Source organism: Acinetobacter sp. YH12132 (assembly GCF_013418645.1).
GTDB classification, from domain to species: Bacteria; Pseudomonadota; Gammaproteobacteria; order Pseudomonadales; family Moraxellaceae; genus Acinetobacter; species Acinetobacter indicus.
In genome coordinates, this window is sequence record NZ_VPBR01000006.1 from 1 (window position 1) to 115343 (window position 115343).

At 48.3% G+C, this 115343-nt stretch carries 114 protein-coding genes, 1 rRNA gene, 1 pseudogene and 1 riboswitch (1 of these 117 running past the window's edge); of the genes and pseudogenes, 55 read left to right on the forward strand and 61 right to left on the reverse strand.

The window, feature by feature from the left end; all coding sequences use genetic code 11:
- Positions 1-7 precede the first annotated feature (7 nt).
- The 3 genes from rrf (at position 8) to FTU67_RS08185 (ending at position 3298) form a co-directional block, all read left to right on the forward strand.
- A 5S ribosomal RNA gene (rrf, locus tag FTU67_RS08175) occupies positions 8-122 on the forward strand.
- Positions 123-411: 289 nt separating this feature from the next.
- On the forward strand, positions 412-1761 hold the full coding sequence (locus FTU67_RS08180) for an aromatic acid/H+ symport family MFS transporter (protein ID WP_016658670.1): 1350 nt from the start codon (positions 412-414) through the stop codon (positions 1759-1761).
- 370 nt (positions 1762-2131) lie between these two features.
- The gene (locus FTU67_RS08185; RefSeq protein WP_180061624.1) at positions 2132-3298 is read left to right on the forward strand and encodes a PQQ-dependent sugar dehydrogenase; all 1167 of its coding nucleotides are present in this window, start codon (positions 2132-2134) and stop codon (positions 3296-3298) included.
- A gap of 503 nt (positions 3299-3801) precedes the next feature.
- Here the strand turns inward: FTU67_RS08185 and FTU67_RS08190 are convergent.
- From FTU67_RS08190 to ribF, 5 genes are all read right to left on the reverse strand, one after another.
- Positions 3802-4344, reverse strand: coding sequence for an NADPH-dependent FMN reductase (locus tag FTU67_RS08190; RefSeq protein ID WP_005181039.1), 543 nt, complete (start codon positions 4342-4344; stop codon positions 3802-3804).
- Positions 4345-4483: 139 nt separating this feature from the next.
- Positions 4484-4966: a peptidylprolyl isomerase gene (locus FTU67_RS08195; RefSeq protein WP_005181033.1), complete on the reverse strand. Its 483-nt coding sequence runs from the start codon at positions 4964-4966 to the stop codon at positions 4484-4486.
- Positions 4959-5498, reverse strand: a complete 540-nt coding sequence (gene lspA, locus FTU67_RS08200) for a signal peptidase II (RefSeq protein WP_005181030.1) — start codon at positions 5496-5498, stop codon at positions 4959-4961. Before lspA ends, FTU67_RS08195 begins: the two co-directional genes overlap by 8 nt.
- Positions 5491-8337: an isoleucine--tRNA ligase gene (ileS, locus tag FTU67_RS08205; protein ID WP_104472324.1), complete on the reverse strand. Its 2847-nt coding sequence runs from the start codon at positions 8335-8337 to the stop codon at positions 5491-5493. The genes lspA and ileS overlap by 8 nt, the downstream gene beginning before the upstream one ends.
- 61 nt (positions 8338-8398) lie before the next feature.
- Positions 8399-9403, reverse strand: a complete 1005-nt coding sequence (gene ribF, locus FTU67_RS08210) for a riboflavin biosynthesis protein RibF (RefSeq protein WP_016658673.1) — start codon at positions 9401-9403, stop codon at positions 8399-8401.
- A gap of 298 nt (positions 9404-9701) precedes the next feature.
- Between ribF and FTU67_RS08215 the strand changes: the two genes are divergently transcribed.
- A complete protein-coding gene (locus FTU67_RS08215) occupies positions 9702-10268 on the forward strand; it encodes a hypothetical protein (protein ID WP_005181021.1) in 567 nt (188 codons plus the stop codon).
- A gap of 43 nt (positions 10269-10311) precedes the next feature.
- Here the strand turns inward: FTU67_RS08215 and FTU67_RS08220 are convergent, their stop codons facing one another.
- From FTU67_RS08220 to ubiG, 14 genes are all read right to left on the reverse strand, one after another.
- Positions 10312-10965: a TetR family transcriptional regulator C-terminal domain-containing protein gene (locus FTU67_RS08220; protein WP_005181018.1), complete on the reverse strand. Its 654-nt coding sequence runs from the start codon at positions 10963-10965 to the stop codon at positions 10312-10314.
- A gap of 382 nt (positions 10966-11347) precedes the next feature.
- Positions 11348-12151: an ABC transporter ATP-binding protein gene (locus FTU67_RS08225; RefSeq protein ID WP_180061625.1), complete on the reverse strand. Its 804-nt coding sequence runs from the start codon at positions 12149-12151 to the stop codon at positions 11348-11350.
- A 13-nt stretch (positions 12152-12164) separates the two neighbouring features.
- The gene (gene ssuC / locus FTU67_RS08230) at positions 12165-12980 is read right to left on the reverse strand and encodes an aliphatic sulfonate ABC transporter permease SsuC (RefSeq protein ID WP_160240810.1); all 816 of its coding nucleotides are present in this window, start codon (positions 12978-12980) and stop codon (positions 12165-12167) included.
- On the reverse strand, positions 12980-14155 hold the full coding sequence (ssuD, locus tag FTU67_RS08235; protein ID WP_016658677.1) for an FMNH2-dependent alkanesulfonate monooxygenase: 1176 nt from the start codon (positions 14153-14155) through the stop codon (positions 12980-12982). The genes ssuC and ssuD overlap by 1 nt, the downstream gene beginning before the upstream one ends.
- Before the next feature lie 36 nt (positions 14156-14191).
- Positions 14192-15187, reverse strand: coding sequence for an aliphatic sulfonate ABC transporter substrate-binding protein (locus FTU67_RS08240; RefSeq protein WP_160240812.1), 996 nt, complete (start codon positions 15185-15187; stop codon positions 14192-14194).
- A 10-nt stretch (positions 15188-15197) separates the two neighbouring features.
- Entirely contained in the window at positions 15198-16181 is a 984-nt protein-coding gene (locus tag FTU67_RS08245) for a sulfonate ABC transporter substrate-binding protein (protein ID WP_180047368.1), read from the reverse strand.
- A gap of 334 nt (positions 16182-16515) precedes the next feature.
- The gene (gene argA, locus FTU67_RS08250) at positions 16516-17871 is read right to left on the reverse strand and encodes an amino-acid N-acetyltransferase (protein ID WP_016658680.1); all 1356 of its coding nucleotides are present in this window, start codon (positions 17869-17871) and stop codon (positions 16516-16518) included.
- 134 nt (positions 17872-18005) lie between these two features.
- On the reverse strand, positions 18006-18359 hold the full coding sequence (locus tag FTU67_RS08255; protein WP_005180985.1) for an RcnB family protein: 354 nt from the start codon (positions 18357-18359) through the stop codon (positions 18006-18008).
- Between the two features lie 244 nt (positions 18360-18603).
- Positions 18604-18999: an RcnB family protein gene (locus FTU67_RS08260; RefSeq protein ID WP_005180983.1), complete on the reverse strand. Its 396-nt coding sequence runs from the start codon at positions 18997-18999 to the stop codon at positions 18604-18606.
- Positions 19000-19228: 229 nt separating this feature from the next.
- Positions 19229-19384, reverse strand: a complete 156-nt coding sequence (locus FTU67_RS08265; protein WP_005180980.1) for a hypothetical protein — start codon at positions 19382-19384, stop codon at positions 19229-19231.
- A 177-nt stretch (positions 19385-19561) separates the two neighbouring features.
- Positions 19562-19981: a hypothetical protein gene (locus FTU67_RS08270; RefSeq protein WP_005180979.1), complete on the reverse strand. Its 420-nt coding sequence runs from the start codon at positions 19979-19981 to the stop codon at positions 19562-19564.
- Positions 19982-20152: 171 nt separating this feature from the next.
- Positions 20153-20899, reverse strand: a complete 747-nt coding sequence (locus tag FTU67_RS08275) for a YciK family oxidoreductase (RefSeq protein ID WP_005180975.1) — start codon at positions 20897-20899, stop codon at positions 20153-20155.
- Between the two features lie 26 nt (positions 20900-20925).
- On the reverse strand, positions 20926-21621 hold the full coding sequence (locus FTU67_RS08280) for an HAD family hydrolase (RefSeq protein ID WP_075167943.1): 696 nt from the start codon (positions 21619-21621) through the stop codon (positions 20926-20928).
- Entirely contained in the window at positions 21618-22334 is a 717-nt protein-coding gene (gene ubiG, locus FTU67_RS08285; protein ID WP_005180969.1) for a bifunctional 2-polyprenyl-6-hydroxyphenol methylase/3-demethylubiquinol 3-O-methyltransferase UbiG, read from the reverse strand. Before ubiG ends, FTU67_RS08280 begins: the two co-directional genes overlap by 4 nt.
- A gap of 181 nt (positions 22335-22515) precedes the next feature.
- Between ubiG and FTU67_RS08290 the strand changes: the two genes are divergently transcribed.
- Positions 22516-23133: a thiol:disulfide interchange protein DsbA/DsbL gene (locus tag FTU67_RS08290; RefSeq protein ID WP_016658685.1), complete on the forward strand. Its 618-nt coding sequence runs from the start codon at positions 22516-22518 to the stop codon at positions 23131-23133.
- Positions 23134-23163: 30 nt separating this feature from the next.
- Here the strand turns inward: FTU67_RS08290 and FTU67_RS08295 are convergent, their stop codons facing one another.
- Positions 23164-23847: a TetR family transcriptional regulator gene (locus tag FTU67_RS08295; RefSeq protein WP_075175030.1), complete on the reverse strand. Its 684-nt coding sequence runs from the start codon at positions 23845-23847 to the stop codon at positions 23164-23166.
- Between the two features lie 208 nt (positions 23848-24055).
- On the opposite strand from FTU67_RS08295, the gene rph reads away from it, so the two are divergent.
- Together rph and FTU67_RS14205 are read left to right on the forward strand one after the other, a co-directional pair.
- The gene (gene rph / locus FTU67_RS08300; protein ID WP_005180961.1) at positions 24056-24772 is read left to right on the forward strand and encodes a ribonuclease PH; all 717 of its coding nucleotides are present in this window, start codon (positions 24056-24058) and stop codon (positions 24770-24772) included.
- Positions 24773-24963: 191 nt separating this feature from the next.
- Entirely contained in the window at positions 24964-25095 is a 132-nt protein-coding gene (locus FTU67_RS14205; protein WP_005180959.1) for a hypothetical protein, read from the forward strand.
- Between the two features lie 89 nt (positions 25096-25184).
- Here FTU67_RS14205 and nadC read toward each other — a convergent pair whose 3' ends face one another.
- The gene (nadC, locus tag FTU67_RS08305) at positions 25185-26030 is read right to left on the reverse strand and encodes a carboxylating nicotinate-nucleotide diphosphorylase (protein WP_104489818.1); all 846 of its coding nucleotides are present in this window, start codon (positions 26028-26030) and stop codon (positions 25185-25187) included.
- Between the two features lie 164 nt (positions 26031-26194).
- Between nadC and ampD the strand changes: the two genes are divergently transcribed.
- On the forward strand, positions 26195-26809 hold the full coding sequence (gene ampD, locus FTU67_RS08310) for a 1,6-anhydro-N-acetylmuramyl-L-alanine amidase AmpD (RefSeq protein WP_016658689.1): 615 nt from the start codon (positions 26195-26197) through the stop codon (positions 26807-26809).
- 43 nt (positions 26810-26852) lie between these two features.
- Positions 26853-28394, forward strand: coding sequence for a murein biosynthesis integral membrane protein MurJ (gene murJ / locus FTU67_RS08315; protein WP_016658690.1), 1542 nt, complete (start codon positions 26853-26855; stop codon positions 28392-28394).
- Positions 28395-28520: 126 nt separating this feature from the next.
- Here murJ and FTU67_RS08320 read toward each other — a convergent pair whose 3' ends face one another.
- The 10 genes from FTU67_RS08320 to FTU67_RS08365 form a co-directional block, all read right to left on the reverse strand.
- Positions 28521-29213 carry an FKBP-type peptidyl-prolyl cis-trans isomerase gene (locus FTU67_RS08320; RefSeq protein ID WP_075167944.1) on the reverse strand — a complete coding sequence of 231 codons (693 nt, stop codon included), beginning with the start codon at positions 29211-29213 and terminating at the stop codon, positions 28521-28523.
- Positions 29214-29259: 46 nt separating this feature from the next.
- Positions 29260-29964, reverse strand: a complete 705-nt coding sequence (locus FTU67_RS08325; protein ID WP_005180950.1) for an FKBP-type peptidyl-prolyl cis-trans isomerase — start codon at positions 29962-29964, stop codon at positions 29260-29262.
- 236 nt (positions 29965-30200) lie between these two features.
- The gene (locus FTU67_RS08330; protein ID WP_005180948.1) at positions 30201-31223 is read right to left on the reverse strand and encodes an NAD(P)-dependent alcohol dehydrogenase; all 1023 of its coding nucleotides are present in this window, start codon (positions 31221-31223) and stop codon (positions 30201-30203) included.
- A complete protein-coding gene (locus FTU67_RS08335) occupies positions 31220-31807 on the reverse strand; it encodes a DNA-3-methyladenine glycosylase I (RefSeq protein WP_016658692.1) in 588 nt (195 codons plus the stop codon). Before FTU67_RS08335 ends, FTU67_RS08330 begins: the two co-directional genes overlap by 4 nt.
- Positions 31808-31828: 21 nt before the next feature.
- Positions 31829-32074: a hypothetical protein gene (locus FTU67_RS08340; RefSeq protein WP_005180946.1), complete on the reverse strand. Its 246-nt coding sequence runs from the start codon at positions 32072-32074 to the stop codon at positions 31829-31831.
- A 19-nt stretch (positions 32075-32093) separates the two neighbouring features.
- On the reverse strand, positions 32094-32633 hold the full coding sequence (locus FTU67_RS08345) for a M23 family metallopeptidase (protein ID WP_005180945.1): 540 nt from the start codon (positions 32631-32633) through the stop codon (positions 32094-32096).
- A gap of 57 nt (positions 32634-32690) precedes the next feature.
- The gene (mutY, locus tag FTU67_RS08350; protein ID WP_104470565.1) at positions 32691-33725 is read right to left on the reverse strand and encodes an A/G-specific adenine glycosylase; all 1035 of its coding nucleotides are present in this window, start codon (positions 33723-33725) and stop codon (positions 32691-32693) included.
- 111 nt (positions 33726-33836) lie between these two features.
- Positions 33837-34202 carry an HIT family protein gene (locus tag FTU67_RS08355; RefSeq protein ID WP_005180943.1) on the reverse strand — a complete coding sequence of 122 codons (366 nt, stop codon included), beginning with the start codon at positions 34200-34202 and terminating at the stop codon, positions 33837-33839.
- A gap of 60 nt (positions 34203-34262) precedes the next feature.
- On the reverse strand, positions 34263-35000 hold the full coding sequence (locus FTU67_RS08360; protein WP_104498363.1) for a dienelactone hydrolase family protein: 738 nt from the start codon (positions 34998-35000) through the stop codon (positions 34263-34265).
- 227 nt (positions 35001-35227) lie between these two features.
- Positions 35228-35386, reverse strand: coding sequence for a DUF1328 domain-containing protein (locus FTU67_RS08365; protein WP_005006601.1), 159 nt, complete (start codon positions 35384-35386; stop codon positions 35228-35230).
- Positions 35387-35577: 191 nt separating this feature from the next.
- On the opposite strand from FTU67_RS08365, the gene FTU67_RS08370 reads away from it, so the two are divergent.
- Both FTU67_RS08370 and FTU67_RS08375 read left to right on the forward strand, forming a co-directional pair.
- On the forward strand, positions 35578-36030 hold the full coding sequence (locus tag FTU67_RS08370; RefSeq protein WP_016658695.1) for a YcgN family cysteine cluster protein: 453 nt from the start codon (positions 35578-35580) through the stop codon (positions 36028-36030).
- 174 nt (positions 36031-36204) lie between these two features.
- Positions 36205-37473: a replication-associated recombination protein A gene (locus FTU67_RS08375; RefSeq protein WP_180061626.1), complete on the forward strand. Its 1269-nt coding sequence runs from the start codon at positions 36205-36207 to the stop codon at positions 37471-37473.
- Between the two features lie 274 nt (positions 37474-37747).
- Here FTU67_RS08375 and purC read toward each other — a convergent pair whose 3' ends face one another.
- From purC to dapA, 3 genes are read right to left on the reverse strand one after another with little or no spacing between them, the layout of a single operon-like run.
- Entirely contained in the window at positions 37748-38467 is a 720-nt protein-coding gene (gene purC, locus FTU67_RS08380; RefSeq protein WP_005180935.1) for a phosphoribosylaminoimidazolesuccinocarboxamide synthase, read from the reverse strand.
- A gap of 37 nt (positions 38468-38504) precedes the next feature.
- Complete coding sequence (locus tag FTU67_RS08385; protein ID WP_005180933.1) at positions 38505-39107, reverse strand: hypothetical protein; 603 nt, start codon at positions 39105-39107, stop codon at positions 38505-38507.
- 15 nt (positions 39108-39122) lie between these two features.
- A complete protein-coding gene (gene dapA / locus FTU67_RS08390) occupies positions 39123-40019 on the reverse strand; it encodes a 4-hydroxy-tetrahydrodipicolinate synthase (protein WP_005180931.1) in 897 nt (298 codons plus the stop codon).
- A gap of 726 nt (positions 40020-40745) precedes the next feature.
- On the opposite strand from dapA, the gene mhpT reads away from it, so the two are divergent.
- The 4 genes from mhpT (at position 40746) to ppk1 (ending at position 46028) form a co-directional block, all read left to right on the forward strand.
- Positions 40746-41957 carry a 3-(3-hydroxy-phenyl)propionate transporter MhpT gene (mhpT, locus tag FTU67_RS08395; protein ID WP_180061627.1) on the forward strand — a complete coding sequence of 404 codons (1212 nt, stop codon included), beginning with the start codon at positions 40746-40748 and terminating at the stop codon, positions 41955-41957.
- A 145-nt stretch (positions 41958-42102) separates the two neighbouring features.
- Complete coding sequence (pncA, locus tag FTU67_RS08400; protein ID WP_163140786.1) at positions 42103-42759, forward strand: bifunctional nicotinamidase/pyrazinamidase; 657 nt, start codon at positions 42103-42105, stop codon at positions 42757-42759.
- A 37-nt stretch (positions 42760-42796) separates the two neighbouring features.
- Positions 42797-43726, forward strand: coding sequence for a bile acid:sodium symporter family protein (locus FTU67_RS08405; RefSeq protein ID WP_034598041.1), 930 nt, complete (start codon positions 42797-42799; stop codon positions 43724-43726).
- A 238-nt stretch (positions 43727-43964) separates the two neighbouring features.
- Positions 43965-46028, forward strand: a complete 2064-nt coding sequence (gene ppk1 / locus FTU67_RS08410) for a polyphosphate kinase 1 (protein ID WP_180061628.1) — start codon at positions 43965-43967, stop codon at positions 46026-46028.
- 63 nt (positions 46029-46091) lie between these two features.
- On the opposite strand, the gene FTU67_RS08415 is transcribed toward ppk1, so the two are convergent.
- A complete protein-coding gene (locus FTU67_RS08415; protein ID WP_005180919.1) occupies positions 46092-47345 on the reverse strand; it encodes a hypothetical protein in 1254 nt (417 codons plus the stop codon).
- Positions 47346-47422: 77 nt separating this feature from the next.
- On the opposite strand from FTU67_RS08415, the gene serB reads away from it, so the two are divergent.
- From serB to FTU67_RS08430, 3 genes are all read left to right on the forward strand, one after another.
- Complete coding sequence (gene serB / locus FTU67_RS08420) at positions 47423-48643, forward strand: phosphoserine phosphatase SerB (RefSeq protein WP_005180917.1); 1221 nt, start codon at positions 47423-47425, stop codon at positions 48641-48643.
- A gap of 400 nt (positions 48644-49043) precedes the next feature.
- The gene (gene aciT, locus FTU67_RS08425) at positions 49044-49379 is read left to right on the forward strand and encodes a ciprofloxacin tolerance protein AciT (protein WP_005180916.1); all 336 of its coding nucleotides are present in this window, start codon (positions 49044-49046) and stop codon (positions 49377-49379) included.
- Between the two features lie 154 nt (positions 49380-49533).
- Positions 49534-50019, forward strand: a complete 486-nt coding sequence (locus tag FTU67_RS08430) for a hypothetical protein (protein ID WP_016658700.1) — start codon at positions 49534-49536, stop codon at positions 50017-50019.
- 70 nt (positions 50020-50089) lie between these two features.
- Here the strand turns inward: FTU67_RS08430 and dtd are convergent, their stop codons facing one another.
- A complete protein-coding gene (gene dtd, locus FTU67_RS08435) occupies positions 50090-50530 on the reverse strand; it encodes a D-aminoacyl-tRNA deacylase (protein WP_005180909.1) in 441 nt (146 codons plus the stop codon).
- Positions 50531-50752: 222 nt separating this feature from the next.
- Here dtd and FTU67_RS08440 point away from each other — a divergent pair, with 222 nt between their 5' ends.
- The 5 genes from FTU67_RS08440 (at position 50753) to asd (ending at position 56161) form a co-directional block, all read left to right on the forward strand.
- A complete protein-coding gene (locus FTU67_RS08440; RefSeq protein ID WP_005180906.1) occupies positions 50753-52267 on the forward strand; it encodes a catalase in 1515 nt (504 codons plus the stop codon).
- 185 nt (positions 52268-52452) lie between these two features.
- Positions 52453-52983: an ankyrin repeat domain-containing protein gene (locus FTU67_RS08445; protein ID WP_005180904.1), complete on the forward strand. Its 531-nt coding sequence runs from the start codon at positions 52453-52455 to the stop codon at positions 52981-52983.
- A 118-nt stretch (positions 52984-53101) separates the two neighbouring features.
- Positions 53102-54301 (forward strand): nicotinate phosphoribosyltransferase, encoded by a 1200-nt coding sequence (gene pncB, locus FTU67_RS08450; RefSeq protein ID WP_075167955.1) that lies wholly within the window; start codon positions 53102-53104, stop codon positions 54299-54301.
- 169 nt (positions 54302-54470) lie between these two features.
- The gene (locus tag FTU67_RS08455; RefSeq protein WP_005180899.1) at positions 54471-55313 is read left to right on the forward strand and encodes a sulfurtransferase; all 843 of its coding nucleotides are present in this window, start codon (positions 54471-54473) and stop codon (positions 55311-55313) included.
- Positions 55310-56161: an archaetidylserine decarboxylase gene (gene asd, locus FTU67_RS08460; protein ID WP_005180897.1), complete on the forward strand. Its 852-nt coding sequence runs from the start codon at positions 55310-55312 to the stop codon at positions 56159-56161. Before FTU67_RS08455 ends, asd begins: the two co-directional genes overlap by 4 nt.
- 61 nt (positions 56162-56222) lie before the next feature.
- Here the strand turns inward: asd and phoR are convergent, their stop codons facing one another.
- The 3 genes from phoR to FTU67_RS08475 all read right to left on the reverse strand — a co-directional run bounded on the left by phoR (position 56223) and on the right by FTU67_RS08475 (position 59223).
- Positions 56223-57578 (reverse strand): phosphate regulon sensor histidine kinase PhoR, encoded by a 1356-nt coding sequence (gene phoR / locus FTU67_RS08465; RefSeq protein WP_016658705.1) that lies wholly within the window; start codon positions 57576-57578, stop codon positions 56223-56225.
- Between the two features lie 9 nt (positions 57579-57587).
- Positions 57588-58298, reverse strand: a complete 711-nt coding sequence (gene phoB / locus FTU67_RS08470) for a phosphate regulon transcriptional regulator PhoB (RefSeq protein WP_005180894.1) — start codon at positions 58296-58298, stop codon at positions 57588-57590.
- A gap of 223 nt (positions 58299-58521) precedes the next feature.
- Positions 58522-59223 (reverse strand): TetR/AcrR family transcriptional regulator, encoded by a 702-nt coding sequence (locus tag FTU67_RS08475; RefSeq protein WP_005180893.1) that lies wholly within the window; start codon positions 59221-59223, stop codon positions 58522-58524.
- Positions 59224-59438: 215 nt separating this feature from the next.
- Here FTU67_RS08475 and FTU67_RS08480 point away from each other — a divergent pair, with 215 nt between their 5' ends.
- Both FTU67_RS08480 and FTU67_RS08485 read left to right on the forward strand, forming a co-directional pair.
- On the forward strand, positions 59439-60278 hold the full coding sequence (locus tag FTU67_RS08480) for an SDR family oxidoreductase (protein ID WP_016658706.1): 840 nt from the start codon (positions 59439-59441) through the stop codon (positions 60276-60278).
- Positions 60279-60471: 193 nt separating this feature from the next.
- Complete coding sequence (locus tag FTU67_RS08485) at positions 60472-60627, forward strand: hypothetical protein (protein WP_168370814.1); 156 nt, start codon at positions 60472-60474, stop codon at positions 60625-60627.
- Here the strand turns inward: FTU67_RS08485 and FTU67_RS08490 are convergent.
- The 5 genes from FTU67_RS08490 to FTU67_RS08510 all read right to left on the reverse strand — a co-directional run bounded on the left by FTU67_RS08490 (position 60608) and on the right by FTU67_RS08510 (position 65789).
- Positions 60608-61975 (reverse strand): MATE family efflux transporter, encoded by a 1368-nt coding sequence (locus FTU67_RS08490; RefSeq protein ID WP_005180888.1) that lies wholly within the window; start codon positions 61973-61975, stop codon positions 60608-60610. The two genes, FTU67_RS08485 and FTU67_RS08490, sit on opposite strands and share 20 nt — an antisense overlap.
- Before the next feature lie 113 nt (positions 61976-62088).
- On the reverse strand, positions 62089-63243 hold the full coding sequence (locus FTU67_RS08495; RefSeq protein WP_160240837.1) for a methionine aminotransferase: 1155 nt from the start codon (positions 63241-63243) through the stop codon (positions 62089-62091).
- Positions 63244-63330: 87 nt separating this feature from the next.
- On the reverse strand, positions 63331-64635 hold the full coding sequence (locus FTU67_RS08500; RefSeq protein ID WP_016658710.1) for a DUF445 domain-containing protein: 1305 nt from the start codon (positions 64633-64635) through the stop codon (positions 63331-63333).
- Between the two features lie 10 nt (positions 64636-64645).
- Positions 64646-65200 (reverse strand): hypothetical protein, encoded by a 555-nt coding sequence (locus FTU67_RS08505; RefSeq protein ID WP_005180882.1) that lies wholly within the window; start codon positions 65198-65200, stop codon positions 64646-64648.
- Positions 65201-65249: 49 nt separating this feature from the next.
- The gene (locus FTU67_RS08510) at positions 65250-65789 is read right to left on the reverse strand and encodes a DUF924 family protein (RefSeq protein ID WP_005180881.1); all 540 of its coding nucleotides are present in this window, start codon (positions 65787-65789) and stop codon (positions 65250-65252) included.
- A 210-nt stretch (positions 65790-65999) separates the two neighbouring features.
- On the opposite strand from FTU67_RS08510, the gene gshA reads away from it, so the two are divergent.
- Together gshA and FTU67_RS08520 are read left to right on the forward strand one after the other, a co-directional pair.
- A complete protein-coding gene (gene gshA / locus FTU67_RS08515) occupies positions 66000-67577 on the forward strand; it encodes a glutamate--cysteine ligase (protein WP_180046856.1) in 1578 nt (525 codons plus the stop codon).
- Positions 67578-67597: 20 nt separating this feature from the next.
- Positions 67598-68128, forward strand: a complete 531-nt coding sequence (locus tag FTU67_RS08520) for a disulfide bond formation protein B (protein ID WP_168384474.1) — start codon at positions 67598-67600, stop codon at positions 68126-68128.
- Between the two features lie 69 nt (positions 68129-68197).
- On the opposite strand, the gene FTU67_RS08525 is transcribed toward FTU67_RS08520, so the two are convergent.
- A complete protein-coding gene (locus FTU67_RS08525) occupies positions 68198-69529 on the reverse strand; it encodes a hypothetical protein (protein ID WP_075168204.1) in 1332 nt (443 codons plus the stop codon).
- A 244-nt stretch (positions 69530-69773) separates the two neighbouring features.
- On the opposite strand from FTU67_RS08525, the gene FTU67_RS08530 reads away from it, so the two are divergent.
- The 7 genes from FTU67_RS08530 to urtE all read left to right on the forward strand — a co-directional run bounded on the left by FTU67_RS08530 (position 69774) and on the right by urtE (position 78250).
- Complete coding sequence (locus tag FTU67_RS08530; protein ID WP_075168205.1) at positions 69774-70358, forward strand: YqiA/YcfP family alpha/beta fold hydrolase; 585 nt, start codon at positions 69774-69776, stop codon at positions 70356-70358.
- 14 nt (positions 70359-70372) lie between these two features.
- Positions 70373-72253, forward strand: a complete 1881-nt coding sequence (gene parE, locus FTU67_RS08535; protein ID WP_005180875.1) for a DNA topoisomerase IV subunit B — start codon at positions 70373-70375, stop codon at positions 72251-72253.
- A gap of 390 nt (positions 72254-72643) precedes the next feature.
- Complete coding sequence (gene urtA / locus FTU67_RS08540; RefSeq protein ID WP_180061629.1) at positions 72644-73927, forward strand: urea ABC transporter substrate-binding protein; 1284 nt, start codon at positions 72644-72646, stop codon at positions 73925-73927.
- Positions 73928-74019: 92 nt separating this feature from the next.
- Positions 74020-75648, forward strand: a complete 1629-nt coding sequence (gene urtB / locus FTU67_RS08545) for an urea ABC transporter permease subunit UrtB (RefSeq protein WP_168400039.1) — start codon at positions 74020-74022, stop codon at positions 75646-75648.
- Positions 75649-75652: 4 nt separating this feature from the next.
- Positions 75653-76726, forward strand: coding sequence for an urea ABC transporter permease subunit UrtC (gene urtC / locus FTU67_RS08550; RefSeq protein ID WP_016658716.1), 1074 nt, complete (start codon positions 75653-75655; stop codon positions 76724-76726).
- On the forward strand, positions 76723-77541 hold the full coding sequence (gene urtD, locus FTU67_RS08555) for an urea ABC transporter ATP-binding protein UrtD (protein WP_104488240.1): 819 nt from the start codon (positions 76723-76725) through the stop codon (positions 77539-77541). The genes urtC and urtD overlap by 4 nt, the downstream gene beginning before the upstream one ends.
- 10 nt (positions 77542-77551) lie before the next feature.
- The gene (urtE, locus tag FTU67_RS08560) at positions 77552-78250 is read left to right on the forward strand and encodes an urea ABC transporter ATP-binding subunit UrtE (protein WP_127800277.1); all 699 of its coding nucleotides are present in this window, start codon (positions 77552-77554) and stop codon (positions 78248-78250) included.
- 151 nt (positions 78251-78401) lie between these two features.
- Here the strand turns inward: urtE and FTU67_RS08565 are convergent, their stop codons facing one another.
- From FTU67_RS08565 to FTU67_RS08575, 3 genes are all read right to left on the reverse strand, one after another.
- Complete coding sequence (locus tag FTU67_RS08565) at positions 78402-79109, reverse strand: phospholipase D family protein (protein WP_005180864.1); 708 nt, start codon at positions 79107-79109, stop codon at positions 78402-78404.
- Positions 79110-79222: 113 nt separating this feature from the next.
- The gene (locus FTU67_RS08570; RefSeq protein ID WP_168384477.1) at positions 79223-80638 is read right to left on the reverse strand and encodes a DASS family sodium-coupled anion symporter; all 1416 of its coding nucleotides are present in this window, start codon (positions 80636-80638) and stop codon (positions 79223-79225) included.
- A 109-nt stretch (positions 80639-80747) separates the two neighbouring features.
- Positions 80748-81533, reverse strand: coding sequence for a sulfite exporter TauE/SafE family protein (locus tag FTU67_RS08575; protein WP_016658721.1), 786 nt, complete (start codon positions 81531-81533; stop codon positions 80748-80750).
- A gap of 196 nt (positions 81534-81729) precedes the next feature.
- Here FTU67_RS08575 and FTU67_RS08580 point away from each other — a divergent pair.
- Positions 81730-82792: pseudogene (locus tag FTU67_RS08580) on the forward strand (RNA-guided endonuclease InsQ/TnpB family protein).
- A 22-nt stretch (positions 82793-82814) separates the two neighbouring features.
- Here FTU67_RS08580 and FTU67_RS08585 read toward each other — a convergent pair.
- Together FTU67_RS08585 and alc are read right to left on the reverse strand one after the other, a co-directional pair.
- Positions 82815-83324: an ureidoglycolate lyase gene (locus FTU67_RS08585; RefSeq protein ID WP_180061630.1), complete on the reverse strand. Its 510-nt coding sequence runs from the start codon at positions 83322-83324 to the stop codon at positions 82815-82817.
- A gap of 104 nt (positions 83325-83428) precedes the next feature.
- Complete coding sequence (alc, locus tag FTU67_RS08590; protein ID WP_104513177.1) at positions 83429-84436, reverse strand: allantoicase; 1008 nt, start codon at positions 84434-84436, stop codon at positions 83429-83431.
- Positions 84437-84648: 212 nt separating this feature from the next.
- Between alc and hpxO the strand changes: the two genes are divergently transcribed.
- Positions 84649-85806, forward strand: coding sequence for an FAD-dependent urate hydroxylase HpxO (hpxO, locus tag FTU67_RS08595; protein ID WP_180061631.1), 1158 nt, complete (start codon positions 84649-84651; stop codon positions 85804-85806).
- 34 nt (positions 85807-85840) lie between these two features.
- Here hpxO and FTU67_RS08600 read toward each other — a convergent pair whose 3' ends face one another.
- The 5 genes from FTU67_RS08600 to puuE form a co-directional block, all read right to left on the reverse strand.
- Positions 85841-86380, reverse strand: a complete 540-nt coding sequence (locus tag FTU67_RS08600) for a GNAT family N-acetyltransferase (protein WP_016658725.1) — start codon at positions 86378-86380, stop codon at positions 85841-85843.
- Positions 86381-86478: 98 nt separating this feature from the next.
- Positions 86479-87213 carry an outer membrane protein OmpK gene (locus FTU67_RS08605; RefSeq protein ID WP_005180853.1) on the reverse strand — a complete coding sequence of 245 codons (735 nt, stop codon included), beginning with the start codon at positions 87211-87213 and terminating at the stop codon, positions 86479-86481.
- A gap of 101 nt (positions 87214-87314) precedes the next feature.
- Positions 87315-87641: a hydroxyisourate hydrolase gene (gene uraH, locus FTU67_RS08610; protein ID WP_005180851.1), complete on the reverse strand. Its 327-nt coding sequence runs from the start codon at positions 87639-87641 to the stop codon at positions 87315-87317.
- Positions 87638-88141: a 2-oxo-4-hydroxy-4-carboxy-5-ureidoimidazoline decarboxylase gene (gene uraD, locus FTU67_RS08615; RefSeq protein WP_180061632.1), complete on the reverse strand. Its 504-nt coding sequence runs from the start codon at positions 88139-88141 to the stop codon at positions 87638-87640. The genes uraH and uraD overlap by 4 nt, the downstream gene beginning before the upstream one ends.
- 124 nt (positions 88142-88265) lie before the next feature.
- Positions 88266-89240, reverse strand: coding sequence for an allantoinase PuuE (gene puuE / locus FTU67_RS08620; RefSeq protein WP_180061633.1), 975 nt, complete (start codon positions 89238-89240; stop codon positions 88266-88268).
- 247 nt (positions 89241-89487) lie between these two features.
- Here puuE and FTU67_RS08625 point away from each other — a divergent pair, with 247 nt between their 5' ends.
- The 4 genes from FTU67_RS08625 to FTU67_RS08640 all read left to right on the forward strand — a co-directional run bounded on the left by FTU67_RS08625 (position 89488) and on the right by FTU67_RS08640 (position 92350).
- Positions 89488-89850: an HPF/RaiA family ribosome-associated protein gene (locus tag FTU67_RS08625; protein WP_005180845.1), complete on the forward strand. Its 363-nt coding sequence runs from the start codon at positions 89488-89490 to the stop codon at positions 89848-89850.
- Between the two features lie 149 nt (positions 89851-89999).
- Positions 90000-90542 (forward strand): hypothetical protein, encoded by a 543-nt coding sequence (locus FTU67_RS08630; RefSeq protein WP_005180844.1) that lies wholly within the window; start codon positions 90000-90002, stop codon positions 90540-90542.
- Between the two features lie 16 nt (positions 90543-90558).
- Positions 90559-91329, forward strand: a complete 771-nt coding sequence (locus FTU67_RS08635; RefSeq protein WP_104489830.1) for a transporter — start codon at positions 90559-90561, stop codon at positions 91327-91329.
- 334 nt (positions 91330-91663) lie between these two features.
- A complete protein-coding gene (locus FTU67_RS08640; RefSeq protein WP_168397412.1) occupies positions 91664-92350 on the forward strand; it encodes a glutathione S-transferase family protein in 687 nt (228 codons plus the stop codon).
- Between the two features lie 3 nt (positions 92351-92353).
- On the opposite strand, the gene FTU67_RS08645 is transcribed toward FTU67_RS08640, so the two are convergent.
- Complete coding sequence (locus FTU67_RS08645; protein WP_180061634.1) at positions 92354-93544, reverse strand: GGDEF domain-containing protein; 1191 nt, start codon at positions 93542-93544, stop codon at positions 92354-92356.
- Between the two features lie 232 nt (positions 93545-93776).
- On the opposite strand from FTU67_RS08645, the gene FTU67_RS08650 reads away from it, so the two are divergent.
- The gene (locus FTU67_RS08650; protein WP_005180838.1) at positions 93777-94340 is read left to right on the forward strand and encodes an FMN-dependent NADH-azoreductase; all 564 of its coding nucleotides are present in this window, start codon (positions 93777-93779) and stop codon (positions 94338-94340) included.
- 61 nt (positions 94341-94401) lie between these two features.
- Here the strand turns inward: FTU67_RS08650 and FTU67_RS08655 are convergent, their stop codons facing one another.
- Positions 94402-95313 carry an alpha/beta hydrolase gene (locus FTU67_RS08655; protein ID WP_104513183.1) on the reverse strand — a complete coding sequence of 304 codons (912 nt, stop codon included), beginning with the start codon at positions 95311-95313 and terminating at the stop codon, positions 94402-94404.
- A 155-nt stretch (positions 95314-95468) separates the two neighbouring features.
- Between FTU67_RS08655 and FTU67_RS08660 the strand changes: the two genes are divergently transcribed.
- Entirely contained in the window at positions 95469-95906 is a 438-nt protein-coding gene (locus FTU67_RS08660; protein WP_005180835.1) for a DUF2147 domain-containing protein, read from the forward strand.
- Between the two features lie 96 nt (positions 95907-96002).
- Here the strand turns inward: FTU67_RS08660 and FTU67_RS08665 are convergent, their stop codons facing one another.
- Positions 96003-96353 (reverse strand): Spx/MgsR family RNA polymerase-binding regulatory protein, encoded by a 351-nt coding sequence (locus FTU67_RS08665; protein WP_016658732.1) that lies wholly within the window; start codon positions 96351-96353, stop codon positions 96003-96005.
- A 492-nt stretch (positions 96354-96845) separates the two neighbouring features.
- Entirely contained in the window at positions 96846-97667 is an 822-nt protein-coding gene (locus FTU67_RS08670; RefSeq protein ID WP_016658733.1) for an exodeoxyribonuclease III, read from the reverse strand.
- A 40-nt stretch (positions 97668-97707) separates the two neighbouring features.
- Between FTU67_RS08670 and pyrE the strand changes: the two genes are divergently transcribed.
- Both pyrE and FTU67_RS08680 read left to right on the forward strand, forming a co-directional pair.
- Positions 97708-98358, forward strand: a complete 651-nt coding sequence (pyrE, locus tag FTU67_RS08675; RefSeq protein ID WP_075175540.1) for an orotate phosphoribosyltransferase — start codon at positions 97708-97710, stop codon at positions 98356-98358.
- A 93-nt stretch (positions 98359-98451) separates the two neighbouring features.
- A complete protein-coding gene (locus FTU67_RS08680; RefSeq protein ID WP_104490352.1) occupies positions 98452-99222 on the forward strand; it encodes a hypothetical protein in 771 nt (256 codons plus the stop codon).
- 5 nt (positions 99223-99227) lie between these two features.
- Here the strand turns inward: FTU67_RS08680 and FTU67_RS08685 are convergent, their stop codons facing one another.
- Positions 99228-99416, reverse strand: a complete 189-nt coding sequence (locus tag FTU67_RS08685; protein ID WP_016658735.1) for a DUF3565 domain-containing protein — start codon at positions 99414-99416, stop codon at positions 99228-99230.
- Between the two features lie 117 nt (positions 99417-99533).
- Here FTU67_RS08685 and gshB point away from each other — a divergent pair, with 117 nt between their 5' ends.
- The 8 genes from gshB to lpxC all read left to right on the forward strand — a co-directional run bounded on the left by gshB (position 99534) and on the right by lpxC (position 108901).
- A complete protein-coding gene (gene gshB / locus FTU67_RS08690; RefSeq protein ID WP_180006653.1) occupies positions 99534-100472 on the forward strand; it encodes a glutathione synthase in 939 nt (312 codons plus the stop codon).
- A 323-nt stretch (positions 100473-100795) separates the two neighbouring features.
- On the forward strand, positions 100796-101893 hold the full coding sequence (murG, locus tag FTU67_RS08695; protein WP_075167283.1) for an undecaprenyldiphospho-muramoylpentapeptide beta-N-acetylglucosaminyltransferase: 1098 nt from the start codon (positions 100796-100798) through the stop codon (positions 101891-101893).
- Positions 101894-101905: 12 nt separating this feature from the next.
- Positions 101906-103354, forward strand: coding sequence for a UDP-N-acetylmuramate--L-alanine ligase (gene murC / locus FTU67_RS08700; RefSeq protein WP_016658738.1), 1449 nt, complete (start codon positions 101906-101908; stop codon positions 103352-103354).
- A 56-nt stretch (positions 103355-103410) separates the two neighbouring features.
- Positions 103411-104340, forward strand: a complete 930-nt coding sequence (locus tag FTU67_RS08705; RefSeq protein WP_016658739.1) for a D-alanine--D-alanine ligase — start codon at positions 103411-103413, stop codon at positions 104338-104340.
- Positions 104341-104343: 3 nt separating this feature from the next.
- Complete coding sequence (locus FTU67_RS08710; protein ID WP_005180814.1) at positions 104344-105198, forward strand: cell division protein FtsQ/DivIB; 855 nt, start codon at positions 104344-104346, stop codon at positions 105196-105198.
- A gap of 65 nt (positions 105199-105263) precedes the next feature.
- Positions 105264-106526, forward strand: a complete 1263-nt coding sequence (ftsA, locus tag FTU67_RS08715; RefSeq protein WP_005180811.1) for a cell division protein FtsA — start codon at positions 105264-105266, stop codon at positions 106524-106526.
- A 160-nt stretch (positions 106527-106686) separates the two neighbouring features.
- Entirely contained in the window at positions 106687-107874 is a 1188-nt protein-coding gene (gene ftsZ, locus FTU67_RS08720) for a cell division protein FtsZ (protein WP_005180810.1), read from the forward strand.
- A gap of 124 nt (positions 107875-107998) precedes the next feature.
- Positions 107999-108901 (forward strand): UDP-3-O-acyl-N-acetylglucosamine deacetylase, encoded by a 903-nt coding sequence (gene lpxC, locus FTU67_RS08725; RefSeq protein WP_005180809.1) that lies wholly within the window; start codon positions 107999-108001, stop codon positions 108899-108901.
- A 97-nt stretch (positions 108902-108998) separates the two neighbouring features.
- Here the strand turns inward: lpxC and FTU67_RS08730 are convergent, their stop codons facing one another.
- On the reverse strand, positions 108999-109439 hold the full coding sequence (locus FTU67_RS08730; protein WP_016658741.1) for a hypothetical protein: 441 nt from the start codon (positions 109437-109439) through the stop codon (positions 108999-109001).
- A 108-nt stretch (positions 109440-109547) separates the two neighbouring features.
- Between FTU67_RS08730 and FTU67_RS08735 the strand changes: the two genes are divergently transcribed.
- From FTU67_RS08735 to FTU67_RS08745, 3 genes are all read left to right on the forward strand, one after another.
- On the forward strand, positions 109548-110231 hold the full coding sequence (locus tag FTU67_RS08735) for a M23 family metallopeptidase (protein WP_005180807.1): 684 nt from the start codon (positions 109548-109550) through the stop codon (positions 110229-110231).
- A 268-nt stretch (positions 110232-110499) separates the two neighbouring features.
- Positions 110500-113202 carry a pyruvate dehydrogenase (acetyl-transferring), homodimeric type gene (aceE, locus tag FTU67_RS08740; RefSeq protein ID WP_005180803.1) on the forward strand — a complete coding sequence of 901 codons (2703 nt, stop codon included), beginning with the start codon at positions 110500-110502 and terminating at the stop codon, positions 113200-113202.
- A 2-nt stretch (positions 113203-113204) separates the two neighbouring features.
- Positions 113205-115226: a 2-oxo acid dehydrogenase subunit E2 gene (locus FTU67_RS08745; RefSeq protein WP_180061635.1), complete on the forward strand. Its 2022-nt coding sequence runs from the start codon at positions 113205-113207 to the stop codon at positions 115224-115226.
- Between the two features lie 112 nt (positions 115227-115338).
- Positions 115339-115343, forward strand: a riboswitch (yybP-ykoY riboswitch) (it continues 136 nt past the right edge of the window).

The window sequence follows — 115343 nt, forward strand, 5'->3', positions numbered from 1 at the left end:
CAGTTGTGCTGGCGACAATAGCAAGAGTGAACCACCTGATCCCTTCCCGAACTCAGAAGTGAAACCTCTTAGCGCTGATGGTAGTGTGGGGTTACCCATGTGAGAGTAAGTCATCGCCAGCTCATTAATTCAAAATCCCCCGAGCTTAAATAGCAGGGGGATTTTTTTATGCAGAAAATTTGTGTGCTTAATAAAGCAAAATAAAACTTATGTCTAATGAGAATAATATATAAAACTTTAATTATTAATAGGATTGTAGACTAATGTTCAATTCTTATTTTCTGTAAATTGTGTGAAAGTTGCACCATCTACTCCACTAGCAAAGTGTGGATGAAGAAGGCTCGAAATGAGGGTCTTCATTATGGGTTGCTATGGAAGTTCACTGAAACACAGACTCACAGGAGGTGAGGAATGACACATCAAACTATTAACGTAAATGATGTCATTGATCACGCAAAATTTAAACCATTTCATTTTAATGTAGTGGCATGGTGTCTACTGATCATTTTATTTGATGGTTATGATTTAGCCATTAATGGTGTGGTATTGCCTTTATTAATGGACGAGTGGGGCTTAAGTGCGGTGCAAGCCGGTATGCTGGCCAGTACTGCATTGGCAGGGATGATGTTCGGTGCCATGATTTTCGGCTCATTGGCCGACAAAATTGGCCGTAAAAAAGTCATCATGATCTGTATTGTGTTATTCAGTGGTCTAACCTTCGCAGGTGGCTTTGCTTCTAATCCGACAGAATTCGGTATTTTGCGCTTCCTGGCCGGTTTAGGGATTGGTGGGGTGATGCCTAACCTGGTGGCTTTAACCTCTGAATACGCGCCAAAGAACATGCGTAGTACGCTGGTGACCACCATGTTTAGTGGTTATGCAGTGGGTGGTGTGATGGCAGCATTATTGGGTGCCTGGTTAACCCCAAGCTTTGGCTGGGAAATCATGTTCTTTATTGCCGGTATTCCACTGTTGCTGTTGCCAATTATCTGGAAATTCCTGCCTGAATCGCTGATGTTTATTGTGAAAGAGAACAAGCAGGAACAGGCGCGTCCAATCATGGCCCGCTTGGCCCCAGAAGTGCAGATTAGCAATGAAACCAAATTTGAACTGCATCAGGTCGATGTGCCGGAAGCAGCCAACGTGGTAAGCCTGTTCAAACGTGGCCGTGCGTTAAACACCTTATTGTTCTGGTTAGCGTTCTTTACCTGCTTGCTGACCATGTACGCCTTAAGCAGCTGGTTGCCTAAACTGATGATGGCGGCAGGCTATTCAATGGACAATAGTCTGATGTTCATGATGGTGATGAACGTGGGTGCCGTGGTTGGTATTGTCGGCGGTGGTATTCTGGCTGACCGTTTCCATCTGAAACCGGTGTTGATGTTCCTGGGGATTATGGGCGCGATTGTGATGAGTCTGATGGGCTTCCAGTCAAACCAGTTCTTGCTGTACATCTTGGTATTCTTGGCGGGTGCGGCGTCAATCGGTTCACAAATGTTGCTGTATAGTTATGTGGCGCAATACTATCCACTGGCAGTACGTTCAACCGGAATTGGCTGGTCATCTGCAATTGGCCGTATGGGTGCGATTGTTGGACCAATCCTGATTGGTGGCTTACTCGGTATGAACCTGCCAGCACACTTCAACTTTATTGCTGTCGGTTTACCGGTATTGATTACCGCAATTGCCGTGGCGCTGATCATGAGTGAAGATGAAGCAGAACAGATTAAAGCAGGCAAAGCGGCGATTGCCAAAGCCTAATTGGTATTAAATGAAAAAAGCCTCCATAGATTGGGGGCTTTTTTTATGGCATTAAGAAAACAAAAACCACAGATAAAAAGAAACCCCATCATCCTGACGGGGTTTCTTCGTATTTCGTGCTTTAGGTATAACTCCTGTCGTACCTCACGATCCTGGTGCGCAAACTAATTATTGTTGTTTTCCGTTTGGGAAACATCCTGTTTCCTGATGAATTTAGAATACGAAAATTCTGGGTTTGCTCCTAGCCTCAATTGCCTTCATTCGGTGTAAGCCAAAACGGACAAAGTCCGGCAGGTTACGCAAGTGTTCTTGGTCAAAACTGGCTTTGGGCTACAATCAAAGTATTGTCTGTTCTGTTTTAGGAAATGTCATGGCAAAACTACAACAATATTTGACCTGGCCTGCGGCATTGCTCATCGCAGGATTAACCACCGGATGTAATGCCCAGACCGAGCCTGCCAATTCAGCAAAAGCCGCCCAAAGCAGTGAAACTAGCAAGACCAGCCAGTCTTATCAGCTGGAACGGGTGGCGCGCTTACAGGAACCGTGGGCGATGGCTGAGCTGCCCGATGGCCGCTTGTTAATTACTGAAAAGCGTGGACGACTCAAATTGTTTAACCCGAGCAATAAACTGCTGCTTGAGGTTAAAGGTGTCCCCAAAGTTGCTTATGGCGGGCAGGGCGGTTTGGGTGATGTCGCGCTGCATCCACAGTTTGCCCAGAATCGCTGGGTCTATTTAAGTTATGTAGAAGCCGGCACGGGTGGTTATGGTGCGGTGGTGGCACGTGCCGAGCTGGATTTAAAAGATGCGGCTCAGCCACAGCTAAAAAATATACAGCAGATCTGGGCCCAAGTGCCGAAAGTTCCGGGGCAGGGGCATTATGCTCACCGGCTGTTGTTTGATCAGGCCGGCTATTTGTGGGTCAGTTCGGGAGAGCGACAAAAGTTCGATCCGGCACAGGACCTGAACTCCAATTTAGGGAAAATTTTACGTTTAAATGCAGATGGCAGCGCTGCGCCAGATAATCCGTTCCGCGTTCAGGGCCAGATTGCGGCACAGGTATGGAGCCTAGGGCATCGTAATCCCTTAGGTATGGCGTTTGACCCGGCGGGGCAGCTGTGGGTGATTGAGATGGGACCCAAAGGCGGAGATGAGCTGAACCGGATTGAAAAAGGCGCCAATTATGGCTATCCGATCGTGTCCAATGGCGATCATTATAGTGGTCAGCCAATTCCGGATCATGCGACCCGGCCAGAATTTAAAGCGCCAGAACTGGACTGGACCCCGGTTATTTCACCTTCGAGTTTAATCTTTTACCGTGGCGATCAGTTTCCACAGTGGAAAAATAAGGCCATTGCCGGAGGATTGTCGTCGCAGGCGATTATTGTGATTGATACCCAGGCTCAACCGGTACGTGAAGTACAACGGCTGGACATGAAACAGCGTATTCGCGGGGTGATTGAAGCGCGTGACGGTCATTTATGGGTCATTGAAGATGGCAAAGGCGCCAGCTTGCTGAAAATGACAGCCAAATAATGAATTCACAGATAATAAAAAGCCCCGACGTCCTGTCGGGGCTTTTTAGATTCAGTTCTCAGATATCACTCCTGTTATATCTGTGCGTGCATCCTGCATGCGGCTTATGATTATTGTTTTATGCAACGAGACCTCCTGTCCCGGTATGGTTTTAATATACGTCAGGCGATCAGAACCAACCAGCCGCAAAACCCGACAAGTACTGTACGCTCAGGCGTACAACAGCGATTGATTTAAAATAGCGCATCATCCACACCAACCAGAAAATAAAGGACTGAAATAAAAGAAGCCCGAACATCCTGTCCGGGCTTCTCTGGATTCATTATTCCGGTATAACTCCTGTCGTACCGATCAGCATCCTGCTGTTGTTGCTTTTATTGTTATTGTTTTGATTTAAGAGACCTCCTGTCTCTGTATGTAGGTACTATAAAATGAAAGCGCGCCGCACCCTAGTCGCAGTTCACCACAGCTGCTGTAAGAAAATGCTTACAGGGCTGCTGCCGTTATGAGCTGACATATTGAATCAGCTTGTCGACTACCTGTTTCAGAGTCTTGTCATCAAATTCATTCGGTTCAAAGCTTTCGCTACGGTTACGGCTAAAAATATCGCGGATTTCCACCACTGCATTGCTGTCAATCAGTCCCAGCTGGGTGCCGACCTGACGGATCTGGTCAATCGAGCGTGATCCATTGGTGGCACCATAGCCGATATAAGCCGCCGGTTTGCCTTGCCACTCTTTGCCCAAATAATCCAACGCATTTTTCAAGGCCGGGCTATAGCCATGGTTATATTCGGGGCTGATAAAAATAAAGGCATCGCCCTGGGCAATTTTGTCGGCCCATTCCTGTTGACGCGGCTGGTCATAAATACCGCTTAGCGGCGGATTCGGACCGGCAAACAGGGGTAAATTCCATTCTTTTAAATCGACCAGCTCGGTCTGCACGGTACTAAAGTTATAGCTTTTAATGGCCTGCTGTACCCAGTGTGCGACTTTAATGGCGGTACGTCCCTCGCGTACACTGCCAACAATAATCTGAATATTCATGTTTTATCCTGTGTTGTTTTTGCTGTAGGGATCAAATTAACGTGAATTGCGTTAGCCTGAATAGAGTCAGTTTGTATCTGCCTCATGAACATGGCATAAAAAAAAGCTCCCGAAGGAGCTTTTCAAAAATGTGGAACTTTTATTTCAGTTGAATGCCTTGCTGGCCCGCTGGGGTGACTTTAAAGATTTCCACTTCAAAGGTAATGTCTTTACCGGCCAGTGGATGGTTAAAGTCGACTTCGGTGATGTCATCATTGACCGATTTGACCACGCCATACAGGCTTTGTTTGGCCTTATCTTCAAACTCGATCATGTGGCCTTCAACCGGACGCTGTTCAAACTTGACGGTGTCAAAGGTTTGGACATTTTCCGGGTTCCATGGACCAAAAGCCTCTTCTGGTGGCAGGCTCACGGTACGACGGTCACCAGCACGCAAGCCAAACAGGGCTTTTTCAAAACCCGGTAACAGGCTGCCATCGCCCATCACCAGACTGACCGGTTCGGCACGGCTACGGGTATTGTCAATTTCCGGCCCGCTTTCAATGGCCACAGAAAAATGAAGTTCAACTTTAGAACCCGCTTCAATACGGGTGTCTTCGTTCGGATTGATAAATTCAGTCATGTTGCGCCTGCGCACGTTGAATACGGTGTTTTTCCAGGAAAAACGTATCAATAAGAAGCAAGATGGTGCCTAAGGTAATGGCACTATCTGCAATATTAAAGGCAGGGAAGTGGCTGTTGTTGTAGTAAACATGAATAAAGTCGACCACATAGCCCAAAGCGACCCGATCAATCAGGTTACCAATGGCCCCGCCCAGAATCAGGGCAATGGCCAGCGGTAATACCAGCATGTTCTTTGGCATACGCATCAGCCAGAACACAAAGATCACGGAGACCAAACCTGCCAGTGAGGTGAAGAAATAGCGTTGCCAGCCACCCGCATCGGACAAGAAACTAAAGGCTGCGCCATAGTTATGCAGTAATGTCCAATTTAAAAAGGGCAGCACAGGCACCGGATCTGCATAATTCAGATGGGTGACTGCAATCCATTTGGTCCATTGATCCAGAATAATCGCCACAATAGACAGTCCGATCCACCACAAATTGTGCGGATAGAACTGGAATAAGCCCTTTTTCGGTTGTGGATTAGGCATATTTTCTCTCTTCGCCTTGGCCTGTCGGGAGGTTAATAATACAACGACCACATAAACCTGGATGTGCAGGATGTGTATTCACATCTGGCAGGACGTGCCAGCAGCGTACACATTTCTCGCCATCTGCGGCAGAGACTTTCACGTTCAGACCGTCAAGATCAGAAGCTTCGCCTTGTGCTGCATCAAACTCATTCACAATCACCTGAGAAGTAATCAGGACAAAACGCAGTTCATCGCCCAGTTTATCCAGCACTGCTTTCAGCTCGGCATTGGCCCACAGCTCCACTTTGGCAGACAGGTTCGAACCGACGGTTTTTGCAGTACGCGCCGCTTCAATAAACTTGTTCACGGCAGATTTTACGGCAATTAAAGTCTGCCATTCGCTTTCAGCCAGCACGTTGGCTTCAGAGGCCACCGGCAGCTCATACCATTCAGCGGTGAATACATATTTCTCTGACTGCTCAGGAATCAGTGGCCACGCTTCTTGGGCAGTGAAGCTCAGGATTGGCGCCATCCAGCGTACAAAGGCCTGTACCAGGTGATACAGCGCAGTTTGTGCAGAATGACGCGCTTGCGAGTCCGCTTTGGTGGTGTACTGACGGTCTTTGATGATGTCGAGGTAGAAACCACCCAAGTCATTAATACAGAAGTTGGTCAAGGCGCTGGTGACGATATGGAAGTTCATATCTTCATAGGCTTTCTTGATGGTTTCTTGTACTTCAGACGCACGTTGCAGGATGTATTGATCCAGCGCAATCAGCTGATCCACCGGCAGGGCATCAGTCGATGGTTTAAAGCCGTTTAAGTTGGCCAGCAAGAAACGCAGCGTGTTACGAATACGGCGGTAACCGTCTGAGGCACGGCTAAAGATTTCTTTACCGGCGGTCATTTCATAACGGTAATCCGCAGAGGCAATCCAGAAACGTAAGCCGTCTGCACCCATGTCTTTAATGATGTCTTGCGGGGTAATGATATTCCCGAGTGACTTCGACATTTTGCGGCCTTTTTCATCGACCACGAAACCATGCGTTAACAAGCCTTTGTATGGCGCACGTTCATTGATCGCAATCGAGGTCAGCAGTGAAGACTGGAACCAGCCACGGTGCTGATCCGAACCTTCAAGGTACAGATCGGCCGGATCTTGCAGCTCTTCACGTTCACGCAGCACGGCATAGTGGGTTGTACCCGAGTCAAACCAGACGTCTAAGGTGTCACGTACGGCGTTGTAGTGTTCAGCATCATCACCAATGAAGTCTTTGGCTTCACGGTTATACCAGCCATCAATACCTTCCTGTTCGATCAGTTTAGCCACTTCTTCGATCAGTTCAGGGGTACGTGGATGCAGTTCGTTGGTGTCTTTATGCACGAAGAACGGGATTGGCACGCCCCAGGTACGCTGACGCGAAATACACCAGTCCGGACGGCCTTCGATCATTGCCTGAATCCGGTTTTTACCCCAATCTGGCACGAAGCTGATCTCGTTTTCAATTGCATTCAGGGCGCCTTGGCGTAAACCTTTGGCATCCATGCTGATAAACCATTGTGGTGTGGCACGGAAGATAATCGGGGTTTTATGACGCCAGCAGTGCGGATAGCTATGCTTGATTGGATGATGTGCCCACAATTTGTTGGCTTCGCCCAGCGCGGCAATAATTTGCGGATTGGCTTTATAAATATGTTCACCAGCAAAAATTGGCGCAGTCGGTAAATAGACACCGTTGCCGCCCACCGGGTTGTCGACTTTCAGGTTATATTGCAGGCCGACTTTATAGTCGTCTACACCGTGGCCTGGTGCAGTATGCACGGCACCTGTACCGCTGGCATCGGTGACGTGTTCACCCAGAATCACCGGCACTTGACGCTCAGTAATTAACGGATGTTGCAGCACCAGATTTTCCAGTTTGCTACCGGCAAACTCGGCCAGCACTTCAACCGAGCTGAAGCCATAACGCTGGGTCGCAGATTCTACCAGTGTTTTTGCCAGAATAAAGTTTTGCTCGGCCTGTTCTTCACCACGCGCCTTGACCAGTTGATATTCAAGTTCGGCATGTAATGCCACGGCTTGGTTGGCTGGCAGGGTCCATGGGGTGGTGGTCCAGATCACGATATCGGTTGAGTCTTTAACGTCAACACCCAAACGTGCAGACAAATCAGCTAAGTCAACCACTGTAAAACCGACGTCAATTGCATCGGATTTTTTATCTTCATATTCAACTTCAGCTTCTGCCAGCGCTGAACCACAGTCCAGACACCAGTTCACTGGCTTCAGGCCTGGCTCGATATGACCGGCTTTGGCAATGGCACCCAGAGAACGGACAATATCTGCTTCCTGCTTGAAGTTCATGGTCAGGTATGGGTTGTTCCAGTCGCCGAACACGCCCATACGGATAAAGTCTTTCTTTTGTAGTTCGACCTGGGTGTAGGCATATTCACGGCAGGCTTTACGGAAGGTCGAAGCATCAACTTTGACGCCGACTTTGCCAACTTTTTCTTCAACTTTCAGTTCAATTGGAAGACCGTGACAGTCCCAGCCTGGCACATATGGCGCGTCAAAACCGTCCATGACACGACTTTTAATGATGATGTCTTTCAGGACCTTGTTGACCGCGTGACCAAGGTGGATTTGACCATTGGCATACGGAGGGCCGTCATGAAGTACATATTTTTTCTTGCCGATACGCGATGCACGAATCTGCTGATAAATGTCATCGGCATACCACTCTTCTAACCATTTCGCTTCACGTACTGCGAGGTTTGCTTTCATTGCAAAGTCAGTACCTGGGAGGTTCAGTGTGGCTTTATAGTCCACTGCATTTTCAGGAGTTTGCTTATCGCTCATGCAAGTTGTCTTCCAATTTAATCAGCCATTTGACTGACACGTTTTACAGTAAAAATGTGAGTTATTCAAAAGGGAATTTTGGGGTGCTGCGGCGAAACTCAAGCAGTTTCTCCACATCATCATCAATTCCAGCTTTTAAGGCTTCAAGCGAAGGATAGTCCTTTTCGCCATGTAAATAGTTTAAGAACGTCACCCGCATTAACAGGCCATACAGATTAGCAGAAACCTCGGGGAAATGTACTTCTAATCGCCATTCCGGATGGTCCTGTTTGATGGCTGGTCGGGTGCCGACATGACCGGCGCCAAACAGCGCGGTCGGGTCATAGCCGGCAATTCCCGGCTGGTTCGGATTCTCTGCCTGAACTTTGGCTTGTAAGGATTCAGTTTCACAGAGCACTTCCACGCCATAAATCCCGTTCAGGCAGGGTTTATGCCGGTTCAGACGGACATTAATGGTTGGAAAATCAATGGTCCGGCCAATCTGGTCGCCGTATTGTACCCGGCCAGTAATGCTATACGGGCGCCCCAGCAATTTAGCTGCCAGCGCTAAATTGCCGGCCTGCAAGGTCTGACGGATCCGGGTCGAGCTGACCCGTTCACCATCGGCCAGAATAGTGTTTAAGTTGGTGACCTGAAAGCCGTATTGCTGCAAAAACTCGCTATTGCCCTGACGGTTTTTGCCAAAATGGAAGTCATCACCCAGCACCAGACTGTGGGCATTGAGTTTATATTTGAGTATGTCGGCAAAGGCTTCGGCGCTTAAGCTGCGGAAATAATTATCAAATTTGGCGACTGCAATATAGTCTACACCCAGCTCGGTTAAGTATTCGACTTTTTCTCTTAAGGAGCTGATGCGTGGCGGCGCTTCATAGCCTTTAAAAAATTCCAGCGGCTGTGGCTCGAAAATCATCACCAGGGTTTTCAGCTGCTGGGCTGCTGCCAGCTGTTTTAGCTGGGCAATCATGGCCTGATGTCCCAAATGCACGCCGTCAAAATTACCGATGGTAACGGCAGTTTTTTCCAGTTGAAAATCAGGCGCTAAAGCATTCAGACGGAGGAGCTGCATGGGCAAAGAATGACGTTATACATTAAGAAAGGCTATATATTGCCATATTCTCACACATTCGTCTTGTTGTTCTGTTTTTATGCAAAATTTTTCTTGCTCATTTTTGACCGGTGCCACAGCACTGGCGGGTTTTTATCAGGAGCGAATGAAAATGGAAACGCGTAGCCAGTACTGAAAAGCTGCATAGATATGAAAAAAAGTGGAGTCGTTGGAAGACCTGTCATTTCAGGGATAGCTTTTATTTTTCTGCCTTTTGCTTTCTAATGTGGCTCCCAGCAACTGCGGTAGAGAAGCAATAATGTCGGATCTGGCCTTAATTATGGCATTGCCGAGTGAATCCAAAGGTCTGTTTGAACAGGCTGGCATCGAGGTGCATTATAGTGGTATTGGCAAGATTAATGCTGCCTTTAAAGCCTTTGAGGTAATTCAGAAAACTGGCTGTAAAACCCTGTTAAATTTAGGTACGGCCGGCAGCTCCTATTTTAATGCGCATGAGCTGGTGGAAGTGACCCAGTTTGTACAGCGTGATATGGATGTATCGCCGTTGGGTTTTCAGGTCGGAGTGACGCCCATGGATGACGATCATCCGGCGGAAATTCATTTGCCGCAGCATTTTTCCCATTTACCGGCTGGTATTTGTGGCACCGGTGACAGCTTTGAAACTGGTACACCGAAAGTGGCCTGTAATCTGGTGGATATGGAAGGCTATGCGCTGGCCAAAGTCTGCAAAAAACTGGATGTACGGCTGATTTCCGTCAAATATATTACCGATGGCGCCAACGATACGGCACATCTGGACTGGGAAGAAAATCTGTTGCTGGGGGCGAAAAAATTATTGTCGTTATATCAGCAGAGTGGTTTTTAGTTCGGCGACCATAGCAAACTATGGTCGTATGCCAAAATCATGCTCAATCGTCGATTGATTCTGAGGGAGGTGCGGTATTCAGTTCTGGACGCGGCACAATACCATAAAGCATCAGATGCACGGTATGCTGGATAATGCGCTGCTGCATGCTGCGGTTGCGCAGGGTTTTGCCGGTGACCATTTCCATTTGCGTCGCGAAGTCTGCATAGTTCTGGGTCAGGGCCCAAATATTCAGAATCAGCAGTTCAGGGTCAATATCTTTGGAGATTTTGCCTTGTTCCTGCCAGTTGCTGATGACTTTGGCTTTACGCTTGACCAGTTTTTTCAGCGGACCTTTCAGGATTTCCAGAATATGCGGGGCACCCTGAATCACTTCCAGCGCAAACAGGCGTGAAGCTTTTGGCTGGGTGCGAGACACTTCAATCTTTTGCAATAAGTAGTTGGTGATCGCTTCTTCAGGTTCAAGCTCGGCTTCCAGCATTTGCAGTGGCGCCAGCCATTTCTGTAATACAGTGGTCAGCACTTCTACATATAACGCTTCTTTATTTTCATAGTAATAGAAAATATTCGACTTATGCATTTCTGCAATCTGAGCGATTTCATCTAAGCTCGCCCCATTAAAACCGTATAAGGAAAATACGTCGAGTGCTGCGTTCAGCAACTGATGTCGTTTTTGAGTACTCTTTTTTTGTTCCATTAGCAATTAAAAAACAATGAAAAGGGGGAATCACGAATTGTACGTCAAATCATCAGTTTTGTGCATCCTCGTCTATTGCAAATTATGATAAATGCAGCAGAATTTTGTAGATTAACTAATAATTTCCCCGGGATTGTTAAATTTAAGCCCTATAAAGCACACTTTTTGAGTCTGGTAAAAAATATAACTGAAGGCTTGATTTCAAAGATTTTTTATTCTTTTATTTTAAATCAAAATATAAGACATAGTTTATAGAAATAATCCTGCATCTATTCGGGCCTATGTCACAAAAGTTTCATAAACCGAGATGAAGTTTTACCCTTAAATTGAGCCGGAATTTAAGGGTAAAGCTGCGGGGGCAGGCTCAGACCAAAATTAATCCTCATGTGGCCAAGACTGCATCTAGCACCTGCTGCTCCAGTTCGGCAAAGGCAATACTTTTTTGCCGCGGGCGCGGTAAATTGACCTGAAAGGTTTTGGCAATATGACCACGATCGAGCAGAATAATCCGGTCGGCCAGCTGTACCGCTTCACTGACATCATGGGTGACTAAAATGGCAGTAAAGCCCTGTTCGGTCCAGAGCCGTTCAATCAGCTTCTGCATTTCCAGACGGGTCAGGGCATCCAGTGCACCTAAAGGTTCATCCAGCAATAAAATCCGCGGTTGATGCGACAGGGCACGTACCAACGCGGTACGTTGTCGTTGACCGCCAGACAGTTGCGAGGGCCATAGCCCGGCTTTGTCTTTCAGACCGACTTTTTCCAGCAGGGCGCTGGCATGTGCGTACTGGTCTTTGCCCAGACCAAGCTGTACATTCTGCTCGATGCTGCGCCATGGCAGCAGACGCGGGTCCTGAAACATCACCCGGATATCATCCGAGGTAATGCCTTCGCGGATATGCCGTGCCGACTTAAATTTGATTTCGCCGTAGCTTGGTTTTTCCAGATCGGCAATTAAACGCAGCAGGGTGCTTTTGCCACAGCCACTGCGTCCGACAATGGCCAGAAATTCGCCCGGCTGAATATGCAGATCCAGGTCTTGCAGCACCTTCACCGAATCATAAAACTTGTGTAACTGTTCAATCAGGATTTCCGCACCTGCCACCGCCTGCGGCTGAATATCCGGATTGCTGCGCAGTTTCGGGCTGCTGTGCTCGGCATGCAAGCCAGCAATTAAATTACTCATCTTCGCTCACTCCTTATTTCTGGTAGCCGGCATGCCAGCGCAGTAAATAGCGTTCCAAAGCCACGGCCAGTACGTCGGCCAGTTTACCCAGCAGGGCATACAGCAGGATGCCAACCAGCACGATATCGGTCTGTAAAAACTCACGCGCGTTCATAGTCATATAGCCAATCCCGGACTGGGCGGAGATGGTTTCGGCGACAATTAGCAGCACCCAGACCAGACCTAAAGAAAAGCGCAGTCCAACCAGAATTGAAGGCATTGCACCCGGCAAGATAATTTCCTTATACAGTTGCCAGCGGCTCAGGCCGTAGCTTTTTCCCATTTCAATCAGCTGTGGATCGACCGAGCGAATGCCATGATAGGTATTAATGTAAATGGGAAAGAACACGCCAATCGCAACCAGAAATAATTTGGCTGTTTCATCAATCCCGAACCAGAGAATCACCAGCGGAATCAGCGCCAAAGCCGGAATATTACGAATCATCTGCAAGGTGGTATCCAGCAGGGTCGAGGCGGTTTTGGAGGAGCCATTTAACAGGCCAAGCAGCAGGCCCAAACCACCGCCAATCAACAAGCCGAGGAGGGCACGTCCGGCACTGACCTGAACGTGCTGCCATAGCTCGCCACTGACCAGTAAGCCCCAGAAGGCACTAACCACTGCCGTTGGTGCCGGTAAAATCCGGCTTTCCAGCAGGCCGGTACTTGAGGCCAGTTGCCAGAAAGCAATCAGTAATAATGGCACCAGCCAGGGCAGCACCCGCTGCCCAAATGATGTTCCACGTGAAACTTTGGCCTCTGCCAGCTGCTCCAGGGAAATGGTTTTACTCATCAGGCCGGCTCCTTCAGCTGTTTGCTCGCCTGGCTGTCTGCGGCGACATAGTTATTCGCAACAATTTCCCCAAAAGGACCGGTCAAATTCGGTTGTGCCAGTTTCTTGCGGGTTTCCAGCGGCAACAGCGGGAACACCAGTTCGGCAAAACGGATGGATTCTTCCAGATGCGGATAGCCGGAGAAAATAAAGGTGCTAATACCCAGGTCGGCATATTCCTGAATACGGGCCGCCACTGTTTCAGGGTCACCGACCAGTGCCGTACCGGCTCCACCACGTACCAGGCCTACGCCTGCCCAAAGATTTGGGGAGACTTCCAGTTTGCTGCGATCGCCATTGTGCAGTTCAGCCATACGGCGCTGACCGACGGAATCCATCGCTTTAAACTTGGCCTGTGCTGCGGCAATGGTGGCATCATCGACATACTGGATCAGCGCGTTGGCTGCTTGCCAGGCTTCTTTATTGGTTTCACGTACAATCACATGCAGACGGATGCCATAGTTTAGACTGCGGCCTTTGGCCGCGGCTTTGGCACGTACCGTTTCAATTTTTTCTTTTACTGCTGCCGGCGGTTCGCCCCAGGTTAAATAGGTGTCGACCTGATCGGTGGCCAGCTCAATGGCTGCATCGGAAGAGCCACCAAACCAGAGCGGCGGATATGGTTGCTGGACTGGTGGATAGAGCAGCTTGGCTTCATCGACCTGTAAGCGTTCACCGTGGAAGCTGAACGATTCACCTGTATGCGAGCGGGTTAAAATTTCACGCCAGATGGTGGTGTATTCCGCAGCCGTCTGATAACGCGTGGCATGATCTTCATAGACACCATCGCCTTTCAGTTCCTGTTCATCACCACCCGTGACCAGATTCAGCAATACCCGGCCGCCAGATAAACGGTCAAACGTCGCCGCCATACGCGCTGCTAAAGCCGGTGTGGTCACGCCTGGACGCAAGGCCACCAGAAATTTCAGGTTCTGGGTCGCATCAATTAAACTGGCTGCAGTAATCCACGGATCTTCGCAAGAACGGCCGGTTGGAATCAGCACACCTTCATAACCTAAATTGTCCACTGCCACTGCAATCTGTTTCATATAGGCATGATCGACCTGACGGCCACCTTTGCTGGTACCTAAATAGCGGCTGTCACCATGGGTGGGAATAAACCAGAAAATTTTCATATTATCGTCCTTTATTTCAATGGGATTACTCGGTCATCAATCTGCAGTTGGAGCCGTCCAGACAATGGGCTGGACCTCAATCGGTTTTGGAATCAGCTTGAGCTGATAGAACTGGTCAGCAATTTTCTGCTGAGCCTGAATGACCGTCGGATTTAAGCTTTGAATCGGTGATGGTTTCAGGCGGCGGTCAAAGGCGTTTTTGGCGACCGCCGGGTCCAGGCCGGTATTTTTCTGATAAATTTCTAGGGCCTGAGACTGGTGTTTAACAATCCACTGATCCGCGGCATTCAGGGCCGTCAGAAAGCCGGTGGTGGCCTGTGGATGTGCGGCAATAAATTTGGGATTGGCCACATAAAACGAATAGGTCTGGTCAAACTCACCGGTCTTGATCAGCGGGCGGGCCTGTCCATGCAGTTCAGCCGCAGACAGGAACGGGTCCCAGATGGCCCAGGCATCAATCGACTGCTTGTCAAAGGCAGCACGTGCATCGGCCGGTGGCAGCCAGATTGGCTGAATATCTGACCAGTTCAAGTTGGCTTTGGCCAGCACTTTGGCCAGAAATTCATGGGCATTGGAGCCTTTTTGCAGGGCAATACGTTTGCCTTTTAAATCCTGCAGGGTCTGTATGGCACTTTGCTGCGGCACCACTAAGGCCAGCGAATGGTCGGCATAGACTTCATAGCCGACATAGTTCAGCTCCTTGCCAGCCGCCTGGGCAAAAATGGGCGGGGTATTCCCCACTGAACCATAATCGACTGCGCCAACGGCCAGGGCTTCCAGCATTTGGGGTCCGGCCGGAAATTCTTTCCATTCAATTTTGGCTCGTGGGAACTGCTGTTCCAGCAGTTTTTCATCACGTGCCACCAGTAAATTTAAGGAAGATTTCTGGTAGCCAATAGAAATGGTTTTCACCGCCTGTTCAGTTGAGTTGTTGTCTGTTACCGCCTTGTGGGCTTCCGGTTTCTGGCAGCCGCTGAGACCCAGTCCCAGCGTGGAAATGCCCAGCAGCGCCCAGGTTGTTAATTTACGCATCTTTTATTCCTCATTCTTGTTGTGTCGACTGCGTATTCAGCAGGGCCGCCTGAATCTGAATTTGCTGTGGAATCAGCTTTTGCTGATAAAAGGCATCAGCTACATATTGCTGTTCTTTGGCCACGTCACTAGAGATGGCCTGTACGCCAAAGCCCATACGGGAAATTGAAGTTTTTAAGACCTCGACATCCAGGCCGGTCGGTTTTTGCAGCAGTTGAGCCGCTTCATCCTGATGCTGGGCCACCCATTGCGTGGTGCTGTTCAAGCTTTGCACCACGGTGTCTAGAACCTGCGGATGCTGTTCGGCAAACTGACGATCCGCCAGATAGAACTGATGGTTGCTGACCAGATTTTCGCCGGTGGCAATGACCCGTGCGCCAATCTGGTGTTCGGCTGCGGCAAAGAACGGATCCCAGATCACCCAGGCATCCACCGAACCACGTTCAAAGGCTGCGCGGGCATCGGATGGGGGTAAATACACCACTTGAATATCGTGCAGGCTAAGCTGGTTGGCTGCTAACAGCTTCAGCAGCAGATAATGCACATTGGAGCCTTTGTTCAGAGCAATGCGTTTGCCTTTTAGATCCTGCACCGACTGAATGGCCGAATCTTTAGGCACAATTAAGGCCTCAGCTAGCGGCGCTTTAGGCTGGTTGGCCACATAGACCAGTTTGGAATTGGCTGCCTGCGCAAAAATGGGCGGTGCTTCGCCGGCTTCACCAAAGGCCACACTGCCGACATTTAAACCTTCCAATAATTGCGGGCCGGCTGGAAATTCTACCCATTTCACCTGTACACCCTGGGCTTTTAGGGCCTGCTCCAGTTCACCGCGCTCTTTGACAATCGGTAAAATGCCGTATTTCTGGAAGCCGATATTCAGGGTAATGTTGTCGGCGTCTTTGGGGCTGCTACAGGCAGTCATGGACATGGCACCCGCCACCACGGCAGATAAAATAGCGCTTTGAGTGGAAAAAATACGGCGTAGGCTGCTCATGAAAATACCTGCTCTCGGAAATTAAAAAAATTCAAAAGTGGAGAATGAGAGCTACCTTAAAGATTTTTCTTTTTCGAAAAAAATAACAAATCAGGAATTTCTAATCAGGAAAAAAGATAAATAAAGATGTGCAAATCTTATGCATAAATCTGATTTATAAAATGGATAATCTATTAAAAGTTAAAATATTAAGTAGTTGTATTTAAAATATTTTTATTAAATTGAAGGCGCAGGAATAAGCTTATACTAATTCCTGCTAATACCAGATGCAGCAGAATTGGGCCAGCTGCAGATAAGCATATGCCAAATTGAGCTAAAGCCGGCCTTGAACAGACTAGGTGAGTGACTTTTTACAGACCAGTGAATTACGCTGGTAGTTGTATAAGGCTTGGCGGGCATTGGGTAAGTCATCGACACTGGCCGGCTCAAAGCCCTGTTCCAGAAACCAGTGCGCAGTGCGGGTGGTCAGAATAAACAGCTGCTGAATACCAAGGCTACGGGCTTTATCTTCCAGATAATGCAGAATCTGGCTGCCACGATTGGATTTACGATAGGCCGGATGTACCGCCACGCAGGCAATTTCCGCCGAGCGCAGTTCATTGTCGCTGACCGGTAGCGGATACAGCGCCGCACAGGCCAGAATGGTGCCATCACGTTCAATCACCGCAAACTGTTCAATTTCATTTTCCAGCCGTTCCCGCGAACGGTAGACCAGCACACCTTCTTCTTCCAGCGGGCGCAGCAGGCTGATGAGACCGCCGACATCCTGAATATTGGCGGTGCGCACTTCTTCATAATGGGCATCGGTAATCATGGTACCGGCACCATCGCGGGTAAACAGCTCTTCCAGTAGTGCGCCATCAGAGGCATAGGAAATCAGATGTACGCGATTGACGCCCTGAGTGGCAGCATCCTGTGCACCGCGTAAATGCAGGGCCATTTCCGGCTGGCTGGCCTGATACAGACCAATATAATGATTGAGCTGGGATGGGCGGATTTCACGTTGCAGCTGTCCCTGTTCATTCAGTAAACCCTGCTGTTTGCCCAAGAAAATCAGTTTGTCAGCTTGCAGGCGAATCGCGGTTTTGGTGGCGACTTCTTCAGCCAGTAAATTAAACACTTCGCCCGTTGTGGAATAGCCGGTCGGGCCGAGCACGACAATATTATGATTGTTCAGATGACGCTGAATGGCATCGGTATCGACACTGCGCACTTCGCCGGTCAGCTGGAAATCGACTCCATCGCGAATACCATAGGGTTTGGCGGTAATAAAATTACCTGAGACCACATCAATGCGGGCGCCGTACATCGGCGAGTTGGCCAGTCCCATCGACAGCAGGGCTTCAATCTGCAGGCGAATTGAACCGACTGCATTCATGACACAGCTTAACGATTCGCGGGTGGTAATGCGCCGTTGCTGATGAAACGGGGTGTCGATCTGGCTGGCCTGTAAATTCTGGTTAATCTGCGGGCGGGCACCATGCACCAGTACCAGCCGGATACCCAGCGAATGCAGCAGGGCAATATCATGAATAATATGCTGGAAATTGTCATGCAGGACCGCTTCACCATCAAACATCAGCACAAAGGTTTTGTTGCGATGGGCATTGATATAAGGCGCAGAATGTCGAAACCAGTGCACATATTGCAAAGTTGTGCTGTGTGATGTTTCGGTAGAATTCAGGTGCATGCCGGTCTCAATCAAGCAAAAGTCTTATAGCGGATTCTAATCAAAAAATACCGGGGCGTAAGCTGAAAAAATAAAAAAACACCTGAACGGGGTGGTTCAGGTGTAAAGAGGGAAGGGAAAATGAGACGAAACCCTTAGCCCATAATGCGAATAATCCGGTTGGTACGTTCGTTGATCATCACGTAATCGCCATTAATTTTGTACCACTGCTGATAACGGCCGGTGTTTGGTAAACGACGCGCTTCGCGGTCACTGACTTTATAACGGGACTGGTCATAGGCACGCGGTAAGGTCTGGCCCACACGCCAGTCACGGCTCGGATTTACGCGCACAACCGGACGTTTATGATCACGGTCCCAACGGCTGTCCTGATGTTTGTAGTGGGTTGCCGCACGACGGTCATGATCACGATGATCAGGCGCAGCCATGGCTGTAGTAGCCATAAACGCACTTAAAGACAGGGCAATGGTGGTTAATACTTTTTTCATGACGCTTACCTTTGAGTCAAACTGTATATCTCTGGAATACGTCCAAATTAACCAGAAAGTTGAGATAAAGGATGAGAGCAATTGAGATGAATTGTGAAAATCATGAAGAAAAAGCGGAGAGCCTGAAAGCCGGCTAGCATCTGCCCTACAGCGAAAATAGCAGCTTGAAGAATTGCTGATATAAAAAAGCCCAAACCGATGTTTGGGCAACCGAGGAGTGGGACTGAAACGGTTGGAGTGCAGCTTAGAAAGACAGGATTTTAAGAATACTGTGGGTATCGGCATTGACCAGAATATAGTCATTATTGACCTTATACCATTGCTGCTTACGGTCCGGTTTAGGCAGGTTATGCTCTTTATATTCGACTTTGTAGCCATTGCCACGATAATGCTGCGGCATCACATAACCGGTTTGCCATTTATGCTGCTGTAAACGCTGATAGCCACGTTCTTCACGCTGGCGGCGTTTTTCATAAACCTCTTTCGATTCACGATATTCACGATGTTTTTTGCCCTGACCGTGCTGACGTGACTGTTCATAGCCGCGTCCCGGATTGTCAAACTGAGGTGCAGCCGCAGTGATCCCGCTGGCCAGCAACGCACTGAAAGAGATCGCCATAACTGTCACTATCTTTTTCATGTGAAAAAACCTCGTTTATCGTCTTTTATTTCACTGTGTCTTACTGTACGAAAAAAATGCAGAGAAACTGTGAAGAAAGATCGTTAATTCTTTATCGAAAGCAGAGATATTTTGGATATTATGCTGGAAAAGTAACAGATGATGAAAGACTTATCTGTTGTCACGTGAACTGGTTATACAACATTGGGCGCAAAAAGCCTAGCCCGTATTGCCGGGATTCTGCCCGCAGTCAGTTCCATTGCTGGCTTAAGTCCTGCAAGGAGTCGATGGCATGGGCCAGACATTCGGCCTGCTGGCCATCTTCAAGTACAGCCAATAAGCTGGCGGGCAGTTGTAAGTGTTCAATGGAACGGATAATGTCATTTTTACGTTGCTGGTCGGCCATGTGCTGCTCCTTTCATTGATTCATTGCGGTTGAGTCGCAGTATAGGCCGGATGTTTCAATTTGAAAAACCGAATAATTTTATAAAAATGATTTAAAAATACGATTTATGGTCTGGTAGTGTATAAAATTTAGCAGCGCATAAAAAAGGACCCGCAGGTCCTGGATTCAAGCATGTGCTTAGTAGGCATATTTCAGGTCGGTATAGTCGGTCAGTGACTTCTGGATATGTGCCTGAATAAATTCGCGTACATCTTCGGCGCTCATTGGCTGGCCCTGTTTGGTAATCACATGCTCGACCGGGGCTTGGCCATCGACCAGAATCCGGTAGACAAAGTTTTTATAGACGGCATAGTCCTCGGCCTGTTTATAAATACCGGTGATATAGCTGTAGTGATGTTCAAAGTTCAGATCGGTATGCGAAAAGATAAACTGGTCAAACAGTTTCAGGTTTTGCCCGGTCTCGAGTGCCTGTAGTTCATCGAGAATACTGGCTTCAAATTTCATGCCGTATTTTTCAGAAATGGCTTGACCATTAATCAATAAAGACACCATGCCATCTTCATGGGTCGTTACTGTGATATTGCTAAAGTCAGACATGGGCATCTCGGGATAATCAGAAACAGGGCTTTAGTATCGGCAAATTTTGCTGAAATTCAAGCCGACTTAAGCCCAAACCGGTATATTTACGCAAAGTGGGAGCAATTACAGCTTTATGGATGGGCATAAAAAAGGAAGCACAGGGCTTCCTTCATGGATACAGCAAGGGCATTAATCCTGCGCATCAATACTCTGGCCGTTCATGTGCAGACTGTCATCGCCCATTAAATATAAATAGGCTGGCATGATTGATTCCGGTGTCGGCAAGGTTTTCGGGTCTTCATCCGGATAGGCCTTGGCGCGCATGGCGGTGCGGGTCGCGCCCGGATTAATGCAGTTATAACGGATATTCGGATGTACATTTTCCTGGGCAAACAGTTTGCTGACCGCTTCAATGGCAATTTTAGACACCGAATAGGCGCCCCAACGCTCACGTACTTCACGACCGACGCCCGAACTGGCAAATACCACCGAAGCATGTGCCGATTTTTCCAGTAAAGGCAGCAGTTCCTGGGTCATAACAAAGGGTGCACGCAGGTTGACGGCCATCACATCATCCCAGACATCAGCCGGATAATGCACCAGTTCGGTCCGTTCACCCAGAATGCCGGCATTGTGCAAAATGCCATCCAGACGGCCAAACTGCTTGTCGAGCGTATCGACCAGCAATTCATAATCACGCGATGACGCACTGGACAGCTGGAGCGGAAGAATGGCTGGCTGCGGCGCGCCTAAACCTTCAATTTCATCATAGATGACTTCCAGTTTATTCAGGGTGCGACCATGCAGGACAACGGTTGCGCCGTGCAGTGCAAAGCTGATCGCGGCTGCACGTCCAATACCGTCGCCCGCACCTGTAATCAGGATCACGCGATCTTTGAGCAGATCAGGGCGAGGTTGATATTCTGAATATTTCATGATCGACCTCCGTTTTTTTGCTGTAATTATGAAGTGATTGAATGTTGTTGTTGCTGTGACAGCATCTGGTGCAAGACCTGATGTAATTCTGTGACATTATTCACTATACAGTCTGCCTGCCAGGCTGTTAAGTCATCTTTGTGTTGTAAGGGTAAATAGCCATAGGCGGCTAAAATGGTGTACATGCTGGCATTGCGTCCGGCATCAATATCACGTGGATGATCGCCGACATAAATACACTGCTGCGGTTCCAGTCCCAGCTGTGCTGCGGCCAGATACATCGGTTCCGGATCGGGTTTGGTCTTGCTGACATCTTCCGGGCAGACCAGTACCGCACAGCGTTCGGTCAGGTTCAGGGCTTTTAACAGCGCTTCACTGAGCCAGCGTGGCTTGTTGGTGACAATACCCCAGGGAATTTGCTGCTGTTCCAGCTGCTCTAGCAGTGGATACATGCCTTCAAACAGGTCGGTTTCTACCGCAATATCGGCGCCGTAAAGGTCTAAAAAGCGCTGGCGATGGCCTAAAAAGACCGGGTCTTCCACTTCCAGCTCCGGATATACCAGCTTGACCATGGCGCGTGCGCCTTCAGAGACTTGGGTGCGAATCTGCTCGGCGGCGACAATGTCACAGCCTTTATCGCGGCACATGTCTTGAATAATACGGATAAAGTCGGCCGCGGTATCAATTAAGGTGCCGTCGAGGTCAAATAAAACCGCTTTCATTGGCCACCTTCATTCAGGGTATGCACCATATAGTTGACATCAACATTGGGCGCCAGCCAGTAGCGTTTGGTCAGTGGGTTATAGTGCAAACCGGTCATATCTTTCAGTTTCAGGCCGGCATTGCGAATATCGTGTGCCAGTTCGGACGGCTTGATAAATTTATGATAATCATGCGTGCCTTTGGCCAGCATGCGCAGCACATATTCCGCGCCAATAATCGCAAATAAATAGGCTTTCGGATTACGGTTAATGGTCGAGAAGAACACATGGCCACCCGGTTTGACCAGCTTCTGGCAGGCCTGAATAATTGAGGCTGGATCGGGTACATGCTCCAGCATTTCCATACAGGTCACCACATCGTACTGGCCAGCCTGTTCTTCTGCCAGTTGCTCGACCGGAATCTGGCGATATTCAATATTTTCGACGCCTTCCTGCTGGGCATGTAAACGTGCCACATTTAGCGGCGCCTCGCCCATATCAATTCCGAGTACATCGGCACCACGGCGTGCCATGCTTTCCGAGAGAATGCCGCCGCCACAACCGACATCCAGCACTTTTTTGCCAGCCAGTCCGCCTGAATGTTCATCAATCCAGTTTAAACGGAGCGGGTTAATTTGATGCAAAGGGCGGAACTCAGAATGCTGATCCCACCATATAGCTGCGAATGCTTCAAATTTGGCAATTTCTTGCGGATCAACATTCAGTTGCGACATTGGTGTCACCTCAATCAAGTTATTATGATTTCAAAAAGTCTATGCTGTTTAGTGTAGCGTTTATTCTGGAAAAAGCGATAAAAGCCGTAAAAAAGTTCACAGAAGCAAAACGAAAACGGCATAATTGATTTATAGTGTTCGCATAAGCTAATCATAACGATTTATGAGGACAATAAGTTCAATGAAAAAGTTTCTTTTGGGTAGCCTTGCAACCGCAATGTTTGCAATTTCAGGTGGCGCATGGGCGGCCAATTTTGTTGAAGGCCAAGACTATCGCGTACTGGCCAATCCGGGCAAAGTCGATGTGCCGGGTAAAATTGAAGTCCGTGAATTCTTCTGGTATGGCTGTGGCCACTGCTTTACCTTGGAGCCGCATATGCAAGCCTGGCTGCGTAAGCTGCCAAAAGATGTGAACTTCGTGCGTACTCCGGCTGCCATGAACCAGGTCTGGGAAATGAATGCGCGCGGCTATTATGTGTCGGAAGCACTGGGCGTCCGTAAACGTACCCACTTGCCGTTATTCCATGCCATTCATGACAAAGGCCAGCAGATTTTTGACCAGAAATCCCAGGCCAAATTCTTTGTCAAATACGGTATTCCTGAAGCCAAGTTCAACAGCATGTTTAACTCTTTTGCGATTACCTCTAAAGTGGCACAGGCCAATAAACTGGCGCGCCAATACCAGTTGACCGGTGTGCCGGCAGTGGTGGTCAATGGTAAATATGTGGTGTCGGGCGATAACGGCAAAGTGATTCAGGTGGTGAACTACCTGGTCGATAAAGAACGTAAAGCCAAATAAAAGCCCAACATGATGTTAAAAACCCGCTGTTTAAAGCGGGTTTTTTAGTGCTGCGGTTTCATGCATTGTGATGTTTGGTCGCTCCCAATGGCTGATACCACGAAACAGCAATTGCACCTGGATAATGGTCTGCTCGGTAAACTGGTGCTGCTGCTGACTTAAAGCCTCGCCTTCAAACTGGCGACTGAGGCCGATCCAGCTCATGGCCCAGTTAAAGGACAGGTTAATTAAAATATTGGCCAGTACTTTAAAGTCTTCCGGATGTTCAAAATGCTGCACGCTTTCCACCCGTTTCAGGTCATTGGCAAAATCATCAATTAAAAACTCGATTTCCCGGGCAATGGCCTGACGCACCGTGGCCGAGCCGCCCCAACGCTCGGCAATTAAAAAAATCCATTGCTGCGGATGCTGATCCACTGCTTGAAAAAACAGTTCGACGCTGGTCCGGGTTTTGGCATTGGGCAGATATAAATAGGCCTGACCCAGCTGATGCAGAATGCTTTTTAAATGCAGCGCCACCTGATCGACCAGTTCTGCACCGAGTTCATCCATATCCTGAAAATGCCGGTAGAACGCCGTTGGCACCAGCCCGACATGGCGGGAAATCTCCCTTAAGCTGATGCTGCTAAAAGAGCGCTCGGCAGTACTTAAGGTCAGGGCCGCATCTAAAATGGCCTGACGACTTTGCTGCTTACGTTCTTCCCGAATCGACATGTCACATCCCTGATACTGTTTAAAAATTCATCTCTGTGGCTATTATAGAGCAGAATCGGCCCGGGCAGCAGCCATGCTGTTGGATTGGCTGTGCAGGGCCCGCTTTTCTGTGGCGAGATTGTGTAAAAGCCGACCCGGGGACAAAACCTGTGCGCTTGCATCTGCTATACTGGCCGACAATTTATTTGAGTCAAAATAAGGACAACTTATGCGTATCGACCAACGTACCCTAGATCAATTGCGTGATGTCAAAATTACCCGTAATTACACACGTTATGCGGAAGGTTCTGTCTTGGTTGAATTTGGTCATACCAAAGTGCTGTGTACTGCCAGTATTGATAACTCGGTACCGCGCTTTTTAAAAGGCAAAGGCCAGGGCTGGGTAACTGCAGAATATGGCATGTTGCCACGTTCTACCCATACGCGTAGTGACCGTGAAGCGGCACGGGGTAAACAGAGCGGCCGTACTCAGGAAATCCAGCGTTTAATTGGCCGCAGCCTGCGTGCCATGGTCGATCTGAAAAAACTTGGTGAAAATACCATTACCATTGACTGTGATGTAATTCAGGCCGATGGCGGTACCCGTACTGCCGCGATCACCGGTGCAGCGGTGGCGCTGGTCGATGCCATGAATGTACTGCTGGAAAGCAAAAAAATTAAACAGGACCCGTTAAAAGGTCTGGTCGCTGCTATTTCTGTGGGTATGTATCAGGACGAAGTATTGCTGGACCTGTGCTATGAAGAAGATTCAAACTGCCAGACTGACCTGAATGTAGTGATGACCCAGGCCGGTGAATTTATTGAAATTCAGGGCACTGCTGAAGATAAACCATTTACCCGTCTGCAATGTAATGCCATGCTGGAAATGGCCGAGCAGGGCATTCAGGAACTGATCAAAAAGCAGCAACAGGCCTTGGGCTGGTAAACACTGCAAGATCAGAACAATATATTTATAAAACGCATCTCCGGATGCGTTTTTTTGTGATTGAAGCAAACGTAACCAGCGGCTGTGCGCAGATTCATCTTCATAACAAAAACCAACATGCTGAAACCGAGCTTCATGGCTTACTAAAACTCGCAGTGATTTTTTAAAACAGCAAAAAAGAGGGATGTACCATGAAATACTTGATGATCTTACTGGCGATGGGCGCCTTTGGTTTAAGCGCGTGTGATACGGCCAATGACCGTGATGGTGATGGCACCATGCTGAATCAGGATCGTGATGGCGACGGCCGTGCAGATGATTAAAGTCTTGCGGCCATCGACTCACCCTAAATGAATAAAAAAGGTGCCTCATGAGGCACCTTTTTTCGTTATCGACAAATATCGAATTGCGATTAAGCATTAAAACGCATGGATAAATCGACCGCTTTGACATCTTTGGTCAGAGCGCCCATAGAAATATAATCGACACCAGTGCTGGCCACTTCACGCAGGTTGGCAATGGTGATATTGCCCGATGCTTCCAGTTTGCAGCGACCGGCCACATGCTTGACTGCATCAATCATCTGTTGCTGGCTAAAGTTATCCAGCATCACGATATCGGCCTGAGCGTCCAGAGCCTGATTCAGCTCATCCCAGGTTTCAACTTCTACTTCCACCGGTTTGCCCGGTGCAATTTGATGGGCTTTGGCAATGGCCTGGGCAATACCGCCAGCAGCCATAATATGGTTTTCTTTAATCAGGAAGGCATCAAACAGCCCCAGACGATGGTTTTGGCCGCCGCCTACAGTGACCGCATATTTTTGTGCAATACGCAGACCCGGCAAGGTTTTACGGGTATCCAGCAGTTTGGTGTGCAGGCCCTCGAGCTGTTTCACATATTCGGCGGTTTTGGTGGCCACGGCCGATAGGGTCTGGACAAAGTTAAGGGCAGGGCGCTCCACGGTCAATAAACTGCGCGCAGAACCGGCCAGCTTTAAAAAGGCTTCATTGGCCGCCACGCGATCACCATCCTGTTTCAGCCATTCAATCTGAACGCTTGGATCGTACTGCTGGATTAAGGCATTCACCCAAGGCTGACCGGCCAGCACCATGTCTTCACGGCTGATAATGGTGGCGGTGGCCTGTTCATCTTCCGGGGTAAGTAAAGCGGTAATATCTGCCTCGCCAATATCTTCCTGCAGGGCCTGCTGAATATTGATCTGGATAGATTGCTCCAATAAAGATTGTGGTATGCTCATTGCCTGTCCTTATCTCTTTACCCATGAAAATTGCGCGATATATTAGCACTGTTCGGCTGGCCCGATGCGCTTTTTCGCGGCTTTTTTGTCTGATTTGAGATTTTCAGCTGAAAGTTTTAGGATGGGCTAAATTTTTATACTGAAAAAAATATCAGGATCATTCTATGCAGCAGGCGGCTTCTTTTCAGGTCATCCAGGGACAGTTAAAAGGTGCGCGGCAGGTGCCTTCACCGAATTTTAACCAGCGTCCGCAGCAGACCGAAATTCAGCTGGTGGTGATTCACAATATCAGTTTGCCGCCATCACAGTTTGGCGGCGGTTATATCGAACAGTTTTTTCAAAACCGGCTGGACTGGTCGGCGCATCCTTACTTTCAGACCATTGAAGGGATGCAGGTCTCGGCGCATCTGCTGATTTTGCGTAGCGGCGAAGTGCTGCAATGTGTCAATTTCAATGACCGCGCCTGGCATGCCGGACGTTCCAGTTATCTGGCCAAGCCGGAATGTAATGATTATTCCATTGGTATTGAACTGGAAGGCAGTGATGATCTGCCCTTTGAAGCGATCCAGTATCAGGTACTGGCGGAAGTGGTGTCGGCCTTGCAGCAGGCCTATCCGAAAATCCAGCGTCATCTGGCTGGACATTCCGATATTGCCCCGGGGCGCAAGACCGATCCGGGACCTTATTTTGACTGGAGCCGGTTCCGGTCTTTACTGCGTGACTGCAACAGCAGGATAGAAGCAGCATCTTCATCAATTCATAACGAAACTTGTGCTTAGGTTTCTTTACAATAGCGGCTAAATTTTTATTTGGGTGGTTCCGATGGCGCTTTGGCGATCGACCTTTATTGTCAGTGCGATGACCATGCTGTCCCGGGTGTTGGGACTGGTGCGGGATATTGTGTTATTAAATGTGTTTGGTGCGGGAAAGGATTTCGATACCTTTGTGGTGGCCTTTCGTATCCCGAACTTTTTCAGGCGACTGTTTGCTGAAGGGGCATTTTCCCAGGCCTTTATTCCGGTTCTGACCGAATATAAAACCAGCCGCACCCATGCCGAAGTGCAGATTCTGATTAGCCGGGTGTTTGGCTGTCTGGCCTCGGTGATGAGCCTGCTGACACTGGCTGCCATGGTGGCGGCGCCGGCGGTGATGTACGTTTACGCACCAGGTTTCCATAGCGATCCGGAAAAATTTGCGCTGGCCACGGACATGTTCCGCCTGACCATTCCCTATTTGCTGTTTATGTCGCTGACCGCTTTTGCCAGCAGCATCTTAAACAGTTATGGCTCCTTTACCACGCCGGCCTTTGCACCGGTGCTACTAAATCTGGCCATGATTGCCGGAGCCCTGTGGCTAACGCCGTATATGGCCGAGCCGATTATGGCCTTGGGCTGGGCGGTGATTATTGCCGGAGCCTTGCAGCTGGCGATCCAGATTCCGGAATTATGGCGTAAAAAGCTGCTGATTCCGCCAAAAATCGACTTCAAGCATGAAGGCGTTGAGCGCATCATGAAGCTGATGCTGCCGGCCCTGTTTGGGGTATCGGTGACCCAGATTAACCTGTTGCTGAACACCATCTGGGCGTCATTTATGCAGGATGGTTCGGTATCGTGGCTGTACAGTGCCGAACGGATGACCGAGTTGCCGCTGGGCCTGATTGGGGTGGCAATTGGTACGGTGATTTTACCATCCTTGTCGGCGCGCCATGCCGAGCAGAATCAGGAAAAATTCCGTGGCATGATGGACTGGGCGGCGAAAATTATTGTGCTGGCTGGTGTGCCTGCCAGTATTGCACTGTTTATGCTGTCGACCCCAATTATTCAGGCCCTGTTCCAGCGCGGCCAGTTCACCTGGGAAGATACCCAGATGACGGCCTTGGCCCTGCAATGTATGAGTGCCGGGGTCATTGCCTTTATGCTGATTAAAGTTTTTGCTCCGGGCTTTTATGCCCAGCAGGATACCCGCACCCCGGTTCGGGTCGGTTTAATGGCGGTGGCAGCCAATGCCATTTTAAACGTGGTGTTTATTGGGCTGTTTAAACTGATTGACTGGGAAGCCGAGCACATGGCGCTGGCACTGGCATCTTCAGGTTCCGCGCTGGTCAATGCCGGTATGCTGTATTTCTATCTGCATAAACGCGATATTTTCCGTTTTGGTGGGCACTGGAAAAAACTGCTGTTCCAGTTTGGCACGGCCAATGCGGTGATGGTGGCTGCCTTATGGTACGCCTTGAGCTGGTATAACGGTGATGTATCGCAATGGATGCGTGTGCTGGAAGTACTACTGCTGTGTGTGGTGGGTGTGGCAGCTTATGCTCTTGGTCTGCTGGCCACTGGTTTTAGACCGCGTCATTTAAAACCTTAATTACTGAGAGCTGAACGCGAAAGATGTTCAGCTCCTATAAAAGAACCCTTTGAGCCGTTGAGTCTCAAAGGGTTTTTTTATGGGCTTTTATTGAAAGATGAGGCTGCATGAGCAGCACAAGCATCTTTATTTATTGATCACTTCCAGCAGTTCGACATCAAAAATCAGGGTGCTGTTCGGTTCAATCGCATCGCCAGAACCAATCTGGCCATAGCCCAGATTCGCTGGAATAAAGAAGCGGTATTTGGCTCCTTCACGCATCAGTTGCAGCCCTTCGGTCCAGCCCTGAATGACTTGTGTGACCTGAAATTCAGCCGGTTGCTGACGCGCCATCGAGCTATCAAACACGGTGCCATCAATCAGGCGGCCTTCATAATGCACGCGTACTTTGGAGCTGGCTTTCGGTTTTTTTCCGGAACCCGCTTGCAGAACCAGATATTGCAGCCCCGATGAAGTGACTTTCACCCCATCCTTACGCGAGTTTTCTGCCAGAAAGGCCTTGCCAATCATGTCATTGGCTTCAGCGCGCTGTTTCAGCTCAATCAGCTGTTTGGCTTCGGCCTGCTTTTTGAACTGGGTCAGAATACGGGCCATGTCTTCATCGCTCAGGCTGGCTTGCTGGCCCAGTGAGGCGGCTTTTAAACCCGCCACAAAGGCATCCAGATCCATACCTTTTAAGGTGTCGACATTGCTGCGCCCCATTAAATAACCAAAGCTGTAGCCCACCTGCTGTTCAGTGGAGCTTTTGGTGGTCACCGGTTGAGCCAGTGTGGCCGCGCTACACAGGGCGAGGCCGAGCAGGGTGATCGTTTTTTTCATATTATGGGTCCCTAAACAACGAAGGAGAGCCAGGCTCTCCTTGTTTTTATTTTACTTCAATCAGCTCAACATCAAAGATCAGGGTGCTGTTTGGTGGAATCATGCCCGGCACGCCCTGTTCGCCATAACCCAGTTGTGACGGGATATACAGCGTGGCTTTCGAGCCTTCTTTCATCAGTTGCAGACCTTCGGTCCAGCCTGGAATCACCTGGTTTAACGGGAACTCGATTGGTTCACCACGCTCAACCGAGCTGTCAAATACTTTGCCATCGACCAGTTTACCAGTGTAGTGTACTTTTACCACAGAGCTGGCCGTTGGCTGTTTGCCATTGCCTTGCTGGGTAATTTTATATTGCAGACCTGACGCGGTGGTTTGTACCCCTGCCTGTTTGGCATTTTCAGTCAGGAAGGCATCGCTGGCCGTTTGTGCCTGCTGGGCCTGATCAGCCTGTTTTTGTTGCAGTTCCTGCTGGAACTGTTCATAGGCCTTTTGTAATTCTTCTTCAGTATAGGCTGGCTGCTGACGCGCATGACCTTCACGGACACCAGTCACAAAGCTGTTAATGTCCAGCTCTGGTGGAGTTTGATGGGCAACTTCATAGCCTAATGCATAGCTGATTTTTTCAACTGCAGACGCATTTGCAGATGCTTTTGAGGATACAGTGGCAGGGTGTTGAGTTGCATAATAAACAGGAACAAGTGCAGCACCGCCTAAAATTACAGCAACAGCAATGGGTAAGGCTTTACTCATAGGTTTTCTCAAATCATTTTATCGTGTCAAAGCTGCTTTCATGTTAGCAGACTTTTTGAATCAAACCGCTGACATCAATCATTCGGTTTGGCTAATTAATATATGCGCATCGTTAAGCATATGCCATAACAGACTGAATATCTAACACATTTTTTATACAATCGGGGCCAGCCGCAGAGGCGGCCCAATTTATTCGTGAGTAATTGTATCTATTATAGATTTGGCTTCAAAGCAGATTAAAAATCTGCTTTCAGCACCACCCGGTAACGCGCCCGGCCAGCATGTAAATGTTCAATTGCCTCGTTAATCTGCGACATCGGGAACACTTCAACCTGCGGCGCCAGCTGTTTGCGGGCGGCAAATTTCAGTAACTGGCGCAAGGTCGATGGTGAACCGGTCGATGAACCTGTCACCGCTTTGCCACCACCAATTAACGCACCAGCCGAGACCTGTAACGGCTCTAAGGTCAGGCCCAGCATATGCAGCGTACCATTTGGTGCCAGGGCAGACAGATATACCGGCCAGTCCAGGCTAACATTCACCGTACTTAAAATCAGGTCAAACTTGCCGCGCTGGGCTTTCAGGGCAGCGCTGTCACGGCTATTCACCACATGATCGGCGCCCATGGCTTTTAACTCTGCGGTTTTCTCCAGGTTGGAACTGAAGGCCGTAATTTCACAGCCCCAAGCTTTGAGCAGTTTAATGGCAATATGCCCAAGGCCGCCAATTCCAATCACCCCGACATGATGCACCGCCTGAATCTGGTGCTTAATGATCGGATCAAATACGGTAATACCGCCACAGAGCAGCGGGCCGGCACTTTCCGCATCCAGATCATCCGGTAAGGGAATGACCCATTGCCAGCCGGCGCGGACCTTATCGGCAAAACCGCCGGCATGTCCGACAATGGTGGCGACACTATCGCCGGTACATTGCACCTGCCGGCCGGACAGGCACGGATCACAGTGCTGGCAGCTTTCTGCCGTCCAGCCAATGCCAACGCGCTGGCCCACAGATAATCCTTTGGCTTCACTTCCTAACTGGACAATGGTACCAATAATTTCATGCCCGGCCACCACCGGATAGACCGAAGAACGCCAGTCATTGTTAATCACCGATAAATCGGAATGGCACAGGCCACAATATTCCACCTGAACTTCGACCTGATGCGGCAACAGTTCGCCAGCATCAAACTGATATGGCACCAGCGCTTCGCCGGGTTGCATGGCGGCATAGGCACGAATGGTAGTGTTGCTCATGATGAGTGCTCCTCGGCTAAAGGGGGAAGAGATTTAAAGGCGCAGTGATCTTCATGGTCGTTGACCATGCCGACGGCCTGCATAAAGGCATAACAGATGGTGGGGCCAACAAATTGAAAGCCCTGCTTTTTTAAAGCTTTAGACAGTGCCACACTGGCTGCAGTATAGGTCGGGGCGCTGCGATAATCGGGCACGGTATGCTGCTCGGGCTGATGATCGACAAATTGCCACAGCCAGTCGACCAGATTGATACCTTGCTGCTGCAGCTGGAGCCAGGCCTGAGCATTGGTGCGGATGGCTGCGAGTTTGGCCGGATGCCGGATTAATCCGCGATCCTGTAATTTGTCCTGCAAGGCCTGATCAGACAACGCGGCAATATCGGCAATGGAATATTGAAAAAAATGCTGACGGTAACATTCGCGTTTTTTGAGCACGGTAATCCAGGCCAGACCGGCCTGCTGGCCTTCCAGACATAGCATTTCAAACAGCTGCGCTTCATCGTGAAGCGGGCGGCCCCATTCCTGGTCGTGGTAGGCGATATAGAGCGGATCTTCGGAGCACCAGCCGCAGCGTGTTCGATCCATAGATGATGCTCCTGTACGGGTTTAAAGCTGGAAATGAACCCATTGATCCTGACGGTTATCCCAGTAAGACAATTCCGCCTGAGGCAGATCGGCAAAGGCAATCCAGACATCCTTGCCGGATTTATCGGCATAGCCGGTGCTGATCAGAAGTGCATCTTCAGTAATTTCCATGATCCAGCCCTGATGACTCTGGCCGTTCAACATAATTTTCTGTTGATTCCCGGATTCGGCAAATTCGACCAGTCGATTGATCAATGCTTCTGACATGTACACTTCCTAAAGCAAACTAACGTAAATAGGGATAGGGATTGACTGCACCGCGACCTTTGCCATTTAAATACAGGCCATAATGCAGATGCGGCGCGGTATGGCGGGCGTTGCCGCTATTGCCGACATAGCCAATGAGATCGCCTTTCTTGACATAATCTCCGACCTTCAGGCCACGTTTATGCCGGTCCAGATGGGCATAATAATGCCAGCTGCCGCCCGGTCCCAGAATCCATACCACTTTACCACCCAAATTGTTATTGCGTAAGTCGGCAATGAGGCCTTCGGTGGCGCTGTACACCTTGCTGCCGCGTGGCGCTAGAATATCAATGCCTTCATGCAGGCGACCGCGACTGCGTGACGCGCCCCAGGTATCTTGCAAGTGCTGACGTTTGACGCCCTGTACCGGCACTGGCAAGCGGGTTTTAAGTGGCATGTGCTGCAGTTTTTTGACCATGGCCGGCGGTAGGGGCGCCGCAGGTTTTTTCGGTGCCGAGGTACAGGCTGCTAGCAGAATCAGACTGAAGAAAACACAGCAGAGTGAAATCGAGCGAAGCACAGCATCTCCCTGATGATTATTATGTCGATGGTATTCGAATTCCAGTCTTTGACTATGTCATAAATCGGCGGCCGAGATCAATTTTTTCATGGCGGTCGGCAGTCCACGTGCAGTAGCCTGTGCCGGCGTCATCCATTCGGCGTCCAGCTCAATCGCCAGATGTTCCTGCTGGTCCGGTTCGACCGGAATTACACTGGCATCCAGCAGCCAGGTAAAGTGGGTAAAGCTGTGTGAAATCTGCAGCTGCTGTTGTCGCTGTTTCAGACCCAGACGCTGACAGAGCGCCTGAAACTGCGCTGGATCATCAATAATCGGCAGGCACCATAATCCGCCCCAGAGGCCGCTATTCGGCCGCTGCTGCCATAGCCACTGGCCATCACTGTGTAAGAGCAATACCTGGGCCTGTCTTACGGGTACGGCTTTTTTCGGTTTTTTAAATGGTAATTCGGCTTCTAGGCCCTGCTGGTGGGCCTTGCAGTGCTGTTGCATTGGGCAGTACAGACATAAGGGTTTTTTCGGGGTACAGATGGTGGCACCGAGGTCCATAATCGCCTGGGTGTAGTCATGATTGCGCTCGGTCGGACACAGCTGTTCTGCCAGCTGCCACAAGGCCCGTTCATGTACCGGTTTGGACAGATCATCTTCAATGGCAAAAAAGCGCGCCAGCACCCGTTTGACGTTGCCATCCATAATTACGCCGTATTGTCTGAGACCCAAAGACATCAGTGCGCCTGCGGTCGAGCGGCCAATGCCAGGCAGGGCCATCCATTGTTCCAGATTTTCTGGGAAATGTCCTTGCTGGGCCACTATGCCAGCCGCTTTATGCAGATTACGTGCCCGCGCATAGTAACCGAGTCCGGCCCAGTATGGCGCCACTTCATCCCAGGAGGCACGGCCTAAGCTTTCCACATCGGGAAAACGCTGAATAAAGCGCTCGAAATATTGCAGCACGGTTTTGACCTGGGTCTGCTGCAGCATGATTTCCGATACCCAGACTTTATACGGGTTATCGGCCACCTGCCAGGGCAGGTCATGGCGACCGTGTACATCAAACCAGGAAAGCAGGGCATGGGAAAAAGAAAAGGCAGACATGAGAACCGGAACTGTTAAGCAGTCGCCTAGTATACCCAAATCTTGCCGATGCAGCAGGCAATAAAAAAGGTGATGCCGCGGCATCACCTTCTGTTTTGGTAGCGGCAAGGCTTAGATGCTGCCGCTCATCCCCCAGCGTTGGTCCAGCTTGAGGATTTGACCTTCATAGCGCGGAATAATGTGGATATGCAAATGCTGCGATGGGCTGCCAAACACATCGCCATCGTTAAAGCCGACATGAAAGCCCGCCGGTTGATGGCGCAGCTGTAATTCATTCCGCGCCAGTTCCAGCAGCGACATCAGGCTTTTACGTTCTTTGTCGGTAACATCAAAAAAAGAACTGACATGACGTAGAGGGATAATGACACAGTGGCCTTTAGACAATGCGTTCGGTTCAGGTAGAATCACGCCATAATCATTTTTGGCAATGACATCATATTCATCAAAGTTGCAATATGGGCAGTCTTGTTCGGTCATTCTTCTATCCTCTATTCAAATTCATTAATCTTTTTCAATATATATGGCCTCATGCCAGAATCAGGCCAAACGGCGTTGTAATAATTGGTACATGGCATCCAGGCTTTGCTGTTCTGCTATCGGGCTATAGCCGAGGTCGACGCCATTGGCTTTGGCACGTTCATCGGCCAGCGGGTTACTAAAGCCGTGCTTGGCATCTTCAAATACAATCACTTCATGTTCTACCTGGGCAGCGTGCATTTCTTCACGGAAGCTGGCCACATCATCCAGCGTTACCATGCTGTCCAGTTCACCATGCAGCACCAGAATTTCTGCCTGTACCTTGCCTTCCTGCGCTGGTTCTCTGGCCGCCAGAATGGCATGGAAAGTCGCAACGGCTTGCAGGTTGGCGCCTGAACGGGCCAAATCCAGCACCACTTTGCCGCCATAACAGAAGCCAATGGCTGCCAGTTTAGCCTGATTTACTTCCGGTTGGGCAGCTAAAGTGTCCAAAGCCGCAGACGCACGAGTCACAATTGTATTCGGGTCTTCAAAGGTCTGGCTCATCCATTCATTGGCCTGGGCAGCCGTGGTGGTATTTTTCTTGTCGCCATACATATCAATGGCCAGGGCGGCATAACCATGTTCTGCCAGTTCGCGGGTACGCTGTTCAATATATTCATTTCGGCCCCACCATTCCGGTGCCACAATCACACCCGCGACTGGTGCATCGGTTTCGGGTGCAGCAAAATAACCGACCAACTGGCTACCATCTGCCGCCGTATACTGAATTTCGCGAGTTTTGATTGCTAAAGTCATGCGTCCAATCCTTGTGTTTTTTGAAATAATTCGATTAAAACATAAAAATGAGACAGCGGTTTGAAAAACATTTCAATGCGCCTAAACAAATGTGAGAAAATATTTTTAAGTTATTTTTCAAAGAATAATAAAGAATAATAGGTCTGTATCTGCTGTCGGTCTAAACACAGGCATAAAAAAAGAAGGATTTGCATCCTTCTTTTTTGTGAGGGTCAGGGTATAAGAAACTATACCTTGCCGCGGGACAGGAAGCCGACAATTGCCAGAATAACAGCAATAACCAGCAGAATGACCGCGAAATCTTTAGATAAACCAGCGACACCACCGAAACCGAGTAGACTGGCAATAAGTGCGATTACAGCGAAGATAATGGCCCAACGAAACATAATTTTTCTCCATGTGTTTTTATACTTCTTGATCAAGTATAGGGGCAAGTCGCTGATTTGATTGTTTTGCTTTTGTTTATTAAGTGTTCAACTATTTATTTAAGTCTATGATTCTATTGTATCTATGACATAGCACATGCTTTTGTAGAAGACTGTTATAATAGACCGGTTATTTTGTAGTGTTGTGCATCATGTCTGATCAGCTTCGTCCCCAATTCTGGAAAAATTATCCGTTAACAGCCTTAACCCAGGCAGAATGGGAAGCGCTGTGTGATGGCTGCGGCTTATGTTGCCTAGTTAAACTGGAAGATGAAGACAGTCATGAAGTCGCTTACACCAAAGTGGCCTGCAAGCTGCTGGATTGTACGACTGCCCGCTGTTCGGACTATCCGAACCGGCAGCAACAGGTGCCGGACTGTATTCAGCTGACGCCGGAAAAGCTGGACAGTATTCACTGGCTACCGCCAAGCTGTGCCTATCGCCGTTTAAAAGAAGGTAAAAACCTGCCGTCCTGGCATTATTTAAATACCGGTTCACGTCAGAGCGTGATTCGCGCCAAAAAATCGGCCGCTGGCCGCTGTATTTCTGAAACGGAAGTCAATGAAGAAGAAATAGAAGACTATATTGTGCGCTGGGTACGTTAAGTTTTTAGGCCGTCTGTATCTTTAAGAGCAAAATTGGCGATTTAAACCTGATAAAACAACTGCCTACATTTAGACTCAGTTTGCCGCAGCAAGCGCTAAAAAATCGGCTATTGAAATACTGCATTTTGCCATAACATAGTACACTCAGCCGCAGCTTTGTACAGAAAACCTTCTATGTCAGACAGCCATATTCCACTTCCTGAACGTTTGCGCCCGCGCGATCTGTCGCAGATTATCGGTCAAGATCATCTTCTGGGGGAGCAGGCCCCGTTACGTCAAATGATTGATCAGGGCCATTTGCCTTCGATTATTTTCTGGGGACCACCAGGCGTTGGAAAAACCACCATTGCCTTGTTGCTGGCGCAGGCGGTTGATCGTCCTTTTGTCAGTCTGTCTGCGCTCAATACCGGGGTTAAGGAATTACGTGAAGTGATTGCCGATGGCGGCGATTTACTAACGCCGGTGGTGTTTATTGACGAGATTCACCGCTTTAATAAATCCCAGCAGGATGCCTTATTAAATGCAGTCGAGAAGGGCAAAATTACCCTGATTGGTGCCACCACGGAAAACCCGTCTTTTGAGGTGAACAGTGCCTTGCTGTCGCGCTGCCAGGTCTATACCTTAAATGCACTGAGTGCCGAGGCCATCCAGCAGCTGCTGACCCAGGCCGTCCAGAATGATAGCTTCTTAAAAGAACGTTATATCCAGATTGAAGAGTTTGAAGCACTGGTGCAGTTTGCGGCGGGTGATGCACGTAAGGCACTCAATTTACTCGAGCTGATTGCCGGCACCTTTGAGCCGGACACAGAAAACAGTATTAACAATGCCCTGGTCGTGAAAGTGGCGCAGCAGAATATTGCCCGTTACGACAAATCTGGCGAGCAGCATTATGATCTGGTCTCGGCCTTTATTAAGTCGATTCGCGGCAGTGACCCGGATGCGACTCTGTACTGGATGGCGCGCATGCTCAAGGGTGGAGAAGACCCGCTGTTTATTGCGCGGCGTATGCTAATTGCTGCCTCGGAAGATATTGGCAATTCCAACCCAAATGCCTTGTTGCTGGCCGGTGAATGTTTCCGCGCAGTGCAGGTGATTGGTATGCCGGAAGCGCGGATTATTCTGGGCCAATGTGCAGTCTATCTGGCCACCAGTGCCAAAAGTAACAGTACCTATCTGGCCATTAACAAGGCGCTGGACTTGGCGGAAAAAACCGCCAATTTGCCGGTACCGTTACATTTGCGTAATGCGCCGACCAAGCTGATGAAAGAGCAGGGCTACGGGGTGGATTATCTGTATCCGCACAATTATCCGGAGCATTTTGTATTGCAGGATTATTTGCCGCTAGAATTAAAAGGCACCAAGCTGTATGAATCGGCGCGCAATAAACGCGAAGTTGAAGCCGAGCGTTTACAGCAGCGGCGCTGGATGCAGCAGCAACAGTAGCAATAAAAAAAGCCCAATTCAGAGGGATGAATTGGGCCAAACTGGATGTTAGATTGGGAGAGAACATCCGCGAGGATTAACGAAACTGATCGGCAGTCACTGTAAAATTTACCGTGTCTTGCCTATGTGCTTAAGCATAGGTCAAAACTAAAAATATGTAAAAACGATCATTTTTATAAGTTGAATTTGTTTTTTCGATTGAGAGTGAGAAAACTCAGCCAATAAAAAACCGGATCAGCTGATCCGGTTTTTTTATCGTTCATCTTGGAGATGATCAGATATTGTCGAGGTTGATGCCTAAACGTGCCGCAACTTCTTCATAGGCTTCAACCACGCCGCCTAAACCTTGACGGAAACGGTCTTTGTCGAGTTTTTTCTTGGTGTCTTTGTCCCATAGACGGCAGCCGTCTGGAGAGAATTCATCACCCAGCACGATACGGTCGTGGAACACACCAAATTCAAGTTTGAAATCGACCAGAATCATGTTGCCGGCATCAAACAGGGCTTTTAGTACATCGTTAACTTTGTAAGTCAGTTCTTTCATTTGTGCCAGCTGCTCAGCAGTCGCCCAACCCAGCGCAATTGCTTGAGATTCGTTGACCATTGGATCGCCTAAGGCATCATCTTTAAAGAACAGTTCAAATGTTGGCGGGGTCAGTTCCTTGCCTTCTTCGACACCGAGGCGACGGCACAGAGAACCAGCTGCATAGTTACGGATTACGCATTCAACCGGAATCATGCTCAGCTTTTTCACTAGCACTTCATTTGGGGTTAGCAGTTTTTCAAAATGCGTTTCGATACCGGCTTCAGCCAGTTTTTCCATAATAAAGGCGTTAAAACGGTTGTTCACCTTACCTTTACGATCTAGTTGTTCGATCTTTTCGCCATTGAACGCAGAGGCATCGTCACGAAAGACTAAAATCAGGTGGTCTTCACTATCTGTGGTATAAACAGATTTCGCTTTACCAGTATAGAGCAAGGTTTGTTTTAACATGAGGGAACCTTTTTCAGAAAAAAATGCCTAGTAATGTCTAGGCTGGCCAATTTTGGTAAATCTGGGCCAACAGGTCTGCAGCTTTTTCTTTGTCTGCAAAACTGTTGTCGGCGTTGAACACAGCCAGGTTGTTACTTGTACCGACAGAGGTGAGTCTTAAGACGTAGGTCTGTTGATCGACCGAGATGGTGACTTCGTAACGGTTTTTGCTCTGACCAATAATGCTATGGTTCAGGCTGCTGAGTGTGGCAAGCGTATACTGCCAAATTGTAGCAGAATTTCCATCTATTTTGAGCAGTGGATTTTGATTTCCATCTACAACCGGTTGTGGACGACCTGGCGCGGTGTTGTCCTGTACAGCAGCGGCCTGAGTTGGCTCTACGGCTGGAGGACGAGGAAGTGCGAAACGGTTGCCACGGCTGTTTTCCAGCTTCGGTGCATGTTCAATGGCCAGTGGGTCAACCGTTGGTGCAGGATACAATGGCGTTGCTGGTCGGGCCACAGCACCTTCAGGATATTGTAAGGGCGCAAGGGTGGTGGTGTCTTTATAATCCAGAGAGCCATTGCTGATGGCTAAAGAACTACAACCTGCCAAACTTACCACTGAAAGTGCAGCGATTAAACCAAAACGTAATTGCATAATATTGTGCTCTTATTAAATGACACCCGAAGCCTGTAAAGCTTCACGTAACGGTGCGCGATATTGTTCTGCAAGTGGCGTTAATGGCAGGCGGATGCCGGTACCAATTAAGCCCATTTCATGAAGTGCCCATTTCACCGGAATTGGGTTTGATTCACAAAATAGAATATTGTGTAAATTTGCAACTGTATTGTTACGTGCTTCAGCGCTGTCATTGTCGCCGGCAATGGCTGCGGCACAAACTTCGCTCATGACTTTTGGTGCCACATTGGCCGTAACCGAGATATTGCCTTTGGCACCAGCCAGCATTAACTGATAGGCAGTGGCATCATCACCTGAATAGACAGTCATGTCTTTACCCGCCAGACCGGCCAGTAATTCACGGCCACGTGGTACATCGCCAGTGGCATCTTTAATGCCCACAATTTGTGGAATGTCGGCCAGACGAATCACTGTTTCGTTGGACATGTCGACGCCAGTACGGCCCGGAACGTTATACAGGATTTGTGGCAGATCCACTGCTTCGGCAATAGTCTTATAATGCTGATATAACCCTTCCTGGGTTGGCTTGTTATAATATGGCGTGACGAGAAGTGCGGCATCGGCGCCGAGTTCTTTGGCTTCTCTGGTCAGTTCGATCGCTTCATGCGTTGAGTTTGCACCAGTACCAGCAATCACCGGGATACGTTTGTTGGCCACGCGAATGATTTCTTTAATCACACGTGTATGTTCAGCCATGCTTAATGTAGAGGCTTCACCTGTCGTGCCCACGGCCACAATACTGTTCGTGCCTTGTTCTATGTGCCACTCAACCAGCTTCTCGAGACCTTTCCAATCTACGCTGCCATCTTCTAACATTGGGGTGACGATTGCGACAATTGAGCCTTGAATGGTCTGTGCTTGCTGAGTCATTTTGAAAAAATATCCTATTTTTCCATCCACAAAAGTTCGTAGAAACAGAAAACGTGGATGGTTGCAGTATTTTGATTTGAGTCAGAATTCAATAAGTCATGATTGAATAATGCTTATGCAAATTATGACTGATTCAGTGTGTCAGAACAATATCCGTAAGTCAAAGCCAATATCAACTTTATCCGCTGCTCAAAACAGTCCGGTATAAGGCATAAGTTGGTGCTTTTACAGCAGTTCCGGTTCATCTTCGACTTTAGAATGAACTGGTGAGTAAGCACAGGCCTATAGAAGCTGTCCGGACAGCAATTTTGCCTGGAAAAAGCAGTAAAAAGCTGTGAAAACCAGGTAAAAGGGTCGGAATTAAGATAAAAAAACACTTAAACTAGACCTGAAAATTATTTGAACAGGCTTTTTTTTAATGCCATTTCCTGCTTAAAACTTTACTGAATGATTTTTTTCAGATCTAAATGAAAATAATAATTTTGACTGTTTGTTTGTTTGTAATCGTTGATATTTATATGGATTTTAATGTTTTTTTAAATTGATATGCCTCAATTAAGTCTTTCTAAAACTATATGTTTGCGTGTCTTAAAATAAGAAATGTCTATTAATTTTTTGCCAGACCAGCGCTTTATTCCACTTATTGGTAGTTAATTCAAAGGACATCCTCATAGATGATGGCGGCCTTAACCTTTTATAAACACTGATTGAAACAAGGATTCTCCAATGGAAAGATCAGATAATCGACATGCGATTGTGACAGTAGCCATCTGTTTCTTGATTGCGGTCATTGAAGGCTTGGATATCCAGGCAGCAGGTATTGCCGCAGCTGGTATCCGTGAGCATTTTGGCCTCGATAGCTCGCAATTGGGGGTGTTTTTTAGTGCAGGGATTCTGGGCTTATTGCCTGGTGCACTGGTTGGTGGACGCGTGGCAGACCGTATTGGCCGTAAACAGGTGCTAATCTGGTCGACTGCCGTGTTTGCGGTCTTTACTTTATGTACCGTATGGGTCAACAGCTTTAACTCATTGCTGGCGGTACGTTTCCTGGCCGGTGCCGGTCTGGGTGCAGCCATGCCAATTCTGATTACGCTGGCCTCTGAAGCGGTATCACCACAAAACCGTGGCCGTGCCGTAGGTCTGATGTACTGTGGTATGCCAGTCGGTGCTGCGATTTTATCGTTAATTGCCAGTACCGATTTCGGTTCTAACTGGAAAAACATTTTCTACCTGGGCGGTTTATTACCGATTATCGTCATTCCAGTGATGATGTGGTTATTGCCAGAATCGAAGGAATATTTAAAAGCCAAAGATCAGGCTGCGAAGAATACGACAGCAGAAGCTACGCCACAAGGTTCGTTTAAGGATCTGTTTAACTCGAACAACCTGCTCCGTACCATGTTCATCTGGGTCAGCTATTTCTTCACCCTGATGGTGGTGTACATCATGCTGAGCTGGTTACCGTCGCTGTTCCAGGAACTGGGCTTCTCGCGTAAAGAAGGCGCAACTGCACAGTTCTACTTTATGGTCAGCGCGACGATTGGTACCGTTATTTTGGGTATGCTGACCGATCGCTGGAAAAAAGCCTATGTCATTCTGTTGATGTATGGCGGTATTCTGGCCGGTCTGCTGGCACTGAACGCTGCAGGTTCATTAACTCAAATGTATCTGGCCTCTGCGCTGGTGGGTGCATTCGTCATTGGCTGTCAGGGTGTACTGTATGCCTTCGGTGGTATTGTGTATCCAACTGAAGTGCGTGGTACCGGTATTGGTGTGGCGTCTGCCGTGGGCCGTGTTGGTGCGATGCTTGGGCCTGCGATTGCCGGTTCACTGTTAACGGCTGGCTTTGGTGCAGCAGGGGTGATCTCTGCCGCGATTCCATGTATCGTGATCTCTGCCATCTTTATGTTACTGCTGGTGCGTCGTATTCAAAACTAAACACGCATTGTAACGACCCCTTCAGACAGCCCGCATATGCGGGCTGTTTTGTTTTCACCGTACAGTCCAATGATTCCGCTGCAACAAAACCATCCATTTGGTATATGCTAGGACGCTGACAATAAGCGAAACATGGATAGGTGTTATGCAAGCGCAGACGGCATTGATCGTAGTAGATGTACAAAATGGATTTACACCGGGCGGTAATTTGGCCGTCGCTGATGCCGATCAGATTATTCCGATCATTAACCAGCTGGGGCAGGTCTTCGACAATATTGTCCTGACCCAGGACTGGCATCCGCAGAATCATATTTCTTTTGCCGACAATCATCCGGGCAAACAGCCGTATGAAGTGGTGATGCTGGAATATGGCGAGCAGGTGCTGTGGCCGGCACATTGCGTCCAGGGCACAGCCGATGCCGAACTGCATCCGGCACTGGACTTGCCGCAGGCGCAGCTGATTATCCGTAAAGGTTTTCATGCACAAATTGACAGCTATTCGGCCTTTATGGAAGCGGATCAGAAAACCACCACCGGTCTCGCTGGCTATTTAAAAGCGCGTGGTATCGACACGGTGTTTATTACCGGCATTGCCACCGATTTTTGCGTGGCCTGGACCGCCATAGATGCCTGCAAGCTGGGCTTTAATACCTTTGTCATTGCCGATGCCAGCAAAGGCATAGACCTGAAAGGTTCATTGCAACATGCCTGGCAGGAGATGCTAGCGCATGGGGTAAAACGGGTCTATAGCAAAGATGTGTTGGGCCTGTTACAGCCTGCTGCACAGCCAAGCCTGGCCTGATTGGCCCGAATCATTCATTCAGAACGTGCCGAGGTCTATGGTGTTAGGTTTTAGCCAGTTTGTACAGAAAACTTTTGCCCTGTGGGTGCTGCTATTTGCCGTGATTGCCATGTATCAGCCAGAGGCTTTTGTCTGGTTAAAAGCCTATATCACCTGGATGCTTGGCATCATCATGTTTGGTATGGGCATGACCATGTCACTGCAGGATTTTAAAGGCGTGCTGCAAAGCCCGAAAGCAGTCGCGATTGGCGTGGCCGCGCAGTTTATGGTGATGCCGCTGTTGGCCTATCTGTTATGTGCCTTATTCCGGTTACCGGCGGAAATTGCCATTGGGGTGATTCTGGTTGGCTGCTGTCCGGGTGGTACAGCTTCCAATGTAATTACCTATATGGCCAAAGGCAATACCGCCTTATCGGTGGCCTGTACTTCGGTGTCGACCTTGCTGGCGCCGCTACTGACCCCGGCGATTTTCTTTGTGCTGGCCAGTCAGTGGATTGAAATTGATGCCTGGTCCATGCTGAGCTCGATTTTACAGGTGGTGCTGTTCCCGATTGTGCTGGGCCTGCTGCTACGCGCGCTGTTTAAAACCCAGGTAGAGCGTTCCATTACCCTGATGCCACTGGTTTCGGTGGTGGCGATTGTTGCCATTGTCGCGGCAATTATCGCCGGCAGCCGGGCACAGATTCTGGAAAGCGGCTTGCTGATTTTAGCGGTGGTGATGCTGCACAATGGCCTGGGCTATTTACTTGGTTTCTGGGCAGCGCGTTTATTTAAATTGCCCTATGCCGACAGTAAAGCGGTGTCGATTGAAGTCGGAATGCAGAATTCTGGCTTGGGCGTGGCCTTGGCGGCGGTGCATTTTGCCGCGTCTCCGGTGACCGCCGTGCCGAGCGCCATCTTCAGTTTATGGCACAATATTTCTGGACCGGCACTGGCCACCTATTGGGCCAGCCGGCAGCGCCAATAAAGGACAGCTGTCATCCGGCTGTCATCAAGGCAAGGATGCCTTAGTATATTGAATATGCTGTCTTTTTAATTAGATAAAAAAACAAAAAAATGATAAAAAACAGATTTTTATTTTGAACAAATTTGGGCTAATTTTCATCATTTGGTCATTTTTGTAACACAACTGTCATATTCAATTTCTAAGATGCCCTCACAGAGGCGGCACAAACAGACTGTTGTAAGACAGCATAGAGTGAGATATGAGCGATTTTCAGCATTCATCCATGACCTATTTCAATCGGGAACTGGCATTATTCGAGTTCCATCAACGGGTATTGGCCCAAGCGCTGGATGAGCGTCTGCCGCTGCTGGAACGCTTAAACTTTCTGATTATTTTTTCCCGAAATCTGGATGAGTTTTTTGAAATCCGCGTGGCGGGTTTAATGAAACAGCTGGATTTAAATGCCCTGACCCGCACTCCGGATGCAATTCCGACCGAACTGGTGCTGGCACAGTTATCTGAAGAAATTCATGCGGCGGTCGAGCTGCAATATCGCACCTTAAATCAGGACATTCTGCCGCAGTTGCAGCAGGCCGGGATTCGTTTTATCCAATATCCACAAATTCAGGACAAGCATAAACCCTGGATTGCCCAGTATTTTGCCAAACAGGTCCAGCCGGTACTGACCCCAATCAGTCTGGACCCGTCACATCCGTTTCCGCGACTGGTCAATAAAAGCCTGAACTTTATTGTCAGTCTGGAAGGTAAGGATGCCTTTGGCCGTGAAATTGAAATGGCGATTGTGCCAGCCCCACGTTCCTTGCCGCGCTTAATTACCTTGCCGCCTGAAGTGGCCGGGGAAGGGGAGGAACAGATTTTCCTGACGGCAATTATCCAGCAGCATATCAATGACCTGTTCCCAGGCATGAAAGCCACCGGCTGCTATGCTTTTCGTGTCACCCGAAATGCCGACCTGATTCTGTCGGAAGATGTCGATGATCTGGCGGTGGCCTTAAAAGATGAGCTGTCATCACGCCGTTTTGGTCGTGCGGTGCGTCTGGAAATTGAAGATGACTGCCCGCAGAGTATTATTGACTACTTGCTAGATGAGTTTGATCTGGATCAGCAGCAGCTGTATCAGACCAGTGGCCCGATTAACCTGTCGCGTCTCACCACCAGTTTTGACCGTCCGGAACTGAAATATCCGATTTTTAGTCCGGTGATTCCGCCGGTATTTCGCAAGCAGAAACCAATTTTTGAGGTGCTGAAAAAGCAGGATGTATTGCTGCATCATCCGTTTGATTCTTTTCAGCCGGTGATCAGCCTGCTCAAAGAAGCGGCCAAAGATCCGCATGTGCTGGCAATTAAACAGACCCTGTATCGCAGTGGTCCGGACTCGGAAATTGTGCAGGTACTGGCTGAAGCGGCGCGTAATGGCAAGGAAGTCACTGCGGTCATTGAACTGCGTGCCCGCTTCGACGAAGAATCCAATATCATGGTTGCCAACGTGCTGCAGGAAGCCGGTGCGGTAGTGGTGTATGGCATTGTCGGCTATAAAACCCATGCCAAAATGATTCTGGTGGTACGCCGCGAGCAGGACCAGCTGGTGCGTTATGTGCACTTGGGCACCGGTAACTACCATGCCGGCAATGCGCGCATGTACACCGACTACGGCCTGATGACCACCCAGCCGGATATCTGTGAAGATGTGCACCGCATGTTCCAGGAACTGACCGGCATGGGCAAAATGGCCAAACTGAAAAACCTGCTGCATGCGCCGTTCACCCTGCACACTGAACTGCTGAAACTGATTGAACAGGAAATTGAATTTGCCCAGGCCGGCAAAGCCGCGCAGATCATGATTAAAGTCAATGCCCTGACCGAGCCACAACTGATTGCGGCGCTATACCGTGCCTCGCAGGCCGGGGTGCAGGTTGATCTGATTATCCGTTCGATTTGCTGCCTGATTCCCCAAGTGCCGGGCATGTCAGACAATATCCGGGTGCGTTCGATTGTCGGTCGTTTCCTGGAACATACCCGCGTCTATTATTTTGAACATGGCGGCGAGAAAAAACTGTTCTGTGCCAGCGCTGACTGGATGGGACGTAACCTGTTCTCACGGGTTGAAACCTGTTTCCCGATTCTGGACAGCAAGATCAAGAAATGTATTGTCGAAGATGGTTTACGCAGCTATTTAAATGACAACCAGAATGCCTGGGAATTGCAGTCCGATGGCCACTGGCAGAAAGTGCAGCCGGAACCGGAACAGCCCCTGCACAGTGCACAGGCCTATTTACTGCAAAAAAAGCTCCTCAAACTCTAAGCCTCTATCAAAAAATCCTGACACGGGTCAGGATTTTGATCAGACGACAGCGGCTGCTGCGTCTTAAGACGCTTTAGAGTGCTTGCCACGTAAAATTTCAGTTCTTAACTGCTGGGCCAGTTCGGCCGCTTCACTGTCCATGCCATTGACCATATAGGCATGCCGGGTCAGCACATTGGTCGGGTTTGGCATACTGACCAGTTCATAATGATCGGACAGGGTTTTCAGTAATTCATGCGGTAAATGCACCGCATTTTCCTTAGCTGACAGCTGGCTGACCAAGCGTTCTGCCGCCTGCACCGAAGACAGCTGCATGGCATCGACCGGGCTGGACAGTGCACTGCGGGTTTGCAGCACAAAGCGTTTTTCTTCACGGTAGCGTTTATACAGCACTTCAGACAGCAGCTGGAACACGGTGCCAATCATCGCCAGACACGGTGCCGCATTCGGTTTATCGGCCGACATGCTTAAGGTGGCGCCATCTTCATGGAATGGTTGTACCGTGGTGATATCCTGCTGGCTAAGTTTATAGTGCTGCACACACAGCTCGATGCTCTTGTTCAGGAAAATCTGGCATAGATTAAAATACGGCACCGAAACGGTTTTGTTGACCGTATCCATCAACTGTTTCGGATCATAGAACTGGATGTTTAACGAAATTGTATGCTGATCAACCGGGGCCGGTTTGTTTTCTTTCAGTTTTGGTGCGGCTTTGGCCTGTTGCTGCGCCTGTGCAATCGCCAATGCGGTATTGTGTTTTTCCTGCTCCAGTGCCTGGGTCAGATTCTGGATTTCGTGTTTCAGACGCGATTCATTGTTGATACGCGCCAGATATTCTGAACGGCTTGGACGGGCAATCGCACGATAGGCCAGCCACAGCAGGGCATGAATAAACAGCGAACTGAGAATCGCCATCCACTGGGTACGCAGAATTTCGCCAATACTTGGTTTGACCAGGGTCACTTCAATGGTGCCGACTTTCTTTTCGTTTTGCAGCGCATCGCGTACAAAGACTTCACCCTGACGGGTTTTGGCCAGGCCACCGGTGGCCAGCACCTGATTGTTGGTATTCAGAATGCGAATTGAGGCAATACTCGGGTTGGTGGCATAACGATCGGCCAGAAGTGCCAGTGAAACGGTATTGGCCGGTTCCAGCTCGGACAGGCTGTCTGTGACCAGCTGGCTGGTGATCAGCTGGCCTTGACTGGCCCGATTTTCATTGAGCTGGTGAGTCGTTGCCAGTACCAGTAAAAAGGTATGCAAGGCAAAACTTATGGTCAGTAGGCTAGCAAATAGCCCTTGTCTAGGCGCATTCAACGTAAACTTCCAAAGTAATTCTACTTAATTTCGATTATGATTCTAACAATAGTTGTAGCTCAGACCCGAGTCAATTCATGCGAGAAATCATTCTTATATCATTTTTAGGACCTGACCAACCGAATCAGTTTACTCGATTAATGCAGGTTCTGTCCGCTCATTCCTTACAAATCTTAGATGTCGGTCAGGCGGTCATTCATAACCAGTTGACTTTAGGTATTGTCGTCTCATCAGATGACCAGACGGCTACCGCATTAGCCATGAAAGAGATCCTGATTTTAGCACATGATATTGGCTTAACTGTGCGCTTTAAACCGATCTCTGCAACAGAGTATGAACAATGGGTCAATGAAGGTGGCCGTACTCGTTACATCGTGACGGCTTTGGCGCCAGAACTCAATGCCTCTCATCTGCAGGCAGTAACACAAATTGTATCCAGCCAGGGTTTCAATATTGAGACCGTGACCCGTCTGTCTGGCCGTCCGGCAGCAGATGGTTCCAGCCAGGGGCCAAAACGTGCCTGTGTGCAGTTTGGTTTAAGCGGTCAGATGCTCGATGCCGCAGCCATGCGTGCCGCCTGTTTAAGCCTGTCCAACGCGCTAAGCGTCGATGTCGCGGTACAGGAAGACAATGCTTATCGCCGTAACCGTCGTTTGGTCTGCTTTGACATGGACTCAACCTTAATTGAGCAGGAAGTGATTGACGAACTGGCGATTGAAGCCGGTGTCGGTGCACAAGTGGCTGAAATTACCGAGCGTGCCATGCAGGGCGAGCTGGATTTCCAGCAAAGTTTCCGTGCCCGTGTGGCCTTGCTAAAAGGTCTGGATGCGTCGGTTCTGCCAAAAATCGCCGAGCGTTTAACCGTGACTGAAGGCGCCGAGCGTCTGATTTCGACCTTAAAAGCCCTGGGCTATCGCACTGCGATTCTATCGGGCGGATTCCAGTACTTTGCCGAATATCTGCAGGACAAGCTGGGGATTGATGAAGTACATGCCAATATTCTGGATGTCGAGCATGGCGTAGTGACCGGTGAAGTGAAAGGCCATATTGTGGATGGTGCGCGTAAAGCCCTGTTGCTGCGTGAACTGGCCGAGAAAATGGGTATTTCTCTGGAGCAGGCCATTGCGGTAGGTGATGGTGCCAATGACCTGCCAATGCTATCCATTGCCGGTCTGGGGGTTGCTTTCCGTGCCAAACCGCTGGTACGTGAAAATGCCAATCAGGCGATTTCCAGCGTTGGCTTGGATGGTGTTTTGTATCTATTAGGTGTCCATGATAAAGACCTGAACCGGGCTTAAGCACATCACAGGTTGAATCAAGCGCAGCATAAGGGCTGCGCTTTTTTTATGCAAAATCAGTGAACAAGGGCAAATGTTCATTTTTTGACTGAATCGAAATCTGCTTTAAAAACATCGAAAAAAATATTTTCAGGGCAGTTTTGCAGGTTGTTTTTTTGTAATGACACGCGAAAGAAGGAGTAGCCTTATCTTCAGAAATCTTTAAAATTAAAAAAGTGTAATGACAATATAATATTGCGACAATGTGTGTCGCGTGGTCAAAATTTAAGTCTTTTTTTATCCAGAAAACTACTCATAATGCTTCCATAGATTTGAAATTGGCCTTGCCATTCATTTACAAGTATTGAAGATGGCATGGGGACTCGACAAGATCCACATCCATTTTTGGACGGAGGTTTTTATGTTAACAGCGAATTTAGCAACTATAGTCGGCTTGAGCTTGGTAGCGGCTGCTTTGATTGCTGTTTTCTTTTCGCCTTATCGTCGTTGGTTAAGCTTCATGTTGGCCGGTATGGCATTTTGGGGCATTTTAGAAACGGTCCGTTTTAGCGTACAAACTGTTTTTGAACTGCCTGTGACCTACAGCTATCTGTCTGCATTAACCCTGGCGATGATTGTTGTGACATTGCTTCTGCTACGCGAAGACCGTCGTGCAGAGCGTGCATTGGCCAAAAGACGTTATATCGAACATACCCCAGTGTATGAAGATGACCAGCAGCAGTATTCCAGCCGTTAAGTCTATACAGATAAAACGTCCAAAAAATGTACAGTCATGTACATTTTTTTTTACTTTCGATAATGATTGTTATACAAAGCCTTGCTGAAAAATCAGCTGTTTATGGTAGGATGAAAAGCAATCTAACCCAACAATTACAATAGGCCCGGACGTCATGAAACTTTCCTCAATTCCTGTCGTGAAACTCCCTCTGGTTGATGTCAGCACGGATCCGCTTGATTTACTCGTGACAGGTTTGGCTTTGCGTATGAAGCAGCTTGCCCGTACCAGCCCTAAATTTATTGAGTTGGTTCATGAGCGTCAGTTCCGCATCCAAATTGGTACCGATACCGGTTTTGCCCGTCAGATTATTGTCAATAATGGCGACATTGATACCGTGTCGGGTGATGCTGAAAAAGCCGATTTTATTTTGCAGTTCGCCGACAGCGAGCAGGGCGTGAAAACCCTGATGAAAGGCGATCCGACTGCCTTTATGACCGGCATGCAAAATGGCACCATTAAAATGGAAGGTGATTTTGGTCTGCTGGTCTGGTTTAACCAGGTCGCGAAACTGGTACCACCAAAGTTGCCAAAACCGGTCAAAGAAAAAATTAAAATGGCGCGTCAGTTTATTAAGCAGAAAACCGGCAAATCAATCTGATTGCTGCGTCGAAACGCCCAAGAAAAAGGTCTTCCAGTGGAAGACCTTTTTTTATGCACCCGGTAGAGACTTATTCAATTTCCAGCTGAAAGGTCACCGGCCCGTCATTGATCAGATGCACTTTCATGTCGGCGGCAAAAATACCAGTTTGTACATGATCAAACTGGCTTTGTGCATATTCAACCAGCTGTTCATACAAGGCTTTTGCTTCAGCCGGTGGCATGGCCGGACCGAAGTCAGGACGTAAACCTTTTTGGGTTTGGGCCATCAGGGTAAACTGTGAAACCAGCAATAAACCACCGCCCGCCTGGGCAACGTTCCAGCCCATTTTTCCCTGTTCATCATCAAAGAAACGGTATTTCAGGATTTTATCAATCAGCTTCTGGCCTTTTTCTAGGGTATCTTCCTTACCAATCCCTAAAAAGACCAAGATACCGTGCTGAATTTCTCCGGTTGTTTCACCCTCAACAACGACTTTGGCTTCTAGCACTCGCTGTAATAATGCGCGCATATTTGACTCAAAAACTGAAAATTATGTGCATTGTACAAGAACCGCAGCAAGTCTGCAGATTAGCTCTGCTTAAAATGTATTCTAATCTATTGACTATATTTGATAATATTTTAAATAATCTAAAAACACGATTGAATTTATAAAAATTATCTGTTTTATCTATTTTTTACTCTCGACTATCTTAGCCCATGCAGGAAAGGTAATAAATTGAGAGATTTAGAAATGTTTAAGCGTTCATTACTGGTTGCAATGCTTGCAACTGTCACAGCCGCACAAGCTGCCCCATTAACTAAAGATAACGGCGCGCCAGTGGGGGATAACCAGAACTCGATCACTGCTGGTCCAAATGGTTCCGTTTTACTTCAAGATGTACAATTAGTTCAAAAATTACAACGTTTTGGTCGTGAGCGTATTCCTGAGCGTGTGGTACATGCGCGTGGTACGGGTGCCTATGGTGAATTCGTTGCAACCAAAGACCTATCTGATCTGACCCTTGCTTCATTGTTCAAAGCCGGTACTAAAACTCCAGTTTTCCTACGTTTCTCTACCGTAATTCATGGTAAAGGCTCACCAGAGACCCTACGTGACCCACATGGTTTCGCAGTGAAGTTCTACACACAAGAAGGTAACTGGGACTTGGTCGGTAACCAGACACCGGTCTTCTTTATCCGTGATGCGATCAAATTCCCAGACTTCATTCATGCCATGAAGCCAAGCCCGGTGACTAACGTACAAGATGCCAACCGTGTGTTTGATTTCTTGTCGAGCCAGCCATGGGCAACCAACATGCTGACCTATGTATACGGCAAGCAAGGTGTTCCAACCAGCTACCGCGAACAGGACGGTTTTGGGGTTCACGCTTACAAACTGTATAACGACAAAGGCGAATACAAGTACGTGAAATTCAACTTCCGTTCTAAACAAGGCGTGAAGGGCTTGAACGTGAAAGAAGCGGCTGAGCAGCAAGGTAAAGATTTCAACCATTTGACCAATGATCTTTATAACAACATCTATGCAGGTAACTTCCCGAAATGGGATCTGTATATTCAGGTGCTTGATCCTAAAGACCTGGGCAAGTTTGATTTCGATCCGCTAGATCCAACTAAAATCTGGCCAACTGAGCTGGTTCCAGAAACTAAAGTCGGTACCTTGACCCTGAACCGTATGCCGAAGAACTTCTTCAATGAAACTGAACAGTCAGCATTTGCGCCAGGTAACCTGGTTCCAGGTATCGAGCCATCAGAAGACCGTCTGTTACAAGGCCGTATCTTCTCTTATTCAGATACACAAATGTACCGTCTGGGTGCAAATCATCAGCAGATTCCAGTCAACCGTCCAGTGGTAAATGTGAACAACAATAACCAGGATGGCTACATGAATGTATCTGAGCGTGACTCAGATGTGAACTATGAGCCAAGCCGTAAAGAGCCAAAAGCTGCCACTGAAAAAGCACGTGCGGTACAAACACCATTATCTGGTCATGTACAGCAAATTGGCGTGAAAGAGCAGAACTTCAAGCAGGCAGGTGAGCTGTACCGTTCATACACAGCTAAAGAGAAAGATGACCTGATCATGAACCTGGCTGCTGACTTAGGTGCAGTGAAAGATTCAGAAACCAAGCACATCATGTTGTCTTATTTCTACAAGGCAGATGCAGACTACGGTACCCGTATGACCAAAGCGGTGAACGGTAACCTGGCGACGGTTAAAGCTAAAGCTGCAAAATTAAAAGACTAATCTCGATTGGTCTTGAGGAACTGGTGACTAGGGTATAGCGCATCACCTCCGAAAAGTCCTGTAAAACTCCAAACCTTTCCTGCACCCTAGGGGGAGTTTTACAGGCACTCTGTTTCTATCTCATCTCAGGTGAATTGAATCCTGAGTGACTGAAATTTTCTTTTCGATTTCTGTTGGAGTTCATCATGAAAGTTATGCCAGAAGCATTTTTAGCCAGTATTCTTGCCTTCAGTTGCGCATTCGCAACTGCTGCTGAAGTGAAGAATGTCTCCCCTGCGAAAACTGTGGCAAGCGTTCAGATGACTTCACAACAGGAATTGGTCGACCTGTTCTTCGCTGCGGCCAAAATTGGTAATAGCGAAGTTATCAACGAATTTTTAAAGCATGGCTTTCCGGTCGATGTGCGCAATAAAGACGGTTATACCCCGCTGATGATGGCGACCTATTATGGTCACCAGAGTATTGTTACGACCTTGTTGAAACATGGTGCAGACCGCTGTGCCCGAGACAACCGCGGCAATACCGCTTTAATGGGGGCCTTGTTCAAAATGGAATTTGCCATTGCCAAGCAGCTGCGTCAGGTGGATTGTGATGCCCAAGCCAAAAAGGCCGGACAAAAAACCACGGCTGAATTTGCTAAAGTGATTGGCCAGGAAAAACAGCTACAGAAAATCATCCAAGAAACAGAAAAACCTAAAACAAAAGCAGATAAATAGGCTGTTATTTACAGCAGTACTTTGGTCTATATTTCTCTTGGCTGTATGTAATTGCTGCAATATTGCAGGGCTTTTTATGCTTTAATGCAAAGATAAGCACAGCGATATTTCCTAAGTTATGGCGCCAATCATCCAATCCCTGCTTGATACTGACTTGTACAAATTCACCATGTTACAAGTGGTATTACACAAGTTTCCGCAAACGCACAGTCTTTATCATTTCCGTTGCCGTAATCTTGAAGATACGGTTTATCCACTCACGGATATCCTGGATGATCTGAACCATCAGCTTGATCTGCTGTGCCAGCTGAAATTTAAAGAAGATGAACTACAGTATTTACGCAGCTTGCGTTTTATCAAAAGTGATTTTGTGGATTATCTGGAGCTGTTCCAGCTCAAACGCCGTTTTATTCGTGCCGGCATCGACAGTGAAGGGCGTCTGGATATTGTGGTAGAAGGCCCGATGGTTCAGGCCATGATGTTCGAGATTTTTGTGCTAGCCATTGTTAATGAGCTGTATTTCAGCCGTATTCGCAGTGACGAGGTGCTGGCCGAAGGTGAACGCCGTCTACAGGCCAAAGTGGCCTTGGTGCAGCAATATGCCGCCGAGCAGAATCCGGAAGATCCGCCATTTCTGGTTTCGGATTTTGGTACACGCCGCCGTTACAGCTTTGCCTGGCAAAAGCATGTGGTGCAGCAGATTAATGCCGCCGCGCCGGGCGTATTCCGCGGCACCAGCAATGTGCTGCTGGCCAAACAGCTTGGCATTACTCCAATTGGCACCATGGCGCATGAATTTTTACAGGCCTTTCAGGCGCTGGATGTGCGTTTACGCGACTTCCAGAAAGCGGCACTGGAAACCTGGGTACAGGAATATCGGGGTGACTTGGGGATTGCCCTGACCGATGTGGTCGGGATGGATGCCTTTCTGCGTGATTTTGACCTGTATTTTGCCAAACTGTTTGATGGCCTGCGCCATGACAGTGGCGATCCGTATAGCTGGGGCGACAAAGCCTATGCCCATTATAAAAAGCTGAAAATTGACAGTAAAACCAAGATGCTGACCTTTAGTGATGGCCTGACCCTGGAAAAAGCCTGGGCGCTACACAACTACTTTAAAGACCGCTTTCAGGTCAGTTTCGGGATTGGCACCAACCTAACCAATGATATGGGACAAACTCCGCTGAATATTGTGTTAAAGCTGGTGGAATGTAACCGTCAGTCGGTGGCCAAAATTTCCGACAGTCCGGGCAAAACCATGACCGACAACGACACCTTCCTCGCTTATTTGCGTCAGGTGTTTGATATTCAGGAATAAGCAAAAATACAGGCCAGGTCCAGTGCAAAGGCTGGACCTCGTCCTCTCCCTGGTGGCGGGTTGACCTCTATCCATGTTTCTGCGCAAGGAATGCAGAAATTCAGGATAATCCTAAAAATGACTTGTGCTAACATCAGGGACAAGGATAGTGATAAAACATACAACCACGATGAATGATGCCACGATCAATTTCGGTCTGTTGATTGAAGCCGAAGACCTGGTGCCCTATTTAGGCAGTGAAAAATTACGTATTGTCGATTTAAGCCGCAACTCGGTCTATGAACAGCTGCATATTCCACATGCGCTACATGTAAAGCCAAAACTATTGCTGCGTCAGGAAGAGTATGCTTCGGGTTTATTGCCGGAGCAGGACGGCCTGGAAGAACTGATCCGCTATTTAAATATTTCCCCTGAGCATCATGTGGTGGCCTATGACGATGAAGGCGGAGCCTGGGCCGGGCGTTTGCTGTGGAATTTACATTGTTTAGGTTTTGAAAACACTAGCCTGCTCAATGGCGGGATTCATGCCTGGCTGGCGGCCGGTCTGCCGACCTCGTCGGAGCTGCCGAGCTTTGCGCCGGTTGAGCATTTGGTGCCGGTACAGCTGAATGATCAGTATCAAATTCAATATGATGCGTTATTAGAGCAGGTACAAAGTGCTGAACTGCAACTCTGGGATTGCCGCACTGCAGAAGAATATAGCGGACAGCGACTGGCGGCGCGACGCGGCGGTCACATGCCGGGCGCCCGACATTTCGAGTGGAGTACTGCCCTTGACCGCGAAAATCATTTAAAATTGCATCCGCTAGAACGCACGCAGCAACGTCTGGAACAACTTGGCTTTGATTTAAGCCAACCGGTGGTGGTGTACTGCCAGTCTCATCATCGTTCCGGTCTGGCCTATATTCTGGGCCGTTTACTGGGTTGGCCAATCCGGGCGTATGCAGGTGCGTGGAGTGAATGGGGCAATCGCCTCGACAGTCCTATCATTACCGGAGAGTTGCCGTCTTGAGCCTCACATCTCGTTTAAAAAAACAATTATTTATTCAGGCCCAGCGCGTGGTACCCCAGCACCAGTTGTCTCGTGTGGTGGGTAAAATTGCTGCCAGTGAACACCCGATGGTGAAAAATGCAGTAATTCAGGCATTTAAAATGCAGTACGGAATTGATATGTCGATTGCCGAGCAAGGCAATGCCCTGAAATTCAAATCCTTTAATGAATTCTTTACCCGTGCCTTAAAAGATGGGGTGCGTGTGGTCGATGCCGATCCGAACAGCATTGTTTCTCCGGCTGATGGCGCGATTTCCCAGCTGGGTAAAATTGAAGATGGTGCAATTTTTCAGGCCAAAGGCCAGAATTTTACGGTTGAAAACCTGATTGCCGATCCGCAGCTGGCCGAGCCATTTAAAAATGGCCAGTTTGCCACCGTGTATTTATCACCGCGGGATTATCACCGGGTGCATATGCCATTTGCCGGTACCTTAACTGAAACTCTGTATGTACCGGGCGAGCTGTTTTCAGTGAACCAGACCACGGCAGAACATATTCCGGGACTGTTTGCCCGTAATGAACGCATGGTCTGCCTGTTTGATACCGAGATGGGCCGGATGGCGGTGGTGCTGGTGGGTGCCATGATTGTGGCCGGTATTGAAACGGTTGCCACCGGCAAGGTCAAACCATCGGGCCGTTTGGAGCTGAACCAGCATGACCTGTTCCTGGAAAAAGGCGCCGAATTAGGCCGTTTCTATCTCGGTTCTACCGCAGTGATTTTATTTGAACAGGATAAAATGCAGTGGGATGCGCAGTATCAGGCCAATTCTCTGGTGGAAATGGGCAAAGCCATGGGTCATCGCCTCTAAGCTGTTTGTATTGAAATGAAAAATGCCCGGATTAATCCGGGCATTTTTATGGGTATTCGGTTTAAAGGCTATACAGCCGTTCTTTGGGAAAGACGGCCTTAAAGGTTGAGCCGCTATTTTCTTTGGACTCGACTTCTAAATGGGCATTGTGCTGCATCAAGACATGCTTGACGATGGCCAGCCCTAAACCGGTACCGCCGGTCTGACGGCTACGCGCGCTATCTACCCGATAAAAACGTTCGGTTAGACGCGGCAGGTGTTTCGGATCAATGCCGATGCCGGTGTCCTGCACGCTAAAATAGCCATGCTCGCCATCATCATGCCAGCCAATGGTAATGGTGCCGCCTTTCGGGGTGTATTTGATGGCGTTGGTAATTAAATTGCTAAAGGCACTGGCCAGTTCCATATCGGAGCCAATCAGGTCGCAATGACTGTCGATATCCAGATTCAGGGTATGGCCATAATCAATATTGTAGGCATGCGCATCATCAAACAGCTGGTTCATCAGACTTGGCATGTCAATAATCTGGTTTTTAGCAATGGTCTTTTCATTTTCCAGACGCGACAGCAGCAGCAGGTCATTGACCAGCGCATTCATACGCCGGGTTTGCGACTGCATCTGTTCAAAGGCACGTTTCCAGCGCGGATTCATGTCTTCCTGGTCGGTAAAGGTTTCAATATAGCCACTCAGTACGGTCAGCGGGGTGCGTAATTCGTGCGAGATATTGTCGACAAAGTCTTTGCGCATCTGTTCCAGATTGTGCATCCGGGTCATGTCATGTGCCACCAGCAGGCGGCTTTCGCCACCAAAGCGGGTCATTTTGACCTGCACATAGTGTTCATCCAGCACGGTCGATTTGATTTTCAAGCCATCTGGTGCCTGATCAATATGATGAAAATATTCAATAAATGCCGGTTGGCGCAAAATGGTTAAAATATTGCGACCACGATCCAGTGGCTGAATGCCGAGCAGGCGCTCTGCTGCCGGGTTCCACCATTCGATCTGATGGTTATCATCAATCAGCACTACCGCTTCGGCCAGGGCCACTAGTGACGACTGAGCGCGGTCAATCAGCCCGACCATTTCGGCCTGGACAATACGTTCCTGACGCTGCGAGCGGTAGACATTAAATAATAAAGCCCCCCAAATGCCATGCAAATTGGGGGGAACATCATAGGGACGGTTGGCAATCCAGTCATTGACCAGATAGAGGGAGCGCATTTGGGTGGCGAAAAACGCCAGAAAGCCAATAAAAATACAGATCCAGAACTGTTCGATCCCGAGACCAATAAAACCTGCAATTACTAAAAAAAAGATCAGTAAACGGAGATCTTGTTTGGCAAAAGTCCACAAACTGCTGTAACGGACATTCTTGTGGTCACGGGCCAGTTCGGGGACAGGGTATGGTTCATACATAAAAAGCGATTAACCTAAGGCGACATCCGCACGGGTTGAGAAACGGTATCCAGTGCCACGAACCGTTTGTACAAAGCGGTCTGCGCCAAATGGCTCCAGCACCTTGCGTAAACGACGAATATGCACATCAATGGTACGATCCTCAATATATACGTTGCCACCCCAGACCTGGTCAAGTAGTTGTGCACGGGTATAGGCACGTTCCGGATGCGTCATAAAGAAGGCCAAAAGACGATATTCGGTTGGACCCATGTCCAGAATGTTGTCGCCAAAGCTGACGCGCTGGCTGACCGGATCTAGAATCAGGCCGTTGGCATCAATGGTTTTTTCACCATTCAGGGCATTGGCACGGCGCAGTACGGCTTTAATGCGTGATACCAGCTCACGGGTAGAAAACGGTTTGGTCATGTAGTCGTCGGCACCGGCATCCAGACCCTGAACCTTGTGGTCTTCTTCACCGCGTGCAGTCAGCATGATCACCGGAATTTCCGCCAGGTTTTCATCACGTTTTAAACGACGACATAAATCAACACCGCTGACACCGCCAGGCATCATCCAGTCCAGCAAAATCAGTGCCGGGCGTTGATCGACGATCATCTGATGCGCCTGTTTGGCATCTTCGGCCTGTAAGCAATGAAAGCCGGCCATATCCAATGAGGTATGGATCATCTCTCGGATTGGAAGTTCATCATCGACAATTAAAATGTAGTCATCTTTCACAACGCAATACCCTATAAGTGAACGGTGAACCGTTTATATTTATGACAGGCTTATTACAAAGATTAATTATGACAGTATCATTGCAGAAAGGGCAGACAGCGCTATTTTCGCAATGTTTTGTGACAATTTTTTGTACAGAATGGGCTGAATCCGGAATTCATTTAAAAAAATTTAAATAAAAGATTCAAATATTTAATTTTTCTTGCAGTTTGATGACAGGGATTCAGGCTTTTTTGCTACTTTCTGGCTCCGCTTCGGAAAAATGTTCGAGCAGGGAAATGAACACCACGCTACAGGCGCTGAGCACTTCATCCATTGACTGCTTAAAGCCGCTCATGACCCAGCGGATGGCAATTTGGGTGACATAACCGTTCAGGCCGCTGGCAATTAATGACAGTTCGCGTTCTGAATGCTGCAGGTTTGGCATCATTAGCATGACAAAGGCCTGAATCATGCGGTCAAAGCGCGCCATGCTTTCCTGAATGGTGGCCTGGTTGTGCAGTTCCTGTACCAGCATGGCATCAATATAAATAATCCGAGCCATCTGCGGGTTGTCTTTGAGCGTAGTCAGCAGGGCAGTTAAACCGGCTTCAATCATTTTTTGCGGATTGGTCGAGGCCTGCATGATGGCCTGCATCACATTGTGTTGCAGTGCATCAATCAGCTGTAAAAAAATGGTCTGGAACAGGTCTTCACTTTTTTTGAAGGATTCGTAGAAATAGCGCTCGGTGAGTTTGGCCTCGGTACAAATATCTTTCACCGTGACCGCAAAAAAACCATGCGTACCATAGGCGTGCAGGCCGGCTTCAATCAGTTTTTCCCGGCGTAGCTGTTTGCGCTCGCTCAGCGATAATCCTTTAAATTGGCGCTCTTTATTTTGGGTATTCTGCGCATTTGGGGGAGCGGGGTGTTGTGCTTCGGTCATAGTAAAAAGGCCAGTTCACATCCTATATTGCTATAGATTAACAAGATTTTGCGCTAAGTGCGAAGTTTGGCATTCAGATTTGAACGCAGCAGACAGAAATCTGCGGGCTTTTGCATTGACAATGATTATTGTCAAAATTATATTTGAGTGGTGAAATTGAAGTGCGCTGCCATGCCTGAGGGACGCAGCAAGACCATCCATAAAAAGGAAGCGGAATGAAAAATTTTAAAAATAAAGTCGCGGCGATTACCGGAGCAGGTTCAGGCATTGGCCAGCAGCTGGCCGTCTTATTGGCCCAGCAGGGCTGTCATTTGTCTTTAAGTGATGTCAATGAAGAAGGCCTGGCTAAAACCAAAGCCTTGCTGAGTGATTATAACGTGCGAGTGACCACGGCGCAGGTGGATGTGGCAGATCGGGCGGCTATGAAGCACTGGGCTGAACAGACCGTGCAGGATCATGGCTCAGTCAATATGATTTTTAACAATGCCGGGGTGGCCTTAGGATCGACCGTTGAAGGCGCCTCTTACGAAGACCTGGAGTGGATTGTCGGGATTAATTTCTGGGGCGTGGTGCATGGCACCAAAGAATTTTTGCCGTATATCAAACAGACTGGTGATGGCCATATTGTCAATATTTCCAGCCTGTTCGGGATTACTGCGCAGCCGACCCAATCGGCCTATAACGCGACCAAATTTGCGGTACGTGGTTATACCGAATCACTGCGTCAGGAGCTGGATATCCAGAACTGTGGCGTGAGTGCGCTGTGTGTGCATCCGGGCGGGATTCGGACCAATATTGCCAACGCCGCGAAAATGAATGACAGTCTGAGCAGTCTGGGCATGAATTCAGAAAAGTCGATACGCTCCTTCAATAAATTATTGCGTTATCCGGCAGAGCATGCGGCACGCGATATTCTGGATGCGGTTTTAAAAGATAAACGCCGTTTATTGATTGGCAATGATGCCAAAGCTATTGATTTAATTCAGCGGATTGTCCCAAGTGGCTATCAGCGGGTGATGGCGGTGGCAACCCAGCTGGGCAAAGGCCGTAAATAAACTGTATTTGAAAGAAGCCTGCGTTAAGTGGGCTTTTTTGTGGCTGTTCAGCACATTTCATTTTTTATTTATCTGAAATTCAGAATAAAACTGTCAAGTTTTTGACAGATTTGAATAAGCCGTTTTGACATCATCAGCTCATCCCGAGTGGAAACCTTTAAAAACATCAAAAGAGAAATGAAGGAAATTCAACATGAGCTATGACTATCAACATATTCAGGTCAAACCGATTAATGGCCGTATTGGCGCTGAGATTCAGGGTATTCAATTATCTTCGCAATTGGCACAAGCGGTGATTCAGGAAATTAATCAGGCGCTATCTCCTGCCGTCAAATTAACACCTCAATAGTCTTTTTCTTCCAGACAAACTGATAATACAGACCCTGTAAAATACACAGACTGACAAAGGCCAGCGCATAGGCATACCAGATGCCTTGTAATCCCCACCACTGACTAAACAGATAGGCACACGGCACTTCAATCAGCAAAATTGCCAGCACATTAATAATCATTGGCACCGTGACAGTCCCGCTGGCGCGCATAATCGAAGCGAAAATGGCACTGGCCCCAAAGAACAAAATTGACCACAATACAATAAACAGCAGCTGCTGGCCCAGCTCGACCACCTGCGGGTCGGTAATAAACAGCGCCATTAAATATTTCGAGAATAAATAGGCCAGCACCACTAGCATCCCGGTAATCATCAGGTTCATGCCCAAAGCAGTACGGGTGACTTTGGCCAGTAAATCGGACTTGCCAGCCCCAATCGCCTGCGCACCAAAAATAGAGGCGGCAATGGCAATCGACAGCGCCGGGAACTGAATATAGTTCAGCACCTGATTCACCGCACCATAGGCCGCTGTGGCTTCAGCGCCATAACGGTTGACCAGCCCGACAATCACCAGCCCCGCCACCGACGTGGTCACCATCTGAATGCCGGTCGGAATACCCAAACGTAAAATAATCTTGCTCAAGATCGGTTGATGGCGAATATTTTTCAGCAATTGCCAATCCGGTCGTAGCGGATGGTTTTTCTTGTTCAGATACACCGCCAGAAAAATCAGCACCGCCAGATAACCAATAATGGTGGCGATAGCCGGGGCAATAATCCCCAGACGCGGAAAACCAAAATAGCCGGCAATCAGCACCGGGGTAATAAACAGCCCGATCAGGCTGGTCATGCCTAAGGCAATTAAGGGGGTAATACTGTCGCCCACGCCGCGTAAAATGGAGGTGTAAATAATATAGACAAACAGCAGCGGGCTACCGGCCAGCATCCATTGCACATAGGGCAACGACAGATGCATCACCTGCGGATCGGTACCTAAGGCCAGCAGAATGGATTTGGCAAAAATCACACCTAAAATTGCAATGATGGTACCGCCAATCAGGGTCATAAACAGGGTCGAACCGACCACACAGCGCACTTTTTCAATATTCTGCGCGCCCCAGGCCTGCCCGACCAGCACGGTTGAACCTGCGGAAAGCCCGATCACAAAAGCCATTAAACAGAACAGAATCGGGAAAAATACCGCCACCGCTGCAATGGCATCGACACCCATCATCTGGCCAACAAAGACGGTGTTGATGGTGCCAGACAGGTTTTGCAGAATATTGGTGGCAATCAGCGGCAGCAGGAAAATCAGGAAGGTTTTCCAGAGCTTGTGTTGATTCACCAAAGGTTGATGCTGCGGCATGAGCAATCCTGTAACCGGTTTATGATCGTGTGCATGAATGGCTTTACCCTAGCATGAGCCTGTAGCAAAAAGCCTTAGCAATTGCGTAACTTAGCTGATCTTATTGACTCATGTTAACAGGCCGAGAAAATCTCTGCGGCCCGATCCAGCGTCTCATCTTTTTTGGCAAAACAGACCCGAATCAGGCGTAAATCATCCGGCGGGGTCTGATAAAAAGCAGAAATCGGAATCGCCACAATCTTGTGCTGCTCGGCCAGATACTGGCACATCTGCAGATCGTTTAAATCCGGGCGGATGGCGCGATAGTCCAGATTCTGGAAATAGGTGCCTTGCGCGGGAATCCACTGAAAACGGGAGTGCTGGATACCGGCCTGAAAGCGGTCGCGTTTGGCCTGATAGAACGCGGCCAGTTCGGCAATATGTTCCGGATGCTGTTGCATAAATTGTGCCAGCGCGACTTGCACCGGGGTCACACCACAGAAATTGGCAAACTGATAAACCTGCCGGAACAACTGCATCAAAGCCGGTGAAGCCATGCAATAACCGGTTTTCCAGCCGGTGACATGAAAAGTTTTACCAAAAGAACCAATCACAAAACTGCGCTCGTGCAGGGCCGGAAAATCAAGCGCTGAATAATGCTGCTGGCCGTCATAGACCAGATGTTCATAGACTTCATCAGACAGTACGACAATATTGCGATCCTGAATCAGCTCAATCAGGGTCTGCCAGTCCGCGGCTGACCACAGCGTACCGCTCGGGTTATGCGGGGTATTGACGATGATCATGCGGGTACGATCATGAATGGCATCTTTGACCTGATTCCAGTCGACCTGAAAATGGGGCGGCTGCAAGGCCAGATGGATAGCTTTCCCGCCAGCCAGTTGCACGGTGGGAGCATAACTGTCATAGCTGGGATCAAAAATAATCACTTCATCCCCGGCCTGCACCACCGCCTGAATGGCACAGAAAATGGCAATGGTCGCGCCGGCGGTAATACTGATTTCGGTGTGAGGATCAAACGAACGGCCAGTCTGTTGCTGCTTTTGCACAGCCAGCTGTTCTCTGAGCAATAACAGTCCATCACCGGGTGGATACTGGTTCTGGCCCTCTAATGTCGCCTGACACAGGGCCTCCAGCAGGGCTGGTGGCGCCGGAAAATCGGGGAAACCCTGTGACACATTCAGGGCATTCAGGCGCTGGGCCAGGGTGGTCATGACACTAAAAATGGTCACGCCAAGCGCAGGAAGTTTAGATTGAAGTTCAAGCATGACCATTGACTACCGTTATTGTGTATGCACATCGCATGATAAGCCGCCATCCGCCAGCAATTGAAGCAGTGGGCGAAAAAAACTGAATTAAATCAATTCGACCAGCGCCCGGATAATCCCCAGTGCCAGACCAATAAAGGCCCCCACCACCACGCCATTGACCCGGATCATATGCAGGTCGCCGCCGACTTCGTTTTCAATTTTGCCAATCATCTCGCGTGAATCCCATTCATGAATCCGCTCACTAATAAAACGGATCACTTTTTCACTGTACTGGTCAGAGAGATTGACGGCGATGCCGCTCATTTTGTCATTTAGCAACTGGCGTACGGCGCCGTTACTGATAATGTTCTCACCGACCTGCTGAATGGCCACGCGCAGGTTTTCCGCAATACCGGAATCGGGTTTTTCCAGATCTGCCCGGATTGCATCACACAAAATCACCACTGCACCACTAATAAAATTCAGCACTTGCGGACTGTCCAGCAAGGCATTTTTGGTCTGGTTCAGGCGTTGGCTGGCGGCACTGTCCTGATCGGCCAGCTGTTGCATCAGCTGATGCGCCATATCTTCCACTTTTTGTCGCCACGGATGATCGGGATCGGCCAGCATCGAATCGACCCGTTCCAGTAAAGAGTCGATGGTGCGCTGCTGTACATCAATACCAATCCAGCTAGCACCTCTGGCCAGACGCCACACGCCCAGTTCTTTAAACAGGGTGCGGGTCAGCTCGCGGGTTTCTTCCGGATGTTGCAGCATCCAGTCATGCGCCAGATCCAGCCCGCGTTGCAGCACATCCTGATGGAAATCATTTTCCAGCACTGCGCGCAGCATTTCACTGGCCAGATAATTAATGTCAGTATTTTTGACCCATTGCACGCTGTTGTTCTGGATAAAGCGGCCAATCTGTTCCTGCCCGACAAATTCAAAAATCTTCGGTACGGTCTGTTGAATCAGCTGGCTGACCTGCTGGTTGTTCTGTGGATTGGCCAGCCATTTACCCACGGCCAGCGATACATCGGTATTGTGCAGGCTGCGCTGTACAATTTGCGGTGACAGGAAATTTTCCTGAACAAAACGTCCCATCGATTCGGCAATACGGTCTTTGTTGCGCGGAATAATTTCAGTATGGTCCCGCAGAAACTTGGGAATCGGCAGCCGGCCAAAGGGATTACGAAACAGCACAGTAATCGCATACCAGTCAGCCAGCCCGCCGACCACGCCAGCTTCAGCCGACAGCATCAGAATATGAATCAGCCAGATATAGTCGGGCAGCAGTTTGGCCAGCACCATTAAACAGATCCAGGCCAGCACGGCCGTGATCAGGGCCATGGTGGCAAAACGCTTGCTGCGTTGCAGGTTTGGAGAAGTCGGTGCTGGCGCTGTCTGCATGCATGTTTCCCTAGTTTGAAGTGGCTACCGGTGGCTGTAACACCTGACCGCCTGGACTGAGCCCGTATTTTCCACCCAGTGACTGCAAGATCAGGCGAGCATCAAAGGCATCACTTGGGGCGCTTTTTTGATCTTTATAACATTGAATCGTATAGGAAACCTGAATCGGGTCAACATTAATGACCTGCGGATAGTCATAAAATGGGTCAGGCCAGAAAGCCGGATGGCGACGATAATAGCCATAAGGATAAAAGCTCGGTGCCGGATAGACCACAGCCTGACGCGGTGGCTGCTGGCTGCGGTTACTTGGATCATCCAGCACTTTAAAGAAGGTATGGCCCTGTTGCAGCGTGGTTTGCGCAGCTTTGACCAGGGTAATTTCTTCGGCGGTGCCAAAGCTCATGTTGGGACGGGCCTGAAAACTGATGCGATAGGTCTGGCTGTTCAGCGGCGTCACCGAATATTGACCCAGCTGGTCAAAGGTCAGCGGCTTGGATGGTGTGGTGGCACAGCCGCCCAGCAGCAGACTGAGCCCGAGGCCTAAACCAAGAATTAGATGTTTCATGCTATTCTCCTGTGAAGATACTGCAAGGGGAGAATGAACCGCGTTTTAATTAAAAACTGCTGTTCGGTTGGGTCAGGAACTCCAATTCTTCTGCGCTTGATTGGCGTCCCAATATTTGATTGCGATGTGGATAACGGCCAAAGCGCTCAATAATCACTTTATGTTTCAGTTCATAGCCCAACACGGTGGGGTCATTCAAACTTTCAAACAACGTTAATGCGACTTCGTGAATACGTTTGGATTCACTGTGCATAAACGGCATATATAGAAAACGACGTTCGGTTGGGTTTAAGTCCTGATCCAATTTTAAGTGAATCATTTCTTGTGCCAACACCAAGGCCATTCCATCTTGGGCAAAGGCACGCGGGTCATTACGGTATAAATTACGTGATAATTGATCTAAAACAATGATTTCAGCCAAACGACCTGCGGGTGTTTCGCGCCATGTCCATAGTTCTCCTTGTGCCGCTTGTTGCAGTACATCGGTAAATTTTTCTGCAAGCACGGCATCAAACTCTGCGCTTTTGACAAACCAGTTCGGTTCCGCAGCAGGAGAAAACCAAAAATCTAAAAAATCCTGATAATTCATACGCTTTATTATTTACCTCTGTTCTTTTGATTATAAAATCACAAATTTCACATGTCTTATAGAGCAACTTTGTGATAAAAAATTGCCAAAAATAAAGTTGTGGGTTTGTTTGAAAACTATACAGGATGTAATGTGCCGGCACTAAATCGCGTTATACTGATATAAACCGATGATTTTCTTTAGTAGTTTTTTGCGATAAGCGAGATTGTAATGAGTCAACCCGAATCGACCTCTCAAGATACTTTAACGACTTGGGTGGATTCTTCGCTACTGCGCGGCATGTTGCGCGGTATTGAGCGTGAAAGCCTGCGTATGCAAAGCAATGGATTTCTCTCTCAGGCAGCCCATCCGAAGGGCTTGGGTTCGGCACTGACTCATCCGCATATCACCACCGATTATTCCGAAGCATTAATGGAGTTTATTACTCCGCCGCAGGACAGTATTCCGGGCGCACTGAATTATTTAAGCGATATTCATGCCGTGGTGTACCGTCAGCTGGAACATGAAGAAAAACTCTGGCCGCTGTCAATGCCGTGTATGCTGGATGATGCCGAAGAACGCATTCCGCTGGCGCAATATGGCAGCTCCAATATTGGCCGTTTCAAGACCTTATACCGTCATGGTTTGGGGGTGCGCTATGGACGCCGGATGCAGACCATTTCCGGGGTGCATTATAATCTGTCTTTCCCGGATGCCTTATTTGAAGCGCTGCAACAACAAGAAAGCGATGAGGCACTCAAAAATCTGAGCCTGCAGGATTATCGCAGCCATCGCTATTTCGGTTTAATCCGTAATTTTATTCGCCTGACCCCACTGGTGATGCTGGTGGTCGGTGCCAGTCCATCGGTGTGTCAGTGTTTTATGACCGGCCGTGAACATCATTTGCTGCCACTGGTACGCGGCACGCTGTTCCTGCCGTATGCCACCGCCTTGCGCATGGGCCGTTTTGGTTATCAGAATTCGGCGCAAAAACAGCTCGGGATTCACTATAACAACCTGAGTGGTTATTTAGAGGGTCTGCAAAAAGCCGTCAAAACCCCGTATCAGCCATTTAGCCGTTTGGGCCTGAATGATGCACAGGGTGAGCCGATCCAGATCAATGATCACGTGCTGCAAATTGAAAACGAATACTACAGTCTGGTGCGTCCAAAACAGGTGCCGCAGGCGGGTGAAACGCCATCGCAGGCGCTGGCCAATCGGGGTGTTGGCTATGTCGAATTACGCGCGGTCGATGTCAATCCGTATAGCCCGATCGGGATTGATGAACACACCGCCGGCTTCCTGGAAGTGCTGGCACTGTACTGTCTGCTGAAAGACAGTCCGGCGTTATTGGATGATGAACAGGACATTATTGAGCGCAATCAGGCCGAAGTCGTGAATCGTGGCCGTGCGCCAAATGCCACCATTTTGGCAGATGGCCAGTCCTATCCAATTGAAGACTGGAGCCGTAGTCATGTTCAGGCCATGCAGCCTTTGGCTGAACTGCTGGATCAGGCCTATGCCACAACGCTATATAGTCAGGGTCTGGCGACCATGCTCGGCCGGATTGATGAAGTCGATGCGACGCTATCCGCGCAGGTGATTGAAGATACCTTACATCAGGGCGGCACCTGGAATTTTGGCAGCCATATGGCGCAGCAACATGCCGACGTCTATCAGGCGCATGTATTAAGCCCGGAAACGCTGGCCTATTTTGAAGAAATGGCCCAGCAATCATTGCAACAACAACAGCAACTTGAGCAGGAACAGACCTTGAGTTTTGAGCAGTTCCTGACTCAGTACCGATAAAAATAGAAAGAGGATTGACCATGCAATGGAGTTATCGCTTCGTGAGTGGTGTTTTGTTTTGTGCCAGTGTGGTGGGGATGGCCTTCGCCCTGTATCTTGAGCATGTGCAAGGTCTGGCGCCGTGTCCATTATGTGTTTTCCAGCGTGTCGGCCTGATTGGTCTGGGGATCATTTCCCTGATCGCGCTGCTCCACAACCCGCTTTCGGGGGCGTTTAAACGGCTGTATGCCTTTTTGGGCAGCTTAAGCATTTTATGGTCGGTCGGTGTTGCCGCGCGGCATGTCTGGCTGCAAAACCTGCCGCCAGATCAGGTACCAAGCTGTGGTCCGGGACTGGATTATCTGGTCGATGCCTTGCCAATGAAAGCCGTACTGCAACAGGTGTTGTCTGGGTCTGGCGAATGTGCAGTGATTGACTGGACTTTTCTGGGTCAATCCTTGCCGGTCTGGTCTTTAGTGTTCTTTATTGTGCTAACGATTATTAGTATCTGGCAGTTAATCCGTACCTATCCCTATACTGCGGCCAAAACCAAGCCGGTAAAAAAGAAATAATATTGTCTCCAGATCAATAACAAACAGGAGGGCCATGGCCCTCCTGTTTTAATTTTAGCGCATAATATTTTAAGTCAGGGCAATGCCTTCAATACTCTCTAAATTGACAATATATTCACGCACCTGTTCATTGACCCGGTCATCATTTTCCGGATAAAACCATTTCACAATCTGCTCGGCGACGCTGGAATGGTACTGAATTTCCATATGATTCAGACCATAAAACACCGCCTTATGCGATTCCGGCAGTTTGAGCTGAAAACGCGGGTTCGGATGTTCACCCAGCGCACTTTTGACACTGACCAGATAATCGCCAATTACTTTGCGGGTGCGGTTGCGCTTGTTTTCATATTCAATGGTGCCGGCCACCAAAAAGGCATTAATATGGGACGGGAAGGGCGCCGGTTTACGGTTATCATCAATTTCACCAATTCGCGCTTCATTGTGTTCCCAGTCATCATCGCGCACGCTGCCATAACGTAAATCCAGAATGCCGTTACTGCGGATATTCACCACATGCCCGACAATTTTCATAAACGGGAAACGCCCCAGTTTATCCTGTAAGTGAAAGCCGAAACGCTCCAGCGCTGCACCATGATGCGGCGAACCCAGACAGACCAGGTTATCGACCATGTGAATCCACTCATGCAAATCCTGTTTGCCATAAAACAGGGCACTGCGTGACACCAGCCCGCCCATGCTATGTCCAATCAGGCTGATGCTGGTGATATTCGGATTGCGCTGAATCAGATCTTCCAGGGTATTGGCCAGACTATGACCATTGGCGGAAATACGCCGTCCGGTATTGTAATTTAAATACAGCATGGTGTTGCGCTGGCGCTGTGCCAGCAGTTTTTCGCCAATACCACCATATTGCTGATGTGACCAGTCCAGATGGTTCATACACAGGCCATGCACAAACAGAATCACCTGTCCGGTCAGCTCGCCTTTTTGCACACTGCCGTAGTGGTCATAAATGGTCATTGGCAATGCCAGCGGATTTTGCTGATTCAGCAAATAATCACCCAGTACACCATTTAAAATACCAACCAGCACATGCATATACGGTGTCAGCGGCTTGTCATGTAAACGTGGAAAACGGTCAATCACCTGACGCAGGCTGGGCGCCAGCAGGTAGTTGCTATAGTTTTGCAGCGTATCAAAGGACAGGCTGTACAGCTTGCGAATGGGCGACATATTCTGGAATTTTCGGGAGTGCTGTTCACTCATGCCAAACAGGCTCAGCAAGACCTCACGCTGAATGGTCTGCACCAGCTCTTTGACCACCTGATGCACCGGCATACTTAACAGCTGCGCCAGACCTTCCAGTAAATCGGCCTGGCTGGGCGGTGTGGTGTCCCATTTACAATAAGTTTCATGCAATGGCGTTAAACTTGGCATGTGCTACTGCCCCCTAACAATAGTGTCGCGGCTACTTTCTTTTTCGTTGGCTTCACGGTATAAATTTCTAAGCTTAATTTTATATCATTCATCCCGAACAACTTTTACAATAGCCAGGATGACGCCCCAGTTTTAATTTTTTTGTCTAACAATTATTTGTGACATACAAATTAAAACATGAATGTGATCAAAGTCTCAAAAAAGTAAATACAACAATGAACATGGATAACATCCGATTAGCACAATGAATTTAATTTATTTGCATGGTTTCAGGAGCAATCCCTTTTCTGCCAAAGGCCAGCTGTTGCGGCAAGCGCTGGCACAGCGGAGTGACATTCAGGTACATCTGCCCGATCTGAATGCGCCGCCACGCGAGGTGATGCAGCGCTTATCTGCACTGATTGAGCAGCTGGACCAAGTAGCGCTGGTCGGCAGCAGTCTGGGCGGCTTCTATGCGACACAACTGGTCGCACGCTATGCGGTTCCGGCTGTGCTGATTAATCCGGCTATGCGACCATGGCAGTTGTTTCAGGAACTGTTTGGCGATGCACAAATTCCGCTGAAAGTGCATGAACACTGGACGCTGGAGCGGCTACATTTACAGCAACTGGAACAGATGGCAGTGCCTTTTGTTGAAAAGGCAGACAAAATTTTAGTGTTATTGCAGCAAGGCGATGAAGTTTTGGATTATCGTGACGCACAGCGTTATTATAGCCAGGCCCAGCATAGCTCTCTGATCATGACCGAAACCCGCGGCAATCATGGGATGGACAACTTTGCGCTAAAAATACCTATGCTGCTGCAGTTTTTATCGGATTCCCTAAAATAAGGAAACAGTACAACGTGTCTCAATATACGGCTCAATCTCTTGAAGTTTTATCTGGTCTCGATCCGGTTCGTCGCCGTCCGGGTATGTATACCGACACCTCGCGTCCGAACCATTTGGCGCAGGAAGTGATTGATAATGCTGTCGATGAGGCACTGGCCGGACATGCCACCAAAGTTAGCGTGACCGTGTATAAAGATGGCTCGCTGGCAGTAGAAGACAATGGCCGTGGGATGCCGGTGGATATTCACCCGGAATATGGCCAGAGCGGAATTGAAATTATTTTGACCAAGCTGCATGCCGGCGGCAAGTTCAGTACCGATAACTACCAGTTTTCCGGTGGTTTGCACGGGGTCGGGATTTCTGTGGTGAATGCCTTGTCGACCCGGGTAGAAGTCGATGTACAGCGTCAGGGCAATCTCTACAAAATGGCTTTTGAGCAGGGCGAAGCCACTGGACCACTAGAAGTGCTGGAAGGCAAAGCACCAAAACGTGCGTCAGGCACGCTGGTGCGTTTCTGGCCAGAAGCCAAATATTTCGATTCGCCAAAATTTGCCTTAAAAGCCTTAAAACATAATTTAAAAGCCAAAGCGGTTTTGGCGGCTGGCCTGCAAATCAATTATATCGACCAGATTAATGATGAAAAAATCACCTGGCAGTTTGAAAATGGCCTGGTCGATTATTTAATGGATGAACTGGAAGACCGCGAGATTATTCCGGCGCCGGCCTTTGTCTCTTCAGGCAATGCAGAACGCGCCAGCGCAGAGTTTGCGATTTGCTGGAATGTTGAAGGCGGTGAAAGCATTCAGGAATCTTACGTCAACCTGATTCCGACCGCGCAGGGCGGTACCCATGTCAATGGTTTGCGTTCCGGTATCACCGATGCCATGCGCGAGTTCTGTGAGCTGCGTAACCTGTTGCCGCGTAACTTGAAACTCTCGGCCGAAGATGTCTGGGATGGAGTGAACTATATCCTGTCGCTAAAATTCCAGGAGCCACAATTCTCCGGTCAGACCAAAGAGCGTCTGTCGAGCCGTGAAGCGTCCGGAATTGTGCAGAATATTGCCAAAGATGCCTTTGCCTTATGGCTGCATCAGAATTCAGATATAGCGCTGCAACTGGCAGAAATGGCCATCTCCAAGGCCGGTCGCCGTTTAAAAGCAGCCAAAAAAGTCGAGCGTAAAAAGATTGTGTCGGGTCCGGCTCTGCCAGGCAAGCTGGCCGACTGTGTCGGTCTGACCCGTGAAGAATCGGAACTGTTTATTGTCGAAGGGGATTCTGCGGGCGGTTCGGCCAAGCAGGCACGTGACAAGAATTTCCAGGCCATCATGCCGATTCGCGGTAAAATTTTAAATACCTGGGAAGTGTCTTCTGATGAGGTGCTGGGCTCTCAGGAAGTGCATGATATTGCCATTGCGATTGGGGTTGATCCGGGTTCAGATGACTTGTCTGAACTGCGTTATGGCAAAATCTGTATTCTGGCCGATGCCGACTCCGATGGTCTGCATATTGCCACCTTGCTCTGTGCGCTTTTTGTCAAACATTTCCCGGCTTTGGTAGAAGAAGGGCATTTATTTGTGGCCATGCCGCCATTATTCCGGATTGATGACAATAAAGATGTACATTACGCACTGGATGAAGATGAGCTCAACGGCATTTTAAATAAATGCAAAAGCAAAAATCCGCAAATCACCCGCTTTAAAGGCTTGGGTGAAATGAACGCCAGCCAGCTGCGTGAAACCACCATGGACCCGGATACACGCCGTCTGGTGCAACTGGATCTGGATGATATTCATGTCACTGCCGGTTTGCTGGATAAACTGCTGGCCAAAAAACGCTCCGCAGACCGGAAGCAGTGGCTAGAGCAAAAAGGCAATCTGGCTGATCTGGTGGTTTAAAACCTTAAAACTTTCATCATTTTAGAAAACCTGCCCGTCTTGGTGCAGGTTTTTTTATATCGCTGATTTTTTCTCCAAAATGAGGCAATCCGGCTGGATAGGGTTGCACTTTTTTTGTTCACTTTTGCGCCTCCTTAGCCTTCAATATCTCTAAAAACTCTAGAGCGCACCTTGCTTGCATGTGCGTGGTGCAGATCAGTGCAGCGTAGCTGAAGGGCTATGCTTCATTTTTTATATTAATATAAGTAACTAATTTTTATGATTTAAATCTTACTTGTCCCGTCTAGATCTGCCTGTCATTTTTGCGTTTGGCATAGAAATTGAATTATCCGCTGCAGTCATAGAACAACAGGCACCGTGTTCAGGTGCTGCATAAGTGTGGAGAAATTCATGAAGTTCCAGCGCAATCTGTTTTCAAAAAGTATGTTAGTGGCCAGCATGGCCGGGGTTGTGGTGCTCAGCGGCTGCTCAAAATCGACCGAAAGTAGCGACAGTGCCAGCACAGCCCAGCCAGCGGCCAGCACCGGTGAAACCATTAAAGTCGGCATCCTGCATTCCTTGTCCGGCACCATGGCCATTTCAGAAACCTCGCTGAAAGATACCGCGCTAATGGCAATCAATGAAATTAATGCCAATGGCGGGGTGCTGGGCAAAAAGCTGGAACCGGTGGTGGTTGATCCGGCCTCTGACTGGCCACTGTTTGCAGAGCAGGCGCGCCAGCTGATTACTCAGGATAAGGTCGCGGTCATTTTTGGTGCGTGGACTTCAGTATCACGTAAATCGGTACTGCCGGTGGTGGAAGAGCTGAATGGTCTGCTGTTCTATCCGGTGCAATATGAGGGTCAGGAACAGTCGAAAAATATTTTCTATACCGGCGCAGCACCTAACCAGCAGGCGATTCCGGCAGTGGAATATCTGATGAGTGAAGAGGGCGGTCAGGCTGAACGTTTTGTGCTGCTGGGAACGGATTATGTCTATCCACGGACCACCAACCAGATTCTGCGTGCTTTCCTGAAATCAAAAGGCATTGCTGATGCGGACATTATGGAAGAGTACACCCCGTTTGGGCACAGTAACTATCAGACCATTGTCAGCAATATTAAAAAATTCTCGGCCGGGAAAAAGACTGCGGTCATTTCCACCATCAATGGCGATTCCAATGTGCCGTTCTACCGTGAACTGGGCAATCAGGGCATCAAAGCTTCTGATATTCCGGTGATGGCGTTCTCGGTGGGTGAAGAAGAATTACGCGGTATTGATACCAAGCCACTGGTCGGCCACTTGGCATCGTGGAACTACTTTATGTCGGTAAAAAATCCGGTCAATACCGAGTTCACCAACAAAATGAAGCAGTACGCAGTCGATTATAAACTGCCAAATGCCAACAAGCTGGTGACCAATGACCCGATGGAAGCGACCTATGTCGGCATCAATATGTGGAAGCAGGCGGTAGAAAAAGCCGGCACTACCGAGGTGGATCAAGTCCGTGCAGCCATGGCTGGTCAGGAATTTAAAGCACCCTCTGGTTATACCTTAAAAATGGATACGTTAAACCATCACTTGCATAAGCCGGTCATGATCGGGCAAATCCGTGCCGATGGCCAGTTTGATATTGTCTATAAAACCCCGCAAACCCTGCAGGCAGAACCTTGGAGTCCTTATCTTCCGAAGTAAGTTTGACATCACGCCTGCTGCTTCGGCAGCAGGTTTTTTTTGATTTCTCTGCCTTCTTATAAAAAAGAGGACACACAATAGGGGGATATAAAATGAATATTCGCGTGAATATCGCCGCTATTTTTCTGATTTTTGCCCAAGTTTTATCGATACAGCTGGCTCAGGCCGAACAGCCGCAAACACAGACAGCCGTTGCTGTGACACAGGCCGATGCCATCCAGCAATTTGTGCAAGGTGATTTCGCCAGCCGCCGTGCCTTACTGAACCAGTGGCCCGGCAGCCTCGAACAGCTGGATCAGCTTGCACAATATGTTGAACAGCAGCAGCTCTATAGCGGCGCCAATGGTCAAACCTATATTCTGGAATCGGATGAGCGTTTACTGCATTATCCGGCACTGGAGCCGGTTAGCGACTGGCCAAGTGATCTGGCGCAGGTCACGCTGGTGAATACCTTGCAGAAAGCGCTGACCTTTGCGCTGGCGCATTCAAAAATGCAGTCAGAAGATGCGGCTGAGCGCCTTGAAGCTGTCGATATTTATGAAAGCAATCTGTCTGAATTACAGCTGGCGCAGATCAATCGCCTGTATTTACAGGAACGGAATAATAAGGTGAAGGCGCGTCTGGCCCAGCTCAAAGCACGGCTGGATTATCAGCAGCCAGATGTGCTGGTGAAAATTCAGGCCGCCCAGGTACTGGCCGATTCCAACCGTCCCGATGTACTGGCCATGGTGGAGCAGGAGTTGCAACAGCCGAATCTGAATCTGGAACTGAAAGCCGTGTTGCTGGAGGCCAAAAGCGCCATTCAGACCCGCTTACAGGCCAGTGAATGGGCCGGCCATCTATTTTCCGGGCTCAGTACCGCCAGTATTTTGCTGCTGGCGGCGTTAGGACTGGCCATCACCTATGGTCTGCTCGGAGTCATCAATATGGCGCATGGCGAGCTGATCATGATTGGCGCTTATACCACCTATGTGGTGCAAAGCCTGTTTAAAAGCCATTTTGGCAGTTATCTGGACTGGTACCTGATCGTGGCGATTCCGGCAGCCTTTCTGGTCAGCGCTTTAATTGGCATGCTGATTGAACGCACGGTAATTCGTCCGCTCTATGGCCGTCAGCTGGAAACTCTGTTGGCCACCTTTGGGGTGAGTCTGATTTTAATGCAATTGGTGCGGATGATCTTTGGCGCACAAAACGTGGAGGTGTCCAATATTGCCTGGCTGTCTGGCGGCATTTCCATTAGCCCAAGCCTGATGCTGCCGTATAACCGTATCGCAATTATTGTCTTTACCATCGCCGTGCTGTTGTTACTGGTCTATTTACTCAATAAAACCCGTTTTGGTCTGTTTGTGCGGGCTGTAACCCAAAACCGTCAGATGGCACGTGCCGTCGGAATTCGTTCCAGCCGCATCGACATGATGGCTTTTGGTCTGGGTTCTGGTCTGGCTGGACTAGCCGGTTGTGCCTTGGCGCAGGTCGGAAATGTCGGCCCGGATTTGGGGCAGAACTACATTATTGATGCCTTCCTGGTGGTGGTAGTTGGCGGGGTTGGTCAGGTCTGGGGTGCGGTACTGGCAGCACTGGGTCTGGGTATTAGCGGGACTGCGCTGGAAATTGGCATGGGTGCAGTACTGGCCAAAATTATTCTTCTGGTTCTTGTGATTTTGTTTATTCAAAAACGCCCACAAGGTCTGTTTGCCATCAAAGGCCGTTTTGTGGAGTAAGCGCATGAAGATCACACATTTACTTTCCGATAAACCCTATAGTGGAGCAGCCATTGCTGCCTGTTTTGCGATTTTACTGCTGTTGCCGTGGCTGCATCTGTTGCCGAGTGATTCGGCACTGCATCTGTCGGCTTATTGGGTCACCCTGATTGGCAAAATCATGTGTCTGGCACTGGTGGCTTTGGCCTTGGATCTGGTCTGGGGCTATGCCGGTATTTTAAGTTTGGGTCATGGCCTGTACTTTGCTCTGGGCGGTTATGCGTTTGGCATGTACCTGATGCGCCAATCCGCGGGTGATGGGCTGCCAGACTTTATGCGTTTCTTAAGCTGGACCGAGTTGCCGTGGTTCTGGGTTGGTACGGAACATTTCCTCTGGTCGCTTGCACTTGTTGTTTTAGTGCCGGGCATCATTGCCTTTGTGTTTGGCTTCTTTGCTTTTCGCTCCAAAATCAAGGGCGTGTATTTCTCGATTATCACCCAGGCCATGACCTTTGCTGCCGCACTACTGTTTTTCCGTAATGAAACCGGTTTCGGCGGCAACAATGGTTTTACCGGCTTTAAAACTATTTTGGGCATGGATATTACCTCGGCACCGATGCGGGCCAGCCTGTGTTTTATCACCGCGCTGGTGCTGTTGCTGTGCTTTATCGGGCTGCGTCATCTGATGAATCAGCCTTATGGCCGTGTGCTGGGTGCAATTCGTGACAGTGAAAACCGTCTGCAATATCTGGGCTATCGCACGCTGTGGTACAAGCTGTCGGCCTGGGTACTGTCTGCGGTGATCGCGGGTATTGCCGGGGCGCTATATGTGCCGCAAGCCGGCATCATCAACCCGAGTGAAATGAACCCGGTCAACTCGATTGAAATGGCGGTCTGGGTCGCGGCGGGTGGTCGCGGCACCTTAATTGGGCCTTTACTCGGCGCGGGTGTGATTAACGCGGCCAAAACCTATTTCACCGCTGCTTCCCCAGAGGCGTGGTTACTGATTTTAGGGGCGCTGTTTATTGTGGTGACCATCTTCCTGCCGAAAGGGATTATTGGTCTGTTTGACCGTTTTAAAAAGGAGCGGAGCGAATGAGTGAACTGTTGCAAGCTCATGGTGGCCATGCTGCTGAAGGTTATGGCCGCCCCAAGGAACAGGGCGCAGATTTTAGCCACGGTATTGCACTGTATTTGGAAAAAGTCAGTGTCTGGTTTGATGCCTTTCGTGCCTTAAACGACTTGTCTTTGTATATCGAAGAAGGGGAATTACGTTGCATCATTGGACCCAATGGTGCCGGTAAAACCACGTTAATGGATGTGATTACCGGTAAAACTCGTCCAACGGAAGGCAGTGCCTTTTTTGGCCAGACCTATGATCTAGCCAAGATGAGCACTGAACAGATTGCCGAGGCCGGAATTGGACGCAAGTTCCAGAAACCCACAGTATTTGAAAATTTTACTGTCATAGAAAACCTGCTGCTTGCCGCCCCGAAAGATAAACGGGTGAAAAAAAGCCTGTTTAGCAAGCTCGATCCCGATGCCCAACAGGCACTGGAAGAATCGCTAGCACAAATCCGCTTACAGGAATTGGTGCATAAACCGGCCGGATTGCTGTCGCATGGTCAGAAGCAGTGGCTGGAAATTGGCATGTTGCTGATGCAGCGCCCGAAGCTGATTTTGCTGGATGAACCGGTGGCCGGTATGACCGATGCCGAAACTGAACGCACCGCAGAGCTGTGTCTGGAGCTGAAGAAAAATCATACCTTGATTGTGGTCGAGCATGACATGAGCTTTATTGACACCATCAGTGAAAAAGTCACGGTGCTGGCACAGGGTGCCATTCTGGCAGAGGGGACATTGGCTGAAGTTCAGGCCAATGACGATGTGATTGAAAAATATTTAGGACGTTAAGGAGACCGCGATGCTAGAAGTCAAAGACGTCAATCAGTTTTATGGGGGCAGTCATATCCTGCGCGATGTATCGTTTCAGGCTCCGGTCGGCGCATGTTCAGTGGTGCTGGGGCGTAACGGCGTGGGCAAAACCACGTTACTGAAATGTTTGATGGGCATTTTACCCATTAAATCCGGGCAGATTCTGCTGGATGGCAAAGATATTTCCAGGCTTAGTCCGGAGCAGCGCGTGCGTGAAGGTTTGGCCTATGTGCCACAAGGCCGCGATATTTTTTCGACCTTAACAGTTGAGGAAAATATCCTGATTGGGATGGCGAAATTTAAAGGCGCAAAAACCCGAAAAGTACCGGAACATCTGTACGAGATTTTTCCAATTCTGGATGAAATGAAGCAGCGCCGCGGCGGAGATTTATCCGGTGGTCAGCAGCAGCAATTGGCAATTGCCCGCGCGCTGGCTTCTGAACCGAAGGTATTAATTCTGGATGAGCCAACCGAGGGTATTCAGCCGTCGATTATTAAAGATATTGGCCGGGTGATTCGTAAACTGGCTGATGGTGGAGAAATGGCAATTGTGCTGGTCGAGCAGTTCTATGATTTTGCCGAAGAGCTGGCCGATGGCTATACCGTGATGGCCCGTGGCCGGGTGATTGCACAAGGTGCTGGTAGGGAAATGCCGGAGAAAGGGATTCGGGAGTTGGTGGCGATTTAATTTCCCTCTCTCAAAGGGAGGTTGGAGGGATTTAACAAGTCAAAGCCTCCCTGAGCAAGAGATCAGCACGGCTTGATCTTGCAGCGCAAGAAGGGAGGTTTGGAGGCTTTAATTTCACCTCTCCCTGTCTCCGAAAAGGAGAGGGAAATTGTCATTCAATTTCCGTATTTTCATTCCATAAAAAATACCCACCATACTGACTGGATCTGAACTCACCCCCACTACTTTTACCCTGTTCAGTTAAAAAGTGTTTGCCATTTTCGTTTAAGGTCAGGAAGCCTTTTGTGGTTAATTTCTCCAGTATATCTGCGGTTTTCAGCTTATGTTTTGCAGCCAGTTTGGAAGTGGTGAGTTTGGTCAGTGTCGAGCTTTCTTCGCCACGCTCTGCTTCGGCCACCACAGCATCTGCTTTCACTTCATCGAGGCTAATGCGGACTTCATCACTAATCCGAATAATGCGCTGCGCTTCTTCATAGGCATCTTTAAATACTTCATCATCTTCGTATTTGCGAACCAGAATTCCCATTTCATTGTTATTAATCTGGCTGAATTCATATAAATTCAGGCTGGAAATAATACATTCCGATTCATTCAGATAGCATTTTGCATGCAGGTTCTTGCAGAAGCTTAAGCGGACATAATCCAGTTTTTGCAACCATTTGATTTCCTCTGGATGCAGATCGCTTTTGCCATACACAATACGGATGTCAATTTTGAGCCGATCTTTATCTTCGAGTAATTCTTTAATCCGGTCATTAAGTCGTAAATAGGGGCTAATCAGAATTAAACGCTCTTTGGCATTCTTAATCAGTTCTTCTAGAAAAAAGTTGGTTGCACTGGTGTTTAAAAACTTGGCCATAAAAATCCCCGTGTCATTCTTATTGATGGCTTAGATCATAGTCTAAGTATAGGTAAAATTTAAACAAAAAAAGAGCACTGAAATCAGTGCTCTTTTAGATGGATGCTGAGCGTTTAGCTAAAGAACCAGTACACGAACAGCGCAATAATGAAGGTACACAGGATGTTTAACACCATCCCCACACTCATCATTTCACGCTGTCTGATATGACCGGACCCAAACACAATTGCATTTGGCGGTGTTGCTACAGGCAACATAAAGGCACACGATGCACCAATACCAATAATAATCACCAGAATTTCTTTTGGCATACCCATCTGGTCGGCAATGGCGGCAAAGACCGGTACCAACAGTGCAGCAGAAGCGGTGTTACTGGTAAATTCAGTCAGGAAAATAATGAAAATGGTCACCACAAAAATAATCACCAGCGGTGATGCCGTACCAAATACATCTGCAACGGTTTGACCCAGTACCAGCGATGCACCTGAATCTTTTAACATCGCACTTAAGGTTAAACCACCACCAAACAGCAGTAACACCCCCCAGTCGGTGTTTTCAGAAACCTGTTTCCAAGTGGCTGTACCTAAAATCACCACCAGACAGGCGGCGACCAGTGCAGTCCAGGTATCCGGAGATGAAATACCAAAGTTCTCGCTGAGTTTTTTGCCAAAAATCCAGGCAATTGCGGTACAGATAAACAGAATCATGGTCGCGATACGGGTCCGGTTCCATGGAATCACTTCAGTTTCAAAATGAATTTTCTGGTTCAGTTTCGGACGCAACACCAGATATAAACTGATTAACATGGCTGGCAGTAAAATCAGCATCATCGGCAAACCGATTTTCATCCAGTCGGCGAAGTCATAGTCCAGTGCTTTGGCAGCAATCGCATTCGGTGGTGAACCGACCAGCGTTCCCAGGCCGCCAATACTGGCCGAATAGGCAATCCCGAGAAGAATAAAGACGAAGGTAGAGCGCTCTTTGGTTGAATCTAGGTGCGACAGCAGACCCAAAGCCAGCGGGAGCATCATCGCTGCGGTGGCGGTATTGGAAATCCACATCGACAGTGCAGCTGTGACGGCAAAAATGGCCAGCACTGAAATCCCCAAATGCCCGCCAGACATGGAAATAATCCACATCGCAATTTTACGGTCCAGTTTCTGGATATGTAGGGCAGTGGCCAAGGCAAAACCACCAAAGAACAGGAAAATGACCGGGTCAGCAAAAGTCCGCAGCGCCTGCGTGGTGGTCATCGGTACCAGTTCTTTGCTGGCATTTTCAATCGGCATGCCAAGCGCTACGGCCAGCACCGGCACCAGCAGCGCGGTAATGGTGATATGCACCGCTTCAGTCAGCCATAAAATCCCGATAAACAGCAGCAGGCTCAGGCCTTTATTGGCATAATCATCATAGGGCAAAATATGGTAAAAGCCCCAAGAAAGCAGGGCGGCAATGACAATAATAATCCAGCCTTTGACAATGCCTTTCGGCGCGGCCTCGACCGGTGGTTTTAACGTATCTGTATTCATATACGATCCTTTTATAGATTTATAGGAATTAGAGTAATCGGCCTATTATTTAATATTTTTCAAGCAGGGAGGCAAAGTATAAATTGATTATTTTGCAGCTAAGTGAAGATTAAACCACAAAAAAATGCGGGTTCTGACTGAGGAGTTGCACAGCTTGCCACAGGGCTGAGCCGCCGAGCACGGCCAGTAAGCTGAGAATCAGCCAGCGAAATTTCTGCTGGGAAATATGGGCACGTAACTGGCCGCCCGCCCAGACCCCGAGCAGCGATACCACGGTTAATAAGCCCAGTAAGGACCATTGTTCAGATTTAAATTGCAGCATCACCGGGTAAAGCAGCAGCAGCTGAATCAGTTTACTGACCGCAAAATTCAAGTTGCTGATCAGCACAATTTCGGTTTTGCTGTGTTCGGTACTCAGCAGGTACATCATCAGAAAGGGTGCCATGGCATTGGTGGCTCCGCCGATCACACCGGCCAGCAGACCAAACAGCAGCATGTTTTTCAGACTGGCCTGAATGCGCAGGGGCTGGCTGCGAAACTGATCCAGCACATACCATAAAATAAACAGCCCCATCAGCAGTTTGAGATAGCCATCATTTAGATGTAGCAGTAACTGCACACCGAATACACTTCCGATCAGACTGCTGATAATCAGGCCCCAATATTGACCGGAATAATAGCGCAGCGCCTGAAGAAAGCTGCGTTCGGGGTCGCTATTGAGTAAAAACAGATTCAGGATCAGGCAGGGTAATAGTACAAAGGCTACCGTGGTCGACAGCGGATACAAGGTGGAGATGGCCGCGGTACTGACCATAGGAAAGCCGAAGCCGCTGATCCCGTGTAACAGGGCAGCAATGATACAAAAGATCAGAACCATCAGGTCGGCTTTAGACATGCGTATTTCAACGGACTGGCAGAGTACTGACTAAAACATGCACATACTGGGCTTGTAAAGGGCAAGCCGGCTTATTTTTTATCAAATGGAGCGTAAACCTCTGTCTTTCAGTCAGAGATATAAGCGACACGACATGAAATGTCGTTTAATTGCTAAAAAACAATATATTAAGCCTAATATGAGCTAATATAAGCCCATGAAAACACTTAAATTACGCATAAAAAACAGTCACACAAAGGTGCTAGACCAATTGGCATCTGAAGTTAATTTTGTCTGGAACTATGTCAATGATTTGTGTTTCAAACACCTACAGCGCAAACAACAATTCTTTTCAGCATACGATATTGCTAAATACACGAAAGGCGCATCAAAGGAATGTAGTCTTCATAGCCAAACCATTCAGGCTGTAACAGAAGAATTGGTCACTCGCAGAAAACAGTTCAAAAAATTAAAATTGAGATGGCGTGTCAGTAATAAGAAATCAGCAAGAAGATCACTAGGTTGGATACCCTTTAAAAAGGTCGCTATTAAATATGCCGATGGATACGTTCAGTATGGCAAGCATCAATTCAAGCTATGGGATAGTTACGGACTATCGAAATACAGCATTCAAACAGGCTCATTTGTAGAGGATAGTCGTGGACGTTGGTATGTCTGCTTAGTGGTTGATTCACCCAAACAAGACAAACCTACCGCCACAAAAGCCGTGGGTATTGATCTAGGCTTAAAAGATATTGCTACTTGTTCAGATGGTACGATCATTTCCAATCCCAAGTTCTACCATCAATATGAACAGAAATTAGGGATTGCTCAGAGAGCGAGAAATAAAAAGCGTGTCCGTGCATTACACGCCAAGATTGCAAACTGTCGTAAAGACCATTTGCACAAGGCTAGCACCCAGCTGGTGAAAGACAATGCACTGATTGTCGTTGGTGATCTAAGTGCGAGCAAACTTGTAAAAACTAAAATGGCGAAATCTGTTTTAGATACAGGATTTTCAGCACTCAAAACCATGCTCAAGTATAAATGCGAGAACGCAGGGGTCATGTTTGAGGAAGTCAACGAGAGATTCACAACCCAAACCTGTTCGAGCTGCGGTGCAATCACCGCAAGCAGTCCGAAAGATAGATTTGCGAATAAGAGTATGGGAATGTGAATGCGGAAGTGTAAATCAACGCGATTTAAACTCCGCCAAGAACATACTTGCGCTTGGGCATAAGCGTCTAGCAGTAGGAATCACCCTCCTTTCAGGTGGGTGAGGATGTCAAACCAAATGGAGAATTAAATCTGGGTAGAAACAATCTGGATGGGTGAGTTGAATTCATACACATCGCAGTTGGGACCAGAGCCAATCCGGTCAATCACGGCAAAATCGCTAGGTGCCTCCAGCGTCAGCAGGGGATGATGCCAGGTCCCGGCGCGGTAATTCACGCCTTGTGAACCATCGCTAATAAATGCTTGAAGCTGGCTGATGTCCGGCTCATCTGCATTTAAACCCGGTGCCACCACCACCAAAAACGCTTGCCCCTGCATCGGAATAAAAGCCTGCGACCCTTGAGGATGGCGCTCCAGCATTGCTACCTGAAACGGTATTTGGGTACTCTGGATATTGCGGAAAATACTGATGCCTGCTTGTCCTTCACCAAAAATTTCCGTCATGGCCAGCGCATGATAACGCTCGGTTTGGGCATGGTTAATATGAAAATAGTCATGTCCCTGACAGCTAATCACTTCACCAAAAGGGGCAAAATTGTCCAGGGTCAATGCTTGAATCTGAATGGTATTTTTCATGTTGTTTGAGAGTTCCAGGGCGGGTATTTTTATGGTCATCATCAACTGGTAGAGATGGAGGTCGCTGTCAGCCTGTGGAGTGGGCCAACAGCGACGCTGGTGCGTTAGTCCACCAGTGTGCCCCAGAGGCGAATCCGGCTGATACCGCCGTCGGGAATCATATTGACTCGGATATGCGAGATTTTATCGTGCTTTAAAATCTGCTCGATAAAGGAATGCACATGGTCCATCTGCATGGGCTGCGCCTCCAGTAAAAATGGCCAGAACATGCTTTGTGGAATCAGTTGCGGATCGGTGGCATCTTCAATGTACACCGCCTGAATCGACACTTCTGCCGGGTAGTTGCCCTTGAAATGGGCAGTGTCGATATCAATTTTTTCAATCTGGCCGGCCTGTCCCAAAGCCAGAATACACCAGTCAAAGCCGGGTGCGCGGCGGCGTTTGGTTTCCCAGCCATCGCCCATATTGATGCCACGACCCGGATTAATCAGGTTCTGTGGATGGCCAAAGTGGGCATCGCTATAGGCAATTACCCGGCCGCCGTTTTCAAGCGCCAGTAAATCCAGTGTACCCTGATGATCTGTGGTCTGAATTTTCACCTCGCCATATACGCGAAAACGTGCCACACCGCCATCAGGGAAAATATTCAGACGCACATGGGTATAGACCGCATCAGAGCTGACTTCAAACAGATGATGCTGGCTGGGTCCCAAAATACTGTTGGCTAAAAGCGGCTGCCATTCGGCCTGCTCCAGATTACCTTGCGGCGCATAGCAGGCTTCGACACTGGCTGAAGCGGGATAGTTACCGCTAAAAAAGGTGGTATCAATATCCAGCGCCTGAATTTTGCCAGCCACACCTAACTGGACAATGGCCCAGTCATAACCGGCATGGCGCTTGCGGCGGGTTTCCCAGCCGTCCATCCATTTGCCATGATCATCAAATTTATCTTCCACAAATACTGGTGCTGCAAATTGCAGCATACGCTGCGCATCGGCAAAAAAATCATCTGAACATTCAATAACTTTTGCACCAATACGGGTATCTGCCAGGTTGGTTAGTGTTTGAAGCTGGGGCGGTAGGTCAAATGTTGGTGCAATTAAAGTGGCCATAATTCTCTTCCATTTATTGTTCATTCACAGCAGGCACGTCCGTGCATCGAAATCAGGCAGTGGCGCCAGATTTGGCTTGTACAGCAGGCCTATTAGTGCGGATAGAAGCACAGCCTGTGCCAACTTCTGGCCATGCGACCCAGGCTAAGCATGAAATGGCACGTTTTTCGCTTCAGCTGTTCAGTTTTGACAGGCAAGCCTTGGGAGGAAAAATGAAAATTACAATTATTGGTGCAGGTATTGGCGGATTAACCACAGGGATTGCACTAAAAAAGTTTGGCCATGAAGTGCGTATTTATGAACAGGCTGAGCAGATTCTTCCGGTGGGCGCGGCCATTTCCCTGTGGTCCAATGGGGTGAAGTGCCTGAATTACCTCGGGCTGACCGAGCAGGTGGCCGAGCTAGGCGGGCAGATGGATCATCTGGCCTATGTCGATGGCCTGAGCGGTGATGTGATGACCCAGTTCAGCCTGACGCCGTTAATTGAAGAAGTCGGGCAGCGTCCGTATCCGGTGTCGCGCGCGGAACTGCAAAATATGCTGATGGATGCATTTGGTCGTGAGCACATCTATTTAGGCAAGAAAATGGTGGCACTCCAGGAAGATGGTTCACAGGTGACGATCAGCTTTGCTGATGGCACACAGCTACAAACCGAACTGCTGGTCGGGGCCGATGGTACCCACTCTTTAACCCGCGCCTATGTACTGGATGAAACCGTCGCGCGCCGTTATGCCGGTTATGTCAACTGGAATGGTCTGGTGGAGGTGTCCGAACAGCTGGCCCCGGCCGACCAGTGGACTACCTTTGTCGGAGAAGGCAAGCGCGCTTCCCTGATGCCGGTGGCCGATCAGCGTTTTTATTTTTTCTTTGATGTGCCGCTAGCGGCCGGACTGGAGAATGACCGCAGCCAGTATAAAACACTGTTAAAACAGTATTTTCAGGGCTGGTGTCCGCAGGTGCAGCAGCTGATAGACTCGATTGATGAACAGCGCACCAATCGCGTGGAAATTCATGATATTGAGCCTTTCGCCAATTTTTATAAAGGCCGGGTGGTGCTAGTGGGAGATGCCGCACATAGCACCACGCCAGATATTGGGCAGGGTGGTTGTCAGGCCATGGAAGATGCTATTTATCTGGCGCGTGCCTTACAAATTAATACCCTGGGTATGCAGGATGCCTTAAGCCGCTACCAGAATAAACGTAATGAGCGCGCCAATGAGCTGGTGCTGCGCGCGCGTAAACGCTGTGATGTTACGCATATGAAAGACCAGCAGGTGACGGAAGCCTGGTATGCCGAACTGCGCCAAGAGCAGGGGCCACATATCATGAAAGGCATTATCAGTAATATAGTCGGTAATCCGCTGGATTAAATTTTCTGTGCTAGGTGTCTTTAATCAACACAGGTCAATCGGCTGGTGTTGATGCTGTCTGCTCTGGTGCTGGATCCAGAATGAGTTGCATTAGTACCAGATCACGCCATTGACCAAATTTTTTTCCAACTTGGGGCATATAGCCGCAATGCTGAAAACCTAATTGCTGATGCAAGGCCATTGAACCGCTATTGTCATGGTCAATGGCGGCCACCATCACATGAACCTGATGTGCCTGTGCATGCTGGATTAAGGCTTGCATCAACTGTTTGCCCAAACCCTGCCGGCTGAATTGACGGTCAATAAACACCGAATGTTCGACTGTATGTTTAAAACCGCTGATGCTGCGGAAGGTAGAATAATCGGCATAGCCGGCAATTTGTCCGGTGTCCAGATGTTCGGCCACCAGCAGGGGAAAATTCTGTTTTTGTAATTGCTGGAACCAATGCTGGAAATGTGCCAGATCAAAGGGCTGTTCATTCCAGGTGTTTACATGCTGTAGCACTTCCGGGTTATAAATCGCCTGAATGGCAGCAAGATCGTGTTCGGTGGCAGGACGAAGATGAAAGCGCATAAGCAGCACATCAGGATAGGAATGAGCGCATTATCATGCCGCTGCGGGCATAAAAAAAGCAAGACCGGAGTCCTGCTTTTTTAGGTTATGTATACGACTTAGAAATGGTATTTCACCAGTGCGCTGACATCATTCTGGTCTGCGCCTTTTACGCCAAATTTGTTGTTCCATACTGAGTGTTCAATACCCACGTATAAACGTGTTTCTGGAGAAATGTGTTTACCCACATTCCATTTGTACTGAGAAGTCCAGTTTAATTCGCTGGCATGAGTATCTTCAGCTGTTGACCAGTCCAGGAAGGCATCAACCAGGAAGTCTTCATTGCCCAGTTTAAATGGTACAGCATAGGTGATGGTCATTTGATAATCATCATCTGTCGTATCATTATCAGCACGATAGAAGTTGATGTTCGCATATTGGGTATATGGAATATCTAAAGCAAAGCCAACGCCATATAAGAAGTTGTTGAACTCAGGGTTGCCACCGTGCCCTGCGTTGTGCTCCCAAGTTGTTGCGACTAACACGTCTTTCACTGGACCAAATGCCAGATTTTGACCAGTCACTTCGCCTAGGCTTAAACGTGGTGCCAATTCAAAGTAAGTTGAATCGTCATTGTTGCCATCCCATTGCTGGTCAACAAAGAAGAATACATCTGCATATTTCAGTTTAGCTGCGTATTCAGCAGTTAAGGTGGTACGGTCTTCAGTGCCTAACTCGTAGTTTTCACCATAAAGACCAGTCAAGCTAAAGTCTTGCCATACAATAGGACTCGCCTGAGTGAAGGCAGCAGCGGTTGAGAATGCACAAAGTGCAGCAAGTTGCGTAAGTTTCATAACGGTGTCTTCGTCTTCCCCAAAAAGCGTGTCAAGGATACAGGTTATTAAGCAAAAATAAAGCCAAATTTAACTTTTTATTGGCAATTTTCCGACCAAATTTAGCTGCCGCGATAGGTCGAATAGGCAAAAGGACTGATCAATAACGGGATGTGATAATGCTGTGTCGCCTCCTTAATCTGGAAGTAAATCACCACTTTAGGAAAGAAGCTGTCCAGGCCTTTTCGTTCAAAATAGGCCGCAGTATAAAACTCCAGACTATATGAGCCTTCCGGACAGTCGGCCAAAGCAAAATCGGCGGCCGTGACCCGGCCATCGGTATTGGTTTCGGCTTCGGCCAGTAACTGTTGTTGCTGGTTAAACAGTCGGATTTTCACGCCGGCAGCCGGTTGACCCAAATGGGTATCTAAAATATGGGTGCTGATCATGACTGAAGCTCCTGGCTTAAACGCAGTAAGGCAATGTCTGAAAGTTGCTGCTGCACAATGCGCTGTTCAGTGTCGGCATCATTCAGCAGGCGATACTGCAGGGCTTGCAGAATATCTTCACTGCTCAAGCCAAAGGCTTTAATCAGGAAAATAAATCCGAATTTTTTTTCATAGGCCAGATTACCCTGTAAAAGTGCCTGCTGGGTGTCGCTATTGAGCTGGACCGAGGCCTGTTCCCGGGCAGAAAATGCCTGCTCCTGTGCGGTGAGTTGCTGCTGCGCCTGTTTCTCACCAATTCGAGGATGATTTGCGAGTGCGGCCTGAATCTCAGGCCAGTCCCAATGGCTGGCCTGCTGCCGGGCAAATTCTAAAAGTTGCTCGATACTCTCAAAAGGCCGTTGTTGGGTTATAGCAGTTGCCCATGTCGGAATATGTACACATTGCTGCAAGAATTGGTGAATCTCAGCTTCAGGGGCCTGATTAAATTGATCCAGTTGCACAGTAAGGGTCTCATCATTACATTTAATTTTGTTGCTAAAAGTGCAATATCAGTGCCAAATTTCGGTGAAAATCCAATTTTTCACTGAGATGGTTAAAGCTGCACAAGTCCAGTGCGAGTTTTTTTTATTTGACGGGTTCTGGTGCATGATGGCGATACCAATGCGTAGCAATATCACCGCGGCGGCAAATCCAGACGTGTGGATGCAATTGAATGTAGTCTAAAAAGCGTTGCAGGGCTTTAAAGCGTCCCGGGCGCCCCAAAAGACGGCAGTGAATACCAATCGAGAGCATTTTAGGTGCAGTTTCTCCTTCGGCATAGAGTACATCAAAAGCATCTTTCAGGTATTGATAAAACTGCTCGCCGCTATTAAAGCCGCCTGCAGCGGCAAACTTCATATCATTGCTGTCGAGGGTATAGGGAATAATTAAATGTGGTCGTGACTGGCCTTGGGCATTGGTCAGCGTCTGCCAGAACGGTAAATCATCGCCATAATAATCACAGTCATACTGAATTTGCGGGAATTCGGCCAGTAACTGGCGGGTATTGGGGCTGTCGCGGCCGGTATACCAGCCAATGGGTGCATGACCAAACAGGGTTTCTAAGACACTGATCGCCTGATCCATATGCTGGCGTTCAGTGGCCATGTCCATGCTCTGATAATGTAGCCAGCGTTGCCCATGCGACACCACATCATAGTCGGCCTGCTGAATGGCCTCGACCACATACGGGTTCCGCGCCAGCGCCATACCGACCCCAAAAATAGTCATCGGTAACTGGCGTCGCTGAAATTCCTGATGAATGCGCCAGAAACCGGCCCGCGAGCCATATTCATACATCGAATCCATCGACATATGTCTGGCCGGAAAGCTGGCCGCACCGACAATTTCGGATAAAAACTGCTCGGAACCGGCATCACCATGTTCAATATGATTTTCGCCGCCTTCCTCATAATTCAGCACAAATTGCACTGCAATACGTGCCTGATTCGGCCACTGCGGATGCGGCGGTTGGCCATGATAGCCAATTAAATCACGTGAATAAGGGGCAGAGCGGATTGAGTCAATCAGTGCCTGACCACGCAAGTAAGCAGTTGTCACAACAGGTTATCCTTTTGCTAATTTTTATCAAATATTGCTTGCATATTTTTGAGTTAGGCCCGATATTCAAAGTATAAGGACACGGTTCTGCAGACTCAAAAGTGTTCATCGTTCAATGTGGAGGGTAGCGTCCAAATTAGGTTGAAGATGTTCAATATGCTGGGAAACAGCAAGCGACAAACGTGCCAAGATAAAATAGTTTTGCACAAAAAAGATTCAGAAAACGAAAGAAAGAGAGGATGAGATTATGAATATTGAAATCCGTACAGATAAGAACATCCAAGGTAGCGAACGATTAATTAGTTACGTACGTGCAGAGCTAAGTGATGAATTTAAACGCCATAGTGAGCGTATTACCCATTTTTCCGTACATTTAAGTGATGAAAACGGGGACAAAGGCGGAGATGATGACATCAAATGTATGATTGAAGCACGCCCGGCCGGCTTGAAGCCTGTGGTGGTCAATCATCGTGGTCATAATGTCGATACCGCAATTCATGGTGCCATTGACCGTTTAAAACGTAGTCTGGAGCATGTCTTTGAGAAAAAAGAACATCCGCGTGGTGGACAGCCGGGTCGGGTTGACCTAGATACCGATGTCGACGAATAAGACAGGTATTGGCTGAAAAGCAGAAAAGCCCCAGGATTGGGGCTTTTTTTATAGCAAATTCATGCGACAAGATTACATTTCGCTTAAACAATTTTCACTGAATTGGGCATAATAGAATGAAATTGATTTGATTGAAGAGAGCTCTCTGCATGTTAACGGCACAACAACAACGCTTGGTGCAAGCCATAGAAGAACTAGATCAGGCCCAAGTGCAACAGCTTCTGGCCGCGGGGCTTGATCCGAATTTTATTGATCCTGAAAAAGGCCCGGTAATTTCAGTCTGGTCTGATGGCCTGTTTCAGTGGTGGGAAGCCATTTGCGAGGCCTATGAGGCGGGCCAGCCGCACAATGAAGCACAAAAACAGCAGGATTTGGCCGTCCATATGGAAATTCTGGACGCGTTAATTCAGGCCAAGGTCAATTTGCATTTGTGGGATGCGGAAGAAGTCTATGGCCCGTTATGGGACGCCGCCAGTGCCGCCTGTGCACCTGCGGTAAAGCGCCTGCTTGAAGAAAACGTCGATCCAAACCGTAAAGATGAAGATGGCCTGACCATTTTGTCATCCATCAGTGATTTATTCTTTGATTGCGACTTTGATGAAATTAACTGGGCTGAAGCCTTGCCTGAAGAACAGCAAACCTTAGAACTGCTCCGTGCCCATGGCGCGAAAATGACCAAAGAATTGGCTTAAAATTGAGATAAACACTATGTCAGCATTGAAATTATTGGGTGTGATGGTGGCGACTGCAGTCAGCAGTCAGGTCTTTGCCGCCGAGTTTGCATTTGACCGTCCGGGTGTGGGCATGAGCACCGGAATTACGCCGGTCGGTCAGTTGGCCTGGGAGCAGGCGCTGGCCAATGCGCACTATCAGAAAACCAAAGATGACAATGGTCTGACGCAGGAAATTACTCAGCTGCACGCCGATACCTTACTGCGTACCGGTCTGGCGGATAATCTAGAATTACAGCTGGGCTGGCAGGGTCCGGGCTGGAGCCGGGTAAAAAGTGCTGGCCAGTCGGTTGAAGAAGATGGGCTGGGGGATGTCAGCATTGGTCTGAAACATGCCATTGATCTGGATGATGAAAAACTGTCGATGGCGGTGCTGGCCGAAGCGCAGATTGCCACCGGGAATGATGGTTTTAGTGCCGAAGAGGATATTTACAGCCTTAGCTCGGCAGTGGCCTATGCCTATAATGATTTACTGACCACCTCAATTAGCATGCGTTATGAGTGGCAGGACAGCAATTGGGCTTTGCAGGCAGTGCCGGGGATTCAATATCAGCTCAGTGATAAATGGGCCGGGTTCTCCGAGTTTATTTACCACAAAGCAGAAAGCCAGAAGGTGGAATATGCCTTGGGTTCAGGCCTGATTTATGCCTTAAATGCGCGTACCCAGCTGGATGCCAGTGTCGGTGTTGATTTAAATGGCGCTGATAAAAGTTATCATGCCGGTTTAGGTGTGGCCTTCCTGTTCTAAGTCCGCTCTGGTTATGGTGCTGTAGAAAGCGGGGAGTGCATAGCCTCTCTCGCTGACTGCTAGAGAGCTGCAACTTATTCTGCTGACGGTCTGTTCACAGGCCGTTTTTATCTCTGGATTAGCAGCAGAATTGCTACAGATCTCGACACAGGCGCTGGTAGATCACGCTATCATGATGGTGATGATCACAGCGGATAAGCGCGAGGCCTGTCCGCCCATTAAACTTTAGCTTTTAAGTCGCTTTGTATAGGCTTTGGCGCCGTATCCCTTGATCTCATCAGGTGGAATTGCCTAGTGATCGTGAATATTAAAAATAACCACAGGAGGATGAGCCATGATGGAACTGTATATTGCCAACAAGAATTACTCCAGCTGGTCCATGCGGCCGTGGCTGGTCCTTACTGCTTTTGAACTGCCGTTTCGTGAAGTGCTGTTACCTTTTCCTGAAGAACGCGGCACGGGCCATTTTAAACAGGATGTACTGGCAATTAACCCGAATGGCAAGGTACCGGTCTTGGTACATGACGGGCTAATGGTCTGGGATTCACTGGCGATTTGTGAATATTTGGCCGAACAGTTTCCGGAGCGCCAGCTATGGCCGGCTGGTCGGGCACAGCGGGCTCGGGCACGCGCTTTGGCTGCTGAAATGCATAGCGGTTTTCAGGCACTGCGTAACCATTGCGGCATGAATATTCGCGCTGATCTGGCAGAAGTCGGACAGACGTTATGGGCTGAGCAACCTGATTTACGTGACGATGTAGCCCGTGTCTGTCAGATCTGGTCTGAGCGTCCGGACCCAGGCGGTTTTCTCTGTGGTGATTTCTCGATTGCTGATGCCTTTTATGCACCGGTGGTCTGGCGTTTGAAAAGCTATGCGCTGCCCGTGAATGAAGACAGCCAGTATTATATGCAGACCATGCTGCAACATCCGGCAATGCAGGCCTGGGAACAGGCCGCGAAACAGGAACAAGACTGGGTCAATTATCTGGAGCCTTATCAATCTGAACCATCCTCTAGCTAAGTCTTAAGAGGCTGCTGGTTCCAGCGGCTGATACAGCACCACCTGATTACGGCCATAGGCTTTGGCCTGATACAGGGCCTGATCGGCCTGACTGAGCAGCTTTTCATAAGGGGTATTGTGGTGCGATAAGGCAATCCCGAAGCTGGCGGTAAAATGGATCGGCTGGTTATGTTCATCATACAGCTCAATCTGGGTGATGGCCTGCCGGCAACGCTCGGCCACCTGTTTGGCCTGGTGCGCAGTGGCCTGTTTCAGGACCAGAATAAATTCTTCGCCACCAAAACGGCCCAGCACATCCTGCTCGCGGATATGGCCGGCCAGCACATGACAGACTTGGACCAAGGCTTCATCGCCTTTATGATGGCCATGCTCATCATTAATCTGCTTAAAATGATCCAGATCGACCAGAATCACTGCATAACTGGGTGCCTGTTTGTGGTTCAGTTGTTCCAGACACTGGTTGATACTGCGCCGGTTAAAGGTATTGGTGAGCGGATCGACCTGACTTAAATGTGCAATCAGCGCCTCCCGATAGCGCCACTGACTCAGCAGAATTTCAAACAGCACCAGGCAGGTCAGCAGAATCGGCACAATAAAAAACAGCATCGACAGCACCCAGAAGCCATTTTTATAAGGAAAGTCGGTTAATAAAAATAAAGGTGCATAGGTTAACTGGCCGAAAAAGCTTAAATAACCGCAGCTGACCAGATACAGTGTGGCCGGAATTAAGGCCGAATAGACAATTCTGCGTTCAAACAGCACCAGACCGACCGTGGGTAGACTGATATAGGTCACCATAGTGGCCGGACTCAGCACCCCGACCAGATAGCCATCGCGGCACAGACTGACCACAAAGGTGGCCACCGTAATATAGGGCATATAGCGCCGGGTCCAGTCCTGTTTGCGAAAGTAGTGGCAGATGCCAATCATGCCAATAAACACGAACAGTCCGAATAAATTAATGACCAGCTGCTGTTTTAACAAGGCCAGATTGACCCAGCGCCACAGTTCCGGGGTGAGTAATACCACACTTTTCCAGATGGCCCAGATCACGTGCATCAGGCTGCCCAGAAACAGCATCAGAATACATTTGTTTAACGTGCTCCAGTTCATCACCACTTCTTTTTCGAGTAAATAACGGGTGACTTTGTATTTAAATGTGGGCACAGCACTGTGCGCAATGCGACTTTTCATGCGTGAATCACGACCCCAAAAATGAGCGTCTAAAGTCTCATTTTTATACAATTATTTTAATAAAACCTAACATATCATGATTTTAGATAATTGGTAATGGCTATTTTTTGTACTTTTCGGGAAAATATCGTTGCATGGGTGCAACAGTGTGTGTTGTTTAAATCACTTATTTCTATTTTAAACTGCAGTAAAATGGCGCTATTGAAAAAATCACAGTTTAGGATTCTCTCCCATGAAAATTTTGCATATCGACTCGAGTATTTTAGGCGACGCTTCTGTATCACGTCAGTTGTCTAAAGCTATTGTGAACCAGCTACAGGCGAAAAATACAGCGGCCCAAGTTGACTATCTGGATCTGGCTGAACAGACCATTCCGCATTTAACCGCTGAAATTTTAATGGGACAAAATGCCGAGCAAAGCGCTTTAGGCGAACAGATTCTGCAACAATATCTAGATGCTGATGTCGTGGTGGTGGGCGCAGCCATGTATAACTTCGGTCTGCCATCGACTTTAAAAGCCTGGATTGACCGGATTAGCGTGGCAGGTCGTACCTTTAAATACACCGAAAATGGCCCGGTCGGTCTGGCAGGTGACAAGAAAGTGTATATCGCCAGCAGCCGCGGTGGTGTCTATGGCGAACAAAGCCCGGTTGATTTCCAGGAAGCATTCCTGAAAACCGTGTTTAACTTTACCGGTGTCAGTGATATTGAAGTAGTACGTGCTGAAGGGGTTAGCATGAGCGATATTAAAGATCAGGCGATTACTACGGCATTAGACCAGATTGCCAAAATCTAAGCTTTACGGCGCTGCATTAATCACAAAAAAGTCAGTTTCTACTGACCTTTTTTATGGCGTTTTAATCTTGGTCCTGCTGATGGGCAAATTCGGCTAAATCGGCCAGCGCCATTTTGGCTTCATCAAACCACGGTGAGAACATAATAAAGTTATGCCACATACCGGTATACAGTTTAAAACTGACCTTCACGCCCGCCTGTTCGGCCTTGTCACGAAAACGCTGCGCATCATCCAGCAGCAGTTCTTTAGAACCCACCTGCACCAAGGTTGGTGGTAAATCGGTTAAATCATCAAATAGCGGCGAAACACGCGGATCACCACGATCGACCGACGGTGGCACATAGTATTGAATCCCGGTTTCCAGAGTTTCAATCGACAATAAGGCATCATGTTTGCGGTTATAACGAATTGATTCACTGGTCAGGGTCAAATCCAAAAATGGCGAGAGCAGCATGAGGCCGCTGACTTGCGGTAACTGTTCATCACGGATTTTTAAGGCTAAGGCCAGCGCCAGATTGGCGCCGCAGGAATCTCCTGCCAGCAAAATATCTTTGGCCTGTACGCCCTGATCCAGCAGGGTCTGATAGACATCAAAAATTGCTTCTAAGGCTTCCGGGAATGGATTTTCAGGCGCCAGCGGATAATCGATATGAATCACCTGCATCTGGGTGCGGGCGGCCAGTTCAGTCAGAAATGGGCGATGGGTATTTAAAGACCCTAAATAAAAGGCGCCACCGTGAATATAGAAAATCAGCTGGGTGGCTTCATCTTGTGGCTTGATTTCTTCGGCTTTCAGGCCAGCCAGACGTAAAGCGCGGACTTCGACAGTTTTATTGGTCGGAAACAGCCGGCACATCTGTTCGAGGGCGAAACGCAGCGGATTATGCGGTAAATTATATTGGCTTGGCAGGCGGATGGTGGTTTTTAAAAAGCCTTCTGTGAAAATTTGTTTCAATAACGGGTTGATCTTCATTGTTCTTCCATCTTGTTCTTGATTTTGGCCTGTGCTTGCGTATTTACCAACACAATTTACAAGGTTACACTAAATGGTCACATTCAAAAATTGCAAATTTGTAGTGACTTTTTAATACTAAGGCTGTCTAACACTAGACTAGGGAATCAAAAAAAATGAAAAAAATTGCACTGGCATTAGGATTAATGGGTTTAACAGCTTTGGCGAATGCTGCTGATCCGCTAAATGGTACTGTCTGGAAAACAATTGATGACAAAACCAAGCAAGCAAAAGCAACCGTCAAATTTACCGAGCAGAAAAATGGCACGTTAACTGCAACAATTCAGTCCATTTTAACGCCGGGTGAAGAAAATGCCTGTACAAAATGTGAAGGACCTTACAAAAACAAATCCTTGAAAGGTTTAACCATTGTACGTGGTTTAAAGAATTCGGGTGGTACCAACTATGACAGCGGTTCAATTCTAGATCCGCAATCAGGTAAAACCTACAAGTTAAAAGGTCAACTGGCTGATGGCGGGCAGAAATTACAATTGCGTGGCTATATTGGCGTAGCAGCGCTGGGTCGTAACCAGACCTGGGTTCGTGTGAAATAAGCCAGCCAATAGAAACGGATTAAACCAGAAAGCCTGATGCAGATGCATCAGGCTTTTTGATTTTTAACGGATAAGTAAAAGGTAGATAAAAAGAATTTATCCGTTTAAGGCGCGATAGGCGGTTTCATCAAAACCAACAATAAAGCCGTCTGCGGTGGCCAGCACAGGACGTTTGATCAGGCTGTTGTGAGTGCGTAAGGCTTCAATTAAATCTGCTTCGCTGGACAGGGCTTGTGCCTGTTCCGCTTCCGACAGTTTGCGCCAGGTGGTGCCTTTTTTATTCAGAATTTTGTCCTGACCTTCAGCATCCAGCCAGTGTTTTAGCGTTTCTGCATCAATCCCCTGTTTTTTATAATCATGAAATTCATAAGCCAGGCCCAGTTCATTGAGCAGATCAAAGGCTTTTTTCATGGAGTTGCAGTTTTTAATACCATAAATTTTAAGCATAAAGCGGATTCCAGCAAGAAACACAATGCTCAAGAGATTAACCAAAAAATTGGTTTTGCACTATAGCGGGTATAAATATTGAGTTCATGGTTCTGAAATTAAACCGTCATTAAAATGCAACGCTACCGCGCCATAATAGTGGCAGAAAAACAAGACAACACTTGAGAAGAATTATTCGTACTAAGAAAAAACGAAAAGCAAAGAGCCAATATAAAAAATAAAAGCCCAGATGTAGAAAACCCGCATTTAATCATCCTGATTATGCGGGTCTCACTACAACGTCCGATGTCACATCCTTGAAACAAAGACCATCATGGCTTTGTTTATTTGCATCCTACGGCTTCCTGTCCCTTTGCTGTCATCCTGACACTGTCCCTTTGCCGTGCTGCAATAATGCGCCGATTTAAAAAGCAGATAAAGGTCTCAATGACGACAAAATATGTCGGAAATAAACCTCTATTGAGTGAACAATTGTTCACTCAATAGAGGTTTTTAGTTGAGTTTATAATCAATAATCACCGGGGCGTGGTCGCTATACCATTCCTCTTTGTAGACCCAGGCATTGACGGTACGTGCTTTCCAGTCCGGTGAGCAGGCATGATAGTCAATCCGCCAGCCAACGTTCTTGGCACGCGCTTGGCCACGGTTCGACCACCAGGAATACAGTTCGGCTTCTTTGCGCACTTCACGGAAGGTGTCGACATAGCCCAGATCATCATAGATATGATCGAGCCAGGCACGTTCATGCGGTAAACAGCCGGAAGATTTCTGGTTGCCTGACCAGTTTTTAATATCAATACGTTTATGCACGATATTGTAGTCGCCGCAGACAATGATCGATTTATTTTCATCGCGCCATTGTTTCAGGATTTTTGTATATTCTTCGAGGAAGTGGTCTTTACGGGCTTGTGCTTCTTCACCCGATGAACCCGATGGCAGATACAGTGAGCAGATATGCACCGGATAACCCAGCCCTAAATCAAATTCTGCCGTGACAAAACGGCCTTGGGAGTCGGCCAGTTCAAAGCCTAAACCATCCTGAATAGACACAAATGGCAGGCGGCTGTAAATGGCGGTGCCGGCATAGCCCGGACGTTCAGCTGCGAACAGATGGGTATACCAGCCTTCCGGTTTGAATTTATCAGTCCACTGCGCATGGGTCAGACGGCTTTCCTGAATGCAGATGACATCAGCCTCTGATTTTTCCATCCACTCCAGCAGGCCTTTACTGACCGAAGAACGCAGGCCATTGACGTTAATTGAAACCACACGAAGAATTTTTTGATCACTCGGATAGCTACTCTTTGGTATCATGCGCAGGTCTTACCTCAATTTATGAATTTTGGAGCACCTCATGTCAACGCAAGCGACATTTAACCCTCAAGCTTTTATCGAACTCGCATTATCACGTGGTGTGCTTAAATTTGGTGAGTTTACTTTAAAATCGGGTCGCGTGAGTCCTTATTTTTTTAATGCCGGTTTATTAAATGATGGCGAAGCCTTGTCATTACTGGCGTCAGGCTATGCAGCCAAGTTAACAGAATGTGAAAATGTTGATGTGATTTTTGGCCCAGCCTATAAAGGCATTCCATTTGTGGCGGCAACGGCGGTGGCTTTATCGCAAAATCATGGTGTGAGCGTGCCTTGGGGCTTTAATCGTAAAGAAGCCAAAGATCATGGTGAAGGTGGTGTATTGGTCGGTGCGTCGGTTGAAGGTAAAAAAGTCTGGATTATTGATGATGTGATTACCGCAGGTACAGCAATTCGTGAAGTGGTGACCATTTTAAAAAATGCGGGTGCCACAATTGCCGGTGTACTGGTCGCGCTAGATCGTCAGGAAAAAGGGCAGGGTGATTTGTCTGCGATTCAAGAAGTTCAAAAAGAGCTAGAAATTCCGGTACATGCCTTAATTACCATGAAAGATTTGATGAATTATTTAGATGCCAAAGGTGAAAAAGAGGCTTTGGCGAAGATGGAAGCCTATCGTGTGAAGTATGGGATCTAATAATTAATACAACGTATTGATTTTTAATAAAGCTCTATCCATGATAGGGCTTTATTTTTATAAAAAACAAAAATGAATCTAGATTGGAATTTAATGATCGCAAGTTTTTCAGCTATTGCTGCAAGTGCAGCATCGATAGCGACTTTTTTGGGTTGGAAAGAAAATAGGGAACTTAGAAAAGTTCAAACCGAACCATTGATAGACATTAAGTTAGAACCTGTTGAGTACAGAATCCATTTTTTACGTTTAAAAATTACAAATGTAGGAAAAGGAGGAGCTCATAACGTAAAAATAAAATTATTTCCTGAACCTTCACTCGATGCTTCTTTTTTAGTTACTGCTCAAAAAGCTATTAAAGTTTTTATGCAAAGAGATTTTATGATTAAGGGAGTCAATTATTTAGCGCCGAATGATTCTAAATATACGGACTATCTAAGTTTTACTGGTTTAAATCCTAAAGAGTTAGATAGTGAATACTTCTTTAATCTTATTTTTAATGCTGAGATCAGATATGAGGATTTAAAGGGAAAGAAATATAAGAATACATATAAAATTGATACTTCAGAACTAAAAATTTATAAATTAGGAGAGAGTTTTGAAGAAGCTCTTCCCAAAGCATTAGCAGGAATTCAAAAGTCTTTAGAAAGTATGAGTAAAAATATTAATAGGCAAACTGCATTTTTAGATAAAAAATCAAAAGCAGAAGAAACTCATTGGAATGAATATGAGCTAAAACAAAAGTTGAATTATATGAGCTATGTAAAACGTCGCAATAAAGAGTTAGATATCGATCAGGATGCATATCTTTTTAAAAAAATAGAACGTAGATTGTCTATTCATGAAATAAGAAGGAAAAATAAATAACAAAATCATCCTTCCTCACACTTCTTACACTCCAGCATCACCCCTAATTTTTCTTTGCGTCCTTGCTCCGTCATCACCCAGGGCCGGTTCTGCCACGGTGGATTATGCCGCACATGCTGGCCATGACCACAGGCCAGCTCTGCGACCCAATGATTTTCTTCATCTAAATGATATCCCACAATTGGCTGTTGCATGGGCAGCTTCCTGAAATCAGCAAATATAGCGCTGCAAAGCTTTACTCAAATTCAGAAAAACAGGCAGCGAATCTCCGTTATACTCCACATCATAGCAATTTTAAAAGAGCAGTCATTATGCGCGTACTTGTGGTGATGGACCCGATTGAAACGGTGAACCTGAAAAAAGATTCCACCATGGCCATGCTGTGGGCCGCGGCACGTCGGGGTCATGAACTCGGTTATGCACTACAACAAGATTTATATATTGATCAGGGCAAGGCTTTCGGTCTAATCAGCCCGTTAAAAGTCTTTGAAGATTACAACCATTATTATGAGCTGGGCGAAAAACAAAAAGAATCCATCGCAGCCTATGATGTGGTGCTGATGCGTAAAGACCCGCCATTTGATATGAACTTTGTCTATAGCACCTATATTCTGGAACAGGCAGAGCGCGAAGGAACGTGGATTATTAACAAGCCGCAAAGCCTGCGTGACTGTAATGAAAAACTGTTTGCGACCCAGTTCCCGGAGCTGCAGGTGCCGACTTTGGTGACCTCTCAGCAAAGCCTGATTCGTGAATTTATTCAGCAACATGGCGATGTGATTGTGAAACCGCTCGATGGGATGGGCGGCATGGGCATTTTCCGTCTGTATCAGAATGGTGTGAATATTGGCTCTACCATTGAAATTCTGACCAATAACGGCACCCAGCCAATTATGGCGCAGCGTTATATTCCGGAAATTGTAGAAGGGGATAAACGCATTTTAATGGTCAATGGCGAGCCAATTCCGTATTGTCTGGCACGTATTCCACAAAACGGCGAAGTGCGTGGCAACCTGGCCGCTGGTGGTCTGGGTGAAGCACGTCCATTGACCGACAATGACAAGGCAATTGCTGCCAAAGTCGGGCCATTTTTACGTGAAAAAGGTCTGGTATTTGTCGGTCTGGATGTGATTGGTAACTATGTCACTGAAATTAACGTGACCAGTCCAACCTGTATCCGTGAAATTGATGCCCAGTTCGGCACCTCAATTGCCGATACCCTGTTTGATGTACTGGAAGCCGGTCGTTAATCTATCTTTCAAAAGAGTCACCTTGGGTGGCTCTTTTTGTATTCTTAAGCGAGATTTGAGCTTGAAAAACTGCGTTGAGCAAGAAAATTATAGCGATTTTGTAAATCAAAACTAGTCGACATAATTCAGTGAAAAATGCAGGAAACTTAACAATTTCGGTGAATTAATAATAAAACTAGTTTAAACTTTCAAAACTGTTGAAAAAAACAATGAGCCGCTTGGTGAAAAAAAGTAAATAAACTTTCAAGCTCATACGATTGTGATTACAATTGAGCGCTTATAAAGAACTTTCATTAGCCATATTTGGATTGAAGAATTAGACCGTGACTGATGCAGCGCAAACCAAGCCTAAACATGTGATGATGATGGCCGCAGGCACTGGTGGCCATGTGTTCCCAGCCCTAGCCGTGGCAAAAGAACTCCAGCAGCAGGGAATCCATGTGTCCTGGTTAGCAACGCCTACAGGCATGGAAAACCGTTTATTACAAAACCAGAATATTCCGATTTATCAGATTGATATTCAAGGCGTGCGCGGTAACGGGCTGGCACGCAAACTGATGGCGCCTTTTAAAATTCTAAAAGCCACCTTAAGCGCCATGCAGTTAATGAAAAAACACAAAGTAGAGGCTGTCGCCGGCTTTGGTGGCTATGTGGCTGGACCGGGTGGTCTGGCCGCACGTCTGCTTGGTATTCCGGTCATTATTCATGAGCAGAATGCAATTGCCGGCTTTACCAATACCCAGCTGTCGCGTATTGCCAACACTGTTTGTCAGGCGTTCCCGGATACGTTTCCGGCCAGCACTAAAATTGTCACCACTGGCAACCCGGTGCGTAAAGAAATTAGCGCGACTCTAACCCCATCCTGGCGTTATCAGGAACGTGAAAAAGCAGGTTTGCCGCTGCGTATTTTAATTGTTGGCGGCTCTTTGGGCGCGCAGGCACTGAATGAACGTGTCCCTGAAGCCTTAAAACAGCTGAATGTACCTTTAAATGTGTATCATCAGTGTGGGCAAAATCATGCAGACAGCACCCGAGCGCGTTATGCCAACAAGCCGGACAGCTTAACGGTTGAAGTGCAACCCTTTATTGAAGATATGGCACAGGCCTATAGCGATGCCGATCTGATTATCTGCCGGGCCGGCGCACTGACGGTTACGGAAATTGCAACCGCGGGTGTGGCTGCGGTATTTGTGCCCTTGCCAAGCGCTGTGGATGACCATCAGACGGCCAATGCACAATTCCTGGCCAAGACGGGCGCGGCAAAAATCTGTCCGCAAGCCAGCATGACCCCGGACAGCTTAAAAGAACTGTTAATGCCGTTGATGAACCGCCAACTGCTCTCTGAAATGGCCAGCAAGGCGCGTCAACAGGCACAACCTAATGCAACCCAACATGTGGTTGCTTTAATTCAAGATTTGTAAACCGAGTAAACTATGTCTCCATCTATCCCTGCTGATCAAGTAAAAGAACTGATTAAAGTGCCTGAAATGCGTCGTATCAAACATATCCACTTTGTCGGGATTGGCGGCGCCGGGATGTGTGGCATTGCCGAGGTATTAAAAAACCAGGGCTATGATGTTTCCGGTTCAGATATTAAAGCCTCAAAAACTACAGCCCAGCTGGAAGAAAATGGCATTCGGGTGTTTATTGGTCATAGCGCAGATAATATTCAGGGTGCCAATGTACTGGTAGTCTCTACTGCAATTGATCCGGAAAACCCGGAAGTTAAAGCCGCTATTGAGAGCCGTATTCCGGTGGTGCGCCGTGCTGAAATGCTGGGTGAGCTGATGCGTTATCGTCACGGGATTGCCGTGGCCGGAACACATGGTAAAACCACCACCACCAGCCTGGTTACCTGTATGCTGGCAGAAGAAAATCTGGACCCGACTTACGTGATAGGCGGTTTGCTGAACCGTACCGGGGTTAATGCTGCACTGGGTGCGAGCCGTTATATTGTGGCTGAAGCCGATGAATCAGATGCATCTTTCCTGCATCTGGAGCCAATGGCAGCGATTGTCACCAATATTGATGCCGACCACATGGATACTTATGGCGGCAGCTTTGACAAGCTAAAAGATACCTTTATTGAATTCCTGCACAAACTGCCATTCTATGGTTTGGCAGTGGTTTGTGGTGATGATGCCAACATCCGTGAAATTATGCCGCGTATTGCCCGTCCGGTGCTAACCTACGGCTTTAATGAAGACAATGATATTCGCGCAGTCGATGTTGATCAGGACGGTATGCGTACCCACTTTACCGTATTGCGTAAAGACCGCGAGCCACTGCGTGTTACCGTGAATCAACCAGGTCTGCACAATGTACTGAATGCCTTGGCCGCCATTGGTGTGGCGACGGATGAAGGTGTTTCTGATGGTGCGATTTGCCGTGCACTGGAAGGCTTTAGTGGTGTAGGTCGCCGTTTCCAGGTGCAAGGTGAATTTGAACTGGACGGTGGCAGCATTAAACTGGTCGATGACTACGGTCACCATCCTAAAGAAGTGGAAGCCACCATTAAAGCCGCGCGTCAGAGCCATCCGGACCGCCGTCTGGTGATGTTGTTCCAGCCACACCGTTTTAGCCGTACCCGTGACTGTTTTGATGACTTTGTTGAAGTGTTATCGCAAGTCGATCAACTGCTGTTGCTGGAAGTGTATCCGGCTGGTGAAAAAGCCATTGTGGGTGCCGACAGCCGCAGTCTAGCACGCAGTATCCGTCTGCGTGGTCAGGTCGAACCGATCCTGATTGATCCGGTTGAAGGCAATCTGGAAACACTGGTACAAAAAGTGTTACAACCGAATGATTTATTATTGACCCAAGGTGCGGGTAATGTAGGAGCAATCTCCATCGAGCTTGCTCAAAATAAATTGTATTTAAAATAATCACCCAAAGTGATATTTGAATTTGGTCGCTCAGTGTAAAGTTTAAGGATATAAACGTGTCAAATGCTTCAAAGTTCGGCAAAGTTGCCGTGTTATTTGGTGGAAAATCTGCCGAGCGTGGGGTGTCTCTGGATAGTGGACAGGCAGTGCTCGATGCGCTGCTGCGCGAAGGCGTTCAGGCAGAAGCGTTTGACCCGAAAGATCGTAGTGTGACCGAACTGGTCAACTATGATCGTGCCTTTATTGTCCTGCACGGCCGCGGCGGTGAAGATGGCCAGATTCAGGGTGTACTGGAATGGCTGAATGTGCCGTATACCGGTACTGGCGTACAGGGTTCAGCCATTGGCATGGACAAGGTCAAAACCAAACAGGTCTGGCAAGGTTCCGAGCTGCCAACAGCGCCGTATCGTATTGTCACCAAAGATTCAAACCCGGCTGATATTGTCGCTGCATTGGGTCTACCGCTGATTATCAAGCCGGTACATGAAGGTTCCAGTATTGGCATGAGCAAAGTCGAACGTATTGAAGACTTTGCTGAAGCGATTGCCAAAGCCACCGAGCATGATGCAGTGGTGATGGCTGAAAAATGGATTACCGGTCGCGAGTTCACGATTGTCTTACTGAACGGTCAGGCCTTGCCGGTGATTCGTCTGGAACCGCCTAAAGATGTGGCGTTCTATGACTATGAAGCCAAATACAACCGTAATGATGTGCAATACGGCATTCCATGTGGCTTAACCGAGTCGGAAGAGCAGCAGTTACAGGTCTTGGCCCTGCGTGCGTTCCAGGCGGTAGGTGCCAGCGGCTGGGGCCGTATTGATGCAATGCAGGATGAACAAGGCAATTTCTGGCTGCTTGAAGTCAACACTGTACCGGGCATGACCAGTCACTCACTGGTGCCAAAAGCCGCGCAGGCGGTGGGCTACAGTTTTGATGCCTTGTGCGTGGCAATTCTTGAACAAACCTTAACGGATGCGACCCACTAAGCCATGGCTCAACTTCCTGCTTCCATGCGCCGTAAACGCGCAGCGATTACCTCGATTCACGATAAGCCACCGACGCGTAAAGAAAAGCTGACGAACCTGGGTGGATGGGTATTGCTGTGCGTGGCGATTGTGGTATTGGCAGCAGGAATCTATGGTCTATATAAAGTCATGACCGATGCACGCGTGGCTGAACTGGACGTGGTCGGTACCCGTTCCAATGCCGAACTGCGCCAGGTCATGACCCATGTTTCGCCAGTGGTCACAGATAACTATTTTACTTCCGATCTGGAACAGATTCGTGATACCGCACTGGAACTGTCCTGGGTCGATCGGGTGGTGGTGTCACGCGCCTGGCCGAATGCCATCCGTTTACGGGTCATGCCACGCCATGCGATTGCTCGTTGGGGCACCGGACGTTTACTCAGTGACAGCGGTGATGTATTTTCGGAAGTGACACCCAAGAATAATCAGCATCTGCCGTTATTACATGGTCCGATGCATCAGTCCAAAATGATGATGCGTCGCTATAATGAAATTAACCAGTTATTTTTACCGGTGAATCTGCGTTTAAAAGAGTTATATCTCACTGACCGGATGACCTGGTTTATGCAGTTTGATTCTGGCCTGCGGGTGATTGTGGATCAGGATCAGACCATGAGTAAATTGCAGCGCCTGAGTCATCTGGCGCAAAGTGACTTCAAGCCGGTATGGTCCAGGATTTCTGCAATTGACCTGCGTTACCGCAATGGTCTGGCGATCCAGTGGAAAAACTCGGTGGCACCAAAAATTGCCAATGGTCATTTTGTTGTAACGATTGATGACACAAGCATTGCGAATGCAATAGCAGCAAAGCCATAATACTTGGCTTTAAAAATAGAGGCATTAAGCCATTAATTAAACAAACATGCGATGGTAGTAAATAAATGAGTGAAGCTGTTCCCTCGGTTGTTGCGATTGACATTGGGACACACAAAGTTTCAGTTTTGATTGGTAAGGTACACGCGCCAGACAATATCCAAGTGATTGGTATGGCTACCGCTCGTAACCGAGGCATGAATAAAGGAAAAATTGTAAGTCTCGATAAAGTCATTACAGCCATTAAAAATGCCGTTCAAGAAGCAGAAGATATGGCGGAATGCCGGGTGCATTCAGCCTGGATTTCTATTCCAAGTGCAGAATTAAAAAGTTTTTATGCTGCGGGGCGTACCCCGATTGAAAATAGTGACCACACAATTACAACAAGTGAAGTGGTTCGTGCCTTAGATCTGGCCAAAGCCAGCCATTTAACTTCAGATCATTATCTGGTCAGCGCGGTGCCGTTGGGCTTTGATCTGGATGATTCCGGTGAATGGGTACAAAACCCGATCCGTATGTCGGCGCATAGCATGACCGGTCATTATCAGCTGATGATGCTGCCGATTAGCACCATGCAGAATCTGGACCGTGCCTTAAAAGGGGCCAATATTGGTGTAGAAAAAATGGTGGTGTCGCATCTGGCCACCGCTGAAGCCAGTTTACTGAAAGATGAAAAAGAATATGGCGTGTGCCTGGTTGATATTGGCGCCGGTACCACCAATATTGCGGTCTATCTGGATGGTCGTCTGGCGCTGTCACAAACCCTGCAGCGTGGCGGTGAGCATGTGACCCGTGATATCGCGGCGGTATTGCAGACCACCACCGAAGAAGCCGAGCGGATTAAACTGCTTTACGGTTGCGTCGATTTAAAAGTGGTCAAACCTGATCACATGATTCAGATTCAGGGCATTGATGGTCCGCAAACCATCAGCCGGATTGAACTGTCGGAAATTATTATTGCGCGTTATGAAGAAATTTTTGCGCAAATCCGTCAGGAACTGGAAAACAGTGGCGCCATTCATGGCTTATATCATGGTGTGGTGCTGGCTGGTGATGCCTGTCAGATTGAAGGCATGGTCAGTCTGGTACGCCGCACCCTGGGTGTGTCTGCGCATTTGGGCAATCCGCCGGTACAGGTTTATGCCGATGAACCGCATCAGGCTGCCTTGCGCCGTTCGCAGTATGCAACCGCAGCGGGCGTGCTGATGTATAGCCAGAGCTACAGTCAGGACACCATTGTCGAAACCGAAGACCCGGAGACCTTATCGGTCTGGGCGCGTGTAGGTCGTGCCTGGTCAGGACTCAACGAAAAACTGAAATCAATTTTTTAGTTGATTTTTTAGGGAATATTGTTAGGAAGTTGTACGGATTATCGCTTGTACTTGACAAGGCAGCCGTTGGACAGCATTCTTAAAAACAATTTTTTATTAAGATCAAGGCAGTATACGGGCTGAAGTGACTGCCAATTATGAATTAGGAAAGCTAAAGGTCATGGCCTCATTTGAATTTTTTGAAGATGATCAAACCGATAACAACGGTCAAGCCCGTTTCACTGTATTTGGTGTAGGTGGTGCAGGCGGTAACGCCGTACAGCATATGCTGGAATCAGATATCCAGGGTGTGAAATTTGTCTGTGCCAATACCGATAAACAGGCACTGGACCGCATGAATGCACAGTGCAAAATCCAGCTGGGCGAGCAAAGTACCCGTGGTCTGGGCGCAGGGGCTAATCCGCAAGTGGGTCAAACCGCTGCTGAAGAAAGCCGCGAGCTGATTCGCCAGCAGTTAGAAGGCACCGATATGGTGTTTGTGACCGCCGGTATGGGCGGTGGTACCGGTACCGGTGCTGCACCTGTTGTCGCTGAAATTGCCAAAGAAATGGGCATTTTAACTGTCGGTGTCGTAACCACACCGTTTAACTTTGAAGGTAAACGCCGTCTGCAATCTGCGGAAAAAGGCATTGAAGCTTTAGAGCAGCATGTTGATTCCCTGATCATCATTCCAAACCAGCGCTTGTTAAAAGTGTTCCGCGACATTTCCATGAAAGATGCCTATAAAAAGGCAGATGACGTGCTGTTAAATGCCGTGCGCAGTATCTTTGATTTAGTGGTACGTCCAGGTCACATCAACCTTGACTTCGCCGATCTGAAAACGGCCATGAGTACCCGTGGCTATGCCATGATGGGTGTCGGTCTGGGTCGTGGTGAAAACCGTGCCCGTCAGGCAGCAGAGCAGGCGATTCGCAGTCCGTTACTGGATAACGTGACCATCATGAATGCCAAAGGTATTCTGATTAACGTGACCGGTGGTGATGACGTGACCTTTGGTGAAATTGAAGAAATTACCGATGTTGTCAACCAGATTGTCGATCTGGATGAAGGCCAGGTATTCTACGGTACCGTATTTGATCCGGATGCGCGTGATGAAATCAGCGTGACCGTAATTGCCACCGGTTTGACCCGTAATTCAGCCGATGCGGTTGAGCCAGTCAAGCGTTCTTCAGTGGTGCAGTCTGCACAGGCAACGGCTCAACAGCCGGTTGAAGAAGATGATGTTCCGGCCATTCAGCGTCAGGCAGAGGCAGCGCCGGCCATCAATGCGACTGCAGGCAGCAGCAATAATTCGCGTCCAACGCCAATGAGTATTCAGGAATATCTTAAAAATCAACAACGTAAATAATTTTTACGATATAGATTTTTATTCCAAAACTTGTAAAAGGTAGCCAAATGGCTACCTTTTTGTTTTTTATCAATGGCTAAATATGCTAACGTATAGCGGTTTTATATACAGATGAATTGAGAGCATGTTGAAACAACGTACCCTAGAACGTGTCGTGAAAGCGAGTGGTATAGGTCTGCATAGTGGACAGAAAGTCATGATTAACTTTGTGCCGCACCATGCTGACGGGGGAATTGTGTTTCGCCGTATTGACCTGAATCCACCGGTCGATATTCCGGCCGATGCCATGCTGATTCAGGAAGCCTTTATGTGCTCGAATCTGGTTCAGGACAATGCCAAAGTCGGCACCATTGAACACATTATGAGTGCGCTGGCAGGTCTGGGAATTGATAACCTGATTATCGAAGTATCCGCTTCTGAAGTGCCAATTATGGACGGCAGTGCCGGTCCCTTCATCTATTTATTAATGCAGGGTGGCTTAAAAGAGCAGGATGCGCCAAAAAAATTCATCAAGATTTTAAAACCGGTCGAAGCGCTAATTGATGATAAACGTGCCATTTTCACCCCGCATGACGGTTTCCAGCTCAATTTCACCATCGATTTCGATCATCCCGCCTTTAAAAAAGAATATCAGTCTGCCACCATTGATTTTTCTACCGAAACCTTCGTCTATGAAGTCAGTGAAGCACGCACCTTTGGCTTTATGAAAGATCTGGATTATTTAAAAGCCAACAATCTGGCCTTGGGCGCCAGCCTTGAAAATGCCATTGGGGTCGATGACACCGGTGTGGTCAATGAAGAGGGCCTGCGTTTCTCGGATGAATTTGTTCGTCACAAAATATTAGATGCGGTGGGCGACCTGTATCTGCTCGGTCATCAAATTATTGCGAAATTTGATGGATATAAATCGGGTCATGCACTGAATAACCAGCTCTTGCGGAATGTGCAAAAAGATCCAAGCAGCTATGAAATTGTAACATTTGATGACATCAATCAATGTCCAATTCCGTATGTGAGTGTGACATAAGTCATTGTCTTTCCTTGGTGATGTTATAATGTAACATCTAAAAAAGTGAACTAATTCTCGTTTTTATCGGTTTTGTATTTTTTAGATTGGCGCAATGTTACTTTTTATTGCTTGCCAAACGTAACAAAGCTTGGCTAAGCTTAGGGTCGCTCACAAAGTCAGCAGCACCGCGAAGCATTTCCTGGGTTTCTGTACTGAGTGTTCTTGAAGATTTTTCCTGTTTTGGGGGCGTTTGCAACTGCGGTTTTAACCGGACCTGAATCTTGTGTAAATCTTGAAGTTCTGCCAATTGTGATAGCTGAGCAACATACTGTTTTTGCAAATAGGCCAGTTGACTCACCATCGCCTGATTGGTGCCAGTAATGGTAAGAATCCCTTGCTGATAACAAACAACCTGCCAAAGTTCGGGTTGGGGCAACAAGGGTTGAATAATTTGAGTAAGTTTCTGCCAGGCAGCAACTTGCGTTGAGAGAAACGTTAGGTTTCCTGTTTTTATGTGTTTTCTTGTTTGGCGAAAGACGTTACAAGGTTCAGACATACATATTTCCTTCATGTTTATGTCTTAATCTTATGCGCTCCTTTCAGTGAAGATCAAGGAAGAGATCACCAAGGAACTCTGAGTAAGAACAGTTTTTATGAGGTTTTTATGCATACGCGACGTATTTTATTAGCGTTTTCTTTGGCGGCTTCTGCGGCGTCAGTGGCTTTTGCTGATCTGGTTGACTTAAACAGCCAAAATTCATCGACAGACCGTATTGAAGAATTGACCCGCACCCTGGCACAAGGGACCTATAGCGAGTCACAAGACATCAATATTCCGGCGCAAACTGAAATTAATGTCAAACTGCGTGAAAAAACGGTTGAATTAAACAACGAATCTTTAGCGAAAAAATACGGTTCAGCGTCTTCTGCGAAATCTTATAGCGCTAATCCATATAGCTGGTTAGTGGCGCATCCTTTACCCAATGCCCGCGTGAGCTCAAACTATGGCGGTCGTACTATGAATGGTCGTGCTGAACGACATTCAGGTTTAGATTTAGCAGCGCCAAGCGGCACACCAATTTATGCCACTGGCCCGGGTATCGTAACTAAATCAGGTTGGGGTACAGGTTATGGTCAATATGTTGAAATTAACCATGGCAATGGCTATTTAACGCGTTACGCTCATGCATCACGCTTAATTGCACGTGTCGGCGACCGTGTTGCTGCAGGTGAGCATATTGCAAACGTGGGTTGTACAGGTCGTTGTACCGGTCCTCATTTACATTATGAAGTAGTAAAAGACGGCGTTCGTAAAAACCCATCGACTTACCTGGCAATGCTGCCTTAACAGCTTGCGGCTTTTGCTCAAAAGGCCTAATTTTTGAGCACGTCATGCATTAAGACCTTATAACGATTATATTATCACTCAAAAGAATATTGTCTGTATATTAAACCGCCACTATTGGCGGTTTTTTGTTATTTTGGGTAATAAAACGTCAATAGATATTTTTTCTCGAAATACTAGTCTAAAGTCGTATTCACCGATGGCCATACCTGTAGAAAGCAGAAATATGGTACATATAAACCATATAATTAGGATTCAGGAATGACCGACTATGGCGTATTATGGTGATACCGACGCGCAGGAAACCCAAGAGTGGCAGGACGCGTTTGATTCAGTTTTGCAGCACATGGGAACCGAGCGTGCGGCATTTTTATTAGAAAAACTTTATCAACGGGCAATCGCGAAACACGTTCCCATTCAGCGTCTAAATACGCCTTATTTAAATACCATTTCCGTTGAAGAGCAACCACCAATGCCGGGTGATCAGGATATGGAACGTCGTATCCGCGCCCTGATTCGCTGGAATGCACTGGCAATGGTACTGCGTGCCAACAAAACGGGCGATGACCTTGGTGGTCACCTGGCCAGTTTTGCTTCTTCTGCCACCCTTTATGATGTCGGCTTTAACCATTTCTTCCGTGCCAATAGCGATAACTTTGGCGGCGACATGATCTATTATCAAGGTCACTGTGCTCCGGGTATCTATGCACGTTCTTTCCTTGAAGGCCGTCTGACGGAAGAGCATTTAAATAATTTCCGCCGTGAAGTGGGTGGTAAAGGTCTGCCATCTTACCCACACCCATACCTGATGCCAGACTACTGGCAGTTCCCGACCGTATCCATGGGTCTGGGTCCGATCATGTCAATCTATCAGGCGCATATTCAAAAATACCTGATGAACCGTGGCCTGATCAAAGAAGAAGACCGTAAAGTCTGGGCTTATCTGGGCGATGGCGAGATGGACGAACCGGAAAGCCTGGGTGCAATCTCGCTGGCCGGTCGTGAAAAGCTCGACAACCTGATCTGGGTGGTGAACTGTAACCTGCAGCGTCTGGATGGCCCGGTACGTGGTAACGGTAAAATTATTCAGGAACTGGAATCACTGTTCCGCGGCGCAGGCTGGCGTGTAATTAAAGTGGTCTGGGGCCGTCATTGGGACCCGCTACTGGATAAAGATAAATCTGGCGCGCTGAAAGCAGTGATGGAAGAAGCGGTTGATGGTGACTATCAGCGTTATCAGGTGAAAGGTGGTGCTTACACCCGTGCGCACTTCTTTGGCCGTTATCCGGAAGCTGAAGAGCTAGTGAAAAACTTAAGCGATGAAGATATTGATAATCTGAACCGCGGCGGTCACGACCCGTACAAGGTATTTGCCGCCTATACCGAAGCGACCAAAGCCAAAGGTCAGCCAACCGTGATTCTGGCCAAAACCGTAAAAGGCTATGGTCTGTCTGAAGAAATTGAAGCGGTGAACAAAACTCACCAAATCAAGAAAATGCAGCTTGAATCACTGAAATATGTACGTAACCGTTTCAACCTGCCATTTACTGATGAGCAGCTGGAAGAAGTGCCATTCTATCGTCCAAGTGAAAACTCGCCTGAAATTAAATATATGAAGGCGCGTCGTGAAGCACTGGGCGGCTACTTGCCGGCACGTCGTAAAGACAGCGAGTCTCTCGCGATTCCTGAGCTGTCGGTGTTTGATGCAGTGCTAAAAGGTTCAAACGGTAAAGAACAATCGACCACCATGGTGATGGTGCGCCTGATCTCTGCGCTGTTAAAAGAAAAAGCCATTAAAGACCGCGTGGTGCCAATTGTTCCAGATGAAGCGCGTACCTTCGGTCTGGAAGGCATGTTCCGTCAACTGGGTATTTATGCCGCACATGGCCAGAAATATACCCCGGAAGACCAGGAACAGTTGATGCATTACCGTGAAGCCAAAGACGGTCACATGCTGCAGGAAGGGATTAATGAAGCCGGTGCAATGAGTGCCTGGGCGGCGTTGGCGACCAGTTATTCGACCAATAACCTGCCAATGATTCCGATGTACATGTACTACTCGATGTTTGGTTTCCAGCGGATTGGCGACATTGCCTGGGCAGCCGGTGATGCACAGGCGCAAGGTTTCTTGCTCGGTGCAACCGCAGGCCGTACTACCCTGAACGGTGAAGGTTTACAGCACCAGGACGGTCACTCGCACATTCTGGCCAATACCATTCCAAACTGTGTCTCTTATGACCCATGTTTCGGTTATGAACTGGCGGTTATCGTCCATGACGGTTTACAACGCATGTATGTCAATCAGGAACGTGTATTCTATTACCTGACGGTTATGAACGAGAACTACGAGCATCCTGAAATGCCGCAGGGCGTTGAAGAAGGCATCAAGCGTGGTATGTATCTGCTTGAAGAAGATGAGAAAGCCACGGTTCAGCTTCTTGGTTCCGGCGTGATTCTGCGTGAAGTGATTAAAGCCGCGAAAATCCTGCGTGAGGAATACCAGATTCACTCCAATGTCTACAGCGTGACCAGCTTCAACGAACTGGCGCGTGATGGTATGGCATGCGAAGAATACAACCGTCTGCATCCGCTGGCGGAAGAAGCCAAAGAGCCGTGGGTATCGAAACAGCTGCGTGGTACGGACGGTATTGTGGTATCTGCAACTGACCATATGCGTGCTTATAGCGAACAAATCCGTGCTTATTTGCCAGACAGCCGTCCGTTTGTGGCGCTGGGCACAGATGGTTATGGCCGTTCGGATACACGTGCCAACCTGCGTAGCTACTTTGGTGTCGATGCCGCGCACATTGTGGTGGCGACCTTGAAGAAACTGGCCGATGAAGGCGAAGTTGATGCGCGTCTGGTCAAAGATGCCATTTCAAGCTTTGAGCTGGATACCGACCGTCCGGTCGCGTGGGCACCACAGGCTACGCCTGAGCTGCACGCTGTGGCTGACTACAAAGAGGAGAACTAATCATGCACATTACGACTCCTGATATTGGTGTAGATAAAGCCACCGTGGCTGAAATTCTGGTCAAAGTCGGCGATAGCATCGCGGTCGATGACAGTATTGTGTTGCTGGAATCCGACAAAGCCTCTGTTGAAGTGCCAAGCACTTCAGCCGGGGTGGTGAAAAGCATTCTGGTCAATCAGGGTGATGAAGTCGCAGAAGGCGCGGTGCTGATTGAACTGGAAGCCGAAGATGGAACGTCACAAGCCGTTGAACCACAACTGGCTGATGCACCGCAAAAAACGTCTGAAAACACCCCGACCTCATTGTCTGATCAGGACATTATTGCGGAAGTGAGCAGCCATCAACCTGCGGCAGCCTCGCAAAACCAGACAGCAGCGGCTGGCAGCGCTGTAACCGTTGAAGTGAAAGTGCCGGATATTGGTGTAGAAAAAGCGCTGGTTGGTGAAATTCTGGTTCAGGTCGGCGATCAGATTGATGTCGATCAGAGCATTGTGGTGGTGGAATCGGACAAAGCCACGGTGGAAGTGCCAAGTACGGTATCGGGTACGGTGGCCTCTATTGAGATTCAGGCTGGCGATAGCGTCAAAGAAGGTGTGGTGATTCTGACCGTGGCCACGGCAGAGGCAGTACCAGCAGCTGAACAGTCGCAAGCTCAAGCCGAACAGCAACCCGCTGCTCAGGCGGCGCCTGAACCCAAAGCTGAACCAGCAGCGCCAGCTTCTGCAGCACCGGCGGGTGATGTCGAAGTGAAGGTCCCGGATTTAGGGGTTGAGAAAGCCGCGGTTGCAGAAATTCTGGTTCAGGTCGGTGATACGGTCGAAAAAGATCAAAGTATTATTGTGGTGGAATCGGACAAGGCCACGGTTGAAGTGCCAAGTACCGCCGCGGGTGTAATCAAGGCGATTCATGTCGAGCTGGGCCAGAATGTGTCAGAAGGCATTGCCTTGGTGACTATTGAGGCGGAAGGTCAGACAGCGCCTGCACCGCAAGCAGCAAAAGCTGAAGCGCCAGCACAAAAAGCCGCACCTGCTGCGCCAGCCGCACAGGCCTCAAGCGCTGTACCGAGTACACATACTGCAGACAAGCTCACCAAAGAGCAAAATGCAGCGAACTCGAAAGTATATGCTGGTCCTGCAGTGCGTAAACTGGCACGTGAACTGGGTGTCATCTTGGCCGATGTCAAAGCTTCCGGTCCACATGCACGGGTCATGAAAGAAGACCTGGTGGCCTATGTGAAGTCGCGTCTGACGGCACCGCAAGCCGCTCCGGCGGCCACAGCGGTGGCAGCAGCACCATCAGGCTTGCCGAAATTGCCAAGTTTCGATGCGTTTGGTGGTGTGGAAGAGAAAGCTTTAACCCGCTTGCAGCAAGTGTCCATCCCACAGCTGTCTTTAAACAACTATATTCCGCAAGTGACCCAGTTTGATGCAGCAGACATCACCGAACTGGAAGCATGGCGCAATGAGCTGAAAGGCAACTTCAAGAAAGAGGGCATCAGCCTGACCATTATGGCCTTTATCATTAAGGCGGTGGCCTACTTGCTGAAAGAAGAACGCGAGTTTGCCGGTCACTTGTCTGATGATGGCAAGTCTGTGCTGCTACGCAATGAAATCCATATGGGCATCGCCGTGGCGACACCAGATGGCCTGACCGTACCGGTACTGCGTAATCCGGATCAAAAATCGATTAAGCAGATTGCTATTGAACTGGGCGAGCTGGGCCAAAAAGCGCGTGACAAGAAACTGTCGCCGAAAGACCTGCAAGGCGCCAACTTTACCATTTCCAGCCTTGGCGCAATTGGTGGTACTGCCTTTACGCCGCTGGTGAATTGGCCGCAAGTGGCAATTCTGGGGATTTCTCCAGCCACCATGCAACCGGTCTGGAATGGCGAAGGCTTTGATCCACGCTTAATGCTACCACTGTCGCTGTCTTATGATCACCGTGTGATTAATGGCGCAGATGCAGCCCGATTTACCAACAAGCTGACCAAACTGCTCAAAGATATCCGGACTTTGTTAATCTAAAACGCCGCTTGGTGTTTCTCTGTGACGGAGAACACGTAAAGTTAAAAAAACCCTGCTTCGGCAGGGTTTTTGCTTTGGGTACTTGAGTTTTTTCTGTGGCCGATTACAATAACAGCA

Bases quoted from the DNA above. Each gene is read 5' to 3' on its own strand.
- FTU67_RS08630 (WP_005180844.1), top strand. From the start codon at position 90,000: ATGTTAACGGCACAACAACAACGCTTGGTGCAAGCCATAGAAGAACTA.
- ampD (WP_016658689.1), top strand. From the start codon at position 26,195: ATGCAGCAGGCGGCTTCTTTTCAGGTCATCCAGGGACAGTTAAAAGGT.
- FTU67_RS08440 (WP_005180906.1), top strand. From the start codon at position 50,753: ATGTTTAAGCGTTCATTACTGGTTGCAATGCTTGCAACTGTCACAGCC.
- hpxO (WP_180061631.1), top strand. From the start codon at position 84,649: ATGAAAATTACAATTATTGGTGCAGGTATTGGCGGATTAACCACAGGG.
- FTU67_RS08600 (WP_016658725.1), bottom strand. From the start codon at position 86,380: ATGCGCTTTCATCTTCGTCCTGCCACCGAACACGATCTTGCTGCCATT.
- FTU67_RS08325 (WP_005180950.1), bottom strand. From the start codon at position 29,964: ATGAGTAAAGCCTTACCCATTGCTGTTGCTGTAATTTTAGGCGGTGCT.
- FTU67_RS08430 (WP_016658700.1), top strand. From the start codon at position 49,534: ATGAAACTTTCCTCAATTCCTGTCGTGAAACTCCCTCTGGTTGATGTC.
- FTU67_RS08220 (WP_005181018.1), bottom strand. From the start codon at position 10,965: ATGGAACAAAAAAAGAGTACTCAAAAACGACATCAGTTGCTGAACGCA.
- gshB (WP_180006653.1), top strand. From the start codon at position 99,534: ATGCGCGTACTTGTGGTGATGGACCCGATTGAAACGGTGAACCTGAAA.
- FTU67_RS08275 (WP_005180975.1), bottom strand. From the start codon at position 20,899: ATGAAATATTCAGAATATCAACCTCGCCCTGATCTGCTCAAAGATCGC.
- murJ (WP_016658690.1), top strand. From the start codon at position 26,853: ATGGCGCTTTGGCGATCGACCTTTATTGTCAGTGCGATGACCATGCTG.
- ubiG (WP_005180969.1), bottom strand. From the start codon at position 22,334: ATGTCGCAACTGAATGTTGATCCGCAAGAAATTGCCAAATTTGAAGCA.
- pncA (WP_163140786.1), top strand. From the start codon at position 42,103: ATGCAAGCGCAGACGGCATTGATCGTAGTAGATGTACAAAATGGATTT.
- FTU67_RS14205 (WP_005180959.1), top strand. From the start codon at position 24,964: ATGAAATACTTGATGATCTTACTGGCGATGGGCGCCTTTGGTTTAAGC.
- FTU67_RS08320 (WP_075167944.1), bottom strand. From the start codon at position 29,213: ATGAAAAAAACGATCACCCTGCTCGGCCTCGCCCTGTGTAGCGCGGCC.
- ssuC (WP_160240810.1), bottom strand. From the start codon at position 12,980: ATGAGTAAAACCATTTCCCTGGAGCAGCTGGCAGAGGCCAAAGTTTCA.
- dtd (WP_005180909.1), bottom strand. From the start codon at position 50,530: ATGCGCGCATTATTACAGCGAGTGCTAGAAGCCAAAGTCGTTGTTGAG.
- FTU67_RS08245 (WP_180047368.1), bottom strand. From the start codon at position 16,181: ATGAGCAGCCTACGCCGTATTTTTTCCACTCAAAGCGCTATTTTATCT.
- FTU67_RS08375 (WP_180061626.1), top strand. From the start codon at position 36,205: ATGTCAGACAGCCATATTCCACTTCCTGAACGTTTGCGCCCGCGCGAT.
- FTU67_RS08670 (WP_016658733.1), bottom strand. From the start codon at position 97,667: ATGATACCAAAGAGTAGCTATCCGAGTGATCAAAAAATTCTTCGTGTG.
- FTU67_RS08335 (WP_016658692.1), bottom strand. From the start codon at position 31,807: ATGGATCGAACACGCTGCGGCTGGTGCTCCGAAGATCCGCTCTATATC.
- FTU67_RS08190 (WP_005181039.1), bottom strand. From the start codon at position 4,344: ATGAATATTCAGATTATTGTTGGCAGTGTACGCGAGGGACGTACCGCC.
- FTU67_RS08680 (WP_104490352.1), top strand. From the start codon at position 98,452: ATGATCGCAAGTTTTTCAGCTATTGCTGCAAGTGCAGCATCGATAGCG.
- FTU67_RS08605 (WP_005180853.1), bottom strand. From the start codon at position 87,213: ATGAAACTTACGCAACTTGCTGCACTTTGTGCATTCTCAACCGCTGCT.
- FTU67_RS08655 (WP_104513183.1), bottom strand. From the start codon at position 95,313: ATGAAGATCAACCCGTTATTGAAACAAATTTTCACAGAAGGCTTTTTA.
- urtE (WP_127800277.1), top strand. From the start codon at position 77,552: ATGCTAGAAGTCAAAGACGTCAATCAGTTTTATGGGGGCAGTCATATC.
- FTU67_RS08195 (WP_005181033.1), bottom strand. From the start codon at position 4,966: ATGACTGAATTTATCAATCCGAACGAAGACACCCGTATTGAAGCGGGT.
- pyrE (WP_075175540.1), top strand. From the start codon at position 97,708: ATGTCAACGCAAGCGACATTTAACCCTCAAGCTTTTATCGAACTCGCA.
- serB (WP_005180917.1), top strand. From the start codon at position 47,423: ATGCGAGAAATCATTCTTATATCATTTTTAGGACCTGACCAACCGAAT.
- FTU67_RS08745 (WP_180061635.1), top strand. From the start codon at position 113,205: ATGCACATTACGACTCCTGATATTGGTGTAGATAAAGCCACCGTGGCT.
- ribF (WP_016658673.1), bottom strand. From the start codon at position 9,403: ATGCAGCTCCTCCGTCTGAATGCTTTAGCGCCTGATTTTCAACTGGAA.
- FTU67_RS08660 (WP_005180835.1), top strand. From the start codon at position 95,469: ATGAAAAAAATTGCACTGGCATTAGGATTAATGGGTTTAACAGCTTTG.
- lpxC (WP_005180809.1), top strand. From the start codon at position 107,999: ATGTTGAAACAACGTACCCTAGAACGTGTCGTGAAAGCGAGTGGTATA.
- phoR (WP_016658705.1), bottom strand. From the start codon at position 57,578: ATGTATGAACCATACCCTGTCCCCGAACTGGCCCGTGACCACAAGAAT.
- FTU67_RS08240 (WP_160240812.1), bottom strand. From the start codon at position 15,187: ATGCGTAAATTAACAACCTGGGCGCTGCTGGGCATTTCCACGCTGGGA.
- FTU67_RS08260 (WP_005180983.1), bottom strand. From the start codon at position 18,999: ATGAAAAAGATAGTGACAGTTATGGCGATCTCTTTCAGTGCGTTGCTG.
- FTU67_RS08280 (WP_075167943.1), bottom strand. From the start codon at position 21,621: ATGAAAGCGGTTTTATTTGACCTCGACGGCACCTTAATTGATACCGCG.
- FTU67_RS08575 (WP_016658721.1), bottom strand. From the start codon at position 81,533: ATGTCTAAAGCCGACCTGATGGTTCTGATCTTTTGTATCATTGCTGCC.
- urtC (WP_016658716.1), top strand. From the start codon at position 75,653: ATGAAGATCACACATTTACTTTCCGATAAACCCTATAGTGGAGCAGCC.
- FTU67_RS08505 (WP_005180882.1), bottom strand. From the start codon at position 65,200: ATGAAACATCTAATTCTTGGTTTAGGCCTCGGGCTCAGTCTGCTGCTG.
- FTU67_RS08585 (WP_180061630.1), bottom strand. From the start codon at position 83,324: ATGAAAAATACCATTCAGATTCAAGCATTGACCCTGGACAATTTTGCC.
- alc (WP_104513177.1), bottom strand. From the start codon at position 84,436: ATGGCCACTTTAATTGCACCAACATTTGACCTACCGCCCCAGCTTCAA.
- FTU67_RS08270 (WP_005180979.1), bottom strand. From the start codon at position 19,981: ATGTCTGACTTTAGCAATATCACAGTAACGACCCATGAAGATGGCATG.
- FTU67_RS08405 (WP_034598041.1), top strand. From the start codon at position 42,797: ATGGTGTTAGGTTTTAGCCAGTTTGTACAGAAAACTTTTGCCCTGTGG.
- aciT (WP_005180916.1), top strand. From the start codon at position 49,044: ATGTTAACAGCGAATTTAGCAACTATAGTCGGCTTGAGCTTGGTAGCG.
- FTU67_RS08730 (WP_016658741.1), bottom strand. From the start codon at position 109,439: ATGTCTGAACCTTGTAACGTCTTTCGCCAAACAAGAAAACACATAAAA.
- ileS (WP_104472324.1), bottom strand. From the start codon at position 8,337: ATGAGCGATAAGCAAACTCCTGAAAATGCAGTGGACTATAAAGCCACA.
- FTU67_RS08510 (WP_005180881.1), bottom strand. From the start codon at position 65,789: ATGAATTATCAGGATTTTTTAGATTTTTGGTTTTCTCCTGCTGCGGAA.
- mhpT (WP_180061627.1), top strand. From the start codon at position 40,746: ATGGAAAGATCAGATAATCGACATGCGATTGTGACAGTAGCCATCTGT.
- ppk1 (WP_180061628.1), top strand. From the start codon at position 43,965: ATGAGCGATTTTCAGCATTCATCCATGACCTATTTCAATCGGGAACTG.
- FTU67_RS08215 (WP_005181021.1), top strand. From the start codon at position 9,702: ATGTCGGATCTGGCCTTAATTATGGCATTGCCGAGTGAATCCAAAGGT.
- FTU67_RS08290 (WP_016658685.1), top strand. From the start codon at position 22,516: ATGAAAAAGTTTCTTTTGGGTAGCCTTGCAACCGCAATGTTTGCAATT.
- FTU67_RS08520 (WP_168384474.1), top strand. From the start codon at position 67,598: ATGCAATGGAGTTATCGCTTCGTGAGTGGTGTTTTGTTTTGTGCCAGT.
- FTU67_RS08570 (WP_168384477.1), bottom strand. From the start codon at position 80,638: ATGAATACAGATACGTTAAAACCACCGGTCGAGGCCGCGCCGAAAGGC.
- FTU67_RS08735 (WP_005180807.1), top strand. From the start codon at position 109,548: ATGCATACGCGACGTATTTTATTAGCGTTTTCTTTGGCGGCTTCTGCG.
- FTU67_RS08490 (WP_005180888.1), bottom strand. From the start codon at position 61,975: ATGCCGCAGCATCAACCTTTGGTGAATCAACACAAGCTCTGGAAAACC.
- dapA (WP_005180931.1), bottom strand. From the start codon at position 40,019: ATGACTCAGCAAGCACAGACCATTCAAGGCTCAATTGTCGCAATCGTC.
- FTU67_RS08635 (WP_104489830.1), top strand. From the start codon at position 90,559: ATGTCAGCATTGAAATTATTGGGTGTGATGGTGGCGACTGCAGTCAGC.
- FTU67_RS08525 (WP_075168204.1), bottom strand. From the start codon at position 69,529: ATGCCAAGTTTAACGCCATTGCATGAAACTTATTGTAAATGGGACACC.
- FTU67_RS08180 (WP_016658670.1), top strand. From the start codon at position 412: ATGACACATCAAACTATTAACGTAAATGATGTCATTGATCACGCAAAA.
- FTU67_RS08265 (WP_005180980.1), bottom strand. From the start codon at position 19,384: ATGGCCGACCAGCAACGTAAAAATGACATTATCCGTTCCATTGAACAC.
- aceE (WP_005180803.1), top strand. From the start codon at position 110,500: ATGGCGTATTATGGTGATACCGACGCGCAGGAAACCCAAGAGTGGCAG.
- ftsZ (WP_005180810.1), top strand. From the start codon at position 106,687: ATGGCCTCATTTGAATTTTTTGAAGATGATCAAACCGATAACAACGGT.
- purC (WP_005180935.1), bottom strand. From the start codon at position 38,467: ATGTTAAAACAAACCTTGCTCTATACTGGTAAAGCGAAATCTGTTTAT.
- FTU67_RS08625 (WP_005180845.1), top strand. From the start codon at position 89,488: ATGAATATTGAAATCCGTACAGATAAGAACATCCAAGGTAGCGAACGA.
- FTU67_RS08645 (WP_180061634.1), bottom strand. From the start codon at position 93,544: ATGAAAAGTCGCATTGCGCACAGTGCTGTGCCCACATTTAAATACAAA.
- FTU67_RS08565 (WP_005180864.1), bottom strand. From the start codon at position 79,109: ATGGCCAAGTTTTTAAACACCAGTGCAACCAACTTTTTTCTAGAAGAA.
- mutY (WP_104470565.1), bottom strand. From the start codon at position 33,725: ATGTCTGCCTTTTCTTTTTCCCATGCCCTGCTTTCCTGGTTTGATGTA.
- urtA (WP_180061629.1), top strand. From the start codon at position 72,644: ATGAAGTTCCAGCGCAATCTGTTTTCAAAAAGTATGTTAGTGGCCAGC.
- FTU67_RS08360 (WP_104498363.1), bottom strand. From the start codon at position 35,000: ATGACTTTAGCAATCAAAACTCGCGAAATTCAGTATACGGCGGCAGAT.
- FTU67_RS08455 (WP_005180899.1), top strand. From the start codon at position 54,471: ATGAATGATGCCACGATCAATTTCGGTCTGTTGATTGAAGCCGAAGAC.
- nadC (WP_104489818.1), bottom strand. From the start codon at position 26,030: ATGAGCATACCACAATCTTTATTGGAGCAATCTATCCAGATCAATATT.
- uraH (WP_005180851.1), bottom strand. From the start codon at position 87,641: ATGATCAGCACCCATATTTTAGATACCCATTTGGGTCAACCGGCTGCC.
- FTU67_RS08185 (WP_180061624.1), top strand. From the start codon at position 2,132: ATGGCAAAACTACAACAATATTTGACCTGGCCTGCGGCATTGCTCATC.
- FTU67_RS08475 (WP_005180893.1), bottom strand. From the start codon at position 59,223: ATGACCGAAGCACAACACCCCGCTCCCCCAAATGCGCAGAATACCCAA.
- murC (WP_016658738.1), top strand. From the start codon at position 101,906: ATGTCTCCATCTATCCCTGCTGATCAAGTAAAAGAACTGATTAAAGTG.
- argA (WP_016658680.1), bottom strand. From the start codon at position 17,871: ATGCACCTGAATTCTACCGAAACATCACACAGCACAACTTTGCAATAT.
- FTU67_RS08445 (WP_005180904.1), top strand. From the start codon at position 52,453: ATGAAAGTTATGCCAGAAGCATTTTTAGCCAGTATTCTTGCCTTCAGT.
- FTU67_RS08530 (WP_075168205.1), top strand. From the start codon at position 69,774: ATGAATTTAATTTATTTGCATGGTTTCAGGAGCAATCCCTTTTCTGCC.
- FTU67_RS08255 (WP_005180985.1), bottom strand. From the start codon at position 18,359: ATGAAAAAAGTATTAACCACCATTGCCCTGTCTTTAAGTGCGTTTATG.
- lspA (WP_005181030.1), bottom strand. From the start codon at position 5,498: ATGCCTAATCCACAACCGAAAAAGGGCTTATTCCAGTTCTATCCGCAC.
- urtD (WP_104488240.1), top strand. From the start codon at position 76,723: ATGAGTGAACTGTTGCAAGCTCATGGTGGCCATGCTGCTGAAGGTTAT.
- pncB (WP_075167955.1), top strand. From the start codon at position 53,102: ATGGCGCCAATCATCCAATCCCTGCTTGATACTGACTTGTACAAATTC.
- urtB (WP_168400039.1), top strand. From the start codon at position 74,020: ATGAATATTCGCGTGAATATCGCCGCTATTTTTCTGATTTTTGCCCAA.
- FTU67_RS08330 (WP_005180948.1), bottom strand. From the start codon at position 31,223: ATGAGCAACACTACCATTCGTGCCTATGCCGCCATGCAACCCGGCGAA.
- FTU67_RS08650 (WP_005180838.1), top strand. From the start codon at position 93,777: ATGAAAATTTTGCATATCGACTCGAGTATTTTAGGCGACGCTTCTGTA.
- FTU67_RS08340 (WP_005180946.1), bottom strand. From the start codon at position 32,074: ATGTCAGAAGCATTGATCAATCGACTGGTCGAATTTGCCGAATCCGGG.
- FTU67_RS08295 (WP_075175030.1), bottom strand. From the start codon at position 23,847: ATGTCGATTCGGGAAGAACGTAAGCAGCAAAGTCGTCAGGCCATTTTA.
- FTU67_RS08485 (WP_168370814.1), top strand. From the start codon at position 60,472: ATGAGCTATGACTATCAACATATTCAGGTCAAACCGATTAATGGCCGT.
- ssuD (WP_016658677.1), bottom strand. From the start codon at position 14,155: ATGAAAATTTTCTGGTTTATTCCCACCCATGGTGACAGCCGCTATTTA.
- rph (WP_005180961.1), top strand. From the start codon at position 24,056: ATGCGTATCGACCAACGTACCCTAGATCAATTGCGTGATGTCAAAATT.
- FTU67_RS08370 (WP_016658695.1), top strand. From the start codon at position 35,578: ATGTCTGATCAGCTTCGTCCCCAATTCTGGAAAAATTATCCGTTAACA.
- FTU67_RS08710 (WP_005180814.1), top strand. From the start codon at position 104,344: ATGGCTCAACTTCCTGCTTCCATGCGCCGTAAACGCGCAGCGATTACC.
- FTU67_RS08500 (WP_016658710.1), bottom strand. From the start codon at position 64,635: ATGCAGACAGCGCCAGCACCGACTTCTCCAAACCTGCAACGCAGCAAG.
- gshA (WP_180046856.1), top strand. From the start codon at position 66,000: ATGAGTCAACCCGAATCGACCTCTCAAGATACTTTAACGACTTGGGTG.
- FTU67_RS08225 (WP_180061625.1), bottom strand. From the start codon at position 12,151: ATGAGTAATTTAATTGCTGGCTTGCATGCCGAGCACAGCAGCCCGAAA.
- FTU67_RS08385 (WP_005180933.1), bottom strand. From the start codon at position 39,107: ATGCAATTACGTTTTGGTTTAATCGCTGCACTTTCAGTGGTAAGTTTG.
- FTU67_RS08685 (WP_016658735.1), bottom strand. From the start codon at position 99,416: ATGCAACAGCCAATTGTGGGATATCATTTAGATGAAGAAAATCATTGG.
- FTU67_RS08480 (WP_016658706.1), top strand. From the start codon at position 59,439: ATGAAAAATTTTAAAAATAAAGTCGCGGCGATTACCGGAGCAGGTTCA.
- FTU67_RS08665 (WP_016658732.1), bottom strand. From the start codon at position 96,353: ATGCTTAAAATTTATGGTATTAAAAACTGCAACTCCATGAAAAAAGCC.
- FTU67_RS08355 (WP_005180943.1), bottom strand. From the start codon at position 34,202: ATGACCGAACAAGACTGCCCATATTGCAACTTTGATGAATATGATGTC.
- FTU67_RS08365 (WP_005006601.1), bottom strand. From the start codon at position 35,386: ATGTTTCGTTGGGCCATTATCTTCGCTGTAATCGCACTTATTGCCAGT.
- FTU67_RS08495 (WP_160240837.1), bottom strand. From the start codon at position 63,243: ATGCTTGAACTTCAATCTAAACTTCCTGCGCTTGGCGTGACCATTTTT.
- FTU67_RS08640 (WP_168397412.1), top strand. From the start codon at position 91,664: ATGATGGAACTGTATATTGCCAACAAGAATTACTCCAGCTGGTCCATG.
- ftsA (WP_005180811.1), top strand. From the start codon at position 105,264: ATGAGTGAAGCTGTTCCCTCGGTTGTTGCGATTGACATTGGGACACAC.